This window comes from Lysobacter sp., from assembly GCA_013141175.1.
In the GTDB taxonomy this organism is placed as follows: Bacteria; Pseudomonadota; Gammaproteobacteria; order Xanthomonadales; family Xanthomonadaceae; genus Lysobacter_I.
Genome location: JABFRN010000001.1, coordinates 568,120 through 682,492 on the forward strand (window position 1 = coordinate 568,120; position 114,373 = coordinate 682,492).

The following is a 114,373-nucleotide window of genomic DNA, read 5'->3' on the forward strand; positions in this document are numbered from 1 at the left end:
TGTTGGAGCCCGCATACACGATGCCCTTGGCCGTCGCCGGCTGGGTCATGTATGCCCTCGCGGTGCGCCAGCGTGCCGCGTTGTTGGCGACCGAGAAGTTGATCAGGGGACGAGCGCTGGACAGGTCGGCGCTGCCAAATATGCTGTAAGTGCCGCCGCTGAAAGATGTCACGCTGTCGGCCCGCCCGAGCATGGGGGCGCCGTTGTGCGCATAGCCCTGGACCGGACTGTAGGGATCGCTGATGGACGACAGCTTCAATCCGGTGGCGGTGTCGTAGGTCACGAGGGCGGTGCCATCGTAGTGGTAGACCCGCGACTGGTCCACGGCCGGGGTGGTCATCTCGTCGTCGCCGCTGAACATCGACCACTGCAGGTCGCCGGCGGTGTCGCTGTACGCATAGACGCCGCCGCCGTAGTAGCCGCCATTGGTGTACACGCGGCCGTCGCGGATCGTGGGCGCCATCACATCCGACCATTGCGCGGCGAACGAGTTCTGGAACACGGGTGCGCCGGTGCCCGCATGGAACGCCCAGAGGAAGGTCTGCTGGTGTCCCGTCGTGGCAGCGTAGACCTTGCCATTGGCGGCGGCGGGCGGATTCAGCGCCGGATAGTTGGGAAACGTCTGCTCCCATACCAGGCCGCCATCGTTCTCGCGCAGTGCGCGCAGCGCCAGCAATCCGGCCCCATCGTCTGACACGAAGACCAGACCGGGCGCCGTCGACACCGCATGGATGAAGCCCTGCGTCGTGACGGGCGTCGGTCGCTGCCATTCCCACTTGTAGGCGAACGCCCGAGGGTGGAACGTCGCCGGTACATAGCCGGTGTGTCCGGCATCGCGCTGGAATGTCTCCCATTCGCCCAATGCGATGTTCGCCGGGTCCTCGACGATCACTTCGAACGGCACGTACAGCGTCCCGCGCGGGATCTCGTCGACGCAAGCCTCGTCCCGGCAGGTCTTCAGCTCCACATAGCCCACATGCGTGCCTTCCGCCAGGCCTTCCGCCACTCGAACCTCGACGCGGAAGTGGCGATCGTCGATCTGCGTGATCGTCGGGCCCTCATCGAGCCCTCCGTTGGTTGGCCTCGCCTGCAGGAACGACCCGCTCAGCGGCAATGCCACCGACAACACTGCGGACGGCCGTCCGCCGAGCAGGCATCGCACCTGCAACCGCGATGGCGTGGCCACCAGATCGGTGCGGATCGAGGACAGGTCGCCGGGCGGGCCATCGAACTCGTTCGTGCGGCGCGTCAGCATCGGGCTGGCGGCCCGCAGGGCGGGCGTGGTCTCCTGCGCCACCGTCTCGCGACGGCCGCCCACGGATACCCACCACACCAGCAGCGCCACGGACAGCGACAACAGCCAGAACCAGATCGACTTCATTCGCGTTTCCCTCTTGGATTGCGAACCACCGCAAGTCGCACGACGGCGCTTCCCTGACGCAACAGAAAAAAAGCGCCCTATTCCGATCTTGCCAGTTTGCCTATTCTCCCGCCACTAGGCGCCAATGGCGCGCGCGGGCTGAATATGGACGGCTCCCATTGGTCGGTCGCGTTTCCAATTCGAGAGCAGATTGCGAGCACACATTCGGCCTGATAGGTGAAGATTATCGGTTCTGGCCCTGGCCAAACAGTCTCACATGGGTATCTGATTGGGTGATCGACCGTGAAGACAACCCGTCTATTCACGCTCTTCCAGAGAGAGCCCACGCCCTTCGGGCCGGCATCGCTTTACGCGCTACACGCGGCGCGGAAAGACCGGGCCTGAAGGCGCTCCGACCAAAGCGGGTCACGGCCGTCTTTGCCTTGGCCCTGCAACACTTCCATCAAGCGTCCTTCCGATCACTATTTTTTGCAAAAAACGATTTGCAAAAAACGAACTGAAGACCGCTCTACCGAGCCAAGAATCGCAACCCGGGCCGCCCACGGTGGGAGGGGGAGGAAGCCGCAGAGCGGCCCGGATGCGAAGAGGTTGCGCGTCACCCGACAGCGGGTTCCTGGCGCGCTTCGCTGGCGCGCACGCGGAACCACGCCGCGTAGAGCGCGGGCAGGAACAACAGGGTCAGTACGGTCGCGACAATCAGGCCGCCCATGATCGCAACGGCCATCGGCCCGAAGAACGCGCTGCTCGACAATGGCACCATCGCGAGGATCGCGGCCAGCGCGGTCAGCACGATCGGCCGGAAGCGGCGCACCGTCGATTCGACGATCGCGGTCCAGCGGTCGTGGCCGCTGGCGATATCCTGTTCGATCTGATCGATCAGGATCACCGAGTTGCGCATGATCATGCCCGAGAGCGCGATCGTGCCGAGCATCGCGACGAAACCGAACGGCACCCGGAACGCCAGCAGGAACGCGACCACGCCGATCAGGCCCAATGGCGCGGTCGACATCACCAGGAACACGCGCGACAGATCGCGCAGCTGCAGCATCAGCAAGGTGATCACCACGAACACGAACAGCGGCATGCCGGCCTTGATCGAATCCTGGCCGCGCGCGGAATCCTCCACCGATCCGCCGGTTTCCATCAGATAGCCGTCCGGCAATGTGGCGCGGATGGCATCGAGGGTCGGATCGATCCGCCCGACGACCGTCGCCGGCGTCGGGCCGTTGACGATATCGGCGCGCACGGTCACGGTGGGCAAACGGTTGCGATGCCAGATGACGCCGTCCTCGAAGGTCGATTCCAGCCTTGCGATCTGCATCACCGGCACGGTGAGGCCGCTGGTGGTGGGCACCGCGAGACTGCCGAGCAGTTCCAGTCGCTCACGTTCATTCTCGGGCCCGCGCAGCAGGATCTCGATCAATTCGTTGTCTTCGCGGTAGGTGCTGACGCGCTGACCCGACAGCGAACTGGAGAGGAAATGCGCGAGTTGCTCCGAACTCACGCCCAGCGCGCGGGCGCGATCCTGATCGATGACCAGGCGCACGACCTTGCTGGGTTCGTCCCAATCGAAATTGACGTTGATGACGTCCGGATTCGCACGCACTTTGGCCATGACCCGCGACGCGATCTCGCGCACGCGTTCGACATGCTCGCCGGAGACGCGATACTGGATCGGATAACCCACCGGCGGACCGTTCTCGAGGCGGGTCACCCGCAGCTGCAGCTCGGGAAACTGCGGACGCACGTCACCCATCAGCCAGTTGCGCAGCGCTTCGCGCGCCTCGATGTCCTTCGCGCGCACCACGAACTGGGTGAAATGGGTTTGCGGCAATTGCTGGTCGAGCGGCAGATAGAATCTCGGCGAGCCGGTGCCGACATAAGCGACGTAATTCTCGATTTCCTTCCGCGCCGACAACAGTTTTTCGAGTTTGCGCGCAGCCGCATCGGTCGCCTTCAGGGAGCTGCCTTCGGCCAGCTCGACATCGACCATCAGTTCAAGGCGGGTCGAGTCCGGGAAGAACTGCTGCGGAACGAAGCGGAACACCGCGATCGACACCATGAACGCGAGCACCGTCGCGCCGATCACCAGCCACCGGCGACGGATGCACCATCGCACCGTCGCTCGGAATCGCTTGTAGAAAGCGGTGTCGTAAGGATCGTGCGCGGGCGAGTTCGCGCCCTCGGTCGCGATCGGCGCCGGCCCGAGCAGTCCGGCGAATCGCGGCCAGCGATCGGCGAGACCCGAACGGAACGTACGGATGCGGCCTTCCAACGAACGCGGAGTCGGCCGTGCGTTCGGCTCGGGCAACATCTTGTCGCCGAGATACGGAATGAACAGCACCGCCGCCACCCAGGACACCATCAGCGCGATCGTCACCACCTGGAACAGCGATCGCGTGTATTCGCCGGTGCTCGATGCGGCGGTGGCGATCGGCAGAAAACCGGCCGCGGTCACGAGCGTGCCGGTGAGCATCGGGAATGCGGTGGTCTCGTAGGCGAACGCAGCCGCCCGCAGCCGCGAGAACCCCTGCTCCATCTTGATCGCCATCATCTCGACCGCGATGATCGCATCGTCCACCAGCAGACCGAGCGCGAGCACCAGCGCGCCGAGCGATATCTTGTGCAGACCGATGCCGAAGTAATGCATCACCGCGAACGTCATCGCCAGCACCAGCGGGATGGTCACTGCGACCACCAACCCGGTGCGCAGGCCCAGCGAGAAGAAGCTGACCAGCAGCACGATGATCACCGCTTCGCCCAGCACCGTCACGAACTCGCCGACGGAATCGCGCACCGCCGCAGGCTGATCGGCGATGCGGCGCAACTGCATGCCTACCGGCAGGCTCCGCTGCAGGCGCACGGTTTCGGCATCCAGCGCCTTGCCCAACTGCAGGATGTCGCCGGTGGGTTTCATCGATACCGCGATCCCGATCGCGTCGTCGCCCATGTAGCGGATGCGCGGTGCGGCGGGATCGGCGTAACCGCGATGCACATCCGCGATCTCGCCCAGGCGCACGGTGCGGTCGCCGGCCCGGATCGGGAACTGGCGAATGTCGTCCAATGACTTGAAATTGCCGGTCACGCGCAACTGCACCCGGTCGGTCGCCGTCTCGAAGAATCCGGCCGACGCGACCGCGTTCTGTTCTGCCAAGGCCTGCTGCACGACCGGAAGCGGAATCCCCAGCGTGGCGAGCTTGGTATTCGACAGGTCGATCCAGATCTTCTCGTCCTGCAAGCCGAGCAGTTCGATCTTGGCGACGTCCGGCACGCGCTGCAGTTCCAGTTCCAGCCGCTCGGCGTAATCCTTCAGCAGCGCGTAGTCGAATCCCTTGCCGGTGAGCGCATAGATGTTGCCGTAGGTGTCGCCGAATTCGTCGTTGAAGAATGGCCCGACCGCACCCGCCGGCAGGGTCGCGTCGATATCGCCGATTTTCTTGCGTACCTGGTACCAGAGTTCGGGCAGCTCGCGGCTGTGCATCGAATCGCGCGCGATGAAGAACACCTGCGATTCGCCGGAGCGGGAATACGAACTGATCGCTTCGTAATCCCCGGTTTCCATCAGTTTCTTTTCGATCCGGTCGGTGATCTCGCGCGCGACTTCCCCGGCGGTCGCGCCCGGCCAGATCGTGCGCACCACCATCACCTTGAAGGTGAACGGAGGATCTTCGGACTGCGCGAGCTTGCGATAGGACCAGACGCCGAGGATCGCCAGCACCAGCATCGTGTAGAGCACCAGCGAGCGGTTTGCGAGCGCCCATTCGGAAAGATTGAATCTACGCATGGCCAGACCGCCCGGACGCCGAGACGCGCCGCGACCGCTGTGCGGGAAGTGGTTCGCATACCGGATGCGCAACGTTCATGTCGATGCTCCGGTCAGTTCGATTGGACGGGGCGATTGCTGCGGTCGACCGGCAACACCGCCTGGTCCGCATGCAGCAGATGGCCTCCGGCGACCACGATCCAATCCGTGGGCTTCAGGCCGGAAAGGATCGGGACGCTGTTGGCGGAATAGGATCCAGCCACCACCCGTACCGGCCGGGCCCGCTGCGATTCGGGGTCGGCGACCCACACCATCGTCAGGCCTTCGGCATCTCTCTGGACAGCGGACAATGGCACCGTCAGTCCGGCGGGTTGCCCGGCACCGACGATGTAGACCCGTGCGCTTTGCCCCAGCGCGACTGCATCGATGTGCTCCGGGGCCAGACTCGCGCGAGCCGCGTAAGTCCGCGTCGACGGATCGGCGACCGGCGAAATTTCGCGGATCCTCGCCGACAGCGGCGGGCCTTTGGTGTTCCACAGTTCGACCAGCACCATCTGCCCGGCCTGGAATCCGCGGACACTCGATTCGGGCAGCGCGAAAGCGACTTCGCGCCCGCCCTCCACGGCGAACGAGAACACGGTCTGTCCGGGCGCCAGCACCTGCCCCGCCTCGGCCATCCGCGCTGCGATCACGCCATCGGCGGACGCGAGCAGCGAGGCGTAACCGCTCTGATTGCGCGCCACATCGCGTTGCGCGCGCGCCGCACGCACCTGGCCCTCGGCCGCACGGAGGGCCGCCGTCTGCTGGTCGAGCGAGGAACGGCTGACCAGTTGATCCTTGGACAGGGCCGCGAAACGCGCGTGATCGGCACGACTACGGGCCAATTGCGCTTCCGCTGCGGCGAGCTGCGCCTGCGACGCGTCCGCCTGGAGCTGAAGGTCTCCCGGATCCAGTTCCGCGAGTACATCGCCCTTGTGGACCTGGTCGCCCGCATCCACGAGCCTGCGCGCCAGTTTGCCGCCGACCCGGAAAGACAGCGCCGTTTCCTCGCGGGCGCGGATCTCGCCGGCGAACGCAGTCAGGCCTTCCGATGAGGGCCCGGCAGTATCGGCACGTGCGACAAGCACCGGACGCGGCGCCCGGGATGTCGGTTCGGCATTGCCACAAGCCGCCAGAACCACCACCATCAGCATTGGAATGACCGCTCTGAAACCAGCTCTGCCGAAGTCCGAAGTCCTGCGCGCTGCCATGTTCGCCTCATGCGATCGGGGGATGAGCCCGGTGGCTCGCTGGAACCCCGGGATTAATGAACTTGTCGGTATCGTATAAATAACATACCAATTAGTCTAGTATTGCAAGCATGAGTGCCACAGGCCCACAATCCGCTGCCCCTGAGGCCATCAAACCGGCAGGCCCCGGCCGTCCGAAGGATCTCGGCAAGCGCGCGGCGATTCTTGAAGTGGCCAAACGCCTGTTCAGCCAGAACGGCTTCGATGGCGTGAGCATGGATCAGATCGCGGCCGAAGCCGGCGTCTCCAAACTCACGGTCTACAGTCATTTCGGCGACAAGGAATCGCTGTTCAGTTCGGCGATTCGCGCCAAGTGCGAAGAACAGATGCCGCCGACGCTGTTCCTCGCGGGCCTGGAAGGCGATCTGCGCGAGCAGCTCACCACGATCGCACGCGCGTTTTTCGCGCTGGTGACCAGCGAAGAGTCCATCGCGATGCATCGGATGATGATGATGCCCGGCACCGGCGACTCGCACGTTCGCGAGCTGTTCTGGCAAGCCGGCCCGCAACAGGTGAAAGACGCCTTCGCCGAATTCCTTCGCGCCCGCGTCGCGCGCGGGGAACTGCAGGTGACCGACATCACGCGCGCGGCATCGCAGTTCCTGTGCCTGATCAAGGGCGAGATGCATACGCAACTGCTGTGCGGCATGTGCTGCGGCGCGCCCGTCAACGACACCGAATGCCATATCGAGGCGACCGTCGACCTGTTCCTGCGTGCCTACGGCAGCGACCGGAACGCCGCGGAATGAACGGCCAAGCGGCGACGTCTCGGCATGCACGGTGGTCCATGCCCCCGGTCCCGGTGACTTCCGGCACTCAGCCGAAACCTGCGCTTGCGGCGATCCTGAGTACAGCAACCGAACAGCCGTCCCGGTAAACTTCCGCATCCCCGAACCTTCCAGAACGCGCCGTTGCAAGAGATATCAGCATGACGATCGATTACGCCAAAGCCCGCGAAACCATGGTCGAACAGCAAGTCCGGCCGTGGGATGTGTCCGAACCTCGCGTCCTCGAGGCCTTGGCGCGGCTGCCGCGCGAGCGCTTCGTGGCGGAATCGCATCGCGCGCTCGCCTACTCCGACCTTGCCCTGCCGATCGGCCACGGCGAATCGATGATGAAACCGGTGCTCGAAGGCCGCGCGCTGCAGGCACTGTCGATCGGCGCCAGCGAAGACGTCCTCGAAATCGGGGCTGGCAGCGGATACCTCACCGCCTGCATCGGCAGTCTGGCCCGCGATGTCGTGAGCCTGGAACTGCACGAAGATCTCGCCCAGGCGGCGCGCGGCCGTCTGCAGGCACAGGGGATCGGCAACGTCCGGATCGATGCCGCCGACGCGTTCGGCTGGGACAGCGAGCGCCGATTCGATGCGATCTGCTTCAGCGGCGCGGTCGCGATCGTGCCTTCGCGCTTCCTGGCATGGCTGCGACCCGGCGGCCGGATGTTCGTCATACACGGTCAGGCACCCGCCATGGAAGCGGCGCTGGTACGCCATGCCGACAACGCCGCCGGCTTCCAGGTCGAATCGCTTTTCGAAACCGAACTGCCGTATCTGATCGGCGGCGCCCCCATTCCAGAGTTCAAACTGTAGATCGCACGGCTGGCTCGACCGCCCCGTACGCTGATTGTCCAGACAAAAAAGGATGCCCATGACTCGCCGCCCCCTCGCTCTCGCCCTCGCTGTGATCCTGTTGCCGTTCGGCGCCCAGGCCGAAGACCTTGTGCAGTCCTACGAGCTCGCACGCACCAGCGATCCCCAACTCGCCGCCGCGGAATCCAGCCGTCTCGTTTCGCGCGAGGGCGCGGTGCAAGGCCGCGCGGCGATGCTGCCGCAGATCAATGGCGACGCGTCCTACAATCGTTCGCGCAGCGACAGCGAATCCTCGTCCCCCAGCGCCGATACCAGCAACGACACCACCACCCGCGACCTCGGCCTGCGCCTGAATCAGATGGTGTACGACCACAGCGTCGTGAACCGCGCGCGCAGCCAGAACGCCCTGTCGCAGGCGGGCGACCTGCAGCTCGAAGCGGCAGGCGACTCCCTGATCACCCGCACCTCGGCCGCCTACTTCAACGTTCTGGTCGCGATGGAAACACTGGCGGCGGCGGAAGCGCAGGAAACGGCGCTGAAGAAGCAGTTCGATTTCGCGGACAAGCGGCTCGAAGTCGGCCTGGCGCCGATCACCGACGTCCATGAGGCCCGCGCCCAGTACGACCGTGCCCGCGCCAACACCATCGTGACCAGCAATGCGCTGGAGGATGCCTATCGCGCGCTGGAGGAAATCACCGGCAGCGACCTGCGCCTGCTCAAGGCCCTGCCCCAGGACTTCCAGCCGCAGTTGCCTTCGGCGCTGGATGGCGAAGGCTGGGTGGCGGCGGCACTCGAAAACAATCCCAGCCTGAAGGCCCAGGAATACCGGGTGAAGTCGGCGGAGGCCAGCGTGGAAAGCGCGCGCGGCGGTCACTACCCGACGCTTTACTTCGGAGCCAATTACGGCCGGAATCGCACCGACGGCGACTCCACCAACAACATCCTCAACCTCAGCTCGGACTTCGAGAACCAGAGCAACTCGCGCAGCCTCGGGCTGACCCTGTCGGTACCGATCTTCGCTGGCGGCGCGACCCAGTCCCAAGTGCGCCAGGCACTCGCCCAGCGCGACATCACGAACGATGAACTCGAACAGCAGAAACGTGCGCTGGTGCGCAGTACGCGCAATGCCTACCGTACGCTGGTCGCAGGCGTCAGCGAAGTCGAAGCGCGCAAGGCTGCGGTGTTTTCGGCGCGCAGCGCCTACGACGCCTCGCAGGTCGGCCTCGAGGTCGGCACCCGCACGGTGCTGGATGTGCTGAACAATCAACAGACGCTGTTCAACGCCGAGCAGGAGTACGCCCTCTCCCGCTACAACTTCCTGCAGAACCGCCTGCTGTTGGAGCAGGCGGCCGGCACACTGGACATCGACGATCTGCAGGATGTGAACCGCCTGCTCACCGTGGATGCCACGCTGAAAACGGCCCCCTGATCCGGCACAGCAGCCAGCAACAGGGTTCCATGCCAAAGCCGCATCCTCACCGCTGCGGGTTTTTCTTTTCCGCGCCGACGCGCGATCGGCACGAGAGCGAGCGAAGGGCTCTTCAAACGGCAGGCATTCAAGCGGCAGGAAGTTCGGATGCGATCAGATCCAATGTCTTGCGCAGCGCGCCCCTGCCCTCCTCGACCAGCATGCGACCCGCCGCGCTCATGCGCGCACGCTCGACCTCATCGTCGAGCAGCAGACCGATGTCCACCGCCACCTCCGCGGCGTCGGCACCGATCCTGAGCGCGCGCGCCTGGTCGAGCTGATCGGCGATATCCCTGAAATTGTGGAGATGCGGCCCGGTGACGACAGCGGTGCCGACGGCTGCGGGTTCGAGCAGATTGTGTCCGCCCACCGGCTGCAGACTACCGCCGACGAATGCGACATCCGCGCAGGCGTAGAAACTCATCAGTTCGCCGAGCGTGTCGATGATGAATACCGCATCGTCTCGATCGGGAAGCCGGGTGAGCCTGCGCGTCGCCACCTGCAGACCGGTATCGATCGCCAACTGCATCGCAGGCCGGAACCGCTCGGGATGTCGCGGCGCCCAGAGCATCAGCAGATCGGGCCAGCGTGCGCGCAAGTGACGGTCCATGGCCAACACCAGCGCCTCTTCGTCGGGATGCGTGCTGGCGGCGATCCACACCGGTCGACCGGCGATGCGCGCGCGGAATTCCCGCGCGAACGTGTCGATCGCAGGGTCGACCCGGGTGTCGAATTTCAGATTGCCGCAGACGACGACCTGATCTTCGCGCGCACCAAGGCTCAGGAATCGCGCCGCGTCGGCATCCGACTGCGCGGCGACCGCGCGCATCGTGCGCAGGGCGCGCCCGACCAGCGGACGCAGGGCGCGATAGCCGCGCAGCGAGCGCTCGGACAATCGTGCATTGACCAGATACGCCGGCACACCGTGATCGCGACAGGCGAACAGCAGATTCGGCCACAGCTCGGTTTCGACGATCAGCGCGACCCCGGGACGGAAATGACGCAGGAACCGCGCGACCGCGCCGGTCAGATCGTACGGCAGATAGACGTGCGTCACCCGATCGCCCCACAGCGCGGCGACGCGCTCGGAGCCGGTCGGCGTGATGGTGGTGATCAGGACCCGCCGCTGCGGATGATCGCGCAGCAATGCATTGACCAGCGGCGCGGCGGCGTTCACCTCGCCGACCGAAACCGCGTGGACCCAGAGGTGTTCGTCGCCCGGGGGCTTGTCGCGATAGCGCGCGTAGCGCTCGTCCCAGCGCAGCAGGTAGGCGCGCTGGCGGAATCCGCGCCAGATCAGGTGATAGACGGTGATGGGCAGCAGCAAGTACAACGCCGCCGAATACAGGCCGCGCAGGGTGTGCTCGATCACGCGTTCGAAGCTGTCGGCCCGCATGGCGACAGGATACCGGGTGAAGGCCGCCGCCAGCAGCGCACGGCCGGCGACGGGATGCGGCCCGTACAATGGCCGCATGCCGTTCGCCTTCGACGCCCCGCCGCCGCGATCGCCCCGACACTGGCCGAGCTGGCTCGGCATCGGCGTATTGGCGCTGCTCGCGCGTTTGCCATGGGGGCTGCAGCGGGTGCTCGGCCGCGCATTCGGTGCCGTGCTGCAACGGGCCTTGGGCAAGCGCCGCCGCATCGCCAAGCGCAACATCGCGCTTTGTTTTCCGGAGCTCGATGAGCACGCACGCGCCGACCTGTTGCGTCGACATTTCGCAGCACTGGGCATCGCCATCTTCGAGTTCGGTCGCGCGTGGTGGGGCTCGGTCGCACCGCAGCGCTGCGGGCTGATCATCGAAGGCATCGAACACCTCGAAGCGGCGCAGGCGAACGGTCGCGGCGTGATCGTGGTCTCCGGCCACTTCACCACGCTTGAGATCTGCGCGCGGCTTGCCTGCGATGCCGCACCGCTGGCGGGCATGTATCGGCCATATCCGCAGCCGGCGATGGAATGGGCGGTCCTGCGCGGACGTTCGCGCTACGCGGCCGGCATGTTCGCCAAGGACGATGTCCGCGGCGTGGCGAGGCACCTCAAGCGCGGCGGCCTGCTCTGGTACGCGCCGGACCAGGATCCGAGCAAGGGCGACAGCGTGTTCGTCCCGTTCTTCGGTCAGCCGGCGAAAAGCCTCAAGTCCACCCATCAGCTCGCGCGGCTCTCCGGCGCCGCAGTGGTGATGTTCCAGCATTACCGCCGCGACGATGGCGGTTACACCCTGCGCTTCTGGCCAGCGTTCGAGCAGTTCCCCTCGGACGATGCGGATGCCGACACCGCGCGCGTGATCGCCGCGATCGAAACCATGGCGCGCGATGCGCCCGAGCAATACTTGTGGATCCACCGGCGCTTCAAACGGCGGCCGGATGGGGTGTCGGTCTACGACTGAGGCGCCGGCGCGGCCGTCTCGCGGCCCAACAGGCTGCCTGCGTACAGCGCCGCCAGCAGCAGCGTTACACCGCCCCAGAACGTGGAATAGAACGCGAGGTGGGTGTTGAACGGGAAGACCGTCACCGCCAGCGCCAGCATCGCCGGATATGCGGCGTCGCGCGCTGCGGGCTCGGCGTAACGCCAGGCGCGGCGTGCCATCGCTGCTGCCGAGAGCCACAGCAGCAGGCCGATGGCGCCGGTTTCGCTGAGGATTTCCAGCACGAGTTGATGCGCGTGGAAGGCCGGGCCCATGCCCCATTCGGCGATCGCGCCGTGTTCGGGATCGCAGGCCGGAAAGGCCTCACGGAACCCGCGCGGACCGACACCGTTCAAGGGATGCTGTCTGGTCATGCACCACGCCGCGCGCCAGATCCGGCTGCGGCCCGACAGCGCACTGTCGACACCGGCTTCGTCGGCGGTCAGTGCGTCGAGCGTCCGGTCGATGCGCTCATGCACCTGCGGCGACAGCAGGCCCAACGCGAGCAACAAGACACCGCCGAGCACGAATACCATCGCCAGCCGCCGCCAGCCGAGCAGACGCCAGCCCGAAAGCAGCAGCACGAGACCGAACGTGATCCAGGACGCGCGCGAACCTGCGAGCACGATCACGCTGCCGACCAGGATGGCTGCCAGCAGCCAGCCCCACTGGCCGAACCTGCGGCCGGCGGCGTGCAGCGCGAACGGCGACAAGCTGGCGAAGATCACGCCGAGTTTGAGATTGCATGGCCCGAACGCACCGCTGAGGCGATCCAGCAGCGCGTAATCGTTGGCGGTGCAGAAGCGATGGCCGCTGACCGCGAGCTTCGCCGCATCCAGGCCGAAGAACAGCGCGCTGGTGCCGCTCACCGCCTGCGCCAGCGCATCGAGCGTCCAGACACCGAGGATGACGGCAAGACCGCCGAAGGTGATCCGGCGTCCGCGCGTATCGGCGACTGCGGACGCAGCGAGCCAGAGGAACGGGAGATAGCGCAGATCGGTCGCGACTTCGCCGAAAGCGATCCGACGATCGACGGCATCGAAACAAGCGAGGAGTTCAGGCAGCCAGTACGCGAAGAAGAGGACGCTGGTCAGCGCCCAGGCCTGGGCGCTGAGCAATGCGCCGCCGCCACGGAACCGCACGAACAACAACCGGCCGATCGCGACCAGCGAGCCCAGCGACAACAGGCCTTCGGCGATCCCCGGTATCGGCCACAGCGCCACGTAGGCGAGCACCCAGAACGGCGCCCATCGCCAGCCAGCGGGCGCAGGGACAGCGTCGGTGATTGCGGTGCGTGTCATTCGGGGGCGAGTTCGCGATAAAGATCCAGGGTGGCGACCTGCATCGCATCCAGCGAGTAGCGCTGCAGCCGCAGGGGCATCGTAACGGGAACCGGTGCAGCCTGCGCAAGCAGGTCGCGCACGGCGCGATGCAGGGCATCGGCATCGAACGGCGCCACCGCACCGGCCGGCAACAACTCGCGGAGCAATTCTCCGACACCGCCGTGCGCCCAACCCGCGACCGGGCGCCCGCAGGACAGCGCTTCGATCACGGTGCGCCCGAACGACTCCGGCTTGCGCGACACCTGCAGGACCAGATCGCTGGCCGCATAGGCCTCGGCGATCGCGGCGGTGGGCGGCGTGATCGCCAGTGCCTCCGCGAATCCACCGCGCGCAGCTTCGGCTTCGAGATCGGCGATGTAGGTTTCGCGCCCGGGCTCGCGCGCACCGGGCATCCACAGCCGCGCGTCGAGGCCATCGCCGCGCAGCGCGGCGAGCAGCGCCAATGCATCGGCATGACCCTTGAGCCGCGTACCGCGTCCCGGCAACAGCAGCAGCGGCCCGTCGCCGCCCAGCGATGGATGGATCGCCGCGATGCGCACGCGTGCGTTGCGATCCGGTGAGGGCGCACGCGGAAAGGTGGCCGGATCGATGCCGCGCGGAATGACCCTCAAGATGTCTGCGGCGGTTTCCGGATACTGCTCCAGTATGTAATCGCGAACCGTGTCCGACACGCAGATCACCCGCTCGCCGCGCGCCATGATCGCGCTGTAGCGCGAAGGCGAATTCAAACCGTGCACCGTGGTGACGAAACGTGGACGGCGAGCGGACGGCATGCCGCGCAAGGCGAAACGGCCGACCCACGCCGGCAGGCGCGAACGCGCATGCACGATGTCGATGGCGCTTTCCGCGAACAGCGTACGCAGCCGGCGGACATGCAGGAAGGTCAACGGTGATTTGCGGCCGATATCGAGCGTGATGTGCTCGGCGCCGCTGGCTTCGAGCTGCGCGACCAGACGGCCACCCGCGGAGACGACGATGGCGCGATGCCCGGCGCGCACCAGCGCATCGGCGATTTCCAGCGTGGATCGCTCGACGCCGCCCGAATGCAGCGCCGGCAGCAATTGCACGACGGTGAGGCGGCGCTGCACGGCGCCGGCGTCCGCGATCAATCGATCAGGACGTACTGCGCACCGCAGTACGGGCAGGTGGAGGTGCCACCTTCGGCTTCGATCGGGAGATACACACGCGGATGCGAATTCCACAGCGCCATCGACGGGCTCGGGCAGCTCAGCGGCAGATCGGTGCGATGCACCTCGTAGCGTTGCTGGGCGTTGGCTTGGCTGGGCTGGGAAGCGGTCATGGCGAGTCGTCCTGCGCGAAGGACACAGTTTACCAGCGCAAACCCGCCAGAAAACGCGCCCTCTCCTGTCGGGGAGGGCGCGGGCAACGATCCTACTCGGCCGCTTTGGGCACGATCGCTTCGGTGGTGATCGACAGCTTCACCTGGTCGCTCACGTTCGGCGCGTAGAGGCCCAGACCGAAGTCGGTGCGCTTCACGGTGGTCGTGGCGCTGAAGCCGGCGGCGTCGCGCTTGGCCATCGGCTGCACGCCGGTCTTGTTGATGGTCACGTCCAGCACCACCGGCCTGGTGATGCCCTTGATGGTCAGGTCACCGGTGACTTTCAGCTTGCCTTTGCCGGCGGCCTTCACCGACGTGCTCTTGAAGGTAACGGCCGGAAACTTCTCGGCATCGAAGAAATCGGCGCTGCGCAGATGCGCGTCGAAATCCGGCACGTGCGAATCCAGACCCGACAGCGGGATCGTGACTTCGACCTTCGAGGCGCCGACATTCGCCGGGTCGTAGGTGATGCTGCCGTCGACCTTGCCGAAATGCGCGATCGGATTGGAGAAGCCGAAGTGGCTCCAGCTCGCGACCACATCGGTGTGGTTGGCGTCGATCTTGTAGGTCAGCGGCGCGGCGAAGGCGACGGTGGAAGCCAGCGCGAGGGCGGCGGCGAGCAGCGGACGTTTCATCGGAATACTCCTGGTTGCGATGGGGGCGTGGACACGCGTAAGAGGCGATGACAGCAGGTAAGGGTGCGCGGCGGCGCAGGGGAATCACTCGATGCGGCAGGCTTCCTCGAAGCCCAGCCGCGGCGAGCGCGGGAAAATCGAGGCGCGATCGCCCTGGCCGAGATTGACCAGGAAATTCGAGCGGATCGCGGTGCCAGCGAAAAACGCTTCGTCGAGCTTCGCGTTGTCGAAGCCCGACATCGGGCCGGTATCCAGGCCCAGCGAGCGTGCGGCGAGGATCAGATACGCCCCCTGCAGGCTGCCGTTGCGCAGCGCAACCGTTTCCAGCGCGGCTTCGGACTTGCCGGCGAACCACGCGCGCGCATCGACATGCGGAAACAGCACCGGCAGCTTGTCGTAGAAGGCCATGTCGTAGCCGACGATCACCGTGACCGGCGCCGCCAGCGTCTTTTCGCGGTTGCCGGCATCCAGCGCGGGCGCCAGCCGGGCCTTGGCTTCCGGCGAACGCACGAAGATGAAGCGCGCAGGACAGGCGTTCGCGGCGGTCGGGCCCCACTTCAGCAGGTCGTAGAGGCGATGCAGGGTGGCGTCATTGATCTGCCCGGAGAACGCGTTGTAGGTGCGGGCAGTACGGAACATTTGGTCGAGCGCGGTATCGGTCAGCGGTGAAGACATCGGTCTGGTGATCCCAAGCGTGTGAAGATGGTCGCGAGGCGGCAGTGTAGAGTCCGCTCGGCTTTACGGCAGCTGCGTCACGGAAACGATTCGAGTCAAATTCGGAACAATGCGAGAGAATAACGTCAATTCAATCCAAATTTGCGCGATAAGCGACGGCCGGGCCGGCAACGCCCGCCAGGCCGAGGCGGTGGGCGGCGCGCTCGCCGATGACGTCACCGCATTCACGCTGGAACCGCGCGCGCCATGGCGCTGGACCGCACCACGACGTTGGCCCGGAGCCGAACGCGCGTATGGCCACGCATTCGCCGCACTGCTCGATGCGCCGCCTGCGGTCGCCATCGGCTGCGGCAGGCAGGCGGCATTGGCCACCCGGCTGCTGCGCGGGCGCGGTGCGAAAGCCGTGCAGATCCTCGACCCGCGGCTCGATCCGACGCACTGGGACTTCATCGTCGTTCCGGAACACGATCCACTGCGCGGGCCGAACGTCATCACCACGCTCGGCAGCCTGCATCCGATCGACGACGCCTGGCTGGCGCGCGCGCGCAGCGAATTCGCCGCCTTCGCCGAATTGCCCCGACCGATCAATGCGATCCTGCTGGGTGGAAGCTCGCGACATGCGCGCTTCGACCGCATGGCCTTCGAAGTGCTGGCATCGAAACTGGAAGCGGTGCTCGCGCGAGAAGGCGGCAGCGTGCTGCTGACCGCCTCGCGACGCACACCGAAAGAATTGCGCGACGTGCTGCAGCATCGCTACGACGATACGCCCGGCGTGGCCTGGCGCAACAGCGAAGACGGACCGAACCCCTATGCCGGTCTGCTGGCGTGGGCCGACCGCATCGTCTGTTCGCCGGACTCGGTCAACATGATCACCGAAGCCTGCGCCACACGCGTGCCGGTATTCGTATTCGATCCCGGCCGTGTGCGTGGCCGTCCACGCGCGTTCCTCGACACGCTGCTCGATCGTGGCCGCATTCGCGCGATGGACGCGCGACTCGATGCGTTCGATGTCGAACCCCTGCGCGAAACCGCACGCGTCGCCTCGATCCTCCGGGAATGCCTGGGTCGAGCCTGAATCGCGTCCGGGCGATGCATGCGCGAGACACACGCATGCAAACCACCACGCCGGTCAGCTGCGATAACCGCGAGCCGTCAATTGCGCTCGATCGTTGCGGAAATACTTCATCAATGCCTTGTCGACCGCCCGACTGAACGTCTCCCAGGTGATCGGTTTGATCAGGTAGTGATCGCAACCCGCCAGCATGCCGCGGGCGCGGTCGAACGGCGAGGAACGCGAGGTCAGCATCAACACCGGCATCGAACGGGTGTGCGGATTGCGCCGGATATTGCGGCACAGCTCGTAACCGTCGGAACCGGGCATGACCACATCCAGGAACGCGATATCGAATCTGCATTGCTCGGTCAACGACAGCGCCATCTCGGCATTTTCGGCGGACTCGCTGTTGATCCCCAAGCGCCGCAAGGCGCCGCACAGTTGTTCGCGCACCGCGAGACTGTCGTCGACCACGAGGGCATACAGCTCGCCACCGGGCAATGCATCGTCGCTGGCAACGACGCCATGCGGACCGGCCATCACTTCGATCTGAGTGGTTCGTCTGTCCTTGATGACGACTTCCGTGGGAAGCCAGCGCTTTTTCTCGCCGTGTTCGTGCTTGATCAGATCGGTCAGGGTGCCGATGATTTTCAGGAACAGCGACCGGCTTTCGATCCTGTAAGGCGAGTCTCCGGTCGAACCCTGCTCGGAAATGGTGATCGAAACCAGTTCCGGGTTGGCTTCGCGCAATACTCGGTAGGCTGAAATCCCTTCCGGCGATGTCGCATCCACGACTGCGATCTGCACGTGCTCGCTCGTGTCTTGCGCGACGACCCGAAGTGCATCGCCATCGATGCGTGTGGAGTTGATGACGTAGGAAAGTACGCGCGCGTTTCTGGCGGACAAGCCGCACAAAGCGATTGTGAGTTGCATCCGCGCCCCTTCGTACTGACCCTGACCAAAGCTCAACTTTGCCGCATGCAGGCACGGGATTCGTCGAACGGACCACCGCTCGACATCGATCCCGGCACTGATAGCGCCATGGCCAGTTTCACTTCGATCCCGACACAGGCAACCTGTCGAATGTGACAGTTCGGCGCGAACGCCCATGCGCATTGTCTGGATTTTCAAGCGCATGCGTGATCGCATCCATGCCGCATGCGCCGATCGTTCGACTAAAGGCGATGCCCGGATCGCCCAAGGATCCGGTCCCGCAGACGGGCGCTACCGTCCGGTGCGTACGCCACAGCTGCATTCAGCGCATCGATCGATACGAAAAAAACCGGCATGCAAGCCAATGCAAGCCGCGAAACGAATTCGCGCAGCGCCGGCATCAGGAAGTGGAAACGCATCCAACGTCGAACGGGCAGGGCTCGCGCCGTCTGTGATCGACGCCAAGCCCAGTCGAACCTTCGTGTCAGGCGTCCGGAGATCGCGACCCGGTCATCCGCGCTTCGGCGTTCTTTTTCGTCGCACGCATACCGATCGCCACCGCGCCGATCGCCACGGCCGCCAACAGCGGCCTGCGCTTCAATGCGCGCACCGCGCCCAGCGCGAGCGCGGCCAGCCATGGCCGACCCGTGACCGAGCTGGCGAGCAACCCCACCCAACTGCTGCGGCTGGAGACGGCTGCGCCGAGAGTACCGGCGACCGATGCGAAATCACGGAGTCGCCCCGTGCTGCCGCGCAACTCGCGCAACGATGCCGCGACTTCTCCGCGTTCGACCGCCGCGCGCATGCGCAACATCTCCATGCGCAACTCGCGGTTCCTGGATGCTCCGCTCATACCTCTCCTCCGTCGCCCGCTTGAACTCTCTTGTCGGCCAGCAACGCATCGCGATCGTTGGACAGCTCGCGCAGCGTTGCCGACAGGACCGGCGGCGCAGCAGAGATTTCGCCCGTCAATTTGCGGAACACCAGCACGGCGCTCACTCCATAGAGCGCGAACAGCACCGCAAGGGTGATCCAGCCGTAGCGCGGCCACAACGCGACCGTGACCAGCGCCGAACCGGCGATCAGGGCCAGCAGCACCAGCACCATCGCGAACAGCGCCAGCGCGACCCATCGGATCAGCTGGACGCGGGTCTGCGCGAGTTCCAGCGATGCGAACTCGGCACGGGACAGGAGAAGATTGACCGTGGCCGCCGACAGGCGGCGCACGGCATCAAGCGGCGAGGCCACGACCGCGACGCCGGTCAGCGCCGCGAAACGAGCAGGCCGATCAGGAAGCCGACACCGGCGGCAACGCCGATCGCGCCCCACGGGTTTTCGTGGACGAAATCGTCGGTGGCCCGAGCGGCAGCGCGGGTATTGGCGGCCACGGCCGACTGCGCATCGCTCAGCCGCTGCTTGGCGCGGTCGAGCGCTTCGCTGGCGCGGGCGCGGAGGGCCTGCGCGCGGTCGCCGGTGGCGGTGGCGGCCTCGTCGAGCAGCGCCTCGACGTCTTCCAGCACGACTTTGGCGTCGGTCACCAACTCATCGGTATTCAGGATATTGATCTTCGACATGGCTCACTCCTCGGGGGTACGTTCGGGATGTGTTGCGACGCTCGTCGGTTGCGAGCGATCCGGCCGTGAGGATAGCGCGCGAAACGGTGGAAACCACCGATCACGCCCGGATTGCCCGCAACCGTTGATCATCGATCAAGATTTCCGGTCGAATCGGGAAAAAACAAGGGGGGCGGCTGCAGATCGCATGACCGCCGCAGTGCCATCGGGCGAAATGCCGAACATTCGCACCGCCGCAGCGACGACAGCGCGCGCCTCGTCGATGCCGACCTCCGGCACGACGATCCGCGCCCTGCGGTCGAGGGTACAGCGCAACCCCGCACCGACCAGGGCCGCATGGGCCGTGCGCAGCCGGGCCGCGGTATCCGCATCGAATGCCGCTTCGGCTTCCAGCGCGCCGATCAGCCCCGGCGTGTCGCGCAGCACGAGCAACGCTGGCTTGGCCTCCGATTCGCGCAGCACGAGATATTGCAACAGGAATTCGAGATCGACCAGCCCGCCTTCGCCCTGCTTCAGATCGAAGCGCGCCGCGGTGGAACGGTCGAGCTCGGCGCGCATCCGCGTCCGCATCGAGACGACATCCTCACGCAGTTTTTCCGCATCGCGCGGCTGCGCCAGCGTCTGTGCGCGCACGCGCTCGAATTCGGCGCACAGCGCGGCATCGCCGGCGACCGCGCGCGCGCGCACCAGCGCCTGATGCTCCCAGGTCCACGCACGATGCCGCTGATAGTCCTCGAAACTAGCGATCGTCGACACCAGCAGGCCCTTCGCACCGTCGGGGCGCAGGCGTACATCGACGTCGTACAGTCGACCGGCGCCGGTCGGCGCCCCCAGCAGCGCGACGACCTTCTGCGCCAGACGCGCACTCCAGCGCGACGCATCCAGCGCGCGCGCGCCATCGGACATCGCATCATGCGGCGCGGCGTAGACGAACACGATATCCAGGTCCGAGCCGAACCCGAGCTCACGCCCACCAAGACTGCCGTAACCCAGCACCGCGAAACGCGCATCGGCGATGCGTCCGTGCTGGGCTTCGAGTTCGCGCACCGCAAGGCGATACACCGCATCGACCATCGCATCGGCCAATGCGGCGAGCAGGCGCGCGGCGCCGATGCCATCGACGCGGCGATCCAATGTCGCCAGTGCGATGCGGAAGCCCAGCGCCTGGCGCGCCTCGTTGAGCGCGAGCAGGGCGGCTTCGGAATCCTCCTGGTGCAGTGCGGTCTCGCAGGCCGCGATGCATTCCTCGCGACGCGGCAGCGGTCCGGCGACGCGCTGGTCGAGCAGTTCGTCGAGCAGCAGCGGATGCGCGGCAAGTCGTTCGCCGAGCAGGGCGCTGCGCACGAGCACATCGATCAACCGCGACAGCGCCGCCGGCTGTTCGTCGAGCAGGGCGAGATAGCTGGCGCGGCGCAGGATCGCATGCAGCATCGCCAGCAAACGGCGCAGCGCGAGCAGCGGCTCGGGCGAGACCGCGAGGGTCGCGAGCAGCGTCGGCATCAGCCGGTCGAGCCGGCCGCGAGCGGTATCGGACAAGTCGCGCACGCCCGGCGCGCGCGCGAAATCGCGCAGCGCCTGATCGACCTCATCGCTCTGCGCGAAGCCCGCTTCGACCAGCGCGTCGCTGGCGCCCGCCTCACGCTCATCGGCATCGCGTCCGGCACTGCCTCGTCCAGCACTGCCGCGCCCGACGTCGTCGTGCAGCCGGCGCCAATAGGCCACCAGCGCATCCGGCTGCGCGGCGCGCTCGCGCGGCGCCAGCAACGCGTCGAACTCCTGGCTCACACGTTCGCGATGCATCTGCAGCCGGGATTGCAGCGCATCCCAACCCGGCTCGCCGAGCCCCCGTGCCAGCCGCGTGCGATCCAGCGGATCGGCCGGCAACGCCTGTGTCTGCGCATCGCGCAGCATCTGCAGCCGATTTTCGAGCAGGCGCAGAAACCGGTACGCCGCAAGCAGGGCGTCGCGGGTCTCTTCGGTGAGATGGCGACCTTCGCACAGCGCACGCAGCGCCGGCTGCAGGCGTCGTTCGCGCAATGCCGGTTCGCGCCCGCCGCGGATCAACTGCAGTGCCTGCGCGAGGAATTCGACCTCGCGAATACCGCCCGGGCCGCGCTTGATGTCGTCGGCCATCTCCTTGCGCGCGACCTCGGCGGCAATCGTCGCCTTCATCTCGCGCAGACCGTCCAGCGCGCCGTAGTCGAGATAGCGGCGATAGACGAACGGCCGCAGTGCGTCGAGGAAACGCGCACCGGCTGCGGAATCGCCGGCGACCGTGCGCGCCTTCTGCCAGGCGTAGCGCTCCCAGTCGCGGCCCTCGCGCTGGAAGTACTGCTCCATCGCCGTGAACGACAATGCGATGCGACCCGCGCTGCCGAACGGTCGCAGGCGCAGATCGACGCGATGGCAGAAACCTTCGGCCGTGACTTCATCGAGCAGCTTCGCCAACTGTTGGCCGAGCCGCGCGAAATAATCCTCCGCCGCGAGCGAACGCGCCCCATCGCTGTCGCCATCCTGTTCGTAAGCGTAGACCAGGTCGACGTCGGAACTGAAGTTCAGTTCGCCGCCGCCGAGTTTGCCCAGCGCGAACACCACCAGCCGGACCGGCACGCCACCGATGCCGCGCACCGTGCCGGAACGCTGCACGAACTCGGCTTCCAGCGCGGACAGCGCGCACTGCAGACAGTCCTCGGCCAGCCGCGTGGTGCCGGCGAGCGTTTCGTCGAGGGTGTCCAAGCCGTTCACATCGCGCCAGATCAGGCGCACCGATTCGGCTTGGCGGTAGCGGCGCAACAGCATCGGCCAATCGGCGCGATGCTCGGCGGTCAATGCCGGCAGCGGCAGCGACGCGGCGCCATCATCGTGCAGCAGTCGCGCCAGCAACGCGGGCTGACGCATGCAGACATCGATCGCGAAGTCGCTGGCGAGGGCCAGCGCGCGGATGCGCGCATCCGCGACAGCATCGTCGGGCATGGCGTTGCCGGTCGGATCCATGCGCGTCGCTCGCAATCGTGCGAGCGCACGTTCGGCGGTCATCGTCATCGAAAGGTTGGCGTGTTCCATGCGCGGATTCTGGCATCAAGGGACTGGCACGACGCGGATCGGCCGGACCCGGGTCATGCGCGGACCCGGGTCACACGAGCGCGGGCCGCAGAAGCGCAGGTCATAAAAAAGCCCGCCCCGGTCGAACCGGTAACGGGCTTGCTCCCTCCCCCACGTCGGGATGCGTCGGCATCGTGAAGGAAGCGTTATCCCAACGCACGCTGCACTGCAAAAAGATACCGGTGAGTTCAGGAACCCCTCCAGCGTCGAAATCTCCGGCCAGTCTGCAGCAGCGGGCCGCAGGCCCCGGCTGGGCTGGTTGCGTGCTTTTTCCAGACGCCGCAGGCAAGCCCATGATTTTGTTCGAGTGGGAAATGCCGGGAACGCCCGGGTCGACGATTTACTCCAACGGAATGACGTAAGGTCGTTTTCCTCGCCGCGCATGCCCCGGAGCCGCTGTTGATGCACGCACCACACCCCGAGACACCTGCAGAGGTACGGATCACGCTGCCGATGCCGCCGCAGGCGCCACGCGCAGGAACACGCATCTGGGAACGCAGGGTCGCCACCTGGGTATTGCGTGCCGGCGGCTGGCGGATGCGCGGCGAATTGCCGGATCTGCCCAGGGCGGTGCTGATCGCCGCACCGCACTCCTCCAACTGGGACGGCATCTGGATCTACTTCGCGGCGACGGCGATGGGATTGGATATCAGCATTCTGGGCAAGCAGGTGCTGTTCAAGATCCCCGTACTCAATTTCATCCTGCGGCGCTATGGCGGCATCCCGGCGGTCGCCGCCGCTGGCGACACCATGTTCGACCAGACGGTTCGGCTGCTGCAGCAGAGCGATCGCTGCTGGGTCGGCATTGCCCCCGAGGGCACGCGCAAACAGGTCGCGCGCTGGCGGATCGGTTTCTGGAAGATCGCCAGCGCCGCCGATGTGCCGATCGTGCCGGTATATCTGCATTACCCCGACAAAGTGATCGGGGTGATGCCCGTCTTCCACACCAGCGGCAATATGCAGGCGGATATCGCGCAGCTGCGCGAAAGCTATCGCCCTTGGCAAGGGAAGCATCACGGTATCTGACGACCTGGGCGCAGATGGATCCGCGCGCGCCTCTGCACACGGCGCGCAGTGGCGAAACGTGTGGCCTCAGTCCGGGCGCGGACCGCGTCCGGCATCGCGCAGGATCTCGCGCGCGGCGTTGCGCCCCGGCAAACCGGTGACGCCACCGCCGGGATGCGTGCCCGAGCCGCAGAGATACAGGCCCGGAATCGCGCCGCGATAGTTGCCCTGCCCCAGCAGTGGCCGCGCCGAGAACAGCTGGTCCGGCCCCAGCGCACCATGGAAGATGTCGCCGCCGATCAGGCCGAAGGTGCGCTCCAGATCCAGCGGCGACAGCGCCTGATAGCCCAGCACACTGCTCCGGAAGTTCGGCGCCCAGGCGTCGACCGTGTCGATCATGAGATTCGCGACCGTCTCGCGATGCGCATCCCAACCGCCATCGACGTCGGGATGCACGTGCTGGCAGAACAGGCTGGCGACATGCTGCCCGGGGGGCGCGAGGGTGTCGTCCAGCGTTGAGGAGATCACCAGTTCGACGATGGGCTTTCTCGCCCAACCGGCGTTGTGCTCTTTCGATTTGGCATCGAAATACGCCTGCTCGAAATAGCGCAGCGACGATCCGATCAGGATGCCGCTCTGGTGATGCGACTGCAGATGCGTGCCCGGCGCCGCAGCGAAATCCGGCAGCTCGCTCAGCGCGACATTCATCCGGAACGTGGCCGAGCCGCAGCGATAGCGCGCGATCCGCGACTTGGTGTCTTCATCCAATGCGTGCTGCGGCACAAGCTTCTGGTAAAGCAGTTTCGGATTGACGTTCGACACTACCATCGACGCCGCGATTTCGCTGCCATCGGCCAGCACCACGCCCACCGCTCGCCCGTCCTTCACCCGCACCTGCGCGACTTCGGCGTCGGTGTCGATGCGCACGCCGCGCGCCGCGCATTCTTTCGCCATCGCCTGGGTGATCGCACCCATGCCACCGATCGCGTGCCCCCATGCACCGGTCTTGCCGTTCACTTCGCCGAACACGTGATGCAGCAGCACATAGGCCGAACCCGGCGTGTACGGACTGGCGAAATTGCCGACCACCGAATCCCAGCCCAGCGCGGCTTTCAACGGCTCGCCCTCGAACCAGCCATCGAGCAGATCGCCTGCGGATTTCGCGAACAGATCGAGCAGGTCGCGGCGCGCACCCATGTCCAGCGTCTTCAGTTGTTTCGCGACCGAAAACGACGCCAGCCAATCGGCCAGCACGAAACGATCGGATACGTTCGGCGGCGCGCGCAGCATCAGCTCGCGCAGCACGACGACGACGCGATCGAGCATCGCGTAATACTTCGGCAATTGTTCCGCATCGCGCTTCGACCAGCGCGCGATATCGGCGGCGCCGTGCTCGCCACCGAGCCGGAACGATTGCCCATCGGGCAGCGGCAGGAAATTCGAATACGGCCGCTCCACCACCCGCAGACCATGTTCCTGCAGGCGCAGGTCGCGGATCACGCGCGGATTCAGCAGACTGACGGTGTAACTCGCCACCGAGTTGCGGAAGCCCGGATGGAATTCCTCGGTCACCGCCGCGCCGCCGACGATGCTGCGCCGTTCAAGCACCCGCACCTTCAATCCCGCCGCAGCAAGATAGGCAGCGCAGACGAGTCCGTTGTGGCCGCCACCGAGAATCAGGACATCGGTGTTGGTCTGGGTGTCGGCGGCTGCGGGCATGCGGGTCTCGGGGCTCGATCGTGGCCCGAATCATCTCCCGCGCCTGCGGAAAACGGAAGTCCCGAGCGATATCAAGCAATCGGCATCCTTCCGGCTCATGCAGTGCCTTCAATGCAATTACCCTCTCGATCCATCCTGATCCCGCACTGTGCAAATGAGGTCATTGCGGAAATTCCCCGCACGCGATCCGGCCAACGCCGTGAACGCCGCGAATCGTTGCGCGCAGCGAGTGTCGGGCATTCTTTGGAAAAGTCTCCTGCCGGGATCGTGCAATCGACTGGCGAAGCGCGAGGCAGTTCGCGCCCCCATCACCGGAATCTTGCGCCGCAATCACCGGAATCTTGCGCACCCACAGCGAAAATGCTAAACGAGACCTACTTCGGTCGACGGGTTCGGGGGATCGGATCCGTCCATCGAAGCGCGATTCACCACGCGATGGAATGCCAAGCTGCGGCACAGGACGCCGCATGCCGAGGGTGATCCATCTGCGGTCCAGCCGAAGAGGCCACGGCGATGTCGCCGTCGCATTCCCGGCATCGCCCAGCGTCTCTTCACGGACGTCCACATCGAATCAAGGAGTGTTTCCATGAAATGTTTGCCTGCACTGATCCTGGCGGTCTCCGCCACGTTCACGCTGCTCACTGCCGCGCATGCGGCGCCTGCCGACACGTCGACCACGGCCGCCGGCCCTTCCGCAGAAGCCCCCATCGAGCCCGGACAGTTGCAGACCCGTCTGCTGCGCAGCGACAGCGACGACATCGCCGGCACCATGAGCAGCGCTTCGGGCGCGATGTCCTTCAGCACCACAAGCCTGCAAACCGGGAAAGCGGCCGTCAAAGGCGGCGCACCGGATCGCGTGCAGGCACGTCTCGAAATCAACGGCGCGGTCATCGATCATGAAATCGACTATGCAGCGGGAACGCTCACCGTGCGCACGGCATCGCCGTTGACCATCGGTGCGGCGGATCGCGATGTGTTGAGGACCTTCCACACCGAACTCGGCCGCAGCCTGTCGGCGCAGGCCGGTGGCATGCAAAGCATGCCCAAAGCGCACGACATGCTCTGGCGTCTGGCGGAAATGTATTCGGAAGTGCCGCTCGGCAAGCGTCTGTCGACCCAATGGGTGATCCGCCACGACAACAACGCCGCGCGCGCTGAACCTGCACCGACAGCGGTCGCCGAAGCCGGTGCATGGCAACCTGCCGCAGGCACGCCCTCGGTGGTCGCGCTGGCGTGCAGTGAACAGGGCGGCGGCAGCTTCACCAATCTGCACAACATCGTCGATGTCTGCAGAAGCAATCAGGCGTTCTATCGCGCTTCCGCGCACGATTACTGCCCGACGCACGGTTATTCCAGCAAGAGCGTCGCCTACGGCTGCGGCGCCAGTTCCTGCCCGGGCCGCTGCGGCGCGGGCTGCGGCGTCGCGGACGGTCTCGGCGCCTGGTACCAGGACTGTCTCGATCACGACGTCTGCAATCGCGACCACAACTCGCAGCTCGGCGCCTGCGGCGACGAATGGACCGAGGCCGCCGACGACTATGCGTTCGGCGCGATCTCCTGCTACACCACCTGCCACTGAATTCCGCCACGGCTACAAAGAAAAACCCCGCATCGCTGCGGGGTTTCTATAACGCGACATCCTGCGGAGCGAGCGAAGGCCAAGGATGGCCTTCGCTTGGACGTAGCCCGGTGCTGAGCGAAGCGAAGCCCGGGTTAATCGATCAGGATGATCGATTAAAAATCCATACCGCCCATGCCGCCCATGCCACCGCCGCCGCCCATGCCGCCACCGGCCGCGTCGTCTTTCTTCGGCGCTTCGGCAACCATCGCTTCGGTGGTGATCATCAGACCAGCGATCGAGGCCGCGTTCTGCAGCGCCGAACGCGTGACCTTGGTCGGGTCGAGAATACCGAACGCGATCATGTCGCCGTATTCGCCGGTCGCGGCGTTGTAGCCGTAGTTGCCGGTACCTTCGGCCACGTTGTTCAGCACCACCGACGACTCTTCGCCACAGTTGGCGACGATCTCGCGCAGCGGGGCTTCCATCGCGCGCTTGGCGATGTTGATGCCGTGGTTCTGGTCTTCGTTCGCGCCCTTCAAGCCAGCGATGGCCTGCAGTGCACGGATCAGGGCGACGCCGCCGCCCGGGACCACGCCTTCTTCCACTGCGGCGCGCGTGGCGTGCAGGGCGTCTTCAACGCGGGCCTTCTTTTCCTTCATTTCGATTTCGGTCGAAGCACCGACCTTGATCACCGCAACGCCGCCGGCGAGCTTGGCGACGCGCTCCTGCAGCTTCTCGCGATCGTAGTCCGAAGAAGTTTCTTCGATCTGCGCCTTGATCTGCTTGATGCGGCCCTGGATGGTGTCGCCGACGCCAGCGCCGTCGATGATGGTGGTGTTTTCCTTCGAGACCTGGATCTTCTTGGCGCGGCCCAGATCCTTGATCGTGGCCTTCTCCAGCGACAGGCCGACTTCTTCCGAAATCACGGTACCGCCGGTGAGGATGGCCATGTCTTCCAGCATCGCCTTGCGACGGTCGCCGAAGCCCGGGGCCTTCACGGCGCAGACCTTGACGATGCCGCGGATGGTGTTGACGACGAGGGTCGCCAGCGCTTCGCCTTCGACTTCTTCGGCGACGATCAGCAGCGGCTTGCCCGACTTGGCGACGCCTTCGAGCACCGGCAGCAGGTCGCGGACGTTCGAGATCTTCTTGTCGTGCAGCAGGATGTACGGGTCGTCCAGCTCGGCCGACATCGACTGCTGGTTGTTGATGAAGTACGGCGACAGGTAGCCGCGATCGAACTGCATGCCCTCGACGACGTCGAGTTCGTTGTCCAGGCCCGAGCCTTCTTCAACGGTGATCACGCCTTCCTTGCCGACCTTCTTCATCGCGTCGGCGATGATGTTGCCGATCGACTCGTCGGAGTTGGCCGAGATCGTACCGACCTGGGCGATCGCCTTGTCGTCGGCGGTCGGCTTGCTCATCGCTTTGAGCTCGGCGGTCGCGGCGACCACGGCCTTGTCGATGCCGCGCTTGAGGTCCATCGGGTTCATGCCGGCGGCGACCGCCTTCATGCCCTCGCGGATCAGCGCCTGTGCCAGCACGGTCGCGGTGGTGGTGCCGTCGCCGGCGTTGTCGGAGGTCTTGGACGCGACTTCCTTCACCATCTGCGCGCCCATGTTCTCGAACTTGTCGGCCAGCTCGATCTCCTTCGCGACGGACACGCCGTCCTTGGTGATCGTGGGGGCGCCGAAGCTCTTCTCGAGCACGACGTTGCGGCCCTTCGGACCGAGGGTGGCCTTGACGGCATTGGCGAGGACGTTGACGCCGCGCACCATGCGCGCGCGGGCGTCTTCACCGAAACGGATATCTTTGGCAGCCATTGCGATAACTCCAGAAATTTGTGGATTCGTAGGGTGGGCTTGATGCCCACCATTGCAGAATGTCTGTTCGCGTCGTGCGCGGATCGAAGCGGTTTCGATCGCTGCAACCTTCCTTATCGGAAGGATTGCACGGTGGGCATCAAGCCCACCCTACGCACCTCTGCGATCAACCGAGGATCGCGAGGATGTCGTCTTCTTTGACGATCTTGTATTCGACACCTTCGTGCTTGTAGGCCGAACCGGCGTACTGGCCGTAGATCACCTTGTCGCCGACCTTCACCTTGGGGGTGCGCACGGTGCCGTTGTCCAGCGCCTTGCCCTCGCCCACGGCCAGCACTTCGCCCTTGGTCGGCTTTTCCTTGGCGTTGTCGGGGATGTAGATGCCGCCGGCAGTGACTTCTTCGGCTTCGATCGGCTTGACGACCACACGGTCGTAGAGCGGCTTGAGATTCATGAGAACCCTCGCAAGTGGTTGATTGATGGGAGAAAGGGCGGCGATTTTAGCAGTCCCCGGTGGGGAGTGCCAAAGCCGAGGCCAAAAAACGCCCTGAGTTTCGGGACGGGCCAAAGATGGGGGGCTTCGGCGGGGTTTCAAGGGGCGCGAGCGGCAAGCGGTCTGCCGAGAGGCTGCGCGTTCGCAATCCATCGGCACCGCACACGGGCCGTCTCTCTGGTAGGTCTGCGCACCCATGGGGCCGGCCGACGGCGGATCCGGTGCAAGGCTGCGAAACGCTCGGGCATTTCGCACGTAACCCGATCATTTTCATGGCTTATTGCATCAAAGCGGCACGTCTTGAGCGACATCAAGATGGTGCGCACGGAAGGGGCTATGGTCCATCGGTGCCAGATATCCCGCTGGCCAGCCGGACGCCATCCCATGCGCCTCAACACGTGGTCGTTCCTCTCCGGCCTTGTACTGGTGAGCTTCGTGGTCGTGGCCCGGGAGCTGCCCGCCGGCACGCGCCTGACGATGGCGGCCTTCAGCCTGTCCTCCGGCGTCGTCGCACTGGTGCTGATGGCCGCAGCGGCGCTCCTGGGCGCACGATGGTCTGTTGTCGAAAGCGCATTCGGCGGTCTGGACCGGGTTTACGAAACGCATAAATGGCTCGGCGTATGGGCGCTGGCATTCGCGTCCGTGCACCTGGTGTTCAAGGCCGGAATGCAGGGCTGGGACACGGCCGCGATCCTCTCGTTGCCGCCGTCCTACGTCAGGCTGGTGCGGCAATTGAGCTTCGTGGCCCTGATGCTGATCGTGTTGCTGGCCTTGAACCGCAAGATCCCCTATCGCACCTGGCGCTGGTGGCACAAATTGTCGGGGCCGCTGTTCCTGATCGTGGTCCTGCACTGGCTCAGCTTCAAGACACCGATCGTGCTGGCATCGCCGGCCGGTCTCTGGCTGGCGACGGTCGCGACACTCGGTCTGGCGGGCGCGCTGTACAAGCTGCTGCTCTATCCGGTCTTGTCCAGGCATGCCGAGTACAAAATCGTCGACATCGTGCCGGGCCCGGCGGCGATCGCGCTGTCGTTGCAACCGGTGGGAAAACGCATCGCTTTCGAACCGGGCCAGTTTGCATTCGTGTCGATCCAATCACCCGGACTGCGCGAGCCGCATCCGTTCACGATCGCCTGTCCGAATGCGCCCGGCGAACCCATCCAGTTCCTGGTGCGCGCCCTGGGCGACTACACCGGCACACTGGTCGCGGACGCGAGCATCGGCATGCACGCCGACGTCTATGCACCGTTCGGTCGCTTCCAGCGTCCGACCGCTTCGAAACGCGAAATCTGGGTGGCGGGCGGCATCGGCATCTCACCGTTCATCGCCTGGCTCCGCGATGGCGCCGCGACCGGGCTGGAGCGGGTGACGCTGTTCCATTTCTACACGCCCGGACGCGAGTTCCCCAGCATCGAAGCGCTGGATACATTGACCCGGGAACGCGGCGTCGAATGCGTGCAGGTGCCCGACGGAAGCATGTCCGCCGCTTTCCGCGATCGCTTCGGCGAGATCGCGCGGAGCATCGCAACCACCGATATCGACATCTGTTTCTGTGGCCCGAAGGGCCTGTTGACGGATCTTCGCGCAGCGATGGCCGAACACGGCTTACCCGCCTCGAAGCTGCGCTTCGAGCGGTTCGATTTCCGCTGAGGGCATGCGCGAACGATTCCGGCGTACCGGATACCGCCGCTTCAACGCAACGGGCGGCGGATCGCTCCGCCGCCCGTCGATCACGTCCACACCCGGGGTCCGACCGGGCGGCGGCCCCAAAATCTCATCGCACGTAGAACATGCCCGCATAGAACGGGCCCTGCGGCACGCCGCCGGTTTCGCCCAATGCACGAATGGTGATGGTCTGCAGGGTTTCGCCTGCCGAGGCACGAATACCGAGGTAACCGACCTGAGGTGCGACCGGGTAGTAGCCCAGATCCTGGCCGTTGACCGTGACGACGAAACCATAGGTGATCTGGAAATCGGGTTGACCATCCAGCGTCGGCAGTAAATCGAAACCGAATTCGGTCGTCGGCTGGGTGAATGCGACCTCGATCACGCGACCTTGCGTCGCGGGGTTCCAGTTGATCCAGCGCTTCACTTTCAGGCCATCGACTTTTGCTTCGCGCGTGCGACCGCGATCGTCGGTCGTCATCGGAACGGGCATGCCCATCGAGCCCACCGAATTGTAGCCGTACACGTATTTCAGCTGGAAACGGTTGCACGTTACCGCAGCAAGATCGTTGAAGCCGACGCATTCCTCACCGGGAAGCTGTGCCAGCGCAACCCCCAGCGGAACCTTCAGTTTCCTCGAATCGACCACCACCCAACTGTAGCGCGTGGCTTCCGCGCCAGGAAATTGGGTGACTTCGGCAGCGCTGGCAGCAGCCGGCAACAGCATGGCCAGCAACGACATTGAAGCAATTGCGATTCGTTTCATGGAGCGTCTCCGTGTGGCATGCCAGGGATACAAGATCCGCTACGGTGCCCTGCCCGCGCGCGATCCGCTTTGTTGTCTAGCCCAACGCCCCCTGACGTCTGGACGCAGTCTACGGCCACATGAAAACGATTCCCACTCCATATCCATTCCATACGTGGAAGGCAGCGTCTGAAAAACAGCAACGCTGTCATGGCTGGCAGGCGCCGCATAACGAAAAACGGCCGGCGGATCGCTCCGCCAGCCGTTGGTGCCATACGGCCCGGGGTATGCCGCCCGGGCCGGAGAAACATCATCAAACCGTGATCAGAAACGGTAATCCGCACTCACGTACCAGAACGCACCCGGCAGGTCGTAGGTACCGGCGTCGTAACCGTTCAAGGAGCATCCCAAACATACGGGCGCTTCCCTGCCGAAGACGTTGTTGGCGCCAGCCGACAATTTCAGCCCTTCCAGCGCGAACGCGTTCTTCCAGCCGAACTGGATGTCGTGATAGGTCGTGGAGCCGAGGGTGTTGAAATCGACACCATCGCAACCCGGCAAGCCTTCGAGGCCCGCACAGGTTTCCTTGACGCTGCTGATGTAGCGCGAGGTCCAGTTCAGATCGAGATTGCCGCGATGCCAACCCAACTGCAGATTCGACTGCCATTCCGGGATGGCGCTGTCGCTGACCTCGATACCGACGGCGCGCGAAGATACGTTGCCCGCAGCGTCGACCGCCTTGTAGTCGTTGACGAAGGTCGACTGCAACGACGCGCTGAGACCGCCGAAGCCCCATTCCGGACTCAACCAGTTGACCTTGACGTCGACACCGTCGGTCTCGACGCGGCCCAGGTTGGAGAGGAAGTTGTTCGGCGGACTCAGGTCGCCGCTGGAGATGCGGGTGAACGGCGAGCATGCGGGGCCCGTGCCGTTCTGCTGGGCGTAGCAAGCATCCAGCAGGGCCTGAAGATCGTTGGCCTGGATCGCACCATCGATCTTGTGGTTGTAATAGCTCAGCTCGACATCAAGCTTGCGCGACCACGCGGCATCTTCGGCCCAACCGGGGCTGTAGACCGCACCGAAAGTGAAGCTGTCGGATTCTTCGGGATCCAGATTCGCGTTGCCGCCGGTGAAGGTGGTGATCTGGGTATTGGCCTGTTCGAAATTGTTGGGCACGCCCGCCGCCACGCACGCCGCTTCCAGGCCCGGCGAGATGCCGTTGGTGGTGTCGACAACGACCTGGTTGGTCGGACCACAGGGGTCGACCAGGGTCGCGCCGAACTGGGTCAGACCGTACAACTCGCCGAGGTTCGGCGCGCGGAAGCCCTGCGAATACGTACCACGCACCACCAGGTCTTCGATCGGCTGCCAGCGGAAGCCCGCTTTACCCGTGGTCGCGCTTCCGAACGTGGAGTAGTCCGAGTAGCGAATCGCGGCCGTCAGATCGAGGGTCGCGAGCACCGGGAAGTTGAATTCGCCGTAGATTTCGCTGACTTTGTACTCGGCCGACACCGCCGATGCGAACGAGTCCTGCGACTCGCCGGTCTGGCGCAGCGGATCCGGATTGAAGTCGCCCTGATAGCGGCGGTGTTCGACACCGATGGCGAAACCGGCGGTGCGATCAGCGATGTTGAACAGGTCGCCGGTGATATTGCCCGAGAAGATGTCGAGCACTTGGGTGCTGGCGTCGCGCTGATCGGTACGGATGTAGTCGATCATTGCCCGGGTGAACGGACGACCCTGTCCACCGAACAGATCCAACGGTACACAGCCCGGCGTGGCGGCGCAGACCGCGGGATCACCGAGAGCGATCTTGATCTTGCCGATGTTGTAGCCGTTGGTGAAACGCTGGCTGGCCGAGTTGCGGCTGTGCACGTAGTTCACGTCCCAGCCGTAGGTACGATCGCCGGCTTCGATCAGGCCGTCGAGACCCGCGTTGAAGTACCAGGTATCGACGTTCTGGGTGAACAGACGCGGGCCGACTTCCAGCGGGCGGCGGCCGATGAACAGGAAGTTCGAATTGGCGTCGAGCGCGAAACCGAACGGATTGTACGGATGGTTGACCGGGATCGAGATGGTATCGGCGATGCCGCCGGTGCCGGCGCCCGGGCCGACGAAGATCGGTTCCGGTGCGGCCTGATTGGTCGACTGACGGTTGTTGAACAAGCCCTTGACGTGCAGACGGGTGTTTTCGCTCAGATCGATATTGATACTGGCGAACACCGACTTGCGCTCGCTCGGCGTCAGCAACAGGTTGAACGGCGCGAAGTTGAAGCGATCCGAGCTGTCGAAGACATTGTAGGTGCCGCCGTTCGGATTGCCCGGCACGAACACCGGCGTGGTGGTGCCCGGGTTGAGGGTGATGTTGTAGGTGGTGGCGCCGCTGGGGTCGGTGAATCTGAAACGGCCCTGCGGGGTACCGGAACTACCGAAGTCCAAGCCACCGCCCGGCACGGGGAAAGACGACTGGTCCCACGTACCCGAGCTGATCGCGTCCTGCTTGTAGAAGCTGGCGCCGAAGACGCCGGTCCAACCGTCACCGCCGGTACCGAAGGTGAAGGACGCATCCTTGGTCTCGCCACCGCGGCTGTATTCGCCGTAGTAGGTGTGGACTTCGGCGCCGTCGAAATTCTTGCGGGTGATGATGTTGACCACGCCGGCGATGGCGTCGGAGCCGTAGATCGCCGAGGCGCCGTCTTCCAGCACTTCGATGCGCTCGACGATCGCCAGCGGGATGGTGTTGAGGTCGGCGCTGCCGCTGACGCCGGAGGCCGAGGACTCGTTGACCCAGCGGATGCCGTCGACGAGGACCAGCACGCGCTGCGAGCCGAGATTGCGCAGATCGACCTGGGCCGAGCCGGCACCGATGCCGCCGCCATCCGGCGGATAGCCGAAGTTGCCGGAGGAGTTGAACTTGGCGTTCAGTGCCTTGCCGCTGGCGCTGAGCTGTTGCAGCAGCTCGCCGACGCTGGCGAGGCCGGTTTCTTCGATTTTGGCGCGATCCATCACGTAGACCGGCTGTGCGGTCACGGCGTTGGTCTGTTTGATGCGGGTGCCGGTGATACTGATCGTATCGAGCGTGTTCTCTTCCTGGCTGTCCTGCGCTGCGGCGATGCCGGGCAGCGCGAGCAACAAGGTCAGATGGACAGCGGCCGTCAGGCGATTACGGCGCAGCTTGTTCATTGGGTTCTCTCCGTATGTATTTATTAGGTAATAGCGCTTGCCACCGCCGTTGGCCCCCTTCCGTGGGCGGTACCGGCACTTTGTAAACAAATTGTGAAGCCGGGGCAAGGTGCCGGTGGTGATCGGGGCTTCCGGCACGCCCCGCAACTGACCTGTTCACCCAGCTTCGCTATAGTCCCCGGCATGCGAATCCCCCAGCACCCTCGTGGGCCTGCTCGCCGCCCTCCTCCCGGCCGCCTGCACCGCCCAGACCTACGACCCCACGCTGGCCCAGACCCGGGCCGCACTGGACGCCGCCGAGCGCGGCCAGCCCGAAACTGCGCCACTCCCGGCCGGACATCCGCTCGCCGGCTGGGTCGAATATGCCGGCCTGCGCAAGGAGATCGACGTCCTGTCCGCCAACGACGGACAGGCGTTCCTGAACCGTTATCGCGGTCAGGCCGTGGCCGAAACCTTCCGCGAACAGTGGCTGGCGGCGCTCGCCAAACGCGAAGATTGGCCCAGCTACCGCAGCGCCTGGTCGACCTCGATCAAGAGCACCACATTGCGCTGTGCCGAACTCGGTGCACGCCAGGCATTGGGCGCGACCGGCGCCGATTGGACCGCCGCCGCCCAAGCGTTGTGGCGCAACGCCGGCAAATCGCTGCCGAACGAATGCGATGCACCGATGGCGGTGCTTGCCGCCAACGGCGGGCTTGAGCCCGCCCTGCGATGGGAACGGATCGAGAAGGCCGCCGCCGAATGGCAGCCCGGCGTCATGCGCGCAGCCGCACGCGGCCTGCCCGCCGAAGAGTTCGCGCTGGCGAACGATTACGCCGCCTTCGTCGAATCCGTCCACGACCGCGCGCTGGGCTGGCCGAAGTCGCCGCGCAGCCGCCTGATCGCCTCGTACGGCCTCGCGCGGCTCGCCAAATCGCTGCCGCAGTCGGTGGACACCACGCTGCCGAAATTCGCGAATGCGCTCGGCTTGACCGACGAAGAGCGCGGACGCGCGCTGTATCAGGCCGCACTGCAGACCGTCGCCTCCTATCTGCCGGATTCGGCCCGCCGCTTGAACGCAGTGCCCGATGTCGCCTACGACGCGCGACTGCACGAATGGCGGGTGCGCGAAGCGATGGCGCGCTCGGACTGGAACGGCGCGCTCGCCGCGATCCGCAAGATGGGCGCGGAACAACGCCGCGATTCGCGATGGCGCTACTTCGAAGCGCGCCTGCTGGAAATCAGCGGCGACAAGGCCAACGCCGCGATCCTGTATCGCGATGCCGCCAACAAACCGGAGTTCCACGGCTTTCTGGCCGCCGACCGCATCGGCGTGCCGTACGCGCTGTGCCCATGGACGCCGAAAACCGACGCCGCCGCGAAAACCGCGGTCGCGCACGATCCGGCGATGGTCCGTGCGATGCAGTTGTATCGGCTCGAACGGGCGACCTGGGCCGAACGGGAGTGGAACGACGCACTCGCACGGTTCACGCCCGAGCAGCGCAGGATCGCGGTCGACATCGCTCAGGACAACGGCTGGTTCGATCGCGGCGTGTTCGGCCTGATCAATGTCGGCGGCAAGTCGTATCCGGAAGAATCGCGGCTGTATGCGCTGCGCTTCCCATTGCATCACGACAGCGCGATCCGGCGCGAAGCGGCGAAGCACAACATCGATCCGACCTGGGTCGCGGCCGAGATCCGCGCCGAAAGCGTGTTCAACCCGAAAGCGCGTTCGCACGCCGATGCGCGCGGCCTGATGCAGGTGCTGCCCGGCACCGGCGCAGGCATCGCGAAACGCCTGGGCCTGCCGTGGCGCGGAGGCGAGAGCCTGTACGAGCCCGAACTCAACATCAGTCTGGGCACCGCCTATCTGCGCGAACTCGAAGACAAATACGGCATGACCTACACCGCGATCGCCGCGTACAACGCCGGCCCCGCGCCGGTGGCACGCTGGCAGTCGCAGCGCCCGGACATGGACGCGGATTTCTGGATCGAGACCATCAGCTACAAGGAAACCCGCGATTACGTCGCGCGCATCCTCGCCTTCAGCGTGATCTACGATTGGCGGCTCAACGGCAACGCGATGCCGATCACCGACCGCCTCGCCGGGCGCATCGTCGATACGCGCAAGAAATTCGTCTGTCCGCTGCCACCGGAACTGCCTGCACCGCCGACAGCAGCACCGACGCCCGCACCCGCACGCAAGACGCAGCGATGAGCCGGACGATCGCCGTACTCGGCGGCAGCGGTTTCGTCGGTCGCGCGCTGGTGGCGCGTCTGCTCGCACAGGGCGAGCGCGTCCGCGTGCTGTCGCGCAACGTCGACGCCGCTGCACGCATCCCCGCAGGCGCGGAGTCGCTGATCGGCGATGTGTTCGATGCCGCATTCCTGCGCAAAGCCTTCGACGGCGCCGATGCGGTCATCAATCTCGTCGGCATCCTCAACGAGCGCGGCGACGACGGCCGCGGATTCCACAGGGTCTATGTCGAACTTGCCGACACCATGCTCGCGGCGATGCAGGCGGCCGGCGTGCGCCGGCTGCTGCAGATGAGCGCACTGCATGCCGGTGCCGGCGACAGCCATTACCTCAAGGCGCGCGGCGCGGCGGAAGCCCTGGTCCGTGCATCCGCGCTCGACTGGACGCTGTTCCGTCCATCGGTGATCGCCGGCCCCGGCGACGGCTTGTTCTGTCGCTTCGCGCAACTGCTGCGCTTCTCGCCGGGCTTGCCGATCGGCCGGGCCGATGCCCGTTTCCAGCCGGTGTGGGTCGGCGATGTCGTCGCTGCCTTCGCGCTCGCACTCGATGACAAGGCCACCGTCGGTGCAAGTTACGATCTGGTCGGGCCCGAGGTGATGACGTTGGCGCAGATCGTCCACCTCACCGCGCGGACCAAAGGCTGGACCCGCTTCGTCGTGCCGCTGCCGGAGGTCTTCGGCCGCATGCAGGCGGAAATCGGCGAACACCTGCCGGGCAAACCGATCAGCCGCGACAACTGGCGTTCACTGCAGCGCGATTCGACCAGCGACGACAACGGGCTGCCGAAACTGGGCATTGCTCCCACCGATGTGCGTGGCAAACTATCCGAGATCCTCGGCGTCGCCGCATAATCCACGCTCCACCACATCCGCGCTCCACCACATCCGCACTCCATCAAATCCGCACGAGGACATCGCCATGGGATTGCTCGACGGCCTGCTGGGCCACGCCGGCGAAAAGCCGGTGGAAAAGATCGAAGAAGAATTCGCGCCGCTGCTCGCGCCGGGCGAAACCCTGCAGCGTGCGTTCGCGCTGATCCGCGACCTGATCGTGTTCACCGACCGTCGCGTCATCCTGGTCAACAAACAGGGCGTGACCGCGAAGAAGACCGAGTACCGCAGCATTCCCTACCGCGCGATCACGATGTTCTCGCTGGAGACCGCCGGCCATTTCGATCTCGAAGCCGAACTGCGGATCTGGCTGTCGGGTCAGGCGGCGCCGATCGAACTGCATCTCGGCCGCAACTCCGGCGCGCAGCAGATCATCGCGCTGTTGGCGCAGCACGCGCCGAAATAATCACGACCCTATCGAAGCAATGGTTGCAACGATGAAGACCTATCTCGTCGGCGGCGCGGTCCGCGACAAATTGCTGGGCCTGCCGTGCGGCGACCAGGATTATGTCGTGGTCGGCGAAACCCCGGACTCGATGCTCGCCGCGGGTTTCAAGACGGTCGGCAAGGACTTCCCGGTGTTCCTGCATCCACGGACCGGCGAGGAATACGCGCTGGCGCGCACCGAGCGCAAATCCGGTCGCGGATATCGCGGTTTCGTGGTCCATGCCGAACCGACGGTGACGCTGGAAGACGACCTGATCCGTCGCGATTTCACCATCAACGCGATCGCTGAAGCGGCCGACGGCACGCTGGTCGATCCGTACGGCGGCAAGCGCGATCTCGATGCCCGCATCCTGCGCCATGTCGGCGCGGCGTTCGTCGAGGATCCGCTGCGGGTGCTGCGCGCGGCGCGGTTCATGTCCCGCTTCGCGGCGCATGGATTCACGGTCGCCCCGGAAACGATGGCCCTGATGCGCGAGATGGTCGCCGCTGGCGAACTCGCCGACCTCGTGCCGGAGCGCGTCTGGCAGGAACTCGCGCGCGCATTGGCTTGCGCGCGTCCGTCCGCCTTCCTGCGCACCTTGCACGACTGCGGCGCATTGGCGGTGGTACTGCCGGAAGTGGAGGCGCTGTACGGCGTCCCGCAGCGCGCCGAATATCATCCCGAGGTCGACACCGGCCTGCACACCGAAATGGTCTGCGACATGGCCGCGAAGATCGCGCCGGGCGACGATCTGGTCGGCTTCGCCGCGCTCACCCACGATCTCGGCAAGGCGCTGACGCCCAGCGATGAACTGCCCAAGCACATCCTGCACGAGGAACGCGGTCTCGATCCGGTGCGCGCGCTGTGCGAGCGGCTGAAAGTGCCGGTCGCGCATCGCGATCTGGCCCTGTCCGCCTGCCGCGAACATCTCAACGTGCATCGTCTGTTCGAGCTGCGCAGCGCCAGCGTCCACGATCTGATCGCGCGCAACGACGGCTTCCGCCTGCCGCAGCGGATCGCGCTGCTCGCCAAGGTCTGCGAAGCCGACAAGCGCGGTCGCGGCGGCATGTCGGAGTCGGATTATCCGCAGGCTGCGGAATTGCTGAAACTGCATGCGGCGGCGCAATCGGTGCGCGGCGCGGATGTCATGCGGGAAGGCCTGCAAGGCCCTGCCTTGGGCGAAGCGCTGCGGGTGGCGCGGATCGATGCGATCCGTCGGGCAAGAACCGGGAACAGGTAGGAGCGACGGAAGTCGCGGCGCTCTTCGGAAAGACTTGCCTCTGCCTGTCGGGACTTCCGTCGCCCCTGCGAACACAGCGCACTCAAGTGCGCCATGCCGAGTTGTCGAATCGCAGCAACAGATCCCGCCAAGGCGTCAACTGCGTGGCGAATCCCGCGATCACGCCGAGCGTATTCGCCAGCGCATCCATCCCGTCCATCATCCGGTCGGTGGTCAATGCGCCCTGCGCGTACTCCAGGCCGATGCCCATCAATACCAGCGCGACACCGACGCTGAGCAGCGATCGCCAGCGCGGATACAGTTGCACCGCGCCTGCGGACAACACCGCGTAGGAAAAAAAATGTTCGAGCTTGTCGTTCATCGTCGGCAGCGTCTGCAGCGAAGATCCGGGCAACAGCGAAAACACCACGACGGCCGCGATCGCGACGCACCACAGCCCCGACCACAGCAGCGGATGACGAAAAGGCTTCAGCGATCGGCCCATGCGCCTTCGGGGAATACTGCCTCGAGTCATCGGCACGCGCTCTAGAGACGGTGACTGAGATCGCCGGCGACGAAGGCGTGCGCCAGACTCGATTTGCGCGCAAAGCCGATCGCCTGGAAGCGCTCGCCCATTTCACCCGGCAAAGTGAGCTTCTTGACCTGCTGACGCAGCGCATAGCGCGCGGTTTCGTCGACGGCACGGCCCTCGTGTTCCGCCAATCGCTGTTCCAGGCCATTGCCGATCAGGAAGCTGGCCTGCGAACAATAACCGGCGAATTCGAAACCGGCGCTGGTGCCCGCTTCGGCGAGCGCGGTGAAATCGACGGAGACCGTGACATCCTGCAGGCCGACCCGCGCGAAGACGTTGTCGACCAGTCGATGGCGATGGAACGCGCGCAACGTGCCGTCTTCGCGCCGTGGATCGTAGTATTCGCGGCGCGGGTAACCGTAGTCGACGAACAGCACCGCGCCCGTATCGAGCCCGCCGGTCACCGCCTGCAGCCAGTACGGCAACTGCGGCAGCACTTCGGAGCGATATCCGTTCCTGAACCTGCCTTCGCACTGGCGTTCGACATGGCGCACCGCCGCGCTCAACAGCGCATCGGCCGGACGATCCATGCGCACGAAGCCGCCCTGCGCGTCCAGCGCGACGTGCTCTTCGTGGATCTCGCCCTCGATCACCGCGAACCGCGAAGTGGGCAACGCGTCGATCACTTCGTTCGCGAACAGCACGCCGCTCCAGCGCGTATTGATCGGCGACTGCAGCCACTCGACCCGCGCGAAGACCTCGGGAGAAAACCGGTCGCGCAGTCGTTCCTGCTGCCGCTCGCGCAGGTCGGCACTGGGCTCGAGGATGGCGTAACGCGCGGGCATCGACTGCAGCGCGATCAGGCGTTCGATCGCGGCCTCGGCGAATGCGCCGCTGCCGCCGCCGATCTCCAGGAACACCGCATCGTCGCCGATTTGGCGCAGGACGGGCGCCAGCGCATCGGCGACGCACTCGGCGAACAGCGGACCCAGCTCGGGCGATGTCACGAAATCGCCAGCGGGGCCGAGTTTGGTGGCGCCGGCGCTGTAATAACCGAGCCCTGGCGCGTACAGCGCCAACTCCATGAACCGCCAGAAAGGAAGGACGCCGCCGTTGCTCGCGATCTGATCGTGGATCAATCCCGTGAGGCGCTCGCTGTGCGCCCGCACATCGGGATCCAGATCGTCATCGGTCAGCATGCGGCAACTCCGTTGCGGTGGCCGCACAGGATAACGAATCCCGAGCCATGCCGGGCTTCGATCGCCGGCAGTTTGCGGACTTTCAGCCGCCGCTCTCTTCCTCGCGCATCTTCTTGCGCGCGAACCACCAGATATACAGGCCCATGAAGATGATGAAACCGAGGCCACCCAGCGTCATCCAGCCGACGGGTTTGGTGAGCAGTTCAGAGACGATGGGATGCATGACGCGACTCCGCGATGGACTGCCGCGAGCTTGCGCCGCAGCAGGGGCGCATCCCTTGACTATGATCAAATGCTCCGCAATCGCTCCCCGGTATCCCCGACATGTCCCAGCCCCGCCCCGTCGCCCTCGTCACCGGCGCCGCCCGCCGCCTCGGTGCCGCCATTGCGCGCCACCTGCACGCCGCCGGTTACGACGTGTCCCTGCACTACCGGCAATCGGCCGAAGACATGCGCGCACTGATCGCCGGCCTGAACGCCATCCGCGCGAACAGCGCCGTCGCTTGGGCGGCGGATCTGGCCGAGTACGACCGCCTGCCCGAACTGGTGGCCAAGACGGTGGGCCACTTCGGCCGGCTCGACGTGCTGGTGAACAACGCGTCCGCGTTCTCGCCGACGCCGCTGGGCACCATCACGCCTGCGGACTGGGACGCGCAGTTCCTGATCAACGCCCGTGCGCCGATCATCCTCGCCCAGGCCGCCGCGCCGCACCTCAAGGCCGCGCGCGGCGCCATCGTCAACCTCACCGACATCTATGCAGAACGTCCGCTGCGCGACCATCTGGTCTATGGCATGAGCAAGGCCGCGCTGCTCGCAGGGACGCGCGCGCTGGCGCTGGAGCTGGCGCCCGAGGTCCGCGTGAACGCGATCGCGCCGGGCGCGATCCTGTGGCCGGAAGACGGCAAAGCCGAGGCCTCGAAGGCCGCGTTGCTCGCGCGCACGCCCTTGGGACGGATCGGCACCCCGGAAGAGATCGCCGAAGCGGTGCGCTGGCTGCTCCAAGGCGCGGGTTACACCAGCGGACAAGTGATCCGGGTCGACGGCGGGCGGATGCTCGACGGCTGAGCCGTCCGGCGTTGCGCCGGACGGCCCGCACGCATCACTTCTTCGCGAACGCCGACTCCAGCGCCATTCCGCGGAATTCAGCCGGCGCCTCGTGCGACACCGCGTAGCGGTACAGCGCGGCCGAATAGATGCCGCTCAACGCCGCCTGGGTCACGCCCAGCACCAGCACGCCGATCAGGAACGCCGCCGCGACGCCGATCCCCAGCGCCATCGAGACTTGCCATGCGAGGAAGGTCGCGAGGATACCGAGCAGTACGACGAACATCGTGATCAGGCTGAACGCAGCGCCGATACCGACATTGCCGATCGCGTTCTCGCCCCAGGTCTTCTTCAGCAGCGCGACGCTTTCCTTCAGCGCATCGACCGGACCGATCTCGCGATTGACCAGCACCGGCACCACCAGGAACGTCGCCAGCGTCCACGCCATGCCCAGGCCGCTGCCGATCATCCGCACGATCACGTTGTTGTCGCGGTTCTTGAGCGACTGCAGCAGCACGCCGACCGTCGCCGCGATCGCGGCATAGCCGAGGATCGCCGGCAACCGCGCTTTCGCCGCGCGGATACCGTCGGAGAACGTCGGGTCGCCGCCTTCGAGCCGGATCGTCGCCGCCGCGACCAGCGCGCTGTTGAAGAACACGATCACGCTGTACTGGCAGAAATAGAAAGCGAAACCGATCACCGCGCCGAACACATTGAAACCATCGGCGAACAATTTCAGCGCGAACACCGGCAATGCGAACGTCGCCAACACCAGCAACGTGGCCAGCGAAGACAGGATCGGAAACAGCATCAGTTCCTTGTCGGCGCGCAGCACCGACGCACTCGCCTTGACCAGACCCCAACTGCGCGAAAATTTCTCGAACATCGCCTGCGTCCTCCCGGGACACGCTGTGGAGACGCCATCGTGGGGCGAGTGGCCGCCGTCGACAAGCGCTGGAAGTCACCTCTCGCGGGTGATGGAAGTCACTCGCCGACGTTCGGATCGAATGCGGGTACGAACGGCACGTCGCGCTCCGGCGAGCCTGCCCACAGCGCGGCCAGCGTCCGCCCGCTGCGCGGATCGACGAAGTCCGGCGCGATCTCGGCCAAAGGCTTCAACACGAATGCATGCTTCAGCTCGTCGCGCGGCAACTGCAGGACCTGCGCCGGACTCGATCCGGGGTGCCCTGTTCCCTCAAGCATCAGGTCGTCGTAGAACACGATATCGATATCCAGCGGCCGGTCGCCGAAGCGTGGTCCACTGCGATCGCGGCCGTGCGCATCTTCCAGCGCGTGCAGCCAGTCGTTGAGCGCGAACGGATCGAGGTCGCTCTCGATCACCGCGGCGGCGTTGAGGAAATCCGGCCCGTCGAAACCGACCGCCGGAAAACGATAGACCACGGACGCGACGATTCCGCCGAACCGCGCGCGCAACGCAGCGAACGCAGAGCGCAGATTCGCTTCCGGCGACTGGTTGCTGCCGAGACTGAGACAAGCCTTGCCCATCAGAGCGGACTGTTCATGGCCTGCTGCGCTCGATCATCACGCCTACCGCGCGCGCGCCGCGCACCGCACCGGGCTTGCTGAGTTTCAGGCGCACGTGCGACACCGCGAATTCGTCGAGGATGATCTCCGCGCAGCGTTCGGCCAGGGTTTCCACCAGCCCGAACGACGACGACGACACATATTCGACCAGCCGCTTGCTCACGGCCTTGTAGTTGAGCGTATCGGCGATGTCGTCGCTGGCCGCCGGCTTGCGGTTGTCGAACGCCATTTCGATATCGAACAGCAGCGACTGGCGGATGCGGCGCTCCCAGTCGTAGATGCCGATCAGCGTCTCGATTTCGAGCGCCTCGATGAAGACCTTGTCGGTCATGCCGCCTCCGGAGAATTGCTGCTGTATTGCCTTGTCAGCACGATATCCGGCCACGAATCCCGCCAGACTTTGCATTTGTCCTGGAAGTGCACGTGATCGTAGCGCTCGCCGAGCCTGCGCATATCGTCCAACGCGTACTGGGCGAAATCGCGCAGCGCCGCGAGGAAGGCCTCATCCGCTTCGATGACGACACTCTGCAATTCGACGATGGACGCCGCGCTCTCCTCGACGCCATGACGATGACCGTACGCTCTCATCGGCCGATTCCCGATTCGACGGCCGGCAAGGTTGCCATATCCCAGCGCGGCGCGACATGCACCGCCGCGTCGCTGCGCTGCCCGGCTTCGAGCCGCAGCGCGCCGGCGAAGGCGATCATCGCGCCATTGTCGGTGCACAGTTCGGGGCGCGGAAAGCAGACGCGACCGCCGCGCTTCGCCGCCATCGCCTGCAATCGCGCGCGCAGGCGCTTGTTCGCGCCCACGCCGCCGGCCACCACCAGCACCCCGCAGCCGGCGGCCTGCAGCGCACGTTCGCACTTGATCGCCAAGGTATCGACCACTGCGTCCTCGAAGCCACGTGCGATGTCGGCGCGGGTCTCGTCGCTCTGGTCGCTGTCGCGCCATGCCAGCAACACCTGGGTCTTCAGGCCACTGAAGCTGAACTCCAGACCCGGACGGTCGGTCATCGGCCGCGAGAACTTGAACTTGCCGGGCGTGCCATGCTCGGCCAGCGCCGCCAACTGCGGCCCGCCCGGGTACGGCAGCCCCATCATCTTGGCGGTCTTGTCGAAAGCTTCGCCGGCAGCATCGTCCAGGGTGTCGCCCAGCAGCCGGTAGCTGCCGATGGCGTCGACCGCGACCAGTTGGCTGTGGCCGCCGGACACCAGCAGCGCCACGAACGGCGGCTGGGGCCGGCCGTGAACAGGATCGGGGTCTTCCATCAGCGGCGCCAGCAGATGGCCTTCCATGTGGTGGACCCCGATCGCCGGCAGCTCCAGCGCCCAGGCCAGCGACCGCGCCACCCCGGCACCGACCAGCAGGGCCCCGACCAGCCCTGGACCGGCGGTGTAGGCCACGCCATCGAGGTCGGCAAGGTCCAGATCGGCTTCGGCCAAGGTCTGGCGGATCAGCGGCAACAGCTTGCGGACGTGGTCGCGACTGGCCAGCTCAGGCACCACCCCGCCATACTCGGCGTGCAGCGCGATCTGGCTGTAGACCGCATGCGCGCGCAGCCCGACCGCTCCGGGAAGGGACGTGTCGTACACGGCCACGCCGGTTTCGTCGCAGCTGGTTTCGATGCCGAGGACTTTCACAGTGGGGCGAAGGTGGTCGCAAACGGGGCCATAGCTTACCTCGCCGTGCTTCCGGGCCCGTCCCGAACTTGCGCCGCCGGGGCCAACGCCTTTATCATGCGCGGCTCGCCCGGACGGACCGGGTGGTGCAGATTCCACCGCACGCGTTCCTTCGCAAGAGCCCGGCCGCTGGCCGGTTTCCCAAAAAGCCCGAGATTCCTATGCCCAGCGTCAAAGTCCGCGAGAACGAGCCCTTCGAGTTTGCCCTGCGTCGCTTCAAGCGCACCTGCGAGAAAGCCGGCGTCCTCGCCGAAGTCCGCAAGCGCGAGTTCTACGAAAAGCCGACCCAGGAGCGCAAGCGCAAGGCCGCTGCCGCGGTGAAGCGTCAGGCGCGTCGCACTTCGCGCGACGCGACCAAGCGTCAGCGCATGTACTGAGCCCTCACCGGGCGCAAGTACACCCGATTCCTGCGCAACCGCCCCGGTTGCGGCCACAGCGAATCCAGAAGCCGGCCGCGTTCCACGCTGCCGGCTTTTTGTCTTTCCCGGCCTTTCGAATTTTCCGGCCCCCTGCTGTGCGGGCCCTGCACCACGGAGCATCGCCATGAGCCTCAAGCAACGCCTCACCGAAGACATGAAAACCGCGATGAAGGCCGGCGAGAAGGATCGCCTCGGCACCATCCGCCTGATCAATGCCGCGATCAAACAGAAGGAAGTCGATGAACGCGTCGAGATGGACGACACCCTGGTGCTGGCGATCCTGGAAAGGATGATGAAGCAGCGCAAGGACTCGGTGAGCCAGTTCGAAGCAGCCAATCGCGAAGATCTGGCCGTGATCGAGCGCGCCGAAATGGCGATCATCGAGCAATACCTGCCGGCCAAGCTCGGTGAAGCCGAAGTGCTGGCCGTGATCGACGCGGTCATCACCGAGACTGGCGCCACCGGCCCCGCCGACATGGGCAAGGTGATGGGCGCGATCAAGCCGAAACTCGCCGGTCAGGCCGACATGGGCGAAGTCTCGAAGCTGATCAAGCAGCGCCTGGCAGGCTGACATCACCGCGATGACCCCCGCACCACCCGTCATCGCCATCCGCCCGGCCGGCGTCGCCGACACCGGGCGGATCCTCGCCTTCATCCGCGAGTTGGCCGAGTACGAAAAGCTGCCGCACGAGGTCGTCGCCGACGAGGCCGGGCTGGCCGCACAGTTGTTCGGCGAACGCCCGCACGCCGAGGTGCTGATCGCCGAAGTCGATGGCGTGCCCGCCGGCTTCGCGCTGTTCTTCCACAACTTCTCGACCTTCGTCGGCAAGCCGGGCTTGTATCTCGAAGACCTGTTCGTGCGCCCGGGCTTCCGCGGACTCGGCCTGGGCAAACGGCTGATGCTTCGGCTGGCCCAGATCGCCATCGAACGCGACTGCGGGCGCTTCGAATGGTCGGTGCTGGACTGGAACCAACCCGCCATCGATTTCTATCGCAGCCTCGGCGCGGTCAGCATGGACGAATGGACCATGCAGCGCGTGAGCGGCGAGGCATTGCGGACATTGGCCGCACAGCCGATCGACTGACCCGTCGGCTTCCGCGTCGCTGCTATACTCGGACCGAATTCAGTCCGAAGCGAGGCCGTCATGAGCGACCCCATCATCAGTCTCAGCGATTTCAAATCCGACGCCAGCCAATGGCTCAAGCGTCTGCAGGACGAATCCGACGCCGTGGTGTTGACCCAGAACGGCCGCGCCAGCGCCGTCGTGCAGAGTTACGAGACCTTCCAGCGCCAACAGCAGGCGCTGTTGATGCTGAAGCTGTTGGCGCAGGGCGAGGCGGATATCGCCGCCGGGCGGCTGATCCCGCAGGAAGAAGTCTTCGCCACGCTGCGCGAGCGTTACGCTCCCGACGCATGAGCGATCACGAGGTCTACTGGACGCCCACGGCGCTGCAGGATCTGGCGTCGATCCTGGCGCATGTCGCTGCCGACAATCCCGACGCGGCTGTAGCGGCGATCCTTCGGCTGGAAGCGCGCGCCGAGTCCCTGGGCACGCTCACGCCGCGCGGACGCACGGTTCCGGAGCTGCGCGAGATCGGCGTAAACCAGTATCGCGAGTTGATCGAACGCCCGTGGCGTCTGGTCTACACGGTCGAAGCCAAACGCGTCGCCGTTGTTGCCGTGCTTGATGCGCGCCGCGATCTGCAGACACTGTTGCTCGAACGATTGATCCGCAGCTGACATGGCCCGCATCCCCGACGCCTTCATCGACGATCTGCTCGCCCGCACCGACATTGTCGAGCTGGTCGGGTCGCGCGTGCCGCTTAAGCGCCAGGGCAAGGAATACTCTTCGCGTTGCCCGTTCCACGACGAGCGCTCGGCATCGTTCACGGTCTCGCCGACCAAACAGTTCTACCACTGCTTCGGCTGCGGCGCGCACGGCACCGCGATCAGCTTCCTGATGAATTACGACCGCCTCGAATTCCTCGACGCGGTGGACGAACTCGCCAAGCGCGTCGGCATGGAAGTGCCGCGCGACACCCAGCAGCGCAACGCCACGCCGGACAGCGTCGATCAGTACGCGGCGCTGGATGCGGCGGCGAAATTTTTCCAGCGGCAGCTTGCGGCCAGCGACAAGGCACGCGGGTATTTCGACCATCGCGGCGTCGATGACGCCATCCGCAACCAGTTCGGCCTCGGCTACGCGCCCGACGGCTTTTCGGCGCTGCGCGATGCGTTGGGCACCGATCCGCGCCGGATGGCGCTGCTGGAGCGCGTCGGCCTGTTCTCGAAGAACGACAAGGGCCACATCTACGACAAGTTCCGCGACCGGGTGATGTTTCCGATCCACGACCGTCGTGGACGCACGATCGCGTTCGGTGGACGCGTGCTGGACCCCGAGGATTCGCCGAAATATCTCAACTCGCCGGAAACCCCGCTGTTCCACAAGGGACGCGAACTGTACGGGCTTTGGCAGGTGCGGCAGACCAACAGCAGGATCGAACGGCTGATCGTGGTCGAAGGCTACATGGACGTGATCGCGCTGTTCCAGCACGGCATCACCCAGGCGGTGGCGACGCTGGGCACCGCGACGACGCCCGACCACGCCGAACTGCTGTTCCGCAACGCCCCCGACGTGTATTTCTGCTTCGACGGCGACGCCGCCGGCCGCCGCGCCGCGAGCAAGGCGATGGAATCGGTGCTGCCGCGCATGAAGGACGGCCGGCAGGCGTTCTTCCTGTTCCTGCCCGACGGCGAAGACCCGGACACGATCGTGCGCAACGAAGGCAGCGCCGGTTTCGATCTGCGCCTGCGCGACGCGACGCCGCTGTCGACGTTCTTCTTCGACGAACTGGGCATGGACGTGAACCTCGGCACGCTCGACGGCAAGGCGCGCATGGCCGAACGTGCGAAGCCGCTGCTCGCGCAGATTCCCGACGGCGCCTTCGGCGACCTCATGCGCCAGCGCCTGACCGAGCTCACCGGCGTGGGCGCGCGCGTCGCCGCACAGGCGCAGCCGTCGTCGCAGCGCGTCCGCGCACAACCCGCACAGACGCAGAAACGCAGCCTCGTGCGCAGCGCCATCGCATTGCTGCTGCAGCAGCCGTCGCTGGCGTTGGCATTGGACTCCACCGCCCCCTTCAGCGCCCTGCGCCAGCCCGGCGTCCCGCTGCTGGCGGAGCTGGTGATGCTGGTGAACGCACGCCCCGACATCACCACCGGCGGCGTGCTCGAACACTTCGCCGACCGCGAAGAAATCAACGCGCTGCAGAAACTCGCCTCGCAGGACATGCCGGGCGAGGAAGCGCTGTGGCAGAACGAATTCGCCGACGCGATGGCGCAGCTCGAAAAGCAGACCCTGCACCAGCGCATCGACGAGCTGCAGGCGAAGCAGCGCGAAATGGGTCTCGACGACGACGACAAGGCCGAGCTGCGGGCGCTGCTGCTGACGAAGTTGCAGCCGAACAGATAAGTCGCGCAAGGCACCGCTTTGTCGCGTGCGATCGCGGCAAGCGAAGCGAAGCCACCGGTCGATCCAACGCCATGAATGCGGCCAGCGGCCATTGCCTGCGGCCCGGACCATCGAACGTGATCCTCCCGGCCCGGATTTTTCGCTTCCATTGGCCTGAGGCCTGCATTTCGCAGTTGGCGACATGCGGCACCCGCAGCCCGTCGCATCGACCCAAAGGAAGCATCATGCTGAAACGACTCCTCTGCTCCACGCTGCTGCTCTGCTCGTTCGGCACCCATGCCGGCAATTGGCAGAAAGAATTCTTTTCGTCCATGTCCAACGAACTGCCGGCGTCCCGTGGTGTTGCCGTGGACGACCTCGGCTTCGTCCATCTGCAGGCGTTCAACAAACAACCCTGGGGCACCGGCTACGATTTCGCGCACCTGTATACGCTCAATGCGCAGGGCCAGGCGCCTTGGATCTGGGGTTTGACGCAGGTCGATCGAAAATCCGATTGCGGGGTCTACGCGAAGTCCGGCCAGCGCCTCGACTGTTTCAGGACCGCAGGCTACAACGGCGACGACACGCGGCTTGAAATGCGGTCGCGCTACGATGCCTATCCCGTCTGGCAGGCAAGGCTGCCTGGCGAAGTCGAACTGCTCGACGCCAGCATCCCCGTCGCGGACGAGGCGTTGATCGTCGGCAAGCTGACCGGGCCATGGGGCGACGAACTGGGCGTATTCCGGATTGCCGGGTATGGAGCGATCAACGTGCTCTCGGTCACGCCCACGTGTCCCCACCCCGGCCAGAGCATGATCATGTCCCGGTTCCGCATGCCGAAACAGGACAGCGAAAGCATCCGTCACATCAAGGCCTGCTGGAACAGTTTCGGCACGACCGAACTGATACTGGAAACGTTCGACCCGTACGCCGGCCAGTGGACTGCATTATCGACCTGGGAGATTGCCTATGGCGAGCAACTGCTGCATGCGGACATCAATGCCGAGGGCAAGGCCTTCGCACTGATCGAGCATAAAGACGGATTGCGCGAATTGCTGCGCACGCCCGTCTACGCCGATCAATGGGAAACGTTGCCGTTCCCGATCGAAGGAAAAATCACCGCCTTCCTCGTCGGCCCACAGGGTCTGGTGGTCGCCAGCCTGCCCCCTGCACCGGAAGTCGGCTCTGTGCAGTTGGACACGTTGGCCTATACATCGGTGCAGATCGGTGGCCTCCCGATGACCGTGGGCTGGTTCGATATGAACGCGTACTGGCCGATGATGCAGTGGTTTCCGCAATTGAGCGATGTCGCTCCGCAAAGCTTCGCACTGTCCAGCCAGGGCGCCCTGATCATCGTCGGCGCCAGTCTTACGCAGCCCAACTCGCAACAGCTCTGGCTCGCGAATCACCATGGGCAAGTCGACAGTATCGCCTCGCTGCCGCTCGCCGCGAACGAAACCGCCGTCGGCAAGACGTATCTGATCGGCGGCCCCGATAATGCCGCGACCATCGCGCGCACGATCCGACGCGACGGCATGCAGATCGGAGTTCGGGTCGATCAGTACGCCTTGCCGTTCTCGCCTTGAGGGTATTGCGACGGAATGCCGCAAGCGACTCGAATGGCGACATGCCAACACGGCGCCGCAATCGCGGCGCTGCGTTTTCGGATGGAACGTCCGGCGCTGCGACGAAAACGAACAGGCCGGATCCAGAACGCCGTTGCCGACGGCGATGGCGCCGGAAACGCCACAGCCATCCAGCGCACGACAGCGCCTGCCGCGTGGAAATATCAGCGTCGATCCAACATCGTCAATACGGACTCGACGCCGGCTCGCCTTCGGTATCCGTCCAGATGTCGTCAGGCAGCGACCGGTCGCGGTGGCACACCCGATCGTGATCGGGATAGGTGATCCTGTCTACAGGCGCCCGAGTGCCGATCACCAGGCAACGCGTGGGCGATGCGCTGCGATTCCACAGGCAGTGACCGACGGCAACCCCCGCACGGAAGGTCGCCGCGTCGCCTGCATTCAAAAGCGTTTCGGTATCGCCTTCGATCAGCGTCAGCTGGCCTTCCAGGACATAGACCAGTTCGTCCTCTGCGACATGCCAATGTTTGATCGATGAGCGCGTTCCCGGCTGCAGGACTTCCACGAAAGCGCCGAACTGGGTCAGCCCACCGGCCTCTGAAATCCAGAGCGTCAGGTTGGGTTCGACCGATCCATCGGCGAGGTTCTCTTCCTTGACGAAGCATTCCGGTGTGAGTGCAGTCATGCCTGTGCGTCCTTCATGCTTGTTCGAGCGGAACCGCAGCCCGACCCCAGGCTTCGCCCATCACCCGTGCGAAATTCCCACCCAGAATCTTCGCGATCCGCGCATCCGGGTGCCCGCGCTTCGACAGCATCGCTGCGAGCATATCGAAGCGGTCCGCGCGGTTCAGATCGGGAATGAACGTGTAGAGGTCCGGCGGACGACCGCGTTCGAACACGCCGTCCTCGACCGCACCGGCGACCCATTCGCGATTGTCCTGCTCGTATGCCGGCGTGCGCTCGATCGGCGCGATCCCGCTGTCGGTACCGATGCCGACGTGGTCCTCGCCGCAGACCTTCACCGCGTGCTCGATGTGGCGGATCACATCGATCGCCATCGGCTGCGTGTCGGTGCGCAGATACGGCCAGAAAATGATGCCGGCGACGCCGCCTTTCTCCGCCAGCGCGCGCAGGGTCGCGTCGTCGGTATTGCGCGGCAGGTCGGCGAGCGCGCGGCAGCCGGTGTGGCTGATCAGCATCGGCGCGCGCGAGGCGGCGATGCCTTCGGCCATCGTGCGCGCCGAGCCGTGGGCGAGATCGACCACGATCTTCTCTGCGTTCAGGCGTTCCACCACCTGCCGGCCGAAGTTGCTCAGCCCTGCATTGCCCGGTTCCATGCAGCCATCGCCGACGAGGTTGCGACGGTTGTGGGTGAGCTGGATCACGCGCACGCCGCGCGCGCTGAACAGCGCGATGCGATCGAGATCCTCGCCCAGCGATTCGGTGCCCTGGAAGCCGTAGATCAAACCGAGTTTGCCCTCACGCCGCGCACGCTGCAGATCGTCGCCGCTGCGCACCGCGAGCAAGTGATCCGGATAGCGCGCGATGATCCCGTCCCACGTGTCGATGGTCGCCTTGGTCTTCTCGAACGCGGCGTCGTCCAGCCAGAACCGGCCCGAAGGCGCGAGCGTCAGGACGATGCCGCCGAGCCCGGAGGCGCGGATCGCGTCGAGTTCCGCCTTGACCGCCGCGTCGTCGTTCTCGAACCAGAACAGGCCGGTGCCGCCAGCGCCATCGATCGCGATCGTGCGCGGGTACGGAGGCCATGCCGCGGCCTGTGCGGTGGCGAATCGGCCGGCGGCCAGCGCGAGCGCACCGAATCCGAATGTCTTGAGCGCATCGCGACGCGTGGCCATGGCGTTCTCCGCAGGTGACGGGAAGAGTCTACCTCCGTCGGCCATGACTTTCGGCTACGTCGCGGGTCGACGGTAGCGGCTATGCTCGAACACTGATTCCACCGGGGACATGCCATGTTGCGCCGCCACACGCTCGCCGCCGCCCTGCTCGGCCTCGCCTGCACCCTGCCCGCGCTCGCGCAAACCGCACCCGATGCGACCGCCGTGCGTGAAGAGGTTGGCAACCGCATCAGCGAACATATTCCCGCGATTCCGACCGAGCTGGTCGATCGCCTCAATCGCTACCAGAACACCCGTGGCGGCAGCGTTGCCGGCTGGACGAAGAACGGCTGCCTGCTGGTCGGCACCCGCTTCGCCGAAACCAACCAGGCGCATCGCGTCTGCCAGCCGCTGGGCATGCGCGAACAGCTGACGTTCTATCCCGAGCCGCTGGGCGGAATGTCGCCATCGCCGGCGGAATCGCCGCTCGACGGCTTCGTGTTCTCGAAGGACAAGGGCGGCGACGAGTTTTCGCAGTTGTACTGGTTCGATCATGCGACGCGCAACGTGACGCTGTTGACCGATGGCAAGCGCACCCAGAATTCCGGCGGCCAGTTTTCGCGGGATGGCAAACTCCTGGCGTATCGCAGCACGGCGCGCAACGGCACCGACACCGATGTTTGGGTGCGCGATATCGACACCGGCACCGCCAAACCCGTGGTGACGGCAGGCGGCAGTTGGAGCGCGCTGGATTTCTCGCCCGACGGTAAACACCTGCTGGTGATGAAGGTGGTGTCGGCGGCCGAGGCATACCCGGGCGAAGTGGATCTGGCGACAGGCAGGCTGACCCTGTTCCCCGTCGATGGCGGCAAGGCCGCGTTCGGCGGTTTCGCGTACGCGCCCGATGGCAAGTCGGTGTACTTCGTATCCGATGAGCCCGTGAACGGCGCCGCGCAGGAATTCCAGACGCTTCGCCACCACGATCCCGCGACCGGCAAGCTGACGGTCCTCAGCGCGAGGATTCCGTGGGATGTCGCAGGCTTCAATCTTTCCGACGACGGCAAGCACCTGGCATACGTCACCAACGAAGACGGCATCAGCCGGCTGCGCGTACTGTCGCTGCCATCGCACCGCGAGATCGCACTTCCGACGCTGCCGATCGGCGTGTTCGGCTCGGGCACGTTTTCGCCCGACGGCACGCGTCTCGCGCTGACGCTCAACAGCGCGACCTCGCCCAGCGATGTATTCGTGATCGATCTGGCCAAGGCCACGCTCACGCGCTGGACGCAGAGCGAGGTCGGCGGCCTGGACGCGTCGAAATTCATCGCGCCGACATTGGTCCGCTATCCGACCTTCGACAGCGTCGATGGCAAGCGCCGCACGATCCCCGCGTTCTACTATCGTCCGGCGACCGTGCCGGCCGGGCGCAAATTGCCGGTGATCATCAGCATCCACGGCGGACCGGAAAGCCAGTCGCTGCCCACGTTCAATCCCACCGCGCAGTTCATGGCGAACGAACTCGGCGTGGCGATGCTGGTGCCGAACGTGCGCGGTTCGAGCGGCTACGGCAAGACCTATCTTTCGCTGGACAACGGACAGCGTCGCGAAGACTCGGTGAAGGACATCGGCGCGTTGCTCGACTGGGTCGCGCAGCAGCCGGAGCTGGACAGCTCGCGCATCGGCGTCATGGGCGGCAGCTACGGCGGCTACATGGTGCTCGCCTCGCTGATGCACTACAGCGACCGCATCCGCGCCGGCATCGACGTGGTCGGCATTTCGAACTTCGGTACGTTTCTCAAGAACACCGAAAGCTATCGTCGCGATCTGCGTCGGGCGGAATACGGCGACGAACGCGATCCGAAGATGATGGCGACCTTCGAGCGCATTTCGCCGTTGAACCATGCCGACCGCATCACTTCGAAACTCTTCGTCGCCCAGGGCAAGAACGATCCGCGCGTGCCGTACACCGAAGCCGAGCAGATCGTGAAAGCGGTGCGCGCCAACGGCCAGCCGGTGTGGTATCTGCTGTATGCCGACGAAGGCCACGGTTTCCGCAAGAAGAGCAACAACGATTATTTCGGCGCGGCGAGCATGCTGTTCTGGCAGCAGAATCTGTTGAACGAGGGCCGCTGACACCGCTTTGGCGATGCGTTGTCCACCGCAGCAGGGACGGCATCGCCGTCGCTGCGGTGGAGATCAACGATGAAGAGCAACGGTGAAGATCGGGCGGTGAAGATCGGCGGTGAGTGGACGCGGGCGAAAGCGGACGACGCCGACGCCCACGATGATCAGGCCGGCTGCCCAACCGGCGCAGGAGGCTCGACCACGATCGATCGAGCGACCTCGACCAGATGTCTTGCAATGGATTGCAGCTGCGCGGCGGACACGATCAGCGGCGGCGTCATCAGCAGCGTGCCCCGACGATGCGGCGCCGGAGCCATCACCACATTGTGTTCGCGCATGCCGACCCACAGTTCCATCAACGGAACCCGCTTGGTGCGCACCGCCAACATCAGGCCGCGACCGGAGATCTCGAACTCTTCGCCGGCCGGGTCGTGTTCCGCCATGGCGGCACGGAAGATGCGTTCGCCCTCGGCGGCAAGACGGCAGACATCGAGCCGCTCCGCCTCCGCCAACACCGCCGATGCGCACGCCATCGACATCGGATTTCCGGCCATGGTCGCACCGTGGATCTTTGCGCGCCCCTTGCCGAACACCGCGTCGAACACCGGGTTCTTGCACAACACCGCAGACACCGGCAGCAAGGCGCCAGTGAGGCCTTTCGACACCACCACCATGTCCGGCCTGAATTCGGAGCGCCAGTGATGGAAGCCGAACCAGCGCCCGGTGCGGCCGATGCCCGACGCCACTTCATCGGCGATCAACATCGTGCCGGTTTCGCGGCAGGCATCGCTGAGCGCAGCCAGATGCTCGGACGTCTGTTCGATCGAGCCGGCGCTGGCCTGGATCGGCTCCAGCACGACCGCCGCAACATCGCCCTTGGCGAGTCGTGCGCGGACGATTCCGGGGTCGAGCGACGGCAGGGTTTCGGCGAATTCGAGCGGTGTCGCGATGCCATCGCTCCAGAACTTTTCGCCCGCCAACGCGGTGGCGATGCCGGTGAGACCATGGAAGCCTCCACTCAGACCGAGAAAGCTGCGCCGGCCGGTGGCGATCGCGGCGAACTTCAGCGCAGCCTCGACCGCTTCCGCACCGGCGGAGAAGAACTGCACCTTGTCGAAATCGGCGTCGGCGAGGCGCAGCAGCGTGTCCGCAACCTTCGATGCCTCCGACGACCAGCCGAATGTGCTGATCGAGGCGCCGGGCGCCTGGAGATGATCGATCAAGGCCTGTTCGACAACCGGCGAGCGATGCCCCAGCGTGGCGGTGCCGAAGCCCGAGGTGGCGTCGAGATATTCACGCCCCGTATCGTCGATCAACAGGCAGCCGCGCGCTTCGCGCCATGGCCGCTCGAGTTTCAGCATGGCCAGCACATCGACCCAGTAGGGATTCATCGTCCGCGTATAGCGGGCGATATCGGTTTCGGTCGAAGTACCTTCCATCGCAACACTCCATTTGTTCATCGGCTTCAAAGCAAGTGGTGGAACTTACACGCGGGACCGGAGACTGGCAATTTTCCGAAACGATAATGAGTCTCAAACTTCGTCCGGCCACAGGCTCCTGATCGCGGCAATGCCTTGGGCACCCCTTTCGCGCGCGTGCACGACATCATCGCGGCGCATGCCGCCGATCGCATACAGCGGAATCGCAACGCGCTCGCGGCGTTCGACGAAACCATCCCATCCGATGCCGACCTCACCCGGATGGGACGGCGTGGGCAACACGGGGCCGAGCACCGCAGCATCGCAACCCAGCGCCTGCGCGGCAGCGAGGTCTTCGTGCGAATGGCAGGACGCGATCACCGGCAACCCTTGCGATAGCGGGCGCATCGACAAGGCCATCAACTGGGCTGCGCGCAGATGCACGCCGATACCGAGCGTCTGCGCAAGCGCGATATCGCCATTGACCAGCACTTCGGCATCGGCGTCGCGCGCGGCGCGCGTCGCTTGTTCGACCAGCCGGCGCCAGCGCTCCGGCGCATCCCCGGCTGTCGCGCGACCGCGCAATTGCACCCGACGCACACCATTCTCAAGCGCTTTGCGCAGGCTCGACAGCCAGCGCGCATCGTCGTCGCCGGGCTCGGGCGTGATCAGATAGTGTTCCGGATCGAGCAGCGCGGCCACCACCGGTCGATCGGCGTCCGGCATCGCGTAGCTCGCGAGCTTGTGCGGCGGCACCCAGGCCAGCGCCTGGCCGTCGAGGCCTTTGACCATACCGCTCCACGATGCGATGCGACGCACATCGAGACGCAAGCGTTTATGAGGATACTGTTGCGGCACGGCGATGACCGCATCGCCCACCTGCGCCTCGATGCCGAGTTCTTCGTGCAGTTCGCGCACCAGCGCCTGTTCCGGCGTTTCGCCGGGATCGACCTTGCCGCCGGGAAATTCCCACAGGCCCGCGAGATCGCGACCTTCGGTGCGACGCGCCAGCAGCACACGGCCGCGCGCATCGTTGATCACACCGGCGACGACGTGGACGATGTTCCCGCTTCGACTTCGGTCGCTGTCGCTGTCGCTCATCGCGAAGAACGGTCCCTGCTCTGGAATGGCTTGCGGATGTTTTACCGCTGCGGGGGATGCGGGGCAAGCGGGCCTGGCGTTCATCCAAAAAAAAACGGCCCGCGAAACTCGCGGGCCATCGTTCTGGAACATCGGTCGATTCAGGCCAATTGGCCGTGGCAGTGTTTGTACTTCTTGCCGGAACCGCACGGACAGGGATCGTTGCGCCCGACCTTCGGTACTTCGGAAGGATTCTGATAGTCCGGATCCGCGGCTTCTTCGTCGGCGCTGTAGCCGCCCATATCCGGATGCTGGAACTGCATCTGGCGCGCGACCGCTTCGGCGCGCGCCCGCTCGGCGGCTTCGGCCTGCGCGATCTCTTCCTCGCTGCGGATCCGCACGCGGGCCAACAGCGAAATCACTTCGCGCTTGACCTTCTCCAGCAGCTCGCTGAACAGCTCGAACGCTTCTTTCTTGTATTCCTGCTTCGGCTGTTTCTGCGCGTAACCGCGCAGATGGATGCCCTGGCGCAGATAGTCCATCCGCCCGAGATGCTCCTTCCAGCTCTGGTCGAGCACGGTCAGCATCAGATGTTTTTCGAGCATGCGCATGGTGTCGCTGCCGATCGCGGTTTCCTTGTCTTCGAACAGTTTGGCGACCTCGGCCTGCGCGAGGGCAGCGATGCCTTCGGCGTCGATCTCGGTCTTTTCCTGCACGGCCTTCGCGATCGACTGCGGCAGATTGAATTCGGCCGCCAACTCTGCGTCCAGGCCCTGCAGGTCCCATTGTTCGTCGATGGAATTCGGCGGTACGAAGCGATCGACCAGATCGGCGACCACGTCGGCGCGGATATCGTCGATGTTCTGCTGGATGCTCTCGGCTTCCAGCAACTCGTCGCGCTGGCGATAGATGACCTTGCGCTGATCGTTGTTGACGTCATCGAAATCGAGCAGGTTCTTGCGGATGTCGAAGTTGTGCGCTTCGACCTTGCGCTGCGCGCCGGCGATCTGCTTGCTGACCAGCGGGCTTTCGATGATGTCGTCTTCCTTCAGGCCCATCCGCGCCATCATCCGCTGCACCCAGTCGGCGGCGAAGATGCGCATCAGGTTGTCTTCGAGCGACAGATAGAACCGCGAGGAGCCGGGATCGCCCTGACGGCCGGAGCGGCCACGCAGCTGGTTGTCGATGCGGCGCGATTCGTGACGCTCGGTGCCGACGATATGCAGGCCGCCGCTGGCTTTCACCGCGTCGTGACGTTGTTGCCACTCCGCCTTGATCCGCTGGCGTTCGGCATCGCCCAGCTCGGCGCCGGCTTCCGCTTCCAGCGCGGCGATCTCGGATTCCAGCGAGCCGCCAAGCACGATGTCGGTACCGCGACCGGCCATGTTGGTGGCGATGGTCACCGCATGAGGACGCCCGGCCTGCGCGACGATGTGCGCTTCGCGCTCGTGCTGCTTGGCGTTGAGCACTTCATGGACGATGCCGGCTTCCTTGAGCTGCGCGGACAACATCTCGGAGACTTCGATGGACGTGGTGCCCACCAGCACCGGCTGGCCTCGGCCGTTCGCGTCGCGGATTTCGTTGACCACCGCGCGGTACTTGCCGGTCTTGTTGAGGAACACCGCGTCGGGATGATCCTTGCGCACCATCTCGCGATGGGTCGGGATGACCACCACTTCGAGCGCGTAGATGTTCTGGAATTCGTAGGCTTCGGTGTCCGCGGTGCCGGTCATGCCCGACAGCTTCTTGTACATGCGGAACAGGTTCTGGAAGGTGATGCTGGCCAGCGTCTGGTTGTCGCGCTGCACCGGCACGCCTTCCTTCGCTTCGACCGCCTGGTGCAGGCCGTCGGACCAACGACGACCCACCAGGGTACGACCGGTGAATTCGTCGACGATCACCACTTCCCCATCGCGAACGATGTAGTCGACATCGCGCTGGAACAGCGCATGCGCGCGCATCGCGGCGTTGAGATGGTGGACCACATGGATGTTGTGCGCCGCGTACAGGCCGTCGTTCTCATCGATGATGCCGTTGCGACGCAGCAGATCTTCGGCGTGCTCCTGGCCGGCTTCGGACAGATGCACCTGCTTGCTCTTCTCGTCGACCCAGAAATCGCCGACGCCGTCCTCCACTTCCTGTCGCTTCAGCTGCGGCACGATGCGATTGACCTTGACGTACAGCTCCGGCGATTCGTCGGCGGGGCCGGAAATGATCAGCGGCGTGCGCGCCTCGTCGATCAGGATCGAGTCGACTTCGTCGACGATCGCGTAATGCAGGCCGCGCTGGTGGCGGTCTTCCTTCGACAGCGCCATGTTGTCGCGCAGGTAGTCGAAGCCGAATTCGTTGTTGGTGCCGTAGGTGATGTCCGAACCGTAGGCGGCAGCCTTGTCGCCGTGGTTCATGCCCGGATACACCACGCCGACCGACAGGCCAAGCCAGTTGTAGAGCTTGCCCATCCACGCCGAGTCGCGTCGTGCGAGGTAGTCGTTGACGGTCACGACGTGCACGCCCTGGCCTTCGAGCGCATTGAGATACACCGGCAACGTCGCGACCAGGGTCTTGCCTTCGCCGGTACGCATTTCGGCGATCTTGCCCAGATGCAGCACCATGCCGCCGATCAGCTGCACGTCGTAGTGACGCATGCCCAGCACGCGATTCGAGGCTTCGCGGCAGACCGCGAAGGCTTCGGGGAGCACCTTGTCGAGGGTTTCGCCGTTGGCGACGCGTGCCTTGAGTTCCGGCGTCTTCGCCTGGAGCTCGGCGTCGGAGAGCGCCTGCATCTGCGGTTCGAGGGCATTGATCTTCTTGACGATGCCGCCGAGTTGCTTGACGAAACGATCGTTGCGGCTACCGAAGATACTGGTCAACAGGCGATTGAGCATGGGCGGAGAATGATCGAAAGAGGAAGGGTCAGCGGCGCCGGGCAACGGCTGTCCGCAACAAAAAGGGGCGCAGCGCGCCCCTCCGCAACACTCGATTGTACTTGGAGCCGGTGCCCCGGGGTATCAAGCCCCGGATACCAACCACAGCTCGGGCGGGCTTCAGCCCTTGCCGGCGGGCTTGGCCGCGGCTTGACCGAGGAACTGGTTCGGATTGACCACGACCCCGTTGTCCCAGACCTCGAAGTGCACGTGAGCGCCGGTGGATCGGCCGGTGGACCCTGCCTTGGCGATCTCCTGCCCACCGCGAACCAGATCGCCGACCTGGCCGATCAGGCGCGAGTTGTGCGCATACCGGGTGACATAGCCGTTGCCGTGATCGACCTCGACCACGTTGCCGTAGCCGGAACGGACGCCGGAATAGGTCACGACGCCATCGCCGACCGCCAACACCGGATCACCGGTGTTGGCCTCGAAATCGATGCCTTTGTGCTGCTGGCTGCCGCCGCCGAACGGATCTGCGCGATAGCCGAAGCCGGAGGTGACATAGCTGTTGGCGATCGGGTCGCGGGTCGGCATCGCGTTCTTGTCCAATTCGCGATTGAACAACAGCGCCTCGAGGACAGACAGCTGGCTGCCGGAATGCTTCAACTGGGCACCGAGGTCGGCCAAACCATCGCGCAGGCCGCGAGCCGGCATATCGCGCACCGGGCCGACACCACCGACGCCCACCGGCTTGTCGAAATCGAATTCGCCGTCGCCGAGCTGGGCGACGCGGGTCAAGCGCTCGCCGAGCGCATTGAGACGATTGGCTTCGGCCTGCAGTTCGCCGAGTCGCGCGGCGAGCGCGTTGACTTCGCGCTGCGCCTCGCGGCGCGTCGTTTCGAGGCCGCTCCGCTGGATTTCGACATCGGCCTTGAGGCGACTGTATTCGGCACCGCGCAACAGACCCTGCCCGGTCGTGCCGAACAGCGCGCCGACCGTCAACAGGCAGACTGCGCAATAGGCCGGCTTCTCCCGCATCGCTTGGGAGCCGATTTCGGCCGCACGCACGACGCGAGGGCGGAGCTTGTCGGCGACGTGGATCGTCGTGGTCCGAACCGCGCGCGCGGCAGTCGCCATATGGCGGTGCGCAATGTCGATAAAGCTGTGTAAAGTCATCGGCTGTATGTCTCGTTCGCGATCCAATCCTCCCCCCGCCCGCCCGTCCACCGGGCCACAGGCTGCCATCGACGCCTTGCTCGGCGGCGAGGCCAGCGACCCTGTTCGCCGGGCGCTCTGGCTGGAAGCATTGGATCTGCAGCTTCGTCCCTGCCTTCCTCCCGGGCTCGCAGCGCATGCGCGCCTGGCGAACATCGATCGTGGAAGACTCGTTTACCTGGTGGATTCACCGGTGTGGCATGCCCGAATGCGGCTTGCTGCCACCGATATCCTCGACACGGCCCGTTCCTTCGGACTGGAAGCGACCGATCTGGTGGTGAAGACCGCGAGCGGGCCGCAGGCGATGCGACCTCAGAACGCCGTGACTTCGACTGCCGTTTCAGCTTCTCCCCTGTCTGCGGCCGCACGCGAGGCTTTCGCGACCGCACTCGCTTCCCGGGATGATGTGCCGCCGGGAAAGGATGCTTCTTCCTGATGCCCACCCATCCGCCGCGCCCATTGACGGGCTGACGGACGGGTACGGAGGGAATGCTACCGGCGGGCGCCGCCGCACAGGTTAAGAAGCCGAGGCTTTTTCGTTAAGGTTTTGTGAAACGCACGATTCCAGTTCACGGATCGGGCAATCCGCCCGTCCTGTTCAGGAAGACAGCCCATCCGGCGGGCGTGGAGCGGCGAGGACTCAAGCCAGCTGGGGCGTCCCGAAAACAACCGGGACCGGCGCGTCGCGCCCGAAACTCACTTCTTCCCAGGCGGACTGCTCGGCGAGCAGCGCGCGGACCAGCTTGTTGTTGAGCGCATGGCCCGATTTGAAGCCCTCGTAGGCCCCGAGGATCGGGTGCCCCGCGAGGTAGAGATCACCCACGGCGTCAAGGATCTTGTGGCGGACGAATTCGTCCGCGTAGCGCAGGCCATCGTCGTTCAGTACGCGGAACTCGTCGAGCACGATGGCGTTGTCCATCGAGCCGCCGAGACCGAGATTTCGTTCGCGCATGAATTCCAGATCGCGCATGAAACCGAAGGTTCGGGCGCGACTGACTTCCTTGATGTAGTTTTCGGTCGAGAACTCGACGACCGCGCGCGAGCGCGAAGTCGGAATCGCCGGATGATCGAATTCCACGGTGAAACCAAGGCGAAAACCGTTGTAGGGCTCGAACCGCGCGACCTTGTCGCCATCGCGGACTTCCACGGTTTTCAGGATCCGCATGAAACGCTTGGGCGCATTCTGTTCGACGACGCCGGCGGACTGCAGCAGGAAGACGAACGGCCCGGAAGAGCCGTCCATGATCGGCACTTCGGGTGCGGAGAGTTCGATATAGAGATTGTCGACGCCCAGACCGGCGAGCGCGGACATCAGGTGTTCGACCGTCATCGCCTTGCCGCCATCGTGGGACAGGCCGGTGCAGAGCATGGTTTCGGTGACGTAGTCGGCGCGCGCCGGAATTTCGACGACAGGGTCCAGGTCGACGCGACGGAACACGATGCCGGTATCGACCGGGGCCGGGCGCAGGGTCAGATAGACCTTCTCGCCGCTGTGCAGACCCACGCCGGTGGCGCGGATCATGTTCTGCAGGGTGCGTTGCTGGGCCATGATCGGAATTCGGGAGGATGCCGGAAAATGCACGAATCCAAGGGCTTCGGATGGTGCGGACGGCGAGATTAGCACGTGGAATGCTGAACCTGAACGGAAGCGACGCAGTGTTCCCGCACTGCAACATCGGAGCAGCGGCAACGACACGGTCAAAAGCCCGCCGGCCCTGCGGGCACGGCGGGAAAAGCAGATCGCCGACGAGCGGAGGACAGCCGCGCGCACGGGTAGGTTCGCCCCACTACCCCGACCGGACAGCCGGGGCGGAGGGGATGGCGCCGATCAATCCGCCTGGCGGCGCAGAAAGGCGGGGATATCCAGATAGCTGCTGTCGCTGCCGAAATCGGCGGCGGCCGGCGCCGAGGTCTCGGTGTGGTGCCCACGGCCACGCAGGTTGGCGGCGATGCCCGCGCCCGGCGAGAAGCTTTCGGTCTCGTCGATCATCATCCCGGTGGTGCCGTCGCGGCGACCTTGGGTATTGATCAACTGCACCTGTGGACGACGCACGGGCGCGAATGCTTCCTCGCGATCGTTGCCGCGCACGGCCTGACGCGCCACCGAGCGGTTGAGGCCGGTGGCGACCACGGTCACCCGCACCTCGTCCTGCATGTCGGGGTCGAGCACGGTGCCGATGACCACGGTCGCGTCTTCCGAAGCGAAGTTCTCGATGGTGCGACCGACTTCGTCGAACTCGGCCATCGTGAAGTCCGGGCCGGCGGTGATGTTGACCAGGATGCCGTTGGCACCGGCGAGGTTCACATCGTCGAGCAGCGGATTGTTGATCGCGCCCTCGGCAGCGGCCTGCGCGCGATCGTCGCCGCGCGCGGTGCCGGTGCCCATCATCGCCAGGCCCATTTCGCTCATGACGGTGCGCACGTCGGCAAAGTCGACGTTGATCAGGCCCGGACGCACGATCAGATCGGCGATGCCCTGCACCGCGCCCTGCAGCACGTCGTTGGCGGCGCGGAACGCCTGGATCATGGTGGCGTTGCGGCCGAGCACGGTGATCAGCTTCTCGTTGGGGATCGTGATCAGCGAATCGCAGTGCTGCGACAGCTCTTCGATGCCCTTGAGCGCGACCTGCATGCGACGACGGCCTTCGAACGGGAACGGCTTGGTGACGACGGCCACGGTGAGAATGCCCATCTCCTTCGCCAACTGCGCGACGACCGGCGCAGCGCCGGTGCCGGTGCCGCCGCCCATGCCGGCGGTGATGAAGACCATGTCGGCGCCCTGCAGCGCATCCATGATCCGCTCGCGATCTTCCAGCGCGGCCTGGCGGCCGACTTCCGGATTCGCGCCCGCACCCAGGCCTTTGGTGACGTTGCTGCCGAGCTGCAGCTGCAGCTTGGCGCCGCAGTTCTTGATCGCCTGCGAGTCGGTGTTGGCGGTGATGAACTCCACGCCTTCGATGCAGCCGTTGACCATGTGCGCTACGGCGTTGCCGCCACCGCCGCCCACGCCGACGACCTTGATGACCGCGTTGGGCGCCATCTTTTCCACCAGTTCGAAATATGCCATGTCCGTGTCCTCGTCTAGTTATAGGTATTGCTGTTGTTGTCTGATCGGGTGTCGCTTTGAAACAGTTCTTCGTGTCGCTGCCTTCCGGATCGCACTTCGAATGCGGGTGTCGCTAAAACTCGCCCTTGAACCAGTTCTTGAGCTTGTTGAACGCCCCCATCGCGCGCCCTGCGGGAATCACCGGGCGGCGCGGATGTTCGATCTGGCTACCCATCAGCAGCAGGCCGACGCCGGTGGCATGCACCGGATTGCCCACCACTTCGCCCAGCCCGCTGACGTGCTGCGGAATGCCCACGCGCACAGGCATCTGCAGCATTTCTTCCGCCAGCTCGATCACGCCTTCCATCTTCGATGCGCCACCCGTCAGCACCATGCCGGCGCGCACCAGTTCCTCGAAGCCGGAGCGGCGCAGTTCGGCCTGCACCATTTCGAAGATTTCCTCGTAACGACCCTGCACCGCCTGCGCCAGCGCATGACGCGGCAGACGACGCGGCGGCCGATCGCCGACACTGGGCACCTGGATGCTTTCTTCCGCAGTCGCCAGCTGCGCCAATGCGCAGGCGTAACGGACCTTGATCTGTTCGGCCTCGGGCGTGGGCGTGCGCAGCATGTGCGCGATGTCGTTGGTGACGTGGTCGCCGGCGATCGGCAGCGACGCGGTGTGGCAGATAGCGCCGTGCACGAACACCGCGATATCGGTGGTGCCGGCGCCGATATCGACCAGCACCACGCCGAGTTCGCGCTCATCGCTGGTCAGCACTGCGGTGCTCGATGCCAGCGCGGAGAAGATCAGATCGTCCACCTGCAGTCCGCAGCGCTGCACGCACTTGCTGATGTTGGCCGCCGCCGACTGCGCGCAGACCACGAGATGCGCATGCACTTCGAGACGCACCCCGGTCATGCCGACGGGGTTGCGGATGCCTTCCTGCGAATCGTCCAGCACGTAATCGCGCGGGATCGCGTGCAGGATCTTCTGGTCGGCCGGGATAGCAACAGCCTTCGCCGCTTCGAGCACGCGATCGAGATCGGCATAGCTGACCTCGCCATCGCGGATCGGAACGATGCCGGGCGAGTTGCGGCACTGCACGTGGTTGCCGGAGATCGACGCGTAGACCGAACGGATCTCGCAGCCGGCCATCAGCTCGGCCTCCTCGATCGCGCGCTGGATCGACTGCACGGTCGATTCGATATCCACGACCACGCCGCGCTTGAGCCCGCGCGATTCGTGCGTGCCGATGCCGATCACTTCGATCGGACTGCCTGCGGCGTACTCGCCGACCAGCGCGACGATCTTGGAGGTGCCGATGTCGAGGCCGACGATCAGCGATTTGTCGCCCTTGCGATTCATGTCATAGAGCCAAAGTTCTTGAAGCGGGATTCGGGGTTCGTCGTACGGGTATTCGCTGCCATCCCTGGCGAGGCCATTGCGGCCCCAGAGCGTCCTGCCCGGCCATCCATGGCCGGGCGCTCGCCGGCCGCAGCAGACGCCTTGTCGGCGTCCGCTTGCTCGCGGCCACTCGCCCAGCGCAACGCGAAACCATTGGTGTAGCGGAGATCGGCGCGATCGAGCTGTCGCCCCTGCTGCGCCAGCTGCGGCAGCAGACGGGCGAAGCGCGCGAGTCGCAGCTTGGCGTCGTCGCGACCGATCAGCAGTTCAGCGCCGTTGGACAGCGTCATCGACCAGCTGCCGCGCGGATCGATCCGCAGCGCGCGCACGTCGAGGCCGCCTGCCGCGAACATCGCCCGCGATTCGTTGTACAGCTCGACCAGATCGGCGCTGCGCGATTCCGGGCCATCGAAGTGCGGCAGGCCTTTCGGTACCGCAACGCCTTTGCTGGGGAAGATACGACCGCGCTCGGACAGCAGCCGGTCCTCGCCCCACCACGCGAAGGGACGATGCTCGACCACGCGGACCACCAGCACATCCGGCCATTGCTTGCGCACTTCGGCCTGCTCGATCCACGGCAGTCTGGACACCGCGACCTGCGCGTCGTCGAGACGCACCGCGAAGAAGCCACGCGTCGCATAGGGCAACACGGTGTCGCGCACCGTCGTCGCATCCACGCGCTCGTGATTGCCGACGACCAGCACTCTGCGCAGCGGCCAACGCTCGGCGCCCGCCCAGCCCTGGATCACCGCCACCACGGGCAGCGTCACCAGCACGATCGCGAGCAGCCACGCGACGAGTCGCAGAAAGGCGTTCATCGTTCGCCCGCCTCCGCAACGCCGTCATTCTCGAACGATGTTTCCAGGATCAGCCAGCACAGCGTTTCGAAATCGATGCCGATCTGCCCTGCGGCCTTGGGCACCAGCGAGTGGCTGGTCATACCCGGCGCGGTATTGATCTCGATGAGCTGGAAACCGCTGCGGCGGTCGCGCATCACATCGACGCGCCCCCAACCTCTGCAGCCCGCGGCGCGGAAAGCGCGCAGCGCAAGATCTCGGGCGGTCGCTTCGTCTTCGCCTTCGAGCCCGGGGCAGATGTACTGGGTGTCGTCGGCGATGTATTTGGCGTGATAGTCGTACCACTCGCCGGCAGGCACGATGCGGATCGACGGCAGCGCGGTGTCGCCGAAGATACCGACCGTGAACTCGTCGCCCACCACCATCTGCTCCATCAGCAACTCGCCCGCATAGCCCGCCGCGAACGCTTCCGCCTGCTCGAGATCGGCTTCGGCCAGGATGCGGAACACGCCGACGCTGGAACCTTCGCACGATGGCTTCACGAACACCGGCAATCCCAGCGCACGCGCGGCTGCGCGCATGTCGTCGCCATGCCGCAAACGCGCGAACTTCGGTGTCGGCAAGCCTTCGCTGGCCCACACCTGCTTGGTGCGGATCTTGTCCATGCTCAGCGCGGAACCGAGCACGCCCGAGCCGGTATAGGGCACGCCGATCGCTTCGAGCGCGCCTTGCAGCACGCCGTCTTCGCCGCCGCCCTTGTTGCCATGAAGGATGTTGAACACGCGGTCGAACCGTTTCACCGACAGCGCTTCGAGCAGCGCCGGAATCCCGTCGACCGCGTGCGCATCGACGCCGCGCGCGCACAGCGCAGCCAGCACATTGCGCCCAGAGTCGAGCGACACCTCGCGCTCGGCGCTGGTGCCGCCCATCAGCACGGCGACGCGACCGAACGCAGCGGGGTCGCTGATTTTCGGCACTGCGACGTGGGATTGAGGGATGGCCATGCTCACGATTTTGAATCCTCTGAATGTTTGTTCGCGAATCCATTCGAGGAGATCTGCTGTACGGCAGCACCGATATCGCCTGCGCCCATCATCAACAGCAGATCGCCGTCCTGAAGCACGTCGGGCAGCACGCTGGCGAGATCGGCGGCGCTACCCACCACGACCGGATCGATGCGGCCACGCGCGCGGATACTGCGCGCCAGCGATTTGGCATCGGCCCCGGCGATCGGCGCCTCGCCGGCCGGATAGACTTCGGTCAGCACCAGCGCATCGACGTTCGACAGCACCGCGGCGAAATCGTCGAACAGGTCGCGGGTGCGGCTGTAGCGATGCGGCTGGAATGCGACCACGAGCCGGCGATCCGGCCAGCCGCCGCGAGCGGCCTGGAACACTGCTTCGAGTTCTTTCGGATGATGGCCGTAGTCGTCGACCAGCTGCACTTTCGCGCCTTGCGCGGTGGTGAGCTCGGCAAGCAGATTGAAGCGACGACCGATGCCCGCGAACTGTTCCAGCGCCCGCGCGATCGCTTCGGGCGAAACGCCGAGCTGCCAACCGATGGTCGCGGCGGCGAGCGCGTTCTGGACGTTGTGACGGCCCGGCAACGCCAGCGTGGTCGGCGTGCGCGAACCGTCGGGCAGGCACAGCGTGAAGCGCATCGCCGGTCCGGCCTGTTCGACGTCTTCTGCGCGCACATCGGCATGCGCGGCGAAACCATAGGTGATGACATGGCGCGGCATGTCGGCCGCGAGCGCCGCGACTTCGGCGTCATCGATGCAGAGCACCGCAAGACCGTAGAACGGCAGGCGGTGCAGGAATTCCGAGAACGCCGCCTGCACGCGCGCGAAATCGCCGCCGTAGTTCTCGAGGTGATCGGCATCGATGTTGGTGACGACCGCGATCTGCGGGTTCAGGCGCAGGAAACTGCCGTCGCTCTCATCGGCCTCGGCCACCAGCCAATCGCCGCTGCCGAGGCGTGCATTCGCGCCTGCCGCGAGCAACTGACCGCCGATCACGAAGGTCGGATCGAGACCGCCCTCGCCGAGCACGCTTGCGGTCAATGATGTGGTGGTGGTTTTGCCGTGGGTCCCGGCGATGGCGATGCCGCGGCGGAAGCGCATCAATTCGGCCAGCATTTCCGCGCGCGGCACGACCGGAATGCGTTGCGCGCGCGCTTCCATCCACTCGGGATTGTCGCGTTTGATGGCGCTGGACACGACCACGCAGTCCGTGCCGAGCACGTTGGCGGCAGCGTGACCGCGACAGACGGTGGCACCGAGCGATGCGAGACGGCGGGTGGCCACACTGTCGGCATTGTCGGAACCGGAAACCTGGTAACCGAGGGTGCACAGCACTTCGGCGATGCCGCTCATGCCGGCGCCGCCGATGCCGACGAAATGCACGCGCGGAAAGGCTTTCGACAGATCCTGGGTATCGAGCAGGCGACGGATCATGCGCGGGTCTCCTGATGACGCGCCGCATGCTGAGCGGCGACTTCGAGCACGATCTCGGCGACACGGTCGGCCGCGTCGGGTTTGGCGAGCGAACGCGCGGCCTCGGCCATCGACAAACGCTTCGCGGCGTCGCCGGCCAGCGCGCGCAGGGTCGTCGCCAGGCGATCAGCCAGCGTGTCGTCCTGTTTCAACAGCGCCGCCGCACCGCGCTCCACGAGATACAGGCCGTTCTTGGTCTGATGGTCGTCGACCGCCGTCGGCAGCGGCACCAGCACGCTGGAAACGCCTGCGGCGCAGACTTCGGCGAGGGTCAGCGCACCGGCACGGCAGACGACGATATCGGCCCAGGCATAGGCCGCAGCCATGTCGGCGATGAACGGCTCGATCGATGCCGCGACGTTCGCATCGGCATAAGCACGCTCGGCGTCTTCGCGCATTTTCTCACCGCACTGGTGGCGCACATCGCAATCGATACCCTGCAATTGCGAAAGCGCTTTCGGCAGCGCGACGTTGAGCGCGCGCGCGCCCTGGCTGCCGCCGAGCACCAGCACGCGCAGTCGCGACGACGCTGCGGCGAAGCGCTGCGCGGGCGGCGCGATCGCGGAAATCGCATCGCGCACCGGATTGCCGACCACGGTTTCCTTGCCGGGAAAACTGTCCGGGAACCCGGTCAGCACGCGGCGCGCGAACATCGCCAGCACGCGATTGGTCATCCCCGGCGCGCGATTCTGTTCGTGCACCAGCAGCGGCACGCCCGCGATCGCCGAGGCGATGCCGCCGGGGCCGGCCGCGAAGCCGCCGAAGCTCACCACCGCGCGCGGACGATGCCTGTGCAGCACGTTGGCGGCGGCGCGGATCGCGGACAACACGCGCAGCGGTGCGCGCAGCAGCGTGCCGATCCCCTTGCCGCGCAGGCCGGAGATCGCGATGGTTTCGATGACGACGCCATGCTGCGGCACGAGCTTCGTTTCCATGCCGCCATCCGCGCCCAGCCACACCACCGGCACATTGCGCGCGCGCAGCGCGGCGGCGACCGCGAGGCCCGGGAAAATATGTCCTCCGGTACCGCCGGCGAAGATCATCACCGGCGCCGGGGTCGCGGACACGACGGTGCCGGAAGCCGCAGCGCTCATGCGTTCCTCCCGAACGTCGGTTCGATACGGTCGCGCAGGCGGCTGGTGCCGCGCACGGTGTTGCCCAACGCGGACCCGTTCGCGGCGACCACCGGCTGCGCGGTCGATGGCGGCGCACCGGCATAGGTCTGCGCCGACACCTGCGCCGCTTCGCCACGCAGGCGCGCGACCTGACGTTCGGCGCGATCGAGTTCGTAGGAAATCCGCAGCAGCAGGCCCAGCGCTGCGCAGGTGCCGAGCACGCTGGAACCGCCGTAGGAAATCAACGGCAGCGTCAATCCCTTGGTCGGCAGCATCCCGAGATTCACACCGATCGAAACGAAGCTCTGCAACGCCACCCACAGCGCGATGCCGAAGGCGCAATAACCCGCGAAATGGCGGCGCATTTCGACGCATTTCAGTCCGATCCAGAATGCGCGGCCGACGAGCAGGCCGTACAGCGCGATCACCATGCAGACGCCCGCGAAGCCCAACTCCTCGGCGATCACCGCCAGGATGAAGTCGGTATGCGCTTCCGGCAGATACGCCAGCTTCTGCACCGAACCACCGAGACCGACGCCGAACCATTCGCCGCGACCGACCGCCATCAACGCATTGGTCAGCTGATAGCCGGTGTTGAAGGGGTCCTTCCACGGATCCAGGAACGAGGTCAGGCGACTGACGCGGTAGGGCTCGGCGATCGCGATGATCGCCAGCACCGGCAAACCGACCAGCACCGGGCCGAACATCCGCGGCATGTGCACGCCACCGAGGATGAGCATGCCGGCCGTGATCGACAGGATCAGCGACAGCGAACCGAAATCCGGTTGCAGGATCAACAAGCCGACCAACGCCACCGCCACGCCCAGCGGCTTGAGCATCGCGCCCCAGGTCGCGTTGACTTCGTCGCGGAACCGCACCAGATAACTGGCGAGCCACACGATATACATGAGCTTCACGGCTTCCACCGCCTGGAACCCCATGATCCCGAAGTTCAACCAGCGCCGGGCGCCATTGACGGTCTTGCCGATGCCGGGGACGAACACGAGGATCAGCAATACGAAGCACAACACCAGCATCAGGCGATCCTGCTGTTCGATGCTCTTGAGTTCGGTACGCATCAGAACGCCGGCCACGCCGACCCCGAACACCAGGAACATCAGATGCTTGATGAGGAAATAGTACGGGCCGACATCGAGACCCTCGCCGATCGCGATCGAGCTGGACGCGACCATGACCACGCCGAGGCAGGCCAATGCGATCGACGCGCCGAGCAGCCACGGGTCGTAGCGGCCGGGCAACGCGTCGAGACGCGTGGCCTGTTGGCCAAGGCCGAAGCGCGGAAGGGAAAGCCAGGTCGCCATCAGCGGACCTTCAACGTCGCGAGACCGACCAGCACGAGGATCACCGAGATGATCCAGAAACGCACGATCACGCGCGGCTCCGGCCAGCCCTTCAATTCGAAGTGATGGTGGATCGGCGCCATCCGGAACACGCGTTTTCCGGTGAGCTTGAACGACGCGACCTGGATCATCACCGACAGCGTCTCGATCACGAAGATGCCGCCCATCAGCACCAGCACCAGTTCCTGGCGCACGATCACCGCGATGCAGCCCAGCACGGCGCCGAGCGCGAGCGCGCCGATGTCGCCCATGAACACCATCGCCGGATACGTGTTGAACCACAGGAAGCCGAGGCCCGCGCCGGCGATCGCGGCGCAGATGATCACCAGCTCGCCCGCACCGGGCACCGGTGGAATCTGCAGATAACCGGAGAACACCGCGTTGCCCGAGGCGTAGGCGAACACGCCCAGCGCGCAGGCGACCAGCACCGTCGGCATGATCGCGAGCCCGTCGAGGCCGTCGGTGAGATTCACCGCGTTCGAGAAACCCACGATCCAGAAGTACGCGATGAAGACGAAGAAGATCGTGCCGCCGATTCCGACCAGCGGCAGTGCGACTTCCTTGAAGAACGGAATGTAGAGCGTGGTCGCCGCTGGCGCATCCGCAGTGAAATACAGGAACAGGCCGGCGGCGAGGCCGAACACCGACTGCAGCGCGTACTTGGTGCGCGAGCGCATGCCGTTGGGATCGCGCTTGACGATCTTGATCCAGTCGTCCCACCAGCCGATGCAGCCGTACGCGACCATCACCGCCAACACCAGCCACACGTAGCGGTTGCGCAGGTCGCCCCAGAGCATCACCGATGCGATCACCGTCAGCAGGATCAACGCGCCGCCCATCGTCGGCGTGCCGGCCTTGGAGAAATGCGATTGCGGGCCGTCCTTGCGGATCGGCTGGCCGCCCTTGAGCTGGGCGAGCCGCGCGATGATCGCCGGGCCCCACCACAAGGACAATGCGAGCGAGGTCAGCGCCGCGAGAATGCCGCGAAACGTCAGATAGCCGAACAGACCGAACAGACTCTGCAGTTGTTCCAGCCAGCGCGTCAGTTCAAGCAACATGCGACTCTCTCCCGCCCGCGATGTCCGCGTGCATTGCGTTCTTGGGCAAGTCCTTTGCGAGCAGGTCCTTCACGATTCGGTCCATCGCGCTTCCGCGCGAGCCTTTGATCAATATCCGCAGTACGGGAGCGGCTGCAGGAGCGGCTTCGGCCGCGATCTCTTTCCGCATCGCCTCCATCGCCGGGGCGCTTTCCACAAAAGCATCGATATCGGCGCGTAGTGCTTCCGCGATGGCCGCATGACTGTCGAACGTCCGCGCACCCGCGCCGAACGCCTCCGCCGCTGCCGCGCTGAGCGCGCCCAGCGCATAGAACCGGGCGATGCCAGATGCTTTGGCACGGCGCCCGATCTCGGCGTGCAGCGACGCGGCGTCCTCGCCGAGTTCGCGCATGTCGCCCAGCACCAGCCAGCGCTCGCCGCCGCTCGACGCCAACGTATCGATCGCCGCTTTCAACGACCCGGGATTGGCGTTGTAGCTGTCGTCGATCAAGGTCACGCCAGTCGCAAGGCGATGCGTGTTCAAGCGGCCCGCGACCGGTTGCGCGGCGTTCAAACCCGCAGCGATGACCGGCAATGCGACTCCCGCACCGAGCGCCAGCGCAGCCGCCGCCAGCGCATTCGACACGTTGTGGCGGCCCGGCATCGCCAGTGCGATCTCCGCCTCGCCTTCCGGCGTGACCAGCATGAAGCGCGAGCCTTCGGCGTCGAGCGCGATCGCACGCGCAGTCACATCGGCGGTCGCTTCAAGGCCGAAACGGATCAGGCGGTGGCCGTGCGCGCGTTCGGCAAAGTAAGGGGCGAAGGCATCATCGGCATTGATCGCGGCGACACCGGCCGCCGACAGATCGTCGTAGACCGCCGCTTTCGTATTCGCGATCTCCAGCAGGCTGCCCATGCGTTCCAGATGCGCCGGCGCCACGTTGTTGACCAGGGCGAAATCGGGCGAGGCGATACGGGTGAGATACGCGATGTCGCCCGGCTTGCCCGTGCCCATTTCGTAGATCGCGAACTCGGCATCTTCCGGCGCGTCGAGCACCGCGAGCGGCATGCCGATCTCGTTGTTGCGATTGCCCGGCGTGGCGTAGGTGATGCCCGCGCGCTCGAAGATCGCCAGGGCCAGTGTCTTCACGCTGGTCTTGCCGTTGCTGCCGGTGATCGCGACGACTTTCGTGCGGCGCGCGCGCTGTACCGTACCGGCGAGATCGGCCAGCGCGCGCTCGGTATCGGCGACCACGATCTGCGGCATGGACACGTCGACCCGGCGGGAAACCAGCGCTGCTCGCGCGCCGAGCGACGCCGATTGCGCGACGTAATCGTTGCCGTCGAAGTTTTCGCCCTTGATCGCGACGAACAGCGCCGATGCGGGCATGTCCGCATCGAGCTTGCGGGTATCGGTGACGAGCATGTCCACCGTCGAATCCTCGCCGACCAGGCGACCGTTCACGGCCTGGGCGATCCGCGCGAGCGTCATCGGCATCATGCGCGCGCCTCCAGCGCCGCACGGGCGATTCCGGTGTCGTCGAACGGATACTGCACGCCGTCGATCTCCTGATACGGCTCATGCCCCTTGCCGGCGATCAGCACGATGTCGTTCGCGCCGGCCGCGCCGATCGCCTGCGCGATGGCGGCGGCGCGGTCGCGTTCAATCCTGATCGCGCCAGGGCGTGCGAACCCGGCGACGATGTCGGCGACGATGGCGTCGCCGTGTTCGGTACGCGGATTGTCGTCGGTCACGATCACCGCATCGGCATTGGCTTCGGCGATGGCGGCCATCTGCGGACGTTTGCCGCGATCGCGGTCGCCGCCGCAGCCGAACACGCAGACCAGGCGACCGGCCGCATGCGCACGCAGGCTGGACAGCGCCTGCTCCAGCGCATCGGGCGTGTGCGCGTAGTCGATCACGACCAACGGCAAGCGGCCGTCGCCGCCGAGACGGTTCATGCGGCCATTGACCGGCTGCAGCATCGACAGCGTGTCCGCGATCCGCGCCGGCGTTTCTCCCAGCGCGCACAGCGCACCGGCCACCGCCAACAGGTTGTCGACGTTGAAACGACCGAGCAGCGGCGAGCGCACCGGGTGCGATTCGCCTTCGATCTTCAGCTCGAATGACAGCCCGGCGAGATCGAGCACGATGCTGTCGGCGCGCAAATCCGCATCCACGGCATCGCGCGAACTGACGCCGATGACGCGCACCGGGGCCAGGATACCGGCATGCAGTTCACGGCCGAAGGCATCGTCGAGATTCAGCACGGCGGAATCCAGACCCGGCCACGCGAACAATCCGGCCTTCGCTGCACCGTAGGCATCCATCGTGCCGTGGTAGTCGAGGTGGTCGCGGGTCAGATTGGTGAACATGCCGACCTTGAAATGCACGCCCTCGACGCGGCCCTGATCGAGCGCGTGCGAGCTGACTTCCATCGCGACCGCATCGGCGCCGGCATCGCGCAATTGCGCGAGCAGCGCATGCAGCTGCAGCACCAATGGCGTGGTGAAACCGGTCGGCACGACATCGCCGTACAGACCCGCACCCAGGGTGCCGATGCTGCCGGCGCGGCGGCCACGCAGCGTCCACGCCTGCGCCAACAACTGCACGGTCGAAGTCTTGCCGTTGGTGCCGGTCACGCCGACCGTGGTCATCGTCCTCGACGGTGCGCCATGGAACGCATCCGCCATCGCACCGAGACGCGCACGCAGACCGGGCACGGCGATCATCGGCACCGCCGCATCCGCAGCGATGTCGAACTCCGCGGGCAGCGGTGGCTCGAACAGGATCGCCGCCGCGCCCGCCTGCTTCGCCTGCGCGGCGAATTTCAAGCCGTGCGCACCGAAACCCGCAATCGCCACGAACGCATTGCCGGGCTCGATCGCACGACTGTCCTGGACAAGGCCGGTGATGTCCAGACCGGCGGGAATGCCAGCGATATCCGGCAACAGTTCGGCGAGGCGCATGCGACGGCTCATCGCGCGCCTCCCGCTGCGGGAAGCGCATCGATCGCTTCGACCAGTGCGGCGGGCATGGATCGGGCTACCGCTGTTGCCGGTGGCGCGACGCCCGCCTGACGCGTCCGTTTCGCGTCGGCGGCAGCCTGCGCCGCCAGCCAGGTCTCGATGTCGTCCGGCGGCACATCCATCAGGCGCAGCGCGCCTTCCATGACGTTCTTGAACACCGGCGCGGACACCAGGCCGCCGGTATAACCGGTGCTGGGATCCGGGTCCTTGAGCACGATCGCCATCGCGAAGCGCGGGTTGTCGACCGGCACCAGTCCCGCGAAAAAGGCGTTGTAGCGGCGCGAGTAGACGCCATTGATGATGATCCGCGCGGTGCCGGTCTTGCCGGCGACGTGATAGCCGAGGATCGCGGCCTGGGTCGCGGTGCCGCCCGGTTCGGTCACGGTCTGCATCATCCGCAGCACGTCCCGCGCGATGCGTTCGTCGAGCACCTGCGTGACTTCCCCGGTTTCGCCCTTGATGAAGGTCGGCACGATCGCACGACCGCCGTTGCCCAGCGTCGCGTATGCGTGCGCGATCTGCAGCGGCGTCGCGCTCAGTCCGTAGCCGTAGGACATGGTCTGCTTGGTGGTGCCGCTCCAGCGCTCGGGCTTCTGCAGACTGCCGGGGCTTTCGCCCGGAAATCCGCTGCCGGTGCTGCGGCCATAGCCAAGGCGCACCAGGAATGCGTGGAAATCCTTGTTCGGCAGCATGTGCGCGATCTTCGCCGCGCCCACGTTCGAGCTCTTGCGGATCACCCCGGTGGTGTCGAGCACGCCGTAGTTGTGGGTATCGGTGGTGCGGTACTTGCCGTTGGGAATCCAGCCGGGATTGGTGTTGAAGATCGTCGTCGGCGTGATCTTGCCCGCTTCCATCGCCGCGGCCACGGTGAGTGGTTTCATCGTCGAACCCGGTTCGATCACATCGGTCACCGCGCGATTGCGGTGCGCGTCGCGATTGCCCAGGCTGACGGCATTCGGATTGAACGACGGCAGGTTCGTCATCGCCAGCACCTCGCCGCTGGCGACATCCAGCACCACGGCCGAGCCGCTGGTGGCGCCGGTATCGAGCATCGCGCGCTTGAGTTCGCGATAGGCGAGGAACTGGATGCGACGATCGATCGTGAGGGTGATGTTCTTGCCCGGTTCGGCCGGGCGGACCAGATCCACTTCCTCGACGATCCGGCCGCGACGATCGCGAATGACACGCTTCATGCCCGGCGTGCCCCGCAGCATGTCCTCGAACGCGAGCTCCAGGCCTTCCTGGCCGCGGTCGTCGATATCGGTGAAGCCGAGCACGTGCGCGATCGCTTCGCCCTGCGGGTAGAAGCGACGGTATTCGCGCTGCGAGGACACGCCGGGAATCTCCAGCGCGAGGACGCGACGCGCCTCGGCCGGATTGATCCGGCGCTTGAGATAGACGAATTCCTTGCCCGCGCGCTGGGTCAGCTTGCGGGTCAGCGTATCGACATCCGTGCCCAGTGCGACCGCCAGTTCCGGCAACCGCTCCGGCGCATCCAGCAATGCCTTGGGATTCGCCGAGATCGATTCGACCGGCGTCGACACCGCCAACGGTTCGCCGTTGCGATCGGTGATCATGCCGCGCGAGGTCGGGATCGCCACTTCGCGCAGGAAGCGCTCGTCGCCCTGCTTCTGGTAGAAATCGTTGCGCACGAGCTGCAGGTACGACGCGCGCGCGACCAGCGCGAGCGCGCATACGCCCAGCGCGCCGGTCACCAGCATCAGGCGACCGCGCAGGTTGAATTGGGCGCGTCCGCGCGATGCCGGGCCGCGGCGCTCGCTGCGTCGACGCAACCGTTCGCGGAGGGTGTCGAACCAGGCGCTCATGGGCGCACCACCACGATATCGGCCGGCTCGGGCGTCTTCATGCCGAGGCGGGTGCGCGCGATCTGGTCGACGCGATTGCTTTCGGCCCAGGTCGCCTGTTCCAGTTGCAGCCGGCTGAATTCGATATTGAGCTCGTCGCGCCCCTTCTCCAGCCGCGACAGTTCGACGAACAGCTGGCGATGGCGGTAGCGCGCATGCACCACGCCGATCGCCGAGATCAGATTGGCCAGGATCAGCACGACGACGATCACGCGCAGGCTCATGCCGCACCCCGAGCTTCACGGGAGGCGTGCGCGCCAGCGGCTTGCGAATGCGGCTCTTCGCCGGCGAGTTTTTCGGCCACCCGCAGCACCGCGCTGCGTGCGCGCGGATTCACCGCGAGCTCGGCGTCGGTCGCCTTCTGCATGTCGCCGATGATCCGCAGGGTCGGCGTGAATGCGATCTCCACCGGCATGCGGCGATTGGCCGGCGGCGCCTTGGCGTGTTTGAGGATGAAGCGCTTGACGATGCGGTCTTCCAGCGAATGGAAGCTGATCACCACGAGCCTGCCGCCGGGCTTGAGCGCGGCGAGCGCGGCATCGAGGCCCTGCTCGAGATCTTCGAGCTCGCGGTTGATGTAGATGCGGATCGCCTGGAAGCTGCGGGTCGCAGGATGGATCTTCTGCGCCCCGCGCGGAACAACCGAGGCAATGAGATCGGCCAACTGCGCGGTCCGCGCCAGCGGCGTGTCGCCGCGACGGGCGACGATGGTGCGGGCGATGCGGCGGCTCTGTTTTTCTTCGCCGTAGGTCCACAGCACATCGGCGATTTCGCGCTCGTCGGCGCGCGCCAGCCATTGCGCCGCGCTCTCGCCGCTGTCGGGATCCATGCGCATGTCGAGCGGACCGTCCTTGCCGAAGCTGAAACCGCGCTCGGCGACATCCAGCTGCGGCGACGACACGCCCAGATCGAACAGCACACCGTCGAGACCCTGCTGCGCGGGCCCCCAACCGGCAAGATCGATGAAGCTGCCGCGATGGATCGCGACGCGCGCGTCCGCACCGAACGCGTGTTCGGCGACGCGGATCGCTTCGGGATCCTTGTCCATCAGCAGCAATCGACCTCCAGCACCCAAACGTTGCAGCACACCGCGCGCATGACCGCCGCGCCCGAACGTGCCGTCCAGATAGGTTCCATCCTCCAGAATCCGCAGACCGTCCAGGACCTGCGCGTACATCACCGGCAAATGCAGCACAGGCGAATCCAGCGCCGGAAGGTGGGCGGGCACCGCGCCCGCGCCACCCGCGGTCACAGTTGCAGATCGAGCATCGCCTCGCCCAGATCCGCGTCGCTCAGCGTCGTGCGGATCTGCGCGTGGTGCGCCTGCTCGCTCCACAGCTCGAACTTGTCGCCCATGCCCAACAGCACGGCGCGCTTTTCGATACCCACCGCGCTGCGGTGGCTCGAGGGAATTCCGATGCGACCGCTGCCGTCGGGCTCGACGAAGGTCGCCGCGCCGACCAGCTTGAGCTGGAGATTGCGGCTGACGCTCTTGGTGCGCGGCAGGGCGTTGACCTGATCCCGCACCCGCTCCCAGACCGACTGCGGGTAGAGGTAGAGCGAGCCGGCCTCGAACGGGTTGTAGGTGATGACCAGCCGGCCTTCGGACGCACGCGCGATCAGGTCCCGATAGCTGGTCGGAATCGCCAGTCGGCCCTTGTCGTCGATCGTGATGGCGGTCTCACCTTGGAACACGGTTTCTGCCTGGTCGCGCCCGTCTCAAGCGGGCTTGGTCAACTCGGAAAAACCACTATTTGCCCGGTTTTCCCACGAGCCGCCACATTAGGAGTCGTACACAGGGTTGTCAACAACTTTATGAGACCAATTTCACCAAGCGCGTCAATGACTTGCGGCAATGTTCAGAGACTGGTTCAAGGTTTATCCACAAGCCCATGTTTCGTCTCAAATTTTGAGATTTTGGCCGTCATTGAACTTGCCTGAACGGTCTACCGCGCGCCCTTTTCCAGCGTTCGGGAGACTTCAGGGTCATCATCATTCAACCGAATGGTTGACAATCAAGGAAAGAGCAGCAATATTCAACCACATGATTGAACTTCAGCCGCCAACCCCCACCCGTGCCCCCCTCGATCTGGTGTTCCAGGCACTGGCTGACCCTACCCGCCGAGCGATGCTCACCGACCTCGGCGTCCACGAGCGCAGCGTCGGCGAGCTGGCCGCTCCGCACCGGATCAGCCTTGCCGCGGCGTCCAAGCACATCAAGACCCTTGAACGCGCCGGGCTCGTAAAGCGGACCGTCCGGGGCCGCACTCATCTGTGCGCGCTGGACGCTGCGCCGCTCGCCGACGCGGACGTCTGGCTGCGCCAGTACGCCCAGTTCTGGCGCACCAGCCTCGATGCTCTCGACGCACTGCTGCGCAGCGAAGACACCGCACTTCTCGCCGACCCCGAACAGGAGCCCACTTCATGAACAGCACCTCATCCTCCGAGCTGCAGATCCATGCCAGACGATGTTTTTCCGTATCCGCGGATCGTGTCTTCGATGCCTGGTTGAACGCGACCATGCTGTCGCGCTGGATGTTCGGCCCTGCGGTACGCGACGAACGTATCGTGCATTTGCAATTGGACCCGCGCGTCGACGGCAGGTTCTCGTTTCGGGCCGAACGCGCCGGTACCGAGATCGAACACGGTGGTCGTTACGTTGCGATCGAACGCCCCCACCGCCTCGCCTTCACCTGGGGCGCGTGGGCGGCCGACGACCATGGCGACGACAGCAGCCTTGTCGAGATCGTCATCGTCGACAACGCCGACGGTTGCACCCTGGTGCTGACCCATTCCATGTCGCAACAATGGGCGGAGTACGCCACACGCACCGAACAGGGCTGGAATCGGATGCTGGAGACGCTGGACAAGGCACTCGCGAACGATGCCCACGGCGTGGTGATCAGCAACGACAGCGTGCGCTTCGAACGCCTGTTGCCCGGCCCGATCGAACGGGTATGGGACCATCTGGTCGACCCGGAAAAGCGCAGGCGCTGGCTCGCCGGCGGACCGATGGGCAGCGTGGTCGGCGCGGATGTCGCCCTGCAATTCCGCAATGCGGAGCTCTCGCGGGACGACGACCGCGCGCCGGAGCGCTATCGCGAACAGGAGAACGATGGTCGCGTCTTCGGCCGCATCCGCATCTGCGAGCCGCCGCACCGGCTGGTCTTCAGTTGGCATGGCGACCCCTCGACTGCGGACGAAGACGCCTCGGAAGTCGACATCGCACTGCGCGCCAGCGGCGACCAGGTCCTGCTGACGCTCACCCACCGCCGCCTCTGCATGCAGGTCATGTCCAGCGTCGGTGCCGGCTGGCACACCCACCTCGGCATCCTCGAAGACGTGCTCGCGCAACGCGAACCGCGACGCTTCTGGCGCACGCATACCGCGTTGGAACCGGAATACGCGGCACGGCTGGATTAGAAAGATGGGGCGCGCCCCGCTGGCATCAGCGCAGCGGGGCCGATGGTTTGCGCAGCATGCGATTCTTCTGGACACAGCCCAGAAGAAATGTGACGGAGCCGGCCGATAAGCCGGGTTTTGTCGTGGACAGTCATTCCTCTAGGCGCATCGTCGCCGATACGCTCAAGCAACCTACCCGGAGACACCGCGGGCCGCGGCATTGCCTCCCTATTTGGTCTTGCTCCCGGTGGGGTTTGCCGTGCCGGTCCGTTGCCGGACTCGCGGTGCGCTCTTACCGCACCATTTCACCCTTGCCCGCATTCCCCTCGCCTTTCGACGAGTTGGAACACTTTGTCGGACTTTCGTCCTACAAGCGCCCCGAAGAACCGCTGGCGGTATCTTTCTGTTGCACTTTCCGTCGGCTCGCGCCGCCCAGGGGTTACCTGGCACCGTGCCCTGTGGAGCCCGGACTTTCCTCGGCATCGGCATTCCGGAGAATGCGATGACGCGACTGCCTGGCCGACTCCGTCCGCGGCATTGTCGCACGATCGCCGCGTTCCACCCGAATTGATTCCGGTCAAGGCATCGGCCATCCCCGGGACAGACACTGATCCATTGCTCGTCGCAAGAAGGGGGATGCATGGCATTTTTCGAGTGGTCGCCAAGCCTGTCTGTCGGGTTGGAAACGGTGGACCGCCAGCACCGCATGCTGATCGGCTACATCAACGAGCTGAGCGACGCCGTCGACAAGGGGCGCGGCGGTCCATCCCTGCAGAAAACGCTCGAGCGCCTGCGCAACTACACGCGGGTGCACTTCGCCTATGAAGAAGCGATGTTCAAGGTCTACAGGTACGAGGACGCCGACGACCACAGCGACGCGCATCATGTCTTCGTGCGGATGATCGAGGATTGCGAACGGCGCCACGCCAAAGGCGAGCAGAATGTGGGCGTCGAACTGCTCGACTATCTCAAGCGCTGGCTTTCCGAGCACATCCTGATCGAGGACAGGAGCTACGCAAGAGTGCTGGTCGAACGCGGAGCGAACTGACCGTCCGTATCAGCCGGATGCGCCGGCCGATGCTTTGCGCGTCAATGCGTCCACGGCAATCACCGACAGGCCCAACACGGCGATCGCAATCAGCCACAGCGAGAGCGCATCGTCGCCGAACGGCGCGCGGATCGACGCTACCGGCCATCGCGACCAATACAACATCGTTGCTGCGAGCATCGCGGGCAGATACAACAGGCTCAGCAGGCTCGCCAGCAATGTCTTGAAGCGCGACACCTGCGCACGCGCGTCGGCGAGCCGCTGTGCATCGGTCGCGACGCGCACGGCGAAACCATCGGGCAACGCCGGCAGTGGCTCCCGGTCGAGCGCAGCGAATACATCGCGATAGCGCCCGTCGCCAGAATCGTCGGTCGCGCCGGACCGCAGCGCCGACAGCAGTCGCTCCTGACGACACCACAGCGCTTCTGTCGCGTCCTGCGTTTCGTGTGCGTCCGGTCCGTGCGTCATGGTCGTTCTCCCAAAGTGATGGCCAGAGCATCGCGAAGCCGGGCGCGGGCACGCGCCAGATGGCTTTTGACGGTGCCGGACGGCAAGCCGGTCATGGCGGTGATCTCGGGAATCGTCAATTCGTCGAGATGATAGAGCGTCAGCAGCAGGCCCTGGATCGGCGGCAACCTGCGCATCTGCATCTGCACGATCGCGTCGATCTGCGCTTGCGATGCCTGCGCGTGCACATCTTCACCGCTGTCGATCGCGTCGATCGCGTCCGCACCATCGTCGCCCGCCAGTTCCCGCTCCAGCGCCATGCGCCGGCGTTCGAGGTGTCGCAATGCACAGGTATAGGCGATACGGCCGATCCAGGTCTTCAGCGAACTGTCGTAGCGGTATTGATGCAGGCAACGATGCACGCGCAGGAACACGTCCTGGCACAGATCGCGGGCGTCTTCAGGATGACGCACGAGTTTGAGCACAATGTGCCAGCACACGGTCTGATGTTCGCGGACCAGTCGCTCGAATGCGCCCCGGGTGCCGGCCAGGACGGCATCCACCAGCGCGCGGTCCGACATGGGCTGGTCAGAAGCAGGCTGGTCCGGAATAAGCGGATCGTCGTCGGTCATCTGTCTGTTGGATACGTCGAGCCGGGTAATGGTTGCATGCGATTCAAGTGCAACCGGCAGCCTCCAGCGCGTATCTATCGCCATGATTCCCATCCTTCCAAGAGCCTCGTCATGGACCCGATCTTCACCAAACAGATCATCATCCCGCTCGCCCTGTTCTTCTGCATCACCTTCGCCTTCAAGGCGCTGCTGGATGCCGTGACCCGCTATCGCATGATGAAGGAAGGGCTTTCGGAGACGCTGCTCGCGGAACTGCTGCGCCACGATGCCAGACAGCGGCGGTTTTCCTCGCTGCGATGGGGCATCTTCCTGATCGCGATCGGCCTGGGCTTCGCGCTGCTGCAGGCCTTCGGCTGGACCCGGCCGACGCCGGGCAGCATCGCTCTGCTCGCGATCCTGACCGGCGCGGGTCAGTTGATCTATTTCCGGCTGACCAACCACGGCGGATAAGCCGCATCCGACCGGCGTCTCGACGCCGGCCCTGCCCTTCGCATCGCAAGGCCGCCATCGACGCGGCCAGGCGCCCTGTACCCGAAAAACGACCGGAGATCGCAATGCGCATCACCCGATTCTCTTCCAGTGTGCTTTCATCCTGTGCGCTTTCGACAGCCCGTTTGCCGCGCCTCGCCATGGCTGCGGCATGGTTGGCGGCATCGAGCATGTCGATGCTTTCGTCCATGGCCCAAGCGGACGACATCGCGGATGGCGCGGCCTCTTCCGCTGTCCGTCGCGAGATCCTCGCCCTCGACGCCCGCATCAGCGATGCCTACAACCACTGTCGAATCCATCCGCTGAAGGCCCTGTTCGCGGACAATGCCGAACTGTACTTCGCCGATCGCGGCGTCGCGCGCCAGTTGTCCACGCACACCGACACCCTGCGCCGTACGTTCTGCGGCAAGTACCGCCGCGAAGCGCCGGCATCCGATCAGCGGATCTACTCCCTGCCCGACTACGGCGCCATCCAGATCGGCACGCAGTCGTTCTGCGCGGTCGACTCGCAGCCCTGTCGCGGCCAGCGCATGCGGTTCATGGCGATCTGGCGGCAGCGCGACGGCGAATGGCGGATCACCCGGCTCGTGCGCTACGACTACGCACCAGCGGGCTGAACAACTGCTTCGACAAGCGTCGCGCCGCGCATGCGCACGCTCAAGGATACGGCGTCGTCAGCAGGCTGCGGATCGTGCGCGTTCCGCTGATGATGTTGCCCATGCGCAGATTCTCGTCGTGGGTGTGCTGGTTGTTGTCGGCATTCACCGTCGACACGATGACGAACGACAGCCGCAGCGCATCGACCAGCGTTGCGGTCGGAACGGTACCGCCGACCATGCGAATCCGTACCGGCTTGTCTCCGGTCGTCGCCACGGCTTCGGTGGCCGTGTACGCCCAACGCCCCACGGACGAATCGACAGGCACACGCACCGCTTTTTCGGATTTGCCCATGCTGAAACTCGCGAGTTTGTCGTGCCCGGCACGTTCTTCATCGCTCGGTGGGCCATCGGTCAGATGGTAGCCCTGGCGCTCGATATGCGTCTTGAGCAGAGCGAACAATGTCTGTCCGTCCGCTTCCGGTGTGGTCCGCAGATCCAACTCCGCCGTCGCTTCGCTCGGCACGACATTGGCGGCCTTGTCGCCGATGGCCGCAGAAGCCATGCCGCGCACATTGAGCGAGGGATACTGCATCGACATCTGATACGTCTCGCCGACACGCTCGGCCCTGGCGATGCCCAGGCGCTTGCGCAACGCGGCGTCATCGTCGCCGCTCGCCGCGAGCAGCGCGCGATCCGATGCGGTCAAATCGATGCCGTCGTAGTAACCGGGCACCAGCACGCGGCCGTCGTCGTCCTTCATGCTGGCAAGCAATCCCGCCAGACGCATCGCCGGGTTGGGCACGTAATTGCCGTAATGACCGCTGTGCAGCGCTACTTTCGGGCCGTACACCACCAGCGTCGCCTGGACGATGCCACGGTTTCCGAACAGCAGCGTCGGCCGCCCGGACGCATGCACCGGGCCGTCGAGGATCACCAGGCCATCCGCCGCGAACAGCGATCGGTTCGACGCCACCACGCCCGCAAGACTGGGCGAACCCATCTCTTCCTCGGAATCCAGAATCAGCTTGATGTTGAACTCCGGCGCCGCGTCTTCCGCGTTCAGCAGATCGATGGCGGTCAGCAGCATCATGATCGGCGCTTTGTCGTCGGAGGCGGAACGCGCGAAGATCCTGAGCTCCGGATCGAAGGGCGTGGCCTGCAGACGCTCGCTCGGCACGGGTGTCCACACACCGTTCGCATCGCGCTGTTTCACGACGGGAGAAAACGGGCTGGGCTGCGACCATCGTTCCGGGATCACCGGCTGACCGTCGAAATGGATATAGAAGAGGACGGTTCGACGTCCCGCGACAGGCGCATCCAACTGGGCGAAGACCAGCGGCCGGTTCGCCGGATTCTGCAGCAACCGCGTACGGAAGCCGCGCTTCTTCAGCGCAGTTTCGATGAAGACCGCGTTGTCGCGGATGTGTCCGGGGTTGTCCGCGACATTCGGGATCGACAGCAGCTGAAGGAACTCCGGGATGTTCGCCTGCGCCGCCTTGATCAAGGCATCGTCATCCGCATGCGCCTGTCGCGACAGCGCGCAGACCGACAACAGCAACCATCCGTACATGAAACGCCGCATCTCCATCACCTCGTGATCGTCATCCTGCTGCGGACTTTACACCGCGAAACGACCTGACCGCAGGGGCGGACAATGATCGGCGCGACGTCACCCCGGATCGCTTCCGTACAAACCCTTTCGCGGTGCGCCGGTGATCTCCGCCGCCAGCTTCGCGGCGGTCGACGGCGGCAGGTGTTCGATGAGTTTCGCGTAGACGCGGCGACCTTCGACCAGTCTGGCGTCCGCATCGTCGCCCACGCCCTGGATCAACAGCACGAACTCGCCTTTGCGCTGGTCGGCATCGGCAACGACGCGGGCGTGGAGTTCGCCGAGGGTGCCGCTGAGCACGGTCTCGAACAGTTTGGTCAGCTCGCGGGCGATCGCGGCGGGACGGCCGGCGCCGATGACCGCCACGGCATCGGCGAGGGCGTCCTCGATGCGGTGCGAGGACTCGTAGAACAGGAGCGTGCGCGGCTCGCTGGCCAGTTCGGCGAAACGTTCGCGGCGTGCTCCCGCCTTGGCGGGAAGAAAACCCTCGAAGGCGAAGCGGTCGCTGGGCAGGCCGGCGACGCTGAGCGCGGCAATGAGGGCGCTTGGGCCGGGAATCGGGCTGACCTTGATGCCGGCGGCGCGGGCGGCGGCGACCAGGCGGAAGCCGGGATCGCTGACCAGCGGGGTGCCGGCATCCGACACCAGCGCCAGCGACTCTCCGGCCGACAGGCGGGCAACGATGCGTTCGGCCATCCCGGCTTCGTTGTGCTCGTGCAGGGCGATCAGGGTCTGCTCGACGCCGTAATGCGACAGCAGCTGGCGGGTATGGCGGGTGTCCTCGGCACAGATCGCGGCGACCGCGCGCAGGGTATCGAGGGCGCGCGGCGACAGGTCGCCCAGATTGCCGATCGGGGTGGCGACAACATAGAGAATGCCTGCAGCGGCGGGGATGGACATCGGATCTGGCTCGCTCGGGGTGTGGCAGGCGGGTAGAATCCTAACGGTTCACTCAAGGGTTGCGGCGATGCGCATGAATTCGACGACGTTGGCTTGGCTTTGCACCGGTTTGCTCGCCTTGGGGCTCACCGCCTGCGTGCCGACCAAGCCCGGCGGCACCAAGCCGTCGACCTACCGGGTCAATCCACTGGTTGCACAGGCCTCCGCCCTCGCCGCCAACCACGACACCCTGACCGGCCAGGCCAAGGCCGACAACGGCCGCGAGATCGAGCGCATCGTCGCGGGTCTCGACAACGCCGTGCTGAGCAACGAAGCCGGGATGCTGCGCGACGGCGATCCGCTCTACAACTTCATCGGTCGCGAACTGCTGCGCCGTGGCCTGTCCCTGCCGCGCCCGTTCGACCGCGAAGGCAACTGGCGTTTCACCGCCGGCAACCGTCCTCCGGCGGATCGCGACGGCTATCGGCCGCCGCGCAAACTCGCGGTGCTGCTGCCGCTGAGCGGTGCGATGGCCGCAGCGTCGTCGCCGGTGCGCGACGGTCTGCTCGCCGGTTATTTCGGCGAACACCGGCAGCGGCCGGAGATCGTGTTCTACGACACCAGCGGCACGCCGGCCGGCGCCGTCGCCGCTTATCAGAAGGCGAGCACCGAAGGCGCCGATTACGTGGTCGGCCCGCTCGGCCGCGACGAAGTCGGTGCGCTGTTCAAGGAATCGCAGCTCAACGTACCGGTGCTGGCGCTGAATCGCGGCCCCACCGCGCCGCCGAGCGGCAACGCCAGCTTCGCGCTGGCGCCGGAGGACGACGGCATCGCCGCCGCCGAATACCTGCTCGCGCGCAAAGCGCGTCGGGTGCTGGTGCTGGTCGGCAGCGACGATGGCATGCGCCGCAGCGCCACGGCCTTCCGCGAACATCTCGCGAGCCGCGGCGGCACCGTGATCGAAACGCTGACCATCGCGGAAAAACCGGCCGACAGCACTGCTGCGCTGCAGGCGGTCGCGCAGAAGGAAGGCGGCGTCGACGCGCTCTTTCTCGCGCTGAAGAGCGGACAGGCGCGTGCGCTGGCGCCGCAGCTGACCGCTGCCAACCTCGCCGACAAACCGCGCGTTTCCACCGCGCAGTTGCTGTCGGGCACCGGCAAGCCGGAGCAGGACAAGCTGCTCGACGGTATCGCCTTCCCGGCCGAAACCTGGAGCGTGCAGGGCATCGCCGGCCTGCCTTCGGCCGACGCCACCGGCGGCATGCTGTCGACCGCGCGCGGCCCGGCGGCCAAGCTGTTCGCGTTCGGCTACGACGCGTGGCTGCTCACCGCCTATCTCGAACGCCTCGCCACCCAGGCGAACGGCAAGATCGACGGCGCCACCGGCGACCTGCGCATCGACGGCTTCGGCAATATCGTGCGCAGCCCGGCATGGTCGACTTTCAGCAACGGCCAGATCGTCGCCCTCACCCGCAGTGGCGACTGAGAGCCGAAGCCCGGCTCGGCGAAACGATCGGCGCGCGCAGGGCGCGCGCGTCGAAGCGCTGGCCCGCGATTTCCTGCAGCAAAACGGGCTGGAACCCGTCGCCGCCAACGCCCATTACCGCGGCGGCGAACTCGATCTGGTGATGCGCGACGGCGACGCGCTGGTTTTCGTCGAAGTGCGCTATCGACGCGGCGCCGGCTTCGGCGGTGGCGCCGCATCGGTCGATGCCAACAAATGCCGCAAACTGGTGCGCGCGGCCCACCAGTTCCTCGCCGCGCATCGCGAGTACGCGCGCGTACCTTGCCGCTTCGACGTGATCGACGCCAGCGGAGACCCGGAAACACCCACCTTCGACTGGCTGCGCGATGCGTTTCGCGCCGACGACGTCTGAATATCGAGCCCGAGGTATCGCGATGACCCCGACCGAGATCGTGCAACGCCAGCTGGATGCCTACAACGCGCACGATCTCGAACGCTTCGCCGACTGTTTCAGCGCGGATGCCCGCCTGTTCCGGATGCCGGCGGAAGCGCCACATATTGTCGGCAATGCCGCATTGCGCGCGTTCTATGCCGAACATCGTTTTTCGATTCCGGACCTGCGCGCCGAACTGCTGGGCCGCATCGCGCTGGGCGACAAGGTCGCCGACCACGAACGCATCCACGGCCTGGGCGAACAGCCTTCGGAAGTGATGGCCGTGTACCAGATCCGCGACGGCCTGATCGCCAGCGTCTGGTTCTTCTATCCGTAGATCGAACACGATGCCGACCATCTTCACCCATGCCGTCGTGCCGCTCGCCCTGGGCCTCGCGCTCGGCCGCAACACGATCTCGCCGCGCTTGATCGCGGCCGGCATGTTCGTGGCGATGGCGCCCGATTTCGACACCGTCGCATTCAAGCTCGGCATCGCCTACGCCGATCAGTTCGGGCATCGCGGCGCGAGCCATTCGTTCGTCTTCGCGCTGGCGGTCGCGCTGTTCGGCGCGATGGTCGCACCGTGGTTGCGCACGACGCGATGGCGCGCGTTCTGGTGGCTGGCCTTCTGCACCGCTTCGCACCCGCTGCTCGATGCATTGACCAACGGCGGCCTCGGCGTGGCGCTGCTGTGGCCGTGGTCGCACGAGCGCTTCTTCGCGCCGTGGCGGCCGATCGCGGTGTCGCCGATCGGCGCCGGATTCTTCAGCGCGCGCGGGGCGACGGTCCTGTGGTCGGAATTGCAGTGGGTGTGGTTGCCGATACTCGGACTATCGCTGCCGCTATGGGTATTGCAGCGGCGGGCCTGGGGCCGCCCTACAATCGCGCGATGACTGCCCTGCCCGCCGACCTGATCCGTACGCTCGCCGATGCGCTCGGCGACGGGTGGCGCACCGATGCCAGCGAGCGTCTGACCTACGGTTACGACAACTCGCGGCGACAGGCGATGCCCGATGCGGTCGCGCTGCCGTCGACGCAGGAACAGGTCGTCGCGCTGGTGCGCGCATGCCGCACCCATCGCGTGCCGGTGATCGCACGTGGACGCGGCACCAATACCACCGGCGCGTCGGTGCCGATCGCGGGCGGCGTGGTGGTGTCGTTCGAACGCATGCACCGCATCCTCGACATCCGCCCCGGCGACCGCTGCGCGGTGGTGGAGCCCGGCGTATTGAATGGCGACCTGCAGCGCGCGTTGAAACCGCATGGGCTGTTTTGGCCGCCGGATCCGACCAGCGCGGATTTCTCCACCATCGGCGGCAACCTCGCCTGCAATGCCGGCGGCCCGCGCGCGGTGAAATACGGCGCCAGCCGCGACAACATCCTTGCGCTGACGGCCGTCACCGGCACTGGCGAACTGATCCAGTGCGGCAGCGCCACCACGAAAGGCGCGACCGGCTACGACCTGCAGCGGCTGCTGGTCGGCAGCGAAGGCACGCTGGCCCTGATCGTGGAGGCGACGCTGAAACTCGCGCCGCTGCCGGCCGCGCGCCGCGCACTGCGTGCGCTGTATCGCGATGTCGACGCCGCCGCCGCCGCCGTCGCGCGGCTGATGGCGCAGCCGGTGACGCCATCGATGCTCGAATTCATGGACAGCCACGCGGTTCGGCTGGCGCGCGCGCAGATGCGCGCGAGCACCGGCGGAACCGATATTCCCGAACATGCCGGCGCGCTGCTGATGATCGAAGCCGACGGCGATGCGCACACCTTGCCGCATGCGCTGGAGGCATTGGGTGCCGCCGCACGCGGCGATGGTTGCCTCGATGTCGAACCCGCCGCCGACGAAGCCGCGCGCGAGCGTCTATGGGCCGCCCGCAAGGCGCTCTCGCCCGCGTTGCGCAGCCTCGCGCCGGGCAAGATCAACGAAGACGTGGTGGTGCCGGTGTCGCGGATTCCAGAACTCGTCGCTGGCGTGCAGATGCTGTCGCGAGAAGTCTCACTGCCGATCGTCTGCTTCGGCCATGCCGGCAACGGCAATCTGCACGTCAATCTGATGTACGACCCGGACGACCCGGCACAGAACGAACGTGCGCATGCAGCGATGTCGCGCGTGTTCGCACTGACCCTGTCGCTCGGCGGAACGCTCTCCGGCGAGCACGGCATCGGTCTGGCGAAGCGCGACTTCATGCCGCAGGCCGTCGACGCACCGACGCTGGCGATGATGCGCGCGGTCAAGGCGGCATTCGATCCGGACGGCATCCTCAACCCCGGCAAACTGCTGCCGCCGTGAGCCCGAAGCCCGAACGCCCGCCGCTTGAGGCATTGCTCGCCGACATCCGCGCCTGCCGGCTGTGCGAAACGCATTTGCCGCTCGGCCCACGCCCGGTGCTGCGCGCGAGCGCGACATCGCGGCTGCTGATCGTCGGCCAGGCGCCCGGCACGAAGGTACATGCGAGCGGTATTCCCTGGGACGACGCCAGTGGCAAACGTCTGCGCGAATGGCTGGAGATGGATGTCGAAACCTTCTACGACGCGTCGCGTATCGCGATCGTGCCGATGGGCTTCTGCTATCCCGGCAAAAGCGGCGCCGGCGATGCGCCGCCGCGACCGGAATGCCGCGCGACCTGGCATCCGCGACTGCTGCCGATGCTGCGCAACGTGAGGCTGACGCTGCTGATCGGACAGTATGCGCAGGCATACTTCCTTGGAAATCGACGCAAGGCAACGCTGACCGGAACAGTTCGCGCTTGGCGCGAATACATGCCGGAGCATCTGCCGTTGCCGCATCCCAGTCCGCGCAACATCGGCTGGTTCAAGGCCAATCCGTGGTTCGAAAACGACGTAGTGCCGGCGTTGCGCGAACGGGTGCATGCATTGTTCGCGCGGGATTGAGCTCGGCTTGACGTGTCATCCCGAGCGCAGCGAGGGACCTGCTGTTCAAAGTGCGAAGATTCCATGGGGTGCGCGGGTGTTTCGGGTATTGATCGCGCTCGGTCGAGACTGCGATGAAAGCAGGTCCCTCGCTACGCTCGGGATGACAGAACACAGGACGCCGATACCACGCTTCAACCTTCGAAATGCACGTACCCGGCGCGCGGCGGCGACCACTCCGCACCTGCGGCATCGCGCAGCAGGAGATTACCCGCATCGGCGTTGATGCAGCCGATGCGGGCGACGGGCACATCGCAGGCGCTCATCGCTTCCTGCACCGCGAGACGCGCGGTCTTCGGCGCGGTGAAGCACAGTTCGTAATCGTCGCCGCCGGCAATTTGAAGTTCGCGACGCGTCGCAGGATCGAACGCGGCGATCAGCGCATCCGATGCCGGCAGCGCATCGACATCGAGTTCCGCACCGACGCGGCTGGCGCGACAGACATGCCCCAGATCGGCAAGCAGGCCGTCGGAGATATCGATGCAGGCGTGCGCGATGCCGGCGAGCGCCAGACCCGCCGCGATGCGCGGTGTCGGCCGATCGAGACGCGCGCGCAGGGCCGCATCGATTCCACCGCCCGCTTGCCACTGTCGCAGCGCAGCCGCCGCATCGCCGAGCGTGCCGGTCGCCCACACATCGTCGCCCGCACGCGCCGTACTGCGCAGCAATGCGCCGCGCGGATCGACCAGACCGTGCGCGGTCACGCAGATCGACAACGGCCCGCGCGTGGTGTCGCCGCCGATCAGCGTCACATCGTGCTGCACCGCGAGTTCGAGAAAACCATCGAGAAAACCATCGAGCCATGCCGCATCGGGCTGCGGCAACGACAGCGACAGCGTGCACCACGCTGGGGTGGCGGCCATCGCGGCGAGATCGGACAGATTCACCGCAAGCGATTTCCAGCCGACGTCGGCGGGTGCGGTCTCCGCCGGAAAATGCACGCCGGCATTCAGCGTGTCCATCGCCACGACCAGCCGCATGCCGGGCGGCACCGACAGGATCGCCGCGTCGTCGCCGATGCCCACGATCACGTCGCCACGCGCGGTGGCGCGCTGGCGGATGCGGGCGATGAGGTCGAATTCGGAAGCGCGGGCGGTCATGCGGTCTCTGCGTGCGGTCTGCGTGTGGTCCGGGTGTTTTTGCCCGCGTCGGCGGGTCTTGGGCTATGGTGACACAGCGCTGCGGGTGGTCCGGATCGCAGGCGATTCGCACAGATGGGCTGCGACGGCCGCACGCCGGTTGGCGGGCCCGGCGCTTTCTGGAACCATACCGCCACGCCTCCAGGCCGTCGTCCCCTGCGACAGCGGATCGCGGCGCACGGAGGGCAAGCATGACGGACAACCTGTTCAGACCGGAAGTCGGCCAGGCGCGCAAAGACGCGTGGCTGGGGACCACGCGTCTGCCGTCGCCACGGATCGCCTGGCCGATGACGCTGCTGGCGCTGGCGCTGGTCGCCTGCGTCGCTGCGTTCCTGATTTTCGGCCAACACGTGCGCAAGGTTCGCGTCCAGGGGTTGCTGGTGCCATCGCAGGGCTTGCTCGCGGCGGTGTCGCCGAATACCGGCGTGGTGACGGTCGTGAAAGTCGCGGAAGGCGATCGCGTCGATGCGCAGCAGCCGCTGATCGAAATCGCCTCCTCCATCGAAAGTCCGCGCTGGTCCACCGGCGATGCCGGTGCCACCGTCGCCGGGCAGCTGGAACGCCAGCGCGCGCTGATCGAAGCGGATATGGATGTGCTGGAAGCGGCCGGCGACCGCGACGCCAACGCACTGCGCGAGCGTTCGGCCGCATTGCGCAGCGAGCTGGCGACGGCAGAACGCACGTTGCAGCTGCGTGAACGCCAGGCGACGCAGGCGCGTGCGCTGCTGGAGCGCATCCGCCCGCTGCAGCGCGAGCGGATCGTCAGCGATGTGCAGATCGCACAGTACGAAACCGATGCCACCGAAGCGCGCGCCGCTGCGGAGGATGCGCGGCAGGCGCTGTCGCAGACGCAGCGCCGGCTGGACGATGCCGAAGCCGCTGTCGCGACGCTGCGCTCGACCTCCGCACTGCGCCAGAACGATCTGCAGCGCCGATTGGCCGATCTGTCGCAGGTGGCCGCGCGCAACGCCGTCGATGGCGGCGCGCTGGTGCGCGCGCAGCGCCGTGGCGTGGTGTCCGGACTGGCGGTGGAATCCGGGCAATCCGTGACCCGTGGCCAGCGTCTGCTCTCGCTGATTCCCGAAGGCTCGGTGCTGCGCGCCGAACTGTGGGCGCCGAGCGATGCGATCGGCGAACTGTCGCCGGGCACGCGCGTCGCGCTGCGCTATCGAGCCTTTCCGTTCCGGCGCTACGGCGTGCAGTCCGGGCGCGTGCTCTCGGTATCGCGCTCCGCGCTGTCGCCCGAGGAAATCAACCGGCGCAACGGCATGAAGACGAGCGCCCCCGCGTACCGGGTGCTGGTCGCCCTCGATCCGCAAACCAATCATGCCGACGGCCGGGCACTACCGCTGCGGGCCAGCATGACCCTGGAAGCGGATCTGCTGCTCGAACGCCGGCGGCTTTACGAATACGTGTTCTTCCCGGCCGGCAGCGGCAGCCATGTCGGCAACAGCAGCGGGAGCGGTACATGAGCGGCTTCGCACGGCGCGCGCGCCGCGGCGAGCTGCCGGTGATCCATCAGAACGAGATCGCCGAATGCGGGCTGGCCTGTCTCGCCATGGTCGCGGCGTACCACGGGCACGATGTCGACATGGCCGGCATGCGCAGGCGTTTCGCGGTGTCGATCAAGGGCGCGTCGCTGTCGCGACTGATCGCGATCGCCGACCGGCTGGATCTGGCGGCGCGACCGCTGCGCGCAGAACCCGAGCATCTGCCCGATCTGCGCGTGCCGTGCATCCTGCACTGGGACATGAATCATTTCGTGGTGCTCAAACGCGTCGCGCGCGGCATCGCCGAGATCCACGATCCGGCGCGTGGCGAGGTGAGGATGTCGATCGCAGAGCTCGGCCGCCACTTCACCGGCGTGGTGCTGGAACTGACCCCGAACGACCATTTCCAGCCGGTGCGCGCGCGCGAACCGATCCGTCTGCGCGCGCTGGTCGGCGAGGTCATCGGCTGGCGGCCGGCGCTCGTGCAGATCTTTTCGCTGGCGCTGGCGCTGGAGCTGTTCACGCTGCTGCTGCCGATGTCGATGCAATGGGTGATCGATCGGGTGCTGGTGTCGGCGGATACGGAATTGCTGACGTTGCTGGCGCTGGGCTTTCTCGCCGCCGTGCTCTTCCAGAGCGTGATCGCCGCGGTGCGCGGCTGGGTGGTGGCCGACATCGCGGCGGCGTTCGAGGCGCAGTGGTCGACGCATCTGGCCGGGCACCTGCTGCGGCTGCCGTTGACCTTTTTCGCCAAGCGCAGCGTCGGCGAGGTGCTGTCGCGGTTCCTGTCGGTGCAGAGCGTGCAGCAGACGCTGAGCACCAGCTTCGTCGAGGCCCTGCTCGATGGGCTGACGGTGGTGCTGGTGCTGGGCCTGCTGCTGGTGTATTCGCCGACGCTCACGGTGTGGGTGGTGATCGGTTTCGCGGCGTATGCCTTGTTGCGCGCGTGGAGCTACCGCCGGCTGTGGCGACTGAAGGAAGGCCATCTGGTCAGCCTCGCCCGCCAGCAGTCGCTGCTGATCGAATCGGTGCACGGCGTGCAGGCGATCAAGCTCGCCAACCAGCACGCCGAACGCAGCGCACGGCTGGCGAACGCAGCCAACGACGCCGCGCGGCAGGACGCTGCGGTGCGCCGCGCGACCGCCACGTTCTCGGCGCTGTCCAAGCTGGTGTTCGGCGCGCAGCGGGTGCTGCTGATCTGGCTCGGCGCAGGCATGGCGCTTGGCGGTTCGATGACCGCAGGCACGCTGGTGCTGTGCATCGCCTACGCCGACATGTTCGCCGCGCGCGCCGGTGGGCTGATCGACAAACTCATCGACCTGCGCCTGCTCGGCGTGCATGCGCGACGGATCGCGGATATCGCGCAGCAGTCGCCGGAGCGCGACGGCGTGGGCGATCGCATGGGCGAATATGCCGGCCCGCCGCCGGAGCCGTCGCTGGACATCGAAGGCCTGGGTTTCCGCTACGGCGAAGACGAGCCATGGATCGTGCGCGACTGCAGTTTCCGCATCGCAGCGGGCGAATCGGTCGCCATCGTCGGACCCTCCGGCGCGGGCAAGACCACGCTGGCGAAACTGCTGCTGGGACTGCTGCCGCCGGACGAAGGCACGGTGAGGATCGGCGGCGTCGATATCGCGCGCTATGGTCTATCGGCCTATCGTTCCCGGGTCGGCGCGGTGATGCAGGACGATGTGCTGTTCGCCGGTTCGATCGCCGACAACATCGCTTTCTTCGATGCCGGCGCATTGCCGGAAACGGTGATGACGGCCGCACGGCACGCCGGCATCCACGATGAAATCGCGGCGATGCCGATGGGTTACGAAACGCTGGTCGGCGACATGGGCTCGGCGCTGTCGGGCGGGCAGAAACAGCGCGTGCTGCTGGCGCGCGCGCTGTTCCGCAATCCCGACATCCTGGTGCTGGACGAAGCCACCAGCCATCTCGATGTCGAGCGTGAATACAGGATCAATGCGGAAATCGCCGCATTGCGCATCACCCGGCTGATCATCGCGCATCGCCCGGATACGATCCGCAGCGCGGACCGCATCCTGATGGTCGCGGACGGCAAGGTGGAAGCGTGGTCTCAGGCGCAGTTCGATGCACGGCTTCATGCGCGGTTCCGCACGGACGCAACGCCATGAGTCATAAGTGCGACGGGGTCGACATCGGCTTACGGGAAGTTAACACCCCTGCGGATCGCGCCGAATAGACTCGAACCGTTCCCGCGATGTCCCCATCGTTCAGATGCGGGCGTCGTGGAAACCGGTTCCGGCATCCGATCCGAAAGCCGTTCGATGTCGGAGATCGCAGTACCGCACCGGGAAATACCCCGGCTACCGTTTCTTCCTCAGGATGATTGTAAGGAGTGCAAGCAATGTCGAAGTTCGAGGACAAGTCCCAGGACACCACCGTCCGTCCGATCGCCCGCACCGTCGCGCGTGAATTGTCGCCGCAGGAAATCGAGAAAATCGCCGGTGGGCGCCCGACCCACACCCACGCCACCGGTCCGAACGGCGACGACCCCGGCGATCCGGGCAGCTCCATCTGATCCGTCAGCGGACCGATCTTCGCGGATGCCGGCACGCCCGGCGACGCGCGCATCCGTTCCGCCACGCCGCGCTGCCTTGAGGGAGCGCGGCGTTTTCATTGCCACCTCCTTCGCCGCGACATAGCGCACATGCCCACCGATGCTCCACACGCGCACGCTGCGCACGCGAAGAAGCAACCGCTGATCCTCTCCGGCCACGCCCACGACGTGCATGCCGCCGCCGTGTGCTGGGCGCTGCGGCGCAGTGGCTACCACCCGACGTGGGTGCAGACGCTGGCCGATGCCGCGATGACGCCGGTGTCGCTGCATGCCGACGACCGCGCAGGCCTGCGTTTCGCCGGTGGCATCGATCCAGCGCGGACCTCCAGCGTGTGGTTCCGCCGGCCGCGATTGCCTGAAGCATTCGACAACGTATCGGCCGCCGATCTGGCCTTCGTCCGCGACGAGTGGAAGCGCCATGCCGGCAACGTGCACGCCGTGGCTGGGGCCGCAGGCGGCGTGTTCTGGGTCAACCGGCCGGATCGTGCGTTGGCGACCGAAAACAAATGCCTGCAGCTGCAGGCCGCGCATCGCTGCGGCCTGCGCTTCCCCGCCACCCTGATCTCATCGGACCCCGACGAAATCCGGCGTTTCTTCGCGGCGCACGAGCGCATCGTCTACAAGCCTTTCGCCACCCACAGCTGGCGCGACGGCGACGGCAGGATCTACAGCACCTATGTGCGCACGCTCGATGCCGCAGCGCTGCAGGACGATGCCGCGCTGCGGCTGTGTCCCGGCATCTACCAGGCCTGCGTCCGCAAGCGCTACGACCTGCGCGTGACCGTCATCGGCCGGCGCATGTTCGCCGTGCGCGTCGATGCGCCGGAAACGGACGATGGCGTCGTCGATTGGCGCGCCGCCTCGATCGGCGATCGCGCGACATCGCGCCCGTTCGCGCTGACCCATGCGTGGGAAACAGCGCTGCGGCGGCTGATGGACGCACTGGGCCTGGTCTTCGGCTGCATCGATCTGGTGGCCGACGACCACGACGAACTGCATTTCCTGGAGATCAACCAGGCCGGGCAGTTCCTGTTCGTCGAGCACGATGCGCCGGGCGTGCCACTGCTGCGCGCGATGGCGGCGATGCTCGCGGAAGGCCGGTCGGACTATGCGCTCGACACCATCGCCGAGCTGTCCTATGCGGACTTCCTGGACGACCCCGAGCAAAAAGCGTGGTGGGCGTCCGTGGCCCCGGAGATGCGCAGCGAAAACGGCGCGATCGCGGGGGTCAGCGAGGAATAGCCGTCGGGATGCGCAGCCCGCGCACGGCGAAACATGAATCGCCGATCTTCCGCAGACGCGCTCACTTCCCGCGCGCGGTCTGCACTTCGATGGCGCGCAGCGCGACGGCTGCGTGATCGAGCACGCCGTTGACGTAGGTGTGGCCGTGTTCGGAGCCGAAGCGCTTCACCGATTCCACCGCTTCGTTCAACACCACGCGATACGGCACATCGATGCGGTGCTGCAGTTCGTAGGCGGCGATGCGCAGCGCGGCGCGTTCGATCGGATCGACTTCCTCCATCGTGCGGTCGAGGAACGGCGCCAGCGCCGCGTCGAGTTCCTTGCAGTGCGCGTCGACGCCGTGGACCAGTTCCTGGAAATACGGCAGATCGGCGATTTCGCGCACCTGCTCGTGCGCGAACTGGCTGACGATATCGCGTGCGTCGGCGCCCGACATCTGCCATGCGTACACGGCCTGCAGCGCACGGCGCCGGGCGCGGGTGCGCAGCACCGGATCCACGCCATCGGTGCGACGATGAAATTTGCTCATGCCAGTTTGCCCATCAGATTGGCCATCTCGATGGCGACCAGCGCCGCCTCTTCGCCCTTGTTGCCGTGACTGCCACCGGCACGCTCGGCGGCGTGCTCGTACTGCTCGACCGCCAACACACCGTTGACCACGGGTAGCGCGTAATCCAGCGAGACCCTCATCAATCCGTCGGAACAGCCGTCGGCGACCTGTTCGTAATGGCGGGTATCGCCACGGATGACGCAACCCAGCGCGACGATGGCGGCATGGCCGCCGCCGGAAGCGAGACGCGAAGCGGTCGCGGGCAGTTCCCAGGCGCCGGGGACGCGGATCACATCCACCGCATCCTCGGCCACACCGTGGGCGAGGAAGGCCTCGCGGGCACCGGCGACCAGTTGCTCGGTGATGCGCGGGTTCCAGCGGCTGGCGATGATCGCGAAACGCGCACCATCGGGGGCGCGCAGGTCGCCTTCGAAGTGAGGCATGCGGAATGCTCGGAACTGGGCGGGGCATTATAGGGTGCGCCCCCGGCTTTCGCCGGGGCAGGCTTGGCTCGCCGGCTTCCCTGAGGTTGCAGGTGGACAGGATGAATGCCGAACAGCGGGCCAGGGCCTCAGGCATCCCCACTTTTCGAGCATTTCAAAAAACGCCGTCATCCCCGCGAATGCGGGGATCCAGCGACTTCCGGCTTCTGCGCAGCGCAAAGGCACTGGGTTCCCGCGTTCGCGGGAACGACGGGCACAAGAACGGCGACTGCCGATCGATCGACCCGTTTGATTTTCTTGAGGAAAAAGTGGGGATATCTCAGGCCGGGGCCCGCCCTACAACCCTTCGTAGGCCACCACTTCCAGACCGAAGCCCGCCAGCCCCACCTGCTTTCTGGGTGTCCCCAACACCCGCAGCTTGCCCAGGCCCAGATCGGCCAGGATCTGCGATCCGGCACCGTTGCGGCGCCACTCGGCCATGCCGCCACCACGGGCAGCAGGCTCCGGCTGTTCGCGGATGCGCGCGAGCAGGCTTTCCGGGGTCTGCGCCTCGCCCAGCAATACCAGTGCACCGCGCGCTTCCGCAGCGATCCTGGCCAGCACGTCGCCCACCGCCGGGCCGAAATCCGCGCGACGCCAGTGCAGCGCGTCCGCCAGCGGGTTCTGCATGTGCACGCGTACGAGCGTCGGAACGGTCGGGTCGGGTTCGCCGCGCAGCAGCGCGTAGTGCAGGCTACGGCTGATCCGGTCGCGATAGGTATGCAGCCGGAACGGGCCGTGCTCGGTATCGATGTCGCGCACGTCGAGGCGTTCGATCGTGTGTTCGTTGTGCAGGCGGTAGCGGATCAGATCTTCGATCGAGCCGATCTTCAGGCCATGCTCGCGCGCGAACACTTCGAGCTGCGGCCGGCGCGCCATGCTGCCGTCGGCATTCAGGATTTCCACCAGCACACCGGCCGGCTCGAAGCCCGCCAGCAATGCGAGATCGCTCGCGGCCTCCGTATGTCCCGCCCGATTGAGCACGCCACCGGGCTGCGCCATCAGCGGGAAGATATGGCCGGGCTGCGACAGATCCTCGGGCTTCGCGTCCGGGCGCACCGCCGTGCGCACGGTGTGCGCGCGGTCGTAGGCGCTGATGCCGGTAGTCACGCCCTCGGCCGCCTCGATGCTGACCGTGAAATTGGTGCCGTGCGGCGAGGTGTTGTCGCGCACCATCGGCGGCAACCCGAGCTGGCCGCAGCGTTCGCGGATCAGCGACAGGCACACGAGGCCGCGCGCATGCGTGACCATGAAATTGATGTCCTGCGGGCGCACCAGCCCGGCGGCCATGATCAGGTCGCCTTCGTTCTCGCGATCCTCGTCGTCGACGATGACCACCATCCGTCCGGCGCGGATTTCTTCCAGCAGTTCCGGAATCGTTGCGAAACTCATTTCGTTTCTCTCGCTGACAACAGCCGCTCGACGTAGCGCGCGACCAGATCGACTTCCAGGTTCACCACGTCGCCGACGGTTGTCGTCGAAAACGCGGTGTGCACAACCGTATGTGGAATCAGCGCGACCTCGAACCCTTCGCCATCGACCGCGTTGACGGTGAGGCTGACGCCATCGACGCAGATCGACCCCTTGGTCGCGATGTATTTCAGCAACGCCTCCGGCGCCGCGAAGCGCCAGCGCTGCGCGCGCGCATCGTCGTGGATCGACAGCACGCGGCCGACCCCGTCGACATGGCCGCTGACCAGATGTCCTCCGAGACGGTCGGTCGGTCGCATCGCGCGTTCCAGATTCACCGCCTGCCCCGGTTTCAAACCGCCCAGCGTGGTCAGCGACAGGGTTTCGGTGGACGCGTCCGCCGCGAAGGATCCGGCATCGAACTCGATCACGGTCAGGCATACGCCGCTCACGGCGATGCTTTCGCCCAACGAAATGCCGTCGAACGCAAGCGTGCCCGCCGCGATGCGCAGGCGCATGTCGCCGCCGCGCGGCTCCAGGGCGGCGATGCTGCCCACGCCCTCGATCAATCCGGTAAACATCAGGTTTTCCTTCTTGCGTGCACGAACAGAGGCCAGCGCAGCCGCTGCGTTTTGCCGGAATCGCCCCATGCTTCGGCGATCTCCCAGCCGTGGACCGCGACCGGATCGATGCCGTGCGCCTCGCGATAGCGTTTCACCGCCGAATAGCTGGAGAAGTAGTCGAGCATCCGCATCAGCGGCCAGTCGACGGCGATCTCGCGCACCGGCAGTGTGCCCGTATCGACGGCATCGAACGGAAACGCGAAATCGGCGTAGGCGCGATCGACCAGAAAACGTTCCGCCGGCCATGCGTCGCGGATGCGCGCGGCGAATGCGCCGACCGCTTCGCGCAGTGGTTGCGGCACTTCGATGTCCTGATACCCCCAGGCCACGAGTACGCCGCCGGGTTTCAGCACACGCGCGCATTCGGCGAAGAACGCGGGCCGATCGAACCAGTGCAGCGCCTGCGCGACGCAGACCGCATCGGTGCTGGCGTCGGCCAGACTGCAGTGTTCGCCCGGTTCCACCGCGAAGCGGACCTTGTCGACCTGCCCCGCCTGCGCGATCTGCGATGGGCTGGGGTCGGTGGCGAACACATCGTCGAAGACTCCGGCCAGCCCACGGCTGGCCTGACCGCTGCCGCAACCGGCGTCCCAGACGCGGCCGTTGGCGGGCGAAATGCCCGCGATCCACTCGAACAGTGCCTGCGGATATTCGGGCCGCGCACTGGCGTATTGCGTGGCGACCGCCGAGAAATGATCGGAGAAACCCGCTCCGCTCACGCGAGACGCTCCGGGCGCAGCAGCAGGCGCAGATCGTCGCCGAGCCGGCGCGTCTCCACGGTCTGCAGACGCAGGCGCTGCGACATCTCGTCGATATGCAGCCCATCGAACAATGGCCGCGCGTCGGCGCCGAGCAGCACCGGGGCGACATACAGCAGCACTTCATCCACCAGATCCGCGCGCAGCAAGGCGCCCGCCAGCGTCGCGCCGGCTTCGACCTGCACTTCGTTGATGCCGCGCGCCGCCAGCAGTTGCAGCACGGCGGTGAGATCGAGCAGACCATCGCGCATCGGCACGACCGCATGCGCCGCGCCGAAATCACGCGGCGGTTTCGCGTTGGCCGAATGCAGATACAGCGTCGGCGCGGCGCCGTCGCGGATGCGACCGCGTCCGACCGTCGCCAGACCCGGATCGAGCACCACGCGCAACGGCGGCACGAATGCGATGCGTTCGCCGGACGCGCTGTCGTCGGACGCGCTTTCGTCGAAGCGCACGGTCAGCTGCGGGTCGTCGGCGAGCACCGTGCCCGCGCCGGTGAGCAGCGCACCGGCACGTGCGCGCCAATGCATCACGTCGCGGCGCGAAGCCTCGCCGCTGATCCACTTGGAATCGCCGTTGGCCAGCGCGGTGCGGCCGTCGAGGCTGGTCGCGAGCTTCACCCGAACCCACGGCCGCTTGCGTTCGACGCGCGACAGGAAGCCGTGATTCAGGTGTCGCGCCGCTGCGGCCATCAGACCATGCTCGACCGCGATACCCGCTGCTCGCAGTGCATCGAAACCCGCCCCATCGACCTGCGGAAACGGGTCGCGCATCGCGGCCACGACACGGCCGACACCGGCCGCGATCAATGCATCGGCGCAAGGCCCGGTCTTGCCGGTATGCGCGCAGGGTTCGAGGGTCACGTAGACGGTGGCGCCGCGCGCGCGGTCGCCGGCCGCCTGCAGCGCGACGATTTCCGCATGCGGTCCGCCCGCGACCGCGTGCCAGCCTTCCGCGATCACCGCGTCGCCATCGGCGATGACGCAGCCGACCATCGGATTGGGTTTCGTGGTGTACGCGCCGCGCTCGGCGAGTCGCAGCGCGCGCGTCATCATCGCGTGATCGGTCGCGGAAAATGCCGTGATCGTCACGGCCGTCAGCGCTTCTTCTTGTCTTTGTCGAAGCGCACGACTTCGCCGCCCAGCAAGGGCAACTGCCCTTCGCCGGGCAGCTCGCGTTCGAGCCGGTCGAGCTCTTCACGGAAGTCGGCCACGTCCTCGAACGCGCGATACACCGATGCGAATCGCACGAAAGCGACATGGTCGAGCTTGCGCAGCTCGGCCATCACGAACTCGCCGACGCGGCGCGACGCCAATTCGCGTTCGGTGGTCATCCGCAATTGATGCACCACAGCGCGCACCGCCGATTCGATCTGTTCTTCAGACACCGGTCGCTTGTGCAGCGCACGATCGAAGCTGTGGCGCAGCTTGCGCGCGTCGAAATGTTCGCGGCGACCGTCGGACTTGATGATCGCCGGCAGCTTCAGTTCCACCGTTTCAAGCGTGCTGAAACGCTCGCCGCAGGCTTCGCACTCGCGGCGACGGCGGATCGTGGCGCCGTCTTCGCTGACGCGCGAATCGATGACCCGGGTGTTGTCGTGCTGGCAGAAGGGGCAATGCATGATGGATGACGTAGGGTGGGCCTTGGCCCACCATTCTCCTTTCGATATCGCGATGTCTGTCGCCGCGATGGTGGGCCGGGGCCCACCCTACGGAATCTCTGCAATCAACCGTAAACCGGAAACTGCCGGCACTGTTTGGTGACGTTCTCGCGCACCCCGGCGATGACGTTCTCATCGGTCGGGTTGTCCAGCACATCGCAGATCCAGTGCGCCAGCGCCACGCACTCCGGCTCCTTGTAGCCGCGCGTGGTAACGGCGGGCGTACCGATGCGCAGGCCGGAGGTGTAGACCGGCTTCTGCGGATCGTTGGGCACCGCATTCTTGTTCACGGTGATGTGCGCGCGACCCAGCGCTTCTTCCGCATCCTTGCCGGTGATGCCCTTGCCGATCATGTCGACCAGCATCAGATGGTTGCGGGTGCCGCCTGAGACGATCTTGTAGCCGCGCGAGATGATGGTGTCCGCCATCGCCTGCGCGTTCTTCACCACCTGTTGCTGGTAGTCCTTGAACTCGGGCTCCAGCGCTTCCTTGAAGGCGACGGCTTTCGCTGCGATGACATGCATCAAAGGGCCACCCTGCAGGCCCGGGAACACCAGCGACTGGAACTTCTTCTCCAGTTCCTCGTTGGCCTTGCAGACGATGAAACCGCCGCGCGGGCCGCGCAGGGTCTTGTGCGTGGTCGAGGTGACGACGTGCGCGTGCGGCACCGGGTTCGGATACACGCCCGCAGCGACAAGACCGGCGACGTGCGCCATGTCGACGAACAGATACGCACCGACCTTGTCGGCGATGGCGCGGAAGCGCGCCCAGTCGACGATCTGCGAGTAGGCGCTGAAGCCGCCGATGATCATCTTCGGCTTGCTTTCCAGCGCGATGCGCTCGACTTCGTCGTAATCGATCATGCCCTGGTCGTTGACGCCGTAGGACACGATGTTGAAGAGTTTTCCGGAAATATTCGCCTTGGCGCCGTGGGTGAGATGGCCGCCGTGCGCCAGCGACATGCCCAGCACGGTGTCGCCGGGTTTCAGCAGTGCGAAGTACACCGCCTGGTTGGCCTGTGAGCCCGAATGCGGCTGGACGTTGGCGTAGTCGGCGCCATAGAGCTGCTTCAGGCGATTGATCGCCAGGGTTTCGGCGATGTCCACGTATTCGCAGCCACCGTAGTAACGCTTGCCGACGTAACCCTCGGCGTATTTGTTGGTGAGCTGGCTGCCCTGCGCTTCCATCACCCGGGGGCTGGCGTAGTTTTCGGACGCGATCAGCTCGACGTGATCCTCCTGGCGGCGGTTCTCAGCCGCGATCGCCGCGGCCAGCTCGGGATCGAAACCTTCAATACGGGCATCGCGCGAAAACATCGGAACTCCGGGGGCGGGGTGATTGCGGCATTGTAGCCCACCGCCGCAGGCACTTCCGCCCACGAAAAACGCGCCCCGAAGGGCGCGTTGCGTTGGGTGGAATCGTTGGTCCGGACTGCCTCGGTGGAAACTGCCTCAGTGGAACAGGACCTCGGCGATGATCCCGGTCGCGATCGCGACCAGCAGGAAATCGCCACGGTCGTCGCGCCGCCAGTGATAGCCGCGCGGCGGCTGGCGCAGGCCATAGCCGTAGTAGTCGTTCACGACATAGGTCGGGGCATAACCGCGGGTGTTGTAGCGCGCGCCGCGCGACCAGCGCGGGTAGGCGTCGTAGCGCGGCGGTGCATGGCGAGGGGCGATATAGACGACACGATCCCGGCCGTGGCGGCGGTAATTCCGGTCGTCGTCCCGCCGATGCCGATCATAGCGATCATCGTCACGGTCGTCGTAGCGTCCGTCATAGCGGGATTGGCTCCGGGAGTCATTCCGGTAATCGCTGTAATCATCGTTGTGGTTGCCGCGGCTGCGATGTCCGTCTCGGGCCATCGCGGCAGGAGCGGCCAAGATGGCGGCGACTGCCAGGATCGTCAGTACGGGCAGGCTGCGGGCGGTGTTCAAACGCTTCATCCGGGTGCTCCTCATGCGTCGGGGGTGGGTACGGTGCGAGCATGCCCCGGCCTGTCTGAACGTATTCCGTCCCGGACAGGGCGACATGGGTCGGCGTTCAGTCGACCCGCAGCCTGCCGTCGATCCGCACCCGTGGCGCAGGCCCGACCGCTGTCCGCCCGCTATAATGCGCGGCTGACCCGACCCCACTCGCGGCCCTGCCATGCAGGTCGCCGCTGCCCGCCTGCGGAGCTTTCCATGTCGCAATACATCTACACCATGAACGGCGTCAGCAAGACCGTGCCGCCGAAACGCCAGATCATCAAGGACATCTCGCTGTCCTTCTTTCCGGGCGCCAAGATCGGCCTGCTCGGCCTGAACGGCGCCGGCAAGTCGACCGTCCTGAAGATCATGGCCGGCGTGGACACCGACTTCCAGGGCGAAGCCCGCCCGCAGGCCGGCATCAAGGTCGGTTATCTGGCCCAGGAGCCCGAACTCGACCCGAACAAGACCGTCCGCGAGGCGGTGGAAGAAGGCGTCGGCGAAGTCCTGCAGGCCCAGGCCGCGCTCGACGCGGTCTACGCCGCCTACGCCGAGGAAGGCGCCGATTTCGACAAGCTGGCCGCCGAACAGCAGCGCCTGGAATCGATTCTCGCCACCAACGACGCCCACCTGCTGGAGCAGCAGTTGGAAGTCGCCGCCGATGCCCTGCGCATCCCGCCGTGGGACGCCAAGATCGGCCCGCTGTCCGGCGGCGAGAAGCGCCGCGTGGCGCTGTGCCGCCTGCTGCTGCAGAAGCCCGACATGCTGCTGCTGGACGAACCCACCAACCATCTCGACGCCGAGTCGGTGGAATGGCTGGAACAGTTCCTCGCCCGCTACACCGGCACCGTGGTTGCCGTCACCCATGACCGCTACTTCCTCGACAACGCCGCCGAGTGGATCCTCGAACTCGACCGCGGTCGCGGCATCCCGTGGAAAGGCAACTACACCGACTGGCTGGTGCAGAAGGACGAGCGCCTGAAGCAGGAAGACAACCAGGAGAAGTCGCGGCAGAAAGCGATCCAGCGCGAACTCGAATGGTCGCGGCAGAACGCCAAGGGCGGTCGCACCAAGGGCAAGGCCCGCCTGGCCCGCCTCGAAGAACTGCAGTCGGTCGATTACCAGCGCAGAAACGAAACCAACGAAATCTTCATTCCGCCGGGCGAGCGCCTCGGCAACTCGGTGGTCGAGTTCAAGAACGTGTCGAAAAGCTTCGGCGACCGTCTGCTGATCGACAACCTCAGCATGCTGATTCCGTCGGGCGCGATCGTCGGCATCATCGGCCCCAACGGCGCCGGCAAGTCGACGCTGTTCAAGATGCTGATGGGCATGGAAAAGCCCGACAAAGGCGAGATCGTGACCGGTCCCACGGTCAAACTGGCCTACGTCGACCAGAGCCGCGACAAGCTGGAAGGCGACCACAACGTCTTCCAGGAAGTCTCCGGCGGCCTCGACATCCTCAACATCAACGGCATCGAGATCCAGTCGCGCGCCTACATCGGCCGCTTCAATTTCAAGGGCCAGGACCAGCAGAAGAAGGTCGGGACGCTGTCCGGCGGCGAGCGCGGCCGTCTGCATCTTGCGAAGACCCTGCTGCAGGGCGGCAACGTGCTGCTGCTCGACGAACCGTCGAACGACCTCGACATCGAAACCCTGCGCGCGCTCGAAGACGCGTTGCTGGAATTCCCCGGCAACACCTTCGTGATCTCGCATGACCGCTGGTTCCTCGACCGCATCGCGACCCACATCATCGCGTTCGAAGGCGACTCGCACGTCGAGTTCTTCCAGGGCAACTACCGCGAGTACGAGGAAGACAAGAAACGTCGCCTCGGCGCGGAGGGCGCGCAGCCGCACCGGCTGCGGTTCAAGGCACTGAAATGATCGAACGCCCGCCTTCCCGGCGGGCGTTTCACATCCGGCGTCGACCAATCTTCCGAACTGAGGCACAGTTCACCGGATCGGCCCGGAATCGAGCACCCGACACGCTTACGCACGACACGCATCTTTGAAATCATGACCGACATCCAGAGCAAGAAGACGCCAGATCCGATGCGAGGCTTCATCGACCGACTCCGCGACCGTTGGGAGCATGCCGACACGCTCGTCTGCGTCGGCCTTGATCCCGAGCCCGCGAAGTTCCCGTCGAAGTTCGCCTGCGACCCCGACGCGATCTTCAATTTCTGCCGCGACATCGTCGACGCCACCGCGCCATACGTCTGCGCGTTCAAACCGCAGATCGCGCATTTCGCGGCGGCGCATGCGGAGGAAGCGCTGCGCATGCTGATCATGCACATCGGCTTCCGCTACCCGGACATTCCGGTGATCCTCGACAGCAAGCGCGGCGACATCGGCAGCACCGCGCAGCACTACGCCAGCGAAGCCTTCGACCGCTACTGCGCCGACGCGGTGACGGTGAACCCATACCTGGGCCGCGATTCGGTGCAACCCTTTCTCGACCGCGCGGACAAGGGCGTGGTCATCCTGTGCCGCACCTCGAACCCGGGCGCGGGCGATCTGCAGGACATGGTGGTGGGCGGGCGCCCGCTGTACCAGCACGTGGCCGAGAAGATCGCCCGCGACTGGAACGACAACGGCAACTGCGCGCTGGTAATGGGCGCCACCTGGCCGGAACAGTTGCGCGACGTGCGCACCCTCGTGGGCAATGTGCCGTTCCTGGTGCCGGGCATCGGCGCGCAAGGCGGCGATATCGAGGCAGTGGTACGCAACGCGAAGACCGCCGACGGCACCGGCCTGATCATCAGTTCGTCGCGCGCGATCCTGTACGCATCGAACAACGACGATTATGCCGAAGCCGCCGCGAGTGCCGCACGCGACCTGCGCGACGAGATCAACCGCTGGCGCTGATCCACCCGGACGGCCCGTCTGTCACGCATGGCGGGGCATGCCGAACATGACGATCACGGCGACGACCGTCAGCACCAGATTGACGAACAGGTACAGCCCGAAGCCCAGCATCGCACGCAACGCGGTTTTCCAGCGCGGTTGCTCGCTGAAGAACTGCACCAGGGAAAAGATGCCGTAGCCGATCATCAGCCACAGGACCCAAACAATGGTGCCGGGAAACCAGCGCTGGAACGGAATCGAAAGCCCCCACATGATCAATGACTGCGCATTGATGAATGCCGTGATCACCAGCCATTCCGGATAATTCAGATTCCGCCAGCGCCAGAACGCCAGCTTGAACGCCACCGCTTCCAGCGGCAACAGCATCAAGGTGACTGCGGCGTAATGATGGTTCATCCATGCGTTCACCGCCTCGAAAGCGGCGAAGATGGGCGCCGGGTCGAACTTGCCGTCTCCGCCGCCCCGGGTCGCATCCGCAAAGCCGCGTGAGAAAGCCGCCCCAATCACGTCGCCGCCCGACAGATAGTTGGTGAGGAACACCACGAAAGCGGCCGAGACCATCGTCAACAGCAGCGGTTTGACATGCTGGGCCCGCCGTCCATCGATGTAGTCGCGAATCAGATGACCGGGGCGAAGCATCAGGTTCTTCAGCGTGTACAGAATGCCGCGATCCATATGCAGCACGCTGTGCTCGAACTCGTGCCCGAGGAAATGCCAGTCGATGCGATGCGTCGGCGTGGGCTGGCCGCAGGCCGGGCAGAACTTCTGGTCCGTGCCATCGACGGCACGGTCGCAGTTGGCACAACAAGTCGAATCAAGCATGTTTCAGAATCCCCCGCGAGCAATGGCCCGCCCCAGTCTGGTCAAAAGCACGAACGAACAGCGCGCCCATATCATCGTCCACACCGCCGCGCGCGTCGACCAACCGTGACGCCGCGCGTCGAACTTGCGGAAGTAGCGCCACAGCCCGCGATGCTTGTGCCATTCGACGAACAGCGGCCGGGAACGACTGGAGACGCCGCGCACGTGGACGACGCGCAAGTCGTTGGCGACCGCGACGAACGCGCCGGCTTCGCGCGCGCGGCGGCACAGATCGAGGTCTTCGGCATGCAGGCGATAGCCCTGGTCGAAGCCTTCGATGCGCACCATCAGCGTGCGCGGCAGGAGCATCAGGGCGCCGGAAATCACCGGTACCGCCTGCAGGGTTTGCGTGTCGTCGGCGTCGATATCGAGTCTGCGCGCAGCCGCGCCGTGCAGCATCGCCGCGAAATCCGGATCGCGCCGTCGCGCGGCGCCATCGCGAACGCCGGTCTCGTCGACCAGATCGGCACCGAGCAGCGCATCGCGTGCGCAGGCCTGCGCATGCGCACGCAGTCGCGCAAGGGTGTCGACCTCGACCATGCAGTCCGGATTGACGAACGCCAGCCAGCTCGAACCGCTGTCGTCTGCACCCTGATTGCAGGCGGTACCGAAGCCGGGGTTGTCGGGATTGGCGATGAAACGGACGCGCGTATCGGCCAGCGCATGTCGCTGCACGATCTCCAGCGTGCCGTCGGTGGAGGCGTTGTCGACCACGCGGATCTGGGCGATACCGTCAGCCGCGCGCAGACGCTGCAGGCACAGTTCGATGGTTTCGGCGCTCTGGTAGGTGACGACGACAACCGCGATGTCGGCCACTCGGCTCATGACGTCTCCTCGTCGCCGCGCGCGGCATCGACGGTAAAGAGATCGGGCTGTGTGCGCAGCTCCGCATTGTCATAGGCATGGCCGAGCGCAGTGCGCAGCGTGTGCAGCGGATCCTGCATCAGGAACTGCGCGAGCCGCGCGTGCCACGTCGGCCAACGCGCGGCGAGCGTATCGACATCGTCGCCCAGGGGCATCCCTTCGCCGCCCCGCGCAACGAACGCGGTTTCGCACAGGACATTCCGCCAACCCAGGCCGGCCATGCGCAACGACAGATCGACCAGTGCGGCGTGCCACGACGCGTAGCTTGCGGCATCCAGCCCGCCCGCCTTCCGTCGCGCGCTGCCGCGCAGGAACACCGCGTGATTCACCGCTGCGGGCAGCTCCGGATGATGCGGCGGCAGCGAAGCCGCGGCGCGCGCGAGTCGCGCGGGTTCGTCCGGAACCGGCATCACCTCGCCCACACGCGGCCACGATGCGGTCTCGCCGGCGTTGCACCACGGGGTCGCAGTGGCGATGGCGGGATCGCGCGCAGCGCAGGCGACAAGCTGCGTCGCCCAACCCGGCAGCGGCACCGCGTCGCTGGCCAGCACCAGCACATCGGCGTCGCCGCAGGCTTTGAGCATCTCATCGAGGTGCGCGGCTTCGCCGATGCTGCGCGGGCGGCGGGTGTAATCGGCCTGCAGCGCGGTGCGCGCGAGCCAGCGCTCGACGATGGCGAGGCCGCGCGGGCCCGCCTGCGCATCGTCCGCCAGCCACGCGCGCGTGCCAGGCGGCGTGCCGGCATCGAGCGCGGCCAGACAGGCATCGAGGGCGTCGTCGTCGACGCCCACCGGAACCAGTACGACGGGCAGTTCGCTCATTGCGAAGAGCGAGCGCCGGGACTTCAGCGATGCGGCTGCGCGGCCGGTGGCTTCGGCTTGCCCATCGGTTCCATCGCGCGGAAACGGCGCGAGTAGTCGTCGGTCAACGAGCGCAGTTCCTGCTGGTTGCGCATGATCGTCGCGGTGATCAGGATCACCACTTCGGTCCGGCTCTGGTTGGAGGATTGGCGACCGAACAGCGCGCCGATGACCGGGATCCGGGTCAAACCCGGCAGGCCGGACGAGCCGCGCGTGGTGCCGTCCTGAATCAGCCCGGCCAGCAGGACCGTGTCGCCGCTGCTGGTGACCGCTTCGGTCTTCAGCCGGCGCGTATTGATCCGCACGTTGCCGTTGACGTCGGCATCCGAGCCCGGCGAGCTCACTTCCTGCACGATGTCGAGGAAGACCGTGCCGTCCTTGGTGACGCGTGGACGCACTTTGAGGATCACGCCGGTGTCGAGGTACTGCACCGAACTGGTGGTGTTGTTGCTGCCGAGGATCGGATTGATCGACACGGTCGTGATCGGGATGCGACTGCCGACGTTGAGCGTGGCTTCGGAATTGTTCTTCGTCAGCACCGAACCGGTCTGCAACAGGCGCACGTCGGTGACCTTGTCCAGCGCCGTGATCACCGCGGCGGCATCGTTCTGGATCAGCGTCCAAGCCAATCCCTGGCCGTTCACGCCGCCGATGCTGGCGCCGAGCGTGCTCCACTTCGGCGGAATGCTGGGGCCGGTCAGATCCGGAAGGCCATTGTCGGTGGTCGCTTTTTCGAGGTACCAGTTCACACCGTAGGCCAACTCGCCGGCGAGCGTGACTTCGGCCACCTGCGTTTCGATATGCACCTGCAATGGCAACACGTCGAGTTTTTCGATCACGTCGAGGATCGAGCGCCAGGCCGAACCGGTCGCGCGCACCAGCAGCGTGTTGTTTTCTTCGATCGCGGACACCGCGACCTTGTCGCCGCCGACTTCGATGACCACGCTGCCACTACCGCCCTGGGCCGCATTCAGCGAAAGCGAGCCGCCGCCGAGACCGCTGCTGCCGCTACCGCCGCCGGCATTGATGCCGCCGCCGTCGTAGCCGCCGTCCTTGCCGTCGCCGCCGCTGCCGATGACATTGCCCTGGCCGCCCGGGATCAGCGAATAACCGCCACCGTCGTTGCCGCCGCTGCGATTGCCGCCACCGCCGCCGAAGACTTCGCTGAGACGCTCGCCGAGATCTTTCGCGGTGATGTATTTGAGTTCGTAGGAATGCAGCTTCACGCCCTCGCCCGCACCATCGATCCGGTCGATCCACTGCTCGATGTCGTCGAGATAATCGGCCTGCGAAGTGATCGCCAGCACCGCGTTGGCGCCGTCCAGCGGCATGAAGCGGAACATCCCCGCGACCGGCGATTTGCTCTGTTCGCCGAACACTTTCTCGAGATCCTGCACGACCTTGGTGGCCTTGCTGGACTGCAGCGGAAACACGCCGACCGACATGCTGGCCATCCAGTCGACGTCGAAGATCTCGATCGTGCGCAGATAGCTTTCGAGTTCCGCGCGGCTGCCGACGATGGTCAGCAGATTGCGGCCGGCGTCGACGGTGACGATGGCATTGGGGCGCGCATAGGGTTTGAGCAGTTTCTCCATCTCGGTGGCCGAGATGAAGCGCAACGGCACCACCCGCGACTCGAAGCCGCGGGCGCTGTCCGGCGAACCGCCGCGCGGCGTGACCACGCCGGTGCCCAGCGCCTGGTCGGACGCGACGATGCTGTAGCGGCCATCGCTGTAGATCATCCGCGCATTGTTCCAGCCGAGGATCATTTCCAGCACCGACAGCGCCTGCGCGGAACTGACCGGCTTGGGCGTGGAATAAGTGACGGTGCCCTGCACGTTCGGCGCGATGGTGTAGTTCTGGCCGAGCATGTCGCCGAGGATCGCCTTGACCACCGCGTGCAGCGATTCGCCTTCGAAATTGAAACGCGCTTCGCCGGTGGTCGCGCCGATGTCGGGCAGCGGCGCGGTGGCGGCGGAGCTGTTGATGACGCGGCCATTGCCGCGACGGATCTGCGCGCGCGGACGACCGTCCGCCTTCCCGCCTTCGCCCGAATCCCCGTCCGTGTCATCGGCGGCCTCCAGCGGTTCGCTGCGCACGGCCTGGTCGGCGCCGGTCTGCGCATCGCTCCCGACGGCACGGTCCGCATGCCGGTTGGCGTTGCGCTGCACGATCGGTACGGGCCCGGTGGCGCACCCGGCCAGCATCGTGGCGAAAGCGGCGGCGAAAAAGACGTGAGCGGTGGATCGGAGATTCATCATCGAATTCTCAAGGGGTTTGTCCCGGCGGGGGCGGGGTTCTGCGCTTCTTGGGCGGCCTGCTGCCGGAGTTGGGCGCGACGCGCTTCGATCCGCTTGCGGATCGCGTCGAGCTGCACCTGGGTCGACACATTCGCCGCATCGCCGTCGGCATTGGCGACGGGAGGCGGCGGTGGAACAACGGGTGCCGGCATCGGCTGCTCGCCGCCGGGCGGTGGCACCGGCATGTTCGGGTTGATCACGCCACCGGGCCCGGCGACCACGGGAGGCGGTGCGATCGGCGGCGGCGCGGCGCCGCCGATACCGTTGAACACGCGCAGTTCGAGGATCTTGTCGCCCTCGGGCCCACGGAACGTCGCGCTGCGCGGCAACAGCGACGCCAGCGTCCACTGCGGCGCGGTCTCGACGGCATCGCCGACTTTCACCCGCACCGGCTGGGCGCCATCGGCCGCCGGCTTGAGGATCGCCAACTGCACGCCCGAGGCGATCATCACGCTGGTGAGGACGTAGTCGAAGGTATTGACCTGCGCTTCCTCGCCGGTGCCGTCGATCCGGAACGGTTGCGGCTTGCGGTTCTCGGAGAAGATCGGGCGGGCGCCGATGTCGGCGTACTGCGCCTGCGGACCGGGACGGTCGGCACGGGGAATGGTCGTGGACGGCAGCTTTTGCGGCGCCTGCTCCACATCGGCATCACCGAGACGTTCGCCCAGTCCCAGCAGCGCGAACGCCCACAGGCAGACCGCCCAGCCGGCGATGCCGGCCAGCAGCCAGGTTTTGGGGCTGAGGCTATCGGCGCGCATCGGCGGGGCCTCCTGCGGTGGGGGCGACATAGCCGTACAGATCGAAGCTCACGTCCAGGCCGCCGCTGGACGGCGCCTGGTCCGGCGTGAAATAGAAACGCTGCGCGGTGGCGTTGAGGTTGTCCACGAACAGACGCGGCGAGCCGCTTTCGAGCGAATGCAGCACCATCGCCAGTTCCGGCGTGCCGCAGCGCAAACGCACCTGCACCACCGCGCGCGCGAAGCGCTCCTTGCGCGGCTCGGTCATCGGTGAACGGGTCTGGATCGCGCAACTGCGGTTCTTGGGGCTGGCTTCCTGCACCGCGGTTTCCAGCCGCTGGATCAGCGAGGCGGTCGCCAGCTCGGTGCTGGCCTCGCGCATGAAAC

General features: G+C 65.8%; 107 protein-coding genes and 1 other RNA gene (2 of these 108 running past the window's edge). 39 read left to right on the forward strand and 69 right to left on the reverse strand.

What is annotated here, in order from left to right; genetic code table 11:
- The 3 genes from HOP03_02635 to HOP03_02645 all read right to left on the reverse strand — a co-directional run.
- A protein-coding gene (locus HOP03_02635) for a PQQ-binding-like beta-propeller repeat protein (GenBank protein ID NOT87058.1) crosses the window boundary here: on the reverse strand, positions 1–1,381 show its 5' portion. 284 nt of this gene lie to the left of the window's left edge; the window shows 1,381 of its 1,665 coding nt (coding positions 1–1,381); the start codon lies at positions 1,379–1,381; its stop codon lies beyond the left edge, outside the window.
- 595 nt (positions 1,382–1,976) lie between these two features.
- Positions 1,977–5,165: an efflux RND transporter permease subunit gene (locus tag HOP03_02640; GenBank protein NOT87059.1), complete on the reverse strand. Its 3,189-nt coding sequence runs from the start codon at positions 5,163–5,165 to the stop codon at positions 1,977–1,979.
- Between the two features lie 92 nt (positions 5,166–5,257).
- Positions 5,258–6,337 (reverse strand): efflux RND transporter periplasmic adaptor subunit, encoded by a 1,080-nt coding sequence (locus tag HOP03_02645; GenBank protein ID NOT87060.1) that lies wholly within the window; start codon positions 6,335–6,337, stop codon positions 5,258–5,260.
- Between the two features lie 167 nt (positions 6,338–6,504).
- Here HOP03_02645 and HOP03_02650 point away from each other — a divergent pair, with 167 nt between their 5' ends.
- The 3 genes from HOP03_02650 to HOP03_02660 all read left to right on the forward strand — a co-directional run bounded on the left by HOP03_02650 (position 6,505) and on the right by HOP03_02660 (position 9,450).
- A complete protein-coding gene (locus HOP03_02650; GenBank protein ID NOT87061.1) occupies positions 6,505–7,182 on the forward strand; it encodes a TetR/AcrR family transcriptional regulator in 678 nt (225 codons plus the stop codon).
- A 179-nt stretch (positions 7,183–7,361) separates the two neighbouring features.
- Positions 7,362–8,021, forward strand: coding sequence for a protein-L-isoaspartate O-methyltransferase (locus tag HOP03_02655; GenBank protein ID NOT87062.1), 660 nt, complete (start codon positions 7,362–7,364; stop codon positions 8,019–8,021).
- A gap of 58 nt (positions 8,022–8,079) precedes the next feature.
- On the forward strand, positions 8,080–9,450 hold the full coding sequence (locus tag HOP03_02660) for a TolC family outer membrane protein (protein NOT87063.1): 1,371 nt from the start codon (positions 8,080–8,082) through the stop codon (positions 9,448–9,450).
- Positions 9,451–9,577: 127 nt separating this feature from the next.
- Here HOP03_02660 and HOP03_02665 read toward each other — a convergent pair whose 3' ends face one another.
- Entirely contained in the window at positions 9,578–10,885 is a 1,308-nt protein-coding gene (locus HOP03_02665; protein NOT87064.1) for a 3-deoxy-D-manno-octulosonic acid transferase, read from the reverse strand.
- Between the two features lie 76 nt (positions 10,886–10,961).
- On the opposite strand from HOP03_02665, the gene lpxL reads away from it, so the two are divergent.
- Positions 10,962–11,873 carry an LpxL/LpxP family Kdo(2)-lipid IV(A) lauroyl/palmitoleoyl acyltransferase gene (lpxL, locus tag HOP03_02670; GenBank protein ID NOT87065.1) on the forward strand — a complete coding sequence of 304 codons (912 nt, stop codon included), beginning with the start codon at positions 10,962–10,964 and terminating at the stop codon, positions 11,871–11,873.
- Here the strand turns inward: lpxL and HOP03_02675 are convergent.
- The 5 genes from HOP03_02675 to HOP03_02695 form a co-directional block, all read right to left on the reverse strand.
- Positions 11,864–13,192 (reverse strand): O-antigen ligase family protein, encoded by a 1,329-nt coding sequence (locus HOP03_02675; protein ID NOT87066.1) that lies wholly within the window; start codon positions 13,190–13,192, stop codon positions 11,864–11,866. The genes lpxL and HOP03_02675 overlap by 10 nt on opposite strands.
- The gene (locus HOP03_02680; protein NOT87067.1) at positions 13,189–14,322 is read right to left on the reverse strand and encodes a glycosyltransferase; all 1,134 of its coding nucleotides are present in this window, start codon (positions 14,320–14,322) and stop codon (positions 13,189–13,191) included. The genes HOP03_02675 and HOP03_02680 overlap by 4 nt, the downstream gene beginning before the upstream one ends.
- Positions 14,323–14,339: 17 nt before the next feature.
- Positions 14,340–14,534 carry a zinc-finger domain-containing protein gene (locus HOP03_02685; GenBank protein ID NOT87068.1) on the reverse strand — a complete coding sequence of 65 codons (195 nt, stop codon included), beginning with the start codon at positions 14,532–14,534 and terminating at the stop codon, positions 14,340–14,342.
- A 92-nt stretch (positions 14,535–14,626) separates the two neighbouring features.
- A complete protein-coding gene (locus tag HOP03_02690; protein ID NOT87069.1) occupies positions 14,627–15,208 on the reverse strand; it encodes a polyisoprenoid-binding protein in 582 nt (193 codons plus the stop codon).
- Between the two features lie 84 nt (positions 15,209–15,292).
- Positions 15,293–15,883, reverse strand: a complete 591-nt coding sequence (locus HOP03_02695) for a malonic semialdehyde reductase (GenBank protein ID NOT87070.1) — start codon at positions 15,881–15,883, stop codon at positions 15,293–15,295.
- A gap of 109 nt (positions 15,884–15,992) precedes the next feature.
- On the opposite strand from HOP03_02695, the gene HOP03_02700 reads away from it, so the two are divergent.
- Positions 15,993–16,958: a nucleoside-diphosphate sugar epimerase gene (locus tag HOP03_02700; protein NOT87071.1), complete on the forward strand. Its 966-nt coding sequence runs from the start codon at positions 15,993–15,995 to the stop codon at positions 16,956–16,958.
- Positions 16,959–17,012: 54 nt separating this feature from the next.
- On the opposite strand, the gene HOP03_02705 is transcribed toward HOP03_02700, so the two are convergent.
- From HOP03_02705 to glnE, 5 genes are all read right to left on the reverse strand, one after another.
- Positions 17,013–18,074, reverse strand: a complete 1,062-nt coding sequence (locus HOP03_02705; GenBank protein NOT87072.1) for a response regulator — start codon at positions 18,072–18,074, stop codon at positions 17,013–17,015.
- 280 nt (positions 18,075–18,354) lie between these two features.
- Positions 18,355–18,723, reverse strand: a complete 369-nt coding sequence (locus tag HOP03_02710; protein NOT87073.1) for a hypothetical protein — start codon at positions 18,721–18,723, stop codon at positions 18,355–18,357.
- On the reverse strand, positions 18,720–19,118 hold the full coding sequence (locus HOP03_02715; protein NOT87074.1) for a hypothetical protein: 399 nt from the start codon (positions 19,116–19,118) through the stop codon (positions 18,720–18,722). Before HOP03_02715 ends, HOP03_02710 begins: the two co-directional genes overlap by 4 nt.
- A gap of 14 nt (positions 19,119–19,132) precedes the next feature.
- Complete coding sequence (locus tag HOP03_02720; protein NOT87075.1) at positions 19,133–19,435, reverse strand: DUF883 family protein; 303 nt, start codon at positions 19,433–19,435, stop codon at positions 19,133–19,135.
- Between the two features lie 144 nt (positions 19,436–19,579).
- Positions 19,580–22,507, reverse strand: coding sequence for a bifunctional [glutamate--ammonia ligase]-adenylyl-L-tyrosine phosphorylase/[glutamate--ammonia-ligase] adenylyltransferase (gene glnE / locus HOP03_02725; GenBank protein ID NOT87076.1), 2,928 nt, complete (start codon positions 22,505–22,507; stop codon positions 19,580–19,582).
- 441 nt (positions 22,508–22,948) lie between these two features.
- Between glnE and HOP03_02730 the strand changes: the two genes are divergently transcribed.
- Complete coding sequence (locus tag HOP03_02730) at positions 22,949–23,572, forward strand: acyltransferase (GenBank protein NOT87077.1); 624 nt, start codon at positions 22,949–22,951, stop codon at positions 23,570–23,572.
- A gap of 66 nt (positions 23,573–23,638) precedes the next feature.
- Here HOP03_02730 and HOP03_02735 read toward each other — a convergent pair whose 3' ends face one another.
- On the reverse strand, positions 23,639–25,270 hold the full coding sequence (locus tag HOP03_02735) for an NAD(P)/FAD-dependent oxidoreductase (GenBank protein NOT87078.1): 1,632 nt from the start codon (positions 25,268–25,270) through the stop codon (positions 23,639–23,641).
- A 586-nt stretch (positions 25,271–25,856) separates the two neighbouring features.
- On the opposite strand from HOP03_02735, the gene HOP03_02740 reads away from it, so the two are divergent.
- On the forward strand, positions 25,857–26,849 hold the full coding sequence (locus tag HOP03_02740; GenBank protein ID NOT87079.1) for a hypothetical protein: 993 nt from the start codon (positions 25,857–25,859) through the stop codon (positions 26,847–26,849).
- Between the two features lie 155 nt (positions 26,850–27,004).
- On the opposite strand, the gene groL is transcribed toward HOP03_02740, so the two are convergent.
- A complete protein-coding gene (groL, locus tag HOP03_02745; GenBank protein ID NOT87080.1) occupies positions 27,005–28,654 on the reverse strand; it encodes a chaperonin GroEL in 1,650 nt (549 codons plus the stop codon).
- 166 nt (positions 28,655–28,820) lie between these two features.
- The gene (locus tag HOP03_02750) at positions 28,821–29,108 is read right to left on the reverse strand and encodes a co-chaperone GroES (protein NOT87081.1); all 288 of its coding nucleotides are present in this window, start codon (positions 29,106–29,108) and stop codon (positions 28,821–28,823) included.
- Positions 29,109–29,531: 423 nt separating this feature from the next.
- Between HOP03_02750 and HOP03_02755 the strand changes: the two genes are divergently transcribed.
- Positions 29,532–30,797, forward strand: a complete 1,266-nt coding sequence (locus HOP03_02755) for a ferredoxin reductase family protein (protein ID NOT87082.1) — start codon at positions 29,532–29,534, stop codon at positions 30,795–30,797.
- A 124-nt stretch (positions 30,798–30,921) separates the two neighbouring features.
- On the opposite strand, the gene HOP03_02760 is transcribed toward HOP03_02755, so the two are convergent.
- Together HOP03_02760 and HOP03_02765 are read right to left on the reverse strand one after the other, a co-directional pair.
- Positions 30,922–31,578, reverse strand: a complete 657-nt coding sequence (locus HOP03_02760; protein ID NOT87083.1) for a hypothetical protein — start codon at positions 31,576–31,578, stop codon at positions 30,922–30,924.
- A 303-nt stretch (positions 31,579–31,881) separates the two neighbouring features.
- Positions 31,882–34,740, reverse strand: coding sequence for a TonB-dependent receptor (locus tag HOP03_02765; protein NOT87084.1), 2,859 nt, complete (start codon positions 34,738–34,740; stop codon positions 31,882–31,884).
- Positions 34,741–34,945: 205 nt separating this feature from the next.
- Between HOP03_02765 and HOP03_02770 the strand changes: the two genes are divergently transcribed.
- The 4 genes from HOP03_02770 to HOP03_02785 all read left to right on the forward strand — a co-directional run bounded on the left by HOP03_02770 (position 34,946) and on the right by HOP03_02785 (position 39,533).
- Positions 34,946–36,937: a lytic transglycosylase domain-containing protein gene (locus HOP03_02770; protein ID NOT87085.1), complete on the forward strand. Its 1,992-nt coding sequence runs from the start codon at positions 34,946–34,948 to the stop codon at positions 36,935–36,937.
- The gene (locus tag HOP03_02775; GenBank protein ID NOT87086.1) at positions 36,934–37,827 is read left to right on the forward strand and encodes a complex I NDUFA9 subunit family protein; all 894 of its coding nucleotides are present in this window, start codon (positions 36,934–36,936) and stop codon (positions 37,825–37,827) included. Before HOP03_02770 ends, HOP03_02775 begins: the two co-directional genes overlap by 4 nt.
- Positions 37,828–37,894: 67 nt before the next feature.
- Positions 37,895–38,272 carry a PH domain-containing protein gene (locus HOP03_02780; protein ID NOT87087.1) on the forward strand — a complete coding sequence of 126 codons (378 nt, stop codon included), beginning with the start codon at positions 37,895–37,897 and terminating at the stop codon, positions 38,270–38,272.
- Between the two features lie 31 nt (positions 38,273–38,303).
- On the forward strand, positions 38,304–39,533 hold the full coding sequence (locus HOP03_02785) for a multifunctional CCA addition/repair protein (GenBank protein ID NOT87088.1): 1,230 nt from the start codon (positions 38,304–38,306) through the stop codon (positions 39,531–39,533).
- Between the two features lie 82 nt (positions 39,534–39,615).
- Here HOP03_02785 and HOP03_02790 read toward each other — a convergent pair whose 3' ends face one another.
- The 3 genes from HOP03_02790 to HOP03_02800 form a co-directional block, all read right to left on the reverse strand.
- The gene (locus HOP03_02790) at positions 39,616–40,017 is read right to left on the reverse strand and encodes a VanZ family protein (protein NOT87089.1); all 402 of its coding nucleotides are present in this window, start codon (positions 40,015–40,017) and stop codon (positions 39,616–39,618) included.
- Positions 40,018–40,058: 41 nt separating this feature from the next.
- Positions 40,059–41,243, reverse strand: coding sequence for a class I SAM-dependent methyltransferase (locus HOP03_02795; GenBank protein ID NOT87090.1), 1,185 nt, complete (start codon positions 41,241–41,243; stop codon positions 40,059–40,061).
- 82 nt (positions 41,244–41,325) lie between these two features.
- Positions 41,326–41,466, reverse strand: a complete 141-nt coding sequence (locus HOP03_02800; protein NOT87091.1) for a DUF3149 domain-containing protein — start codon at positions 41,464–41,466, stop codon at positions 41,326–41,328.
- Between the two features lie 101 nt (positions 41,467–41,567).
- On the opposite strand from HOP03_02800, the gene HOP03_02805 reads away from it, so the two are divergent.
- Positions 41,568–42,308: a pteridine reductase gene (locus HOP03_02805; GenBank protein ID NOT87092.1), complete on the forward strand. Its 741-nt coding sequence runs from the start codon at positions 41,568–41,570 to the stop codon at positions 42,306–42,308.
- A gap of 34 nt (positions 42,309–42,342) precedes the next feature.
- On the opposite strand, the gene HOP03_02810 is transcribed toward HOP03_02805, so the two are convergent.
- The 5 genes from HOP03_02810 to tsaD all read right to left on the reverse strand — a co-directional run bounded on the left by HOP03_02810 (position 42,343) and on the right by tsaD (position 45,475).
- The gene (locus HOP03_02810; GenBank protein NOT87093.1) at positions 42,343–43,173 is read right to left on the reverse strand and encodes a hypothetical protein; all 831 of its coding nucleotides are present in this window, start codon (positions 43,171–43,173) and stop codon (positions 42,343–42,345) included.
- A gap of 98 nt (positions 43,174–43,271) precedes the next feature.
- Complete coding sequence (gene folK, locus HOP03_02815; GenBank protein ID NOT87094.1) at positions 43,272–43,793, reverse strand: 2-amino-4-hydroxy-6-hydroxymethyldihydropteridine diphosphokinase; 522 nt, start codon at positions 43,791–43,793, stop codon at positions 43,272–43,274.
- Positions 43,794–43,806: 13 nt separating this feature from the next.
- The gene (gene folB / locus HOP03_02820) at positions 43,807–44,163 is read right to left on the reverse strand and encodes a dihydroneopterin aldolase (protein NOT87095.1); all 357 of its coding nucleotides are present in this window, start codon (positions 44,161–44,163) and stop codon (positions 43,807–43,809) included.
- Complete coding sequence (locus HOP03_02825; protein ID NOT87096.1) at positions 44,160–44,420, reverse strand: hypothetical protein; 261 nt, start codon at positions 44,418–44,420, stop codon at positions 44,160–44,162. Before HOP03_02825 ends, folB begins: the two co-directional genes overlap by 4 nt.
- Positions 44,417–45,475: a tRNA (adenosine(37)-N6)-threonylcarbamoyltransferase complex transferase subunit TsaD gene (tsaD, locus tag HOP03_02830; protein ID NOT87097.1), complete on the reverse strand. Its 1,059-nt coding sequence runs from the start codon at positions 45,473–45,475 to the stop codon at positions 44,417–44,419. The genes HOP03_02825 and tsaD overlap by 4 nt, the downstream gene beginning before the upstream one ends.
- Before the next feature lie 200 nt (positions 45,476–45,675).
- Between tsaD and rpsU the strand changes: the two genes are divergently transcribed.
- From rpsU to HOP03_02865, 7 genes are all read left to right on the forward strand, one after another.
- A complete protein-coding gene (gene rpsU, locus HOP03_02835; GenBank protein ID NOT87098.1) occupies positions 45,676–45,891 on the forward strand; it encodes a 30S ribosomal protein S21 in 216 nt (71 codons plus the stop codon).
- A gap of 166 nt (positions 45,892–46,057) precedes the next feature.
- Positions 46,058–46,504 carry a GatB/YqeY domain-containing protein gene (locus HOP03_02840; GenBank protein NOT87099.1) on the forward strand — a complete coding sequence of 149 codons (447 nt, stop codon included), beginning with the start codon at positions 46,058–46,060 and terminating at the stop codon, positions 46,502–46,504.
- 10 nt (positions 46,505–46,514) lie between these two features.
- On the forward strand, positions 46,515–47,018 hold the full coding sequence (locus HOP03_02845) for a GNAT family N-acetyltransferase (protein ID NOT87100.1): 504 nt from the start codon (positions 46,515–46,517) through the stop codon (positions 47,016–47,018).
- 60 nt (positions 47,019–47,078) lie between these two features.
- The gene (locus HOP03_02850; protein ID NOT87101.1) at positions 47,079–47,351 is read left to right on the forward strand and encodes a type II toxin-antitoxin system Phd/YefM family antitoxin; all 273 of its coding nucleotides are present in this window, start codon (positions 47,079–47,081) and stop codon (positions 47,349–47,351) included.
- Positions 47,348–47,674: a type II toxin-antitoxin system RelE/ParE family toxin gene (locus HOP03_02855; protein ID NOT87102.1), complete on the forward strand. Its 327-nt coding sequence runs from the start codon at positions 47,348–47,350 to the stop codon at positions 47,672–47,674. The genes HOP03_02850 and HOP03_02855 overlap by 4 nt, the downstream gene beginning before the upstream one ends.
- A 1-nt stretch (position 47,675) precedes the next feature.
- Entirely contained in the window at positions 47,676–49,406 is a 1,731-nt protein-coding gene (locus HOP03_02860; GenBank protein NOT87103.1) for a DNA primase, read from the forward strand.
- A gap of 224 nt (positions 49,407–49,630) precedes the next feature.
- Complete coding sequence (locus HOP03_02865; protein ID NOT87104.1) at positions 49,631–50,971, forward strand: hypothetical protein; 1,341 nt, start codon at positions 49,631–49,633, stop codon at positions 50,969–50,971.
- A gap of 223 nt (positions 50,972–51,194) precedes the next feature.
- Here the strand turns inward: HOP03_02865 and HOP03_02870 are convergent, their stop codons facing one another.
- Both HOP03_02870 and HOP03_02875 read right to left on the reverse strand, forming a co-directional pair.
- Positions 51,195–51,656 (reverse strand): cupin domain-containing protein, encoded by a 462-nt coding sequence (locus tag HOP03_02870; GenBank protein ID NOT87105.1) that lies wholly within the window; start codon positions 51,654–51,656, stop codon positions 51,195–51,197.
- Positions 51,657–51,669: 13 nt separating this feature from the next.
- Entirely contained in the window at positions 51,670–52,827 is a 1,158-nt protein-coding gene (locus HOP03_02875) for a peptidase M19 (protein NOT87106.1), read from the reverse strand.
- A 114-nt stretch (positions 52,828–52,941) separates the two neighbouring features.
- Here HOP03_02875 and HOP03_02880 point away from each other — a divergent pair, with 114 nt between their 5' ends.
- Entirely contained in the window at positions 52,942–54,939 is a 1,998-nt protein-coding gene (locus HOP03_02880) for a S9 family peptidase (GenBank protein NOT87107.1), read from the forward strand.
- A gap of 155 nt (positions 54,940–55,094) precedes the next feature.
- On the opposite strand, the gene HOP03_02885 is transcribed toward HOP03_02880, so the two are convergent.
- From HOP03_02885 to HOP03_02900, 4 genes are all read right to left on the reverse strand, one after another.
- The gene (locus HOP03_02885; protein ID NOT87108.1) at positions 55,095–56,369 is read right to left on the reverse strand and encodes an aminotransferase class III-fold pyridoxal phosphate-dependent enzyme; all 1,275 of its coding nucleotides are present in this window, start codon (positions 56,367–56,369) and stop codon (positions 55,095–55,097) included.
- A 93-nt stretch (positions 56,370–56,462) separates the two neighbouring features.
- Positions 56,463–57,449 (reverse strand): Nudix family hydrolase, encoded by a 987-nt coding sequence (locus HOP03_02890; protein NOT87109.1) that lies wholly within the window; start codon positions 57,447–57,449, stop codon positions 56,463–56,465.
- Between the two features lie 140 nt (positions 57,450–57,589).
- Complete coding sequence (secA, locus tag HOP03_02895; protein ID NOT87110.1) at positions 57,590–60,313, reverse strand: preprotein translocase subunit SecA; 2,724 nt, start codon at positions 60,311–60,313, stop codon at positions 57,590–57,592.
- A 159-nt stretch (positions 60,314–60,472) separates the two neighbouring features.
- Positions 60,473–61,333: a M23 family metallopeptidase gene (locus HOP03_02900; protein ID NOT87111.1), complete on the reverse strand. Its 861-nt coding sequence runs from the start codon at positions 61,331–61,333 to the stop codon at positions 60,473–60,475.
- Between the two features lie 145 nt (positions 61,334–61,478).
- On the opposite strand from HOP03_02900, the gene HOP03_02905 reads away from it, so the two are divergent.
- Positions 61,479–61,946 (forward strand): DUF721 domain-containing protein, encoded by a 468-nt coding sequence (locus tag HOP03_02905; GenBank protein ID NOT87112.1) that lies wholly within the window; start codon positions 61,479–61,481, stop codon positions 61,944–61,946.
- Positions 61,947–62,150: 204 nt separating this feature from the next.
- Here HOP03_02905 and HOP03_02910 read toward each other — a convergent pair whose 3' ends face one another.
- From HOP03_02910 to mraZ, 15 genes are all read right to left on the reverse strand, one after another.
- Complete coding sequence (locus HOP03_02910) at positions 62,151–63,059, reverse strand: UDP-3-O-acyl-N-acetylglucosamine deacetylase (GenBank protein ID NOT87113.1); 909 nt, start codon at positions 63,057–63,059, stop codon at positions 62,151–62,153.
- A 279-nt stretch (positions 63,060–63,338) separates the two neighbouring features.
- On the reverse strand, positions 63,339–64,577 hold the full coding sequence (gene ftsZ, locus HOP03_02915; GenBank protein ID NOT87114.1) for a cell division protein FtsZ: 1,239 nt from the start codon (positions 64,575–64,577) through the stop codon (positions 63,339–63,341).
- 112 nt (positions 64,578–64,689) lie between these two features.
- Positions 64,690–65,925, reverse strand: a complete 1,236-nt coding sequence (gene ftsA / locus HOP03_02920; protein NOT87115.1) for a cell division protein FtsA — start codon at positions 65,923–65,925, stop codon at positions 64,690–64,692.
- Positions 65,922–66,782, reverse strand: a complete 861-nt coding sequence (locus HOP03_02925; GenBank protein ID NOT87116.1) for a cell division protein FtsQ/DivIB — start codon at positions 66,780–66,782, stop codon at positions 65,922–65,924. The genes ftsA and HOP03_02925 overlap by 4 nt, the downstream gene beginning before the upstream one ends.
- Positions 66,779–67,765 carry a D-alanine--D-alanine ligase gene (locus HOP03_02930; GenBank protein ID NOT87117.1) on the reverse strand — a complete coding sequence of 329 codons (987 nt, stop codon included), beginning with the start codon at positions 67,763–67,765 and terminating at the stop codon, positions 66,779–66,781. Before HOP03_02930 ends, HOP03_02925 begins: the two co-directional genes overlap by 4 nt.
- Positions 67,766–67,767: 2 nt before the next feature.
- Positions 67,768–69,216 (reverse strand): UDP-N-acetylmuramate--L-alanine ligase, encoded by a 1,449-nt coding sequence (locus tag HOP03_02935; protein NOT87118.1) that lies wholly within the window; start codon positions 69,214–69,216, stop codon positions 67,768–67,770.
- Positions 69,213–70,349 (reverse strand): undecaprenyldiphospho-muramoylpentapeptide beta-N-acetylglucosaminyltransferase, encoded by a 1,137-nt coding sequence (gene murG, locus HOP03_02940; protein ID NOT87119.1) that lies wholly within the window; start codon positions 70,347–70,349, stop codon positions 69,213–69,215. Before murG ends, HOP03_02935 begins: the two co-directional genes overlap by 4 nt.
- The gene (ftsW, locus tag HOP03_02945) at positions 70,346–71,692 is read right to left on the reverse strand and encodes a putative lipid II flippase FtsW (protein ID NOT87120.1); all 1,347 of its coding nucleotides are present in this window, start codon (positions 71,690–71,692) and stop codon (positions 70,346–70,348) included. The genes murG and ftsW overlap by 4 nt, the downstream gene beginning before the upstream one ends.
- Complete coding sequence (locus HOP03_02950) at positions 71,692–72,789, reverse strand: phospho-N-acetylmuramoyl-pentapeptide-transferase (GenBank protein NOT87121.1); 1,098 nt, start codon at positions 72,787–72,789, stop codon at positions 71,692–71,694. Before HOP03_02950 ends, ftsW begins: the two co-directional genes overlap by 1 nt.
- On the reverse strand, positions 72,779–74,269 hold the full coding sequence (locus HOP03_02955; GenBank protein NOT87122.1) for a UDP-N-acetylmuramoyl-tripeptide--D-alanyl-D-alanine ligase: 1,491 nt from the start codon (positions 74,267–74,269) through the stop codon (positions 72,779–72,781). The genes HOP03_02950 and HOP03_02955 overlap by 11 nt, the downstream gene beginning before the upstream one ends.
- Positions 74,266–75,750 (reverse strand): UDP-N-acetylmuramoyl-L-alanyl-D-glutamate--2,6-diaminopimelate ligase, encoded by a 1,485-nt coding sequence (locus HOP03_02960; GenBank protein ID NOT87123.1) that lies wholly within the window; start codon positions 75,748–75,750, stop codon positions 74,266–74,268. Before HOP03_02960 ends, HOP03_02955 begins: the two co-directional genes overlap by 4 nt.
- The gene (locus HOP03_02965) at positions 75,747–77,624 is read right to left on the reverse strand and encodes a penicillin-binding protein 2 (GenBank protein NOT87124.1); all 1,878 of its coding nucleotides are present in this window, start codon (positions 77,622–77,624) and stop codon (positions 75,747–75,749) included. Before HOP03_02965 ends, HOP03_02960 begins: the two co-directional genes overlap by 4 nt.
- Positions 77,621–77,887 carry a cell division protein FtsL gene (ftsL, locus tag HOP03_02970; GenBank protein NOT87125.1) on the reverse strand — a complete coding sequence of 89 codons (267 nt, stop codon included), beginning with the start codon at positions 77,885–77,887 and terminating at the stop codon, positions 77,621–77,623. Before ftsL ends, HOP03_02965 begins: the two co-directional genes overlap by 4 nt.
- Complete coding sequence (gene rsmH, locus HOP03_02975; GenBank protein ID NOT87126.1) at positions 77,884–78,840, reverse strand: 16S rRNA (cytosine(1402)-N(4))-methyltransferase RsmH; 957 nt, start codon at positions 78,838–78,840, stop codon at positions 77,884–77,886. Before rsmH ends, ftsL begins: the two co-directional genes overlap by 4 nt.
- 71 nt (positions 78,841–78,911) lie before the next feature.
- A complete protein-coding gene (gene mraZ / locus HOP03_02980) occupies positions 78,912–79,358 on the reverse strand; it encodes a division/cell wall cluster transcriptional repressor MraZ (GenBank protein ID NOT87127.1) in 447 nt (148 codons plus the stop codon).
- Positions 79,359–79,707: 349 nt separating this feature from the next.
- Here mraZ and HOP03_02985 point away from each other — a divergent pair, with 349 nt between their 5' ends.
- Complete coding sequence (locus HOP03_02985; GenBank protein ID NOT87128.1) at positions 79,708–80,091, forward strand: winged helix-turn-helix transcriptional regulator; 384 nt, start codon at positions 79,708–79,710, stop codon at positions 80,089–80,091.
- Positions 80,088–81,086, forward strand: a complete 999-nt coding sequence (locus HOP03_02990) for a hypothetical protein (GenBank protein ID NOT87129.1) — start codon at positions 80,088–80,090, stop codon at positions 81,084–81,086. The genes HOP03_02985 and HOP03_02990 overlap by 4 nt, the downstream gene beginning before the upstream one ends.
- A 90-nt stretch (positions 81,087–81,176) precedes the next feature.
- On the opposite strand, the gene rnpB is transcribed toward HOP03_02990, so the two are convergent.
- Positions 81,177–81,592, reverse strand: an RNA gene (rnpB, locus tag HOP03_02995) — RNase P RNA component class A.
- Between the two features lie 113 nt (positions 81,593–81,705).
- Between rnpB and HOP03_03000 the strand changes: the two genes are divergently transcribed.
- Positions 81,706–82,113: a hemerythrin family protein gene (locus HOP03_03000; GenBank protein NOT87130.1), complete on the forward strand. Its 408-nt coding sequence runs from the start codon at positions 81,706–81,708 to the stop codon at positions 82,111–82,113.
- 9 nt (positions 82,114–82,122) lie between these two features.
- On the opposite strand, the gene HOP03_03005 is transcribed toward HOP03_03000, so the two are convergent.
- Together HOP03_03005 and HOP03_03010 are read right to left on the reverse strand one after the other, a co-directional pair.
- The gene (locus HOP03_03005; GenBank protein NOT87131.1) at positions 82,123–82,581 is read right to left on the reverse strand and encodes a hypothetical protein; all 459 of its coding nucleotides are present in this window, start codon (positions 82,579–82,581) and stop codon (positions 82,123–82,125) included.
- On the reverse strand, positions 82,578–83,141 hold the full coding sequence (locus tag HOP03_03010) for a sigma-70 family RNA polymerase sigma factor (GenBank protein NOT87132.1): 564 nt from the start codon (positions 83,139–83,141) through the stop codon (positions 82,578–82,580). The genes HOP03_03005 and HOP03_03010 overlap by 4 nt, the downstream gene beginning before the upstream one ends.
- A gap of 162 nt (positions 83,142–83,303) precedes the next feature.
- Between HOP03_03010 and HOP03_03015 the strand changes: the two genes are divergently transcribed.
- Positions 83,304–83,642: a hypothetical protein gene (locus HOP03_03015; protein ID NOT87133.1), complete on the forward strand. Its 339-nt coding sequence runs from the start codon at positions 83,304–83,306 to the stop codon at positions 83,640–83,642.
- Positions 83,643–83,857: 215 nt separating this feature from the next.
- Positions 83,858–84,298 carry a nuclear transport factor 2 family protein gene (locus HOP03_03020; protein ID NOT87134.1) on the forward strand — a complete coding sequence of 147 codons (441 nt, stop codon included), beginning with the start codon at positions 83,858–83,860 and terminating at the stop codon, positions 84,296–84,298.
- A gap of 40 nt (positions 84,299–84,338) precedes the next feature.
- On the opposite strand, the gene HOP03_03025 is transcribed toward HOP03_03020, so the two are convergent.
- Together HOP03_03025 and rsmI are read right to left on the reverse strand one after the other, a co-directional pair.
- On the reverse strand, positions 84,339–85,868 hold the full coding sequence (locus HOP03_03025) for a M20/M25/M40 family metallo-hydrolase (GenBank protein ID NOT87135.1): 1,530 nt from the start codon (positions 85,866–85,868) through the stop codon (positions 84,339–84,341).
- 81 nt (positions 85,869–85,949) lie between these two features.
- A complete protein-coding gene (rsmI, locus tag HOP03_03030; protein ID NOT87136.1) occupies positions 85,950–86,789 on the reverse strand; it encodes a 16S rRNA (cytidine(1402)-2'-O)-methyltransferase in 840 nt (279 codons plus the stop codon).
- Between rsmI and HOP03_03035 the strand changes: the two genes are divergently transcribed.
- Genes HOP03_03035 through HOP03_03060 form a run of 6 tightly spaced genes read left to right on the forward strand, consistent with a single transcriptional unit; the run spans position 86,764 to position 91,555 of the window.
- On the forward strand, positions 86,764–88,254 hold the full coding sequence (locus HOP03_03035; protein NOT87137.1) for an ABC transporter substrate-binding protein: 1,491 nt from the start codon (positions 86,764–86,766) through the stop codon (positions 88,252–88,254). The two genes, rsmI and HOP03_03035, sit on opposite strands and share 26 nt — an antisense overlap.
- Positions 88,244–88,645 (forward strand): YraN family protein, encoded by a 402-nt coding sequence (locus HOP03_03040; protein ID NOT87138.1) that lies wholly within the window; start codon positions 88,244–88,246, stop codon positions 88,643–88,645. Before HOP03_03035 ends, HOP03_03040 begins: the two co-directional genes overlap by 11 nt.
- A gap of 22 nt (positions 88,646–88,667) precedes the next feature.
- Positions 88,668–89,003, forward strand: coding sequence for a SnoaL-like domain-containing protein (locus HOP03_03045; GenBank protein ID NOT87139.1), 336 nt, complete (start codon positions 88,668–88,670; stop codon positions 89,001–89,003).
- Between the two features lie 10 nt (positions 89,004–89,013).
- Positions 89,014–89,559, forward strand: a complete 546-nt coding sequence (locus HOP03_03050; GenBank protein ID NOT87140.1) for a metal-dependent hydrolase — start codon at positions 89,014–89,016, stop codon at positions 89,557–89,559.
- On the forward strand, positions 89,556–90,953 hold the full coding sequence (locus tag HOP03_03055; GenBank protein ID NOT87141.1) for an FAD-binding protein: 1,398 nt from the start codon (positions 89,556–89,558) through the stop codon (positions 90,951–90,953). The genes HOP03_03050 and HOP03_03055 overlap by 4 nt, the downstream gene beginning before the upstream one ends.
- The gene (locus HOP03_03060) at positions 90,950–91,555 is read left to right on the forward strand and encodes a uracil-DNA glycosylase family protein (GenBank protein NOT87142.1); all 606 of its coding nucleotides are present in this window, start codon (positions 90,950–90,952) and stop codon (positions 91,553–91,555) included. Before HOP03_03055 ends, HOP03_03060 begins: the two co-directional genes overlap by 4 nt.
- Positions 91,556–91,728: 173 nt before the next feature.
- On the opposite strand, the gene thiL is transcribed toward HOP03_03060, so the two are convergent.
- Positions 91,729–92,694: a thiamine-phosphate kinase gene (thiL, locus tag HOP03_03065; protein NOT87143.1), complete on the reverse strand. Its 966-nt coding sequence runs from the start codon at positions 92,692–92,694 to the stop codon at positions 91,729–91,731.
- A gap of 230 nt (positions 92,695–92,924) precedes the next feature.
- Between thiL and HOP03_03070 the strand changes: the two genes are divergently transcribed.
- From HOP03_03070 to HOP03_03085, 4 genes are all read left to right on the forward strand, one after another.
- Positions 92,925–94,205: an HlyD family efflux transporter periplasmic adaptor subunit gene (locus tag HOP03_03070; protein ID NOT87144.1), complete on the forward strand. Its 1,281-nt coding sequence runs from the start codon at positions 92,925–92,927 to the stop codon at positions 94,203–94,205.
- Positions 94,202–96,364, forward strand: coding sequence for a peptidase domain-containing ABC transporter (locus HOP03_03075; GenBank protein NOT87145.1), 2,163 nt, complete (start codon positions 94,202–94,204; stop codon positions 96,362–96,364). Before HOP03_03070 ends, HOP03_03075 begins: the two co-directional genes overlap by 4 nt.
- A 233-nt stretch (positions 96,365–96,597) precedes the next feature.
- Positions 96,598–96,771 carry a hypothetical protein gene (locus tag HOP03_03080; protein NOT87146.1) on the forward strand — a complete coding sequence of 58 codons (174 nt, stop codon included), beginning with the start codon at positions 96,598–96,600 and terminating at the stop codon, positions 96,769–96,771.
- 129 nt (positions 96,772–96,900) lie between these two features.
- A complete protein-coding gene (locus HOP03_03085) occupies positions 96,901–98,052 on the forward strand; it encodes a hypothetical protein (protein NOT87147.1) in 1,152 nt (383 codons plus the stop codon).
- Positions 98,053–98,113: 61 nt separating this feature from the next.
- Here HOP03_03085 and nusB read toward each other — a convergent pair whose 3' ends face one another.
- The 9 genes from nusB to HOP03_03130 all read right to left on the reverse strand — a co-directional run bounded on the left by nusB (position 98,114) and on the right by HOP03_03130 (position 105,565).
- Positions 98,114–98,581: a transcription antitermination factor NusB gene (nusB, locus tag HOP03_03090; GenBank protein ID NOT87148.1), complete on the reverse strand. Its 468-nt coding sequence runs from the start codon at positions 98,579–98,581 to the stop codon at positions 98,114–98,116.
- The gene (locus tag HOP03_03095) at positions 98,578–99,045 is read right to left on the reverse strand and encodes a 6,7-dimethyl-8-ribityllumazine synthase (protein ID NOT87149.1); all 468 of its coding nucleotides are present in this window, start codon (positions 99,043–99,045) and stop codon (positions 98,578–98,580) included. The genes nusB and HOP03_03095 overlap by 4 nt, the downstream gene beginning before the upstream one ends.
- Before the next feature lie 336 nt (positions 99,046–99,381).
- Positions 99,382–100,476, reverse strand: coding sequence for a 3,4-dihydroxy-2-butanone-4-phosphate synthase (gene ribB / locus HOP03_03100; GenBank protein NOT87150.1), 1,095 nt, complete (start codon positions 100,474–100,476; stop codon positions 99,382–99,384).
- Positions 100,473–101,075, reverse strand: a complete 603-nt coding sequence (locus HOP03_03105; protein NOT87151.1) for a riboflavin synthase — start codon at positions 101,073–101,075, stop codon at positions 100,473–100,475. Before HOP03_03105 ends, ribB begins: the two co-directional genes overlap by 4 nt.
- A complete protein-coding gene (locus HOP03_03110; protein ID NOT87152.1) occupies positions 101,075–101,836 on the reverse strand; it encodes a class I SAM-dependent methyltransferase in 762 nt (253 codons plus the stop codon). Before HOP03_03110 ends, HOP03_03105 begins: the two co-directional genes overlap by 1 nt.
- Positions 101,833–102,975, reverse strand: coding sequence for a bifunctional diaminohydroxyphosphoribosylaminopyrimidine deaminase/5-amino-6-(5-phosphoribosylamino)uracil reductase RibD (gene ribD, locus HOP03_03115; protein NOT87153.1), 1,143 nt, complete (start codon positions 102,973–102,975; stop codon positions 101,833–101,835). The genes HOP03_03110 and ribD overlap by 4 nt, the downstream gene beginning before the upstream one ends.
- Positions 102,972–103,496: a transcriptional repressor NrdR gene (gene nrdR, locus HOP03_03120; protein NOT87154.1), complete on the reverse strand. Its 525-nt coding sequence runs from the start codon at positions 103,494–103,496 to the stop codon at positions 102,972–102,974. Before nrdR ends, ribD begins: the two co-directional genes overlap by 4 nt.
- A 104-nt stretch (positions 103,497–103,600) precedes the next feature.
- Positions 103,601–104,851, reverse strand: coding sequence for a serine hydroxymethyltransferase (locus HOP03_03125; protein ID NOT87155.1), 1,251 nt, complete (start codon positions 104,849–104,851; stop codon positions 103,601–103,603).
- A gap of 135 nt (positions 104,852–104,986) precedes the next feature.
- Positions 104,987–105,565: an RcnB family protein gene (locus HOP03_03130; GenBank protein NOT87156.1), complete on the reverse strand. Its 579-nt coding sequence runs from the start codon at positions 105,563–105,565 to the stop codon at positions 104,987–104,989.
- 150 nt (positions 105,566–105,715) lie between these two features.
- Between HOP03_03130 and ettA the strand changes: the two genes are divergently transcribed.
- Both ettA and pyrF read left to right on the forward strand, forming a co-directional pair.
- Positions 105,716–107,380 carry an energy-dependent translational throttle protein EttA gene (gene ettA / locus HOP03_03135; protein NOT87157.1) on the forward strand — a complete coding sequence of 555 codons (1,665 nt, stop codon included), beginning with the start codon at positions 105,716–105,718 and terminating at the stop codon, positions 107,378–107,380.
- A gap of 168 nt (positions 107,381–107,548) precedes the next feature.
- Positions 107,549–108,364 (forward strand): orotidine-5'-phosphate decarboxylase, encoded by an 816-nt coding sequence (pyrF, locus tag HOP03_03140; GenBank protein NOT87158.1) that lies wholly within the window; start codon positions 107,549–107,551, stop codon positions 108,362–108,364.
- Between the two features lie 21 nt (positions 108,365–108,385).
- On the opposite strand, the gene HOP03_03145 is transcribed toward pyrF, so the two are convergent.
- The 6 genes in view from HOP03_03145 to HOP03_03170 are tightly spaced (at most 23 nt apart) and all read right to left on the reverse strand, a layout consistent with a single transcriptional unit that may run on beyond the window.
- On the reverse strand, positions 108,386–109,186 hold the full coding sequence (locus HOP03_03145; protein ID NOT87159.1) for a DUF3667 domain-containing protein: 801 nt from the start codon (positions 109,184–109,186) through the stop codon (positions 108,386–108,388).
- Between the two features lie 3 nt (positions 109,187–109,189).
- The gene (locus tag HOP03_03150) at positions 109,190–110,050 is read right to left on the reverse strand and encodes a glycosyltransferase family 2 protein (GenBank protein NOT87160.1); all 861 of its coding nucleotides are present in this window, start codon (positions 110,048–110,050) and stop codon (positions 109,190–109,192) included.
- Positions 110,047–110,910 carry a glycosyltransferase gene (locus HOP03_03155; protein ID NOT87161.1) on the reverse strand — a complete coding sequence of 288 codons (864 nt, stop codon included), beginning with the start codon at positions 110,908–110,910 and terminating at the stop codon, positions 110,047–110,049. The genes HOP03_03150 and HOP03_03155 overlap by 4 nt, the downstream gene beginning before the upstream one ends.
- A gap of 23 nt (positions 110,911–110,933) precedes the next feature.
- Positions 110,934–113,207, reverse strand: coding sequence for a type II secretion system secretin GspD (gene gspD, locus HOP03_03160; protein NOT87162.1), 2,274 nt, complete (start codon positions 113,205–113,207; stop codon positions 110,934–110,936).
- Positions 113,207–114,007, reverse strand: a complete 801-nt coding sequence (locus HOP03_03165; GenBank protein NOT87163.1) for a hypothetical protein — start codon at positions 114,005–114,007, stop codon at positions 113,207–113,209. Before HOP03_03165 ends, gspD begins: the two co-directional genes overlap by 1 nt.
- On the reverse strand, positions 113,994–114,373 hold the 3' portion of the coding sequence (locus HOP03_03170; GenBank protein NOT87164.1) for a general secretion pathway protein GspM. The gene runs 235 nt beyond the window's last position; the window shows 380 of its 615 coding nt (coding positions 236–615); its start codon lies off the right edge, out of view — the gene reads right to left on this strand; it ends in the stop codon at positions 113,994–113,996. The genes HOP03_03165 and HOP03_03170 overlap by 14 nt, the downstream gene beginning before the upstream one ends.

Bases quoted from the DNA above. Each gene is read 5' to 3' on its own strand.
- HOP03_02955 (NOT87122.1), bottom strand. From the start codon at position 74,269: ATGATGCCGATGACGCTCGCGCGGATCGCCCAGGCCGTGAACGGTCGC.
- HOP03_03045 (NOT87139.1), top strand. From the start codon at position 88,668: ATGACCCCGACCGAGATCGTGCAACGCCAGCTGGATGCCTACAACGCG.
- HOP03_02730 (NOT87077.1), top strand. From the start codon at position 22,949: ATGCACGCACCACACCCCGAGACACCTGCAGAGGTACGGATCACGCTG.
- HOP03_02695 (NOT87070.1), bottom strand. From the start codon at position 15,883: ATGTCTTCACCGCTGACCGATACCGCGCTCGACCAAATGTTCCGTACT.
- thiL (NOT87143.1), bottom strand. From the start codon at position 92,694: ATGACCGCCCGCGCTTCCGAATTCGACCTCATCGCCCGCATCCGCCAG.
- HOP03_02885 (NOT87108.1), bottom strand. From the start codon at position 56,369: ATGGAAGGTACTTCGACCGAAACCGATATCGCCCGCTATACGCGGACG.
- ftsW (NOT87120.1), bottom strand. From the start codon at position 71,692: ATGGCGACCTGGCTTTCCCTTCCGCGCTTCGGCCTTGGCCAACAGGCC.
- HOP03_02705 (NOT87072.1), bottom strand. From the start codon at position 18,074: ATGCGCTTGAAAATCCAGACAATGCGCATGGGCGTTCGCGCCGAACTG.
- ettA (NOT87157.1), top strand. From the start codon at position 105,716: ATGTCGCAATACATCTACACCATGAACGGCGTCAGCAAGACCGTGCCG.
- HOP03_02850 (NOT87101.1), top strand. From the start codon at position 47,079: ATGAGCGACCCCATCATCAGTCTCAGCGATTTCAAATCCGACGCCAGC.
- HOP03_02845 (NOT87100.1), top strand. From the start codon at position 46,515: ATGACCCCCGCACCACCCGTCATCGCCATCCGCCCGGCCGGCGTCGCC.
- HOP03_02950 (NOT87121.1), bottom strand. From the start codon at position 72,789: ATGTTGCTTGAACTGACGCGCTGGCTGGAACAACTGCAGAGTCTGTTC.
- rsmH (NOT87126.1), bottom strand. From the start codon at position 78,840: ATGTACGCGCAGGTCCTGGACGGTCTGCGGATTCTGGAGGATGGAACC.
- HOP03_02665 (NOT87064.1), bottom strand. From the start codon at position 10,885: ATGCGGGCCGACAGCTTCGAACGCGTGATCGAGCACACCCTGCGCGGC.
- HOP03_02825 (NOT87096.1), bottom strand. From the start codon at position 44,420: ATGAGAGCGTACGGTCATCGTCATGGCGTCGAGGAGAGCGCGGCGTCC.
- HOP03_03125 (NOT87155.1), bottom strand. From the start codon at position 104,851: ATGTTTTCGCGCGATGCCCGTATTGAAGGTTTCGATCCCGAGCTGGCC.
- HOP03_03095 (NOT87149.1), bottom strand. From the start codon at position 99,045: ATGCCTCACTTCGAAGGCGACCTGCGCGCCCCCGATGGTGCGCGTTTC.
- nusB (NOT87148.1), bottom strand. From the start codon at position 98,581: ATGAGCAAATTTCATCGTCGCACCGATGGCGTGGATCCGGTGCTGCGC.
- HOP03_02880 (NOT87107.1), top strand. From the start codon at position 52,942: ATGTTGCGCCGCCACACGCTCGCCGCCGCCCTGCTCGGCCTCGCCTGC.
- HOP03_02870 (NOT87105.1), bottom strand. From the start codon at position 51,656: ATGACTGCACTCACACCGGAATGCTTCGTCAAGGAAGAGAACCTCGCC.
- HOP03_03000 (NOT87130.1), top strand. From the start codon at position 81,706: ATGGCATTTTTCGAGTGGTCGCCAAGCCTGTCTGTCGGGTTGGAAACG.
- HOP03_03005 (NOT87131.1), bottom strand. From the start codon at position 82,581: ATGACGCACGGACCGGACGCACACGAAACGCAGGACGCGACAGAAGCG.
- HOP03_02775 (NOT87086.1), top strand. From the start codon at position 36,934: ATGAGCCGGACGATCGCCGTACTCGGCGGCAGCGGTTTCGTCGGTCGC.
- ftsZ (NOT87114.1), bottom strand. From the start codon at position 64,577: ATGGCATATTTCGAACTGGTGGAAAAGATGGCGCCCAACGCGGTCATC.
- secA (NOT87110.1), bottom strand. From the start codon at position 60,313: ATGCTCAATCGCCTGTTGACCAGTATCTTCGGTAGCCGCAACGATCGT.
- HOP03_03010 (NOT87132.1), bottom strand. From the start codon at position 83,141: ATGTCGGACCGCGCGCTGGTGGATGCCGTCCTGGCCGGCACCCGGGGC.
- murG (NOT87119.1), bottom strand. From the start codon at position 70,349: ATGAGCGCTGCGGCTTCCGGCACCGTCGTGTCCGCGACCCCGGCGCCG.
- HOP03_02855 (NOT87102.1), top strand. From the start codon at position 47,348: ATGAGCGATCACGAGGTCTACTGGACGCCCACGGCGCTGCAGGATCTG.
- ribB (NOT87150.1), bottom strand. From the start codon at position 100,476: ATGAGTTTCGCAACGATTCCGGAACTGCTGGAAGAAATCCGCGCCGGA.
- HOP03_02690 (NOT87069.1), bottom strand. From the start codon at position 15,208: ATGAAACGTCCGCTGCTCGCCGCCGCCCTCGCGCTGGCTTCCACCGTC.
- HOP03_03080 (NOT87146.1), top strand. From the start codon at position 96,598: ATGTCGAAGTTCGAGGACAAGTCCCAGGACACCACCGTCCGTCCGATC.
- rsmI (NOT87136.1), bottom strand. From the start codon at position 86,789: ATGTCCATCCCCGCCGCTGCAGGCATTCTCTATGTTGTCGCCACCCCG.
- HOP03_02930 (NOT87117.1), bottom strand. From the start codon at position 67,765: ATGGCCATCCCTCAATCCCACGTCGCAGTGCCGAAAATCAGCGACCCC.
- HOP03_03055 (NOT87141.1), top strand. From the start codon at position 89,556: ATGACTGCCCTGCCCGCCGACCTGATCCGTACGCTCGCCGATGCGCTC.
- HOP03_02960 (NOT87123.1), bottom strand. From the start codon at position 75,750: ATGAGCCGTCGCATGCGCCTCGCCGAACTGTTGCCGGATATCGCTGGC.
- HOP03_02925 (NOT87116.1), bottom strand. From the start codon at position 66,782: ATGAACGCCTTTCTGCGACTCGTCGCGTGGCTGCTCGCGATCGTGCTG.
- HOP03_02875 (NOT87106.1), bottom strand. From the start codon at position 52,827: ATGGCCACGCGTCGCGATGCGCTCAAGACATTCGGATTCGGTGCGCTC.
- HOP03_02755 (NOT87082.1), top strand. From the start codon at position 29,532: ATGCGCCTCAACACGTGGTCGTTCCTCTCCGGCCTTGTACTGGTGAGC.
- glnE (NOT87076.1), bottom strand. From the start codon at position 22,507: ATGGAACACGCCAACCTTTCGATGACGATGACCGCCGAACGTGCGCTC.
- HOP03_02800 (NOT87091.1), bottom strand. From the start codon at position 41,466: ATGCATCCCATCGTCTCTGAACTGCTCACCAAACCCGTCGGCTGGATG.
- pyrF (NOT87158.1), top strand. From the start codon at position 107,549: ATGCGAGGCTTCATCGACCGACTCCGCGACCGTTGGGAGCATGCCGAC.
- HOP03_02860 (NOT87103.1), top strand. From the start codon at position 47,676: ATGGCCCGCATCCCCGACGCCTTCATCGACGATCTGCTCGCCCGCACC.
- nrdR (NOT87154.1), bottom strand. From the start codon at position 103,496: ATGCATTGCCCCTTCTGCCAGCACGACAACACCCGGGTCATCGATTCG.
- HOP03_02900 (NOT87111.1), bottom strand. From the start codon at position 61,333: ATGCGGGAGAAGCCGGCCTATTGCGCAGTCTGCCTGTTGACGGTCGGC.
- HOP03_02645 (NOT87060.1), bottom strand. From the start codon at position 6,337: ATGCTGATGGTGGTGGTTCTGGCGGCTTGTGGCAATGCCGAACCGACA.
- HOP03_03020 (NOT87134.1), top strand. From the start codon at position 83,858: ATGCTTTCGTCCATGGCCCAAGCGGACGACATCGCGGATGGCGCGGCC.
- rpsU (NOT87098.1), top strand. From the start codon at position 45,676: ATGCCCAGCGTCAAAGTCCGCGAGAACGAGCCCTTCGAGTTTGCCCTG.
- HOP03_03070 (NOT87144.1), top strand. From the start codon at position 92,925: ATGACGGACAACCTGTTCAGACCGGAAGTCGGCCAGGCGCGCAAAGAC.
- HOP03_03150 (NOT87160.1), bottom strand. From the start codon at position 110,050: ATGAGCCGAGTGGCCGACATCGCGGTTGTCGTCGTCACCTACCAGAGC.
- HOP03_03075 (NOT87145.1), top strand. From the start codon at position 94,202: ATGAGCGGCTTCGCACGGCGCGCGCGCCGCGGCGAGCTGCCGGTGATC.
- HOP03_02735 (NOT87078.1), bottom strand. From the start codon at position 25,270: ATGCCCGCAGCCGCCGACACCCAGACCAACACCGATGTCCTGATTCTC.
- HOP03_02790 (NOT87089.1), bottom strand. From the start codon at position 40,017: ATGGGCCGATCGCTGAAGCCTTTTCGTCATCCGCTGCTGTGGTCGGGG.
- HOP03_02990 (NOT87129.1), top strand. From the start codon at position 80,088: ATGAACAGCACCTCATCCTCCGAGCTGCAGATCCATGCCAGACGATGT.
- HOP03_02700 (NOT87071.1), top strand. From the start codon at position 15,993: ATGCGAGAGAATAACGTCAATTCAATCCAAATTTGCGCGATAAGCGAC.
- folK (NOT87094.1), bottom strand. From the start codon at position 43,793: ATGGGCAAGGCTTGTCTCAGTCTCGGCAGCAACCAGTCGCCGGAAGCG.
- HOP03_02675 (NOT87066.1), bottom strand. From the start codon at position 13,192: ATGACACGCACCGCAATCACCGACGCTGTCCCTGCGCCCGCTGGCTGG.
- HOP03_02650 (NOT87061.1), top strand. From the start codon at position 6,505: ATGAGTGCCACAGGCCCACAATCCGCTGCCCCTGAGGCCATCAAACCG.
- HOP03_02840 (NOT87099.1), top strand. From the start codon at position 46,058: ATGAGCCTCAAGCAACGCCTCACCGAAGACATGAAAACCGCGATGAAG.
- HOP03_02805 (NOT87092.1), top strand. From the start codon at position 41,568: ATGTCCCAGCCCCGCCCCGTCGCCCTCGTCACCGGCGCCGCCCGCCGC.
- HOP03_03165 (NOT87163.1), bottom strand. From the start codon at position 114,007: ATGCGCGCCGATAGCCTCAGCCCCAAAACCTGGCTGCTGGCCGGCATC.
- HOP03_02910 (NOT87113.1), bottom strand. From the start codon at position 63,059: ATGGCCCAGCAACGCACCCTGCAGAACATGATCCGCGCCACCGGCGTG.
- HOP03_03050 (NOT87140.1), top strand. From the start codon at position 89,014: ATGCCGACCATCTTCACCCATGCCGTCGTGCCGCTCGCCCTGGGCCTC.
- HOP03_02640 (NOT87059.1), bottom strand. From the start codon at position 5,165: ATGCGTAGATTCAATCTTTCCGAATGGGCGCTCGCAAACCGCTCGCTG.
- HOP03_02750 (NOT87081.1), bottom strand. From the start codon at position 29,108: ATGAATCTCAAGCCGCTCTACGACCGTGTGGTCGTCAAGCCGATCGAA.
- HOP03_02780 (NOT87087.1), top strand. From the start codon at position 37,895: ATGGGATTGCTCGACGGCCTGCTGGGCCACGCCGGCGAAAAGCCGGTG.
- HOP03_02655 (NOT87062.1), top strand. From the start codon at position 7,362: ATGACGATCGATTACGCCAAAGCCCGCGAAACCATGGTCGAACAGCAA.
- HOP03_03105 (NOT87151.1), bottom strand. From the start codon at position 101,075: ATGTTTACCGGATTGATCGAGGGCGTGGGCAGCATCGCCGCCCTGGAG.
- HOP03_02905 (NOT87112.1), top strand. From the start codon at position 61,479: ATGTCTCGTTCGCGATCCAATCCTCCCCCCGCCCGCCCGTCCACCGGG.
- HOP03_02785 (NOT87088.1), top strand. From the start codon at position 38,304: ATGAAGACCTATCTCGTCGGCGGCGCGGTCCGCGACAAATTGCTGGGC.
- HOP03_02795 (NOT87090.1), bottom strand. From the start codon at position 41,243: ATGCTGACCGATGACGATCTGGATCCCGATGTGCGGGCGCACAGCGAG.
- HOP03_02685 (NOT87068.1), bottom strand. From the start codon at position 14,534: ATGACCGCTTCCCAGCCCAGCCAAGCCAACGCCCAGCAACGCTACGAG.
- HOP03_02985 (NOT87128.1), top strand. From the start codon at position 79,708: ATGATTGAACTTCAGCCGCCAACCCCCACCCGTGCCCCCCTCGATCTG.
- HOP03_02760 (NOT87083.1), bottom strand. From the start codon at position 31,578: ATGAAACGAATCGCAATTGCTTCAATGTCGTTGCTGGCCATGCTGTTG.
- groL (NOT87080.1), bottom strand. From the start codon at position 28,654: ATGGCTGCCAAAGATATCCGTTTCGGTGAAGACGCCCGCGCGCGCATG.
- HOP03_03130 (NOT87156.1), bottom strand. From the start codon at position 105,565: ATGTCGCCCTGTCCGGGACGGAATACGTTCAGACAGGCCGGGGCATGC.
- HOP03_03025 (NOT87135.1), bottom strand. From the start codon at position 85,868: ATGGAGATGCGGCGTTTCATGTACGGATGGTTGCTGTTGTCGGTCTGC.
- HOP03_02865 (NOT87104.1), top strand. From the start codon at position 49,631: ATGCTGAAACGACTCCTCTGCTCCACGCTGCTGCTCTGCTCGTTCGGC.
- HOP03_02660 (NOT87063.1), top strand. From the start codon at position 8,080: ATGACTCGCCGCCCCCTCGCTCTCGCCCTCGCTGTGATCCTGTTGCCG.
- ftsL (NOT87125.1), bottom strand. From the start codon at position 77,887: ATGAGCCTGCGCGTGATCGTCGTCGTGCTGATCCTGGCCAATCTGATC.
- gspD (NOT87162.1), bottom strand. From the start codon at position 113,207: ATGAATCTCCGATCCACCGCTCACGTCTTTTTCGCCGCCGCTTTCGCC.
- HOP03_02740 (NOT87079.1), top strand. From the start codon at position 25,857: ATGAAATGTTTGCCTGCACTGATCCTGGCGGTCTCCGCCACGTTCACG.
- HOP03_03155 (NOT87161.1), bottom strand. From the start codon at position 110,910: ATGAGCGAACTGCCCGTCGTACTGGTTCCGGTGGGCGTCGACGACGAC.
- HOP03_02890 (NOT87109.1), bottom strand. From the start codon at position 57,449: ATGAGCGACAGCGACAGCGACCGAAGTCGAAGCGGGAACATCGTCCAC.
- HOP03_03085 (NOT87147.1), top strand. From the start codon at position 96,901: ATGCCCACCGATGCTCCACACGCGCACGCTGCGCACGCGAAGAAGCAA.
- HOP03_02810 (NOT87093.1), bottom strand. From the start codon at position 43,173: ATGTTCGAGAAATTTTCGCGCAGTTGGGGTCTGGTCAAGGCGAGTGCG.
- HOP03_02965 (NOT87124.1), bottom strand. From the start codon at position 77,624: ATGAGCGCCTGGTTCGACACCCTCCGCGAACGGTTGCGTCGACGCAGC.
- HOP03_03145 (NOT87159.1), bottom strand. From the start codon at position 109,186: ATGCTTGATTCGACTTGTTGTGCCAACTGCGACCGTGCCGTCGATGGC.
- HOP03_02710 (NOT87073.1), bottom strand. From the start codon at position 18,723: ATGAGCGGAGCATCCAGGAACCGCGAGTTGCGCATGGAGATGTTGCGC.
- folB (NOT87095.1), bottom strand. From the start codon at position 44,163: ATGACCGACAAGGTCTTCATCGAGGCGCTCGAAATCGAGACGCTGATC.
- HOP03_03015 (NOT87133.1), top strand. From the start codon at position 83,304: ATGGACCCGATCTTCACCAAACAGATCATCATCCCGCTCGCCCTGTTC.
- ftsA (NOT87115.1), bottom strand. From the start codon at position 65,925: ATGAATCGCAAGGGCGACAAATCGCTGATCGTCGGCCTCGACATCGGC.
- HOP03_02935 (NOT87118.1), bottom strand. From the start codon at position 69,216: ATGATCCGTCGCCTGCTCGATACCCAGGATCTGTCGAAAGCCTTTCCG.
- lpxL (NOT87065.1), top strand. From the start codon at position 10,962: ATGCCGTTCGCCTTCGACGCCCCGCCGCCGCGATCGCCCCGACACTGG.
- HOP03_03035 (NOT87137.1), top strand. From the start codon at position 86,764: ATGCCTGCAGCGGCGGGGATGGACATCGGATCTGGCTCGCTCGGGGTG.
- HOP03_02765 (NOT87084.1), bottom strand. From the start codon at position 34,740: ATGAACAAGCTGCGCCGTAATCGCCTGACGGCCGCTGTCCATCTGACC.